Origin of the sequence: Burkholderia sp. AU16482, assembly GCF_002223285.1 — a bacterium.
GTDB lineage: Bacteria > Pseudomonadota > Gammaproteobacteria > Burkholderiales > Burkholderiaceae > Burkholderia > Burkholderia semiarida.
In genome coordinates this window covers 451153-562792 of sequence record NZ_NKEY01000003.1, presented here as the reverse complement: position 1 = coordinate 562792, position 111640 = coordinate 451153, and the positions used below count along the sequence as shown (strand labels likewise).

The following is a 111640-nucleotide window of genomic DNA, read 5'->3' as shown; positions in this document are numbered from 1 at the left end:
CAGGGCATCCGTCACGTCGAATCGGCGCTGCCGCACCTGTACGAGCTCGCGCTCGGCGGCACCGCGGTCGGCACGGGGCTGAACGCGCATCCGGCGTTCGCGGTGCGCGTGGCCGACGAGATCGGCCGTCTGACGAAGCTGCCGTTCGTGACCGCGCCGAGCAAGTTCGAGGTGATGGCGGCCGCCGACGCGCTGGTGTTCGCGCACGGCGCGCTGAAGACGGTCGCGGCGAGCCTGATGAAGATCGCGAACGACGTGCGTTGGCTCGCGAGCGGGCCGCGCTGCGGGCTGGGCGAGCTGTCGATTCCGGAAAACGAGCCGGGCAGCTCGATCATGCCGGGCAAGGTGAATCCGACGCAGTCGGAAGCCGTGACGATGCTGTGCTGCCAGGTGTTCGGCAACGACGTCGCGGTCAACGTCGGCGGCGCGAGCGGCAATTTCGAGCTGAACGTGTTCCGGCCGATGATCGCGCACAACGTGCTGCAGTCGGTGCGGCTGCTCGCCGACGGCGCGCAGAGCTTCAACGATCACTGCGCGGTGGGCATCGAGCCGAACCGTTCGCGGATCGACCTGCTGCTGAACGAATCGCTGATGCTCGTGACGGCGCTCAATCCGCACATCGGCTACGACAAGTCCGCGCAGATCGCGAAGAAGGCGCACAAGGAAGGCACGACGCTGAAGGCGGCCGCGCTCGCGCTCGGCTACCTGACGGAAGCGGAATTCGATGCGTGGGTACGCCCCGAGCAGATGATCGGGACGCGGTAACGGCGGGACGGCGGAACGACGGGCGCGGCGCGACGAGCGCGGCGCCCGCGGCACTCAGACGGTGCCCTTCGCGACTTCTTCCGGCTTCATCTCGACGATCTTGTCGAGCGCGGCCCGCACGTCGGCCGCATATTTCGCCAGTACCCGCTGCTCGTCGGTTTCCGGCACGAACGGCGGTACCGGCACCGGGTTGCCGTTCTCGTCGACCGCGACGAACACGACGAGGCAATCGGTCGTCTGACGCAACACGCCGCCCTTCGGATCGCCCGCGTGCACCGACACATGGATGTGCATGCTGGTACGGCCCGTCGCCACGACGCGCGCCTTCAGCTCGACCAGATTGCCGACCAGGATCGGACGCTGGAAGCGGATGTTGCCGACGCTGACCGTCACGCAATAGCGGCTCGACCAGACCGCCGCGCACGCATACGCGACTTCGTCGATCCACTTCATCAGCGCGCCGCCGTGCACCTTGCCGCCGAAGTTCACGGACGAAGGCTCGGCAAGGAAGCGGAATACGGTTTCGGTGCGGTCGAGGGCGGCCGGCACGGGGGACGGTTGGGGCATTGTTCTGGCTCCAGGCGGCAGGGGCGCTGTGATGGGGCCATTATACGTTGCACTGCGGCAATGCGTCGCGGCGGGCCCCGTGTGGCGGGGCTGCGGCGGCCATACCGACCGCGCGCGAACGTCAGCGGCGCACGGTGATGCCCTGGTCGATCGTCCCGTACATCTCGATACTGCCGCCGCGCGCTCCGGTCGCGCCCGCGCCACCGGGCGCACAGGCCGCGCAGAGGAGCGCGGCCGCCAACACACAGAAAATCGTCTTCATCTTCGCATCGCGTCACATGCGGCGGCCCGCTGCCGCCGCGTCCGGCCATTCTACGCGTGCCCTGCAACCGCCCGCGGCCGGTCCGCGCAGCGGCGCCGCCGCTGCGTTCGACATTTCATCCGAAAGCGAAACATCGAATGCGGGCACCGACTACACTGCCCCTCATCCCGCTCGACGAGACACGACGATGACCGATCAAGACGACCACCATTTTCCGGGCCTGAGCCGCATCGGCGCGCTGCTCGCCGATCCCGGCCGCGCCGCGATGCTGTGGGTGCTGATGGACGGCAGCGCGCGCCCGGCCGGCGAACTGACGATGATCGCGGGGCTGTCGCCGTCCGCGGCCAGCGCGCACCTCGCGCGCCTGACCGAAGGCGGCCTGCTGGCCCTCGACGTGCGCGGCCGGCATCGCTACTACCGCATTGCATCGGCCGACATCGCGGCCTCGCTCGAAGCGATGGCCAACGTCGCCCGCGCGGCCGCGCCGCATCGCCCGGTTCCGCCGCCGTCGCGCGCGGTCCCGGCCGAACTGCGCTATGCACGCACCTGCTACGACCACATGGCCGGCGAGCTCGCGGTGCGCATCTTCGACGGCCTCACCGCGCGCGGCTGGCTGCTCGCAAACGGCGACGCGATCGAGACCACCGAGCTCGGCACGCAGGCGCTCGCGCAATGGGGCATCGACGTCGCGCAGCAGCGCATGCGCCGGCGCCGCTTCGCGTGCGGCTGTCTCGACTGGAGCGAGCGGCGCTCGCACCTCGGCGGCGCACTCGGCGCGGCGCTGCTCGATAGCTTCTGTTCACATGGCTGGATCGAGCGTGCTGCCCGGCCGCGCGTGCTGCGCGTCACGGTGCGCGGGCAGCAGGTTTTCGATGCGTGGCTTACGTCCGCTTGACGCCGGCATTGCAACTGCACGACAACGGCGCGCGATGGAGAGGTTTTGTTACATCGCGTGCCACTCGACTTACAAAACACCGTGCCTTGAAACAGGCCAAGCGGATATTGTGAACTCGACGGCACGAATCGGCGCGCCGCCATCACGACAATGACGCTCACCATGGCCACCCTGTTCACGCTCAAGCGCACCGCCCGCTGCACGCTGCTCGCGTTCGTCGCGCTTGCGGCGCTGCCGCCCGCCTTCGCGCAATCGGTCGACGCGCCGCCGAATATGGCCGCGGCACGGCAACCGGGCGGCGATCCGCCCGGCCGCGTCGCGCGGCTCAATTACCTGTCGGGCGCCGTGACGACCGAACCGGCCGGCACCGATACGTGGTCGTATGCGGCGGTCAACCGGCCGCTGACGACCGGCGACCAACTCTGGAACGATGCCGGCGCGCGCTCGGAACTGCACGTCGGCTCGACCGCGGTGCGGCTCGGCGAATCGACGAGCCTGTCGGTGCTGAACCTCGACGATACGACGACGCAGCTGAAAGTGGGGCTCGGCACCGTGTCGACACACGTGCGCGATCTGCCGGCCGGCGGATCGTACGAAATCGACACGCCGAATCTCGCGCTCGGCATCACGGGCCCGGGCGACTATCGCGTCGATGTCGCGCCGAACGGCGCGAGCACGACGGTGACGGTGCGCAGCGGCAGCGCGACCGTCTACGGCAGCAACGGACAGTATCCGCTGTCGCCCGGCCAGCAGGTCGTGTTCACGGGCACCGACCTGCAGGTCGTGCAGCAATCGGCCGCACCGGCCCCCGACGCGCTCGACCAGTGGGCCGCCAGCCGCGACGCGGCCGAAGCGCGCTCGGTGTCGGCCCGGTACGTGTCCCGCGACATTCCGGGCTACCAGGATCTCGACGCGAACGGCACATGGCGCGAAACCCCGAATTACGGCGCGGTATGGGTGCCGAACAACACGCCGGCCGACTGGGCGCCGTATCACGACGGTCACTGGATCTGGCAGGCGCCGTGGGGCTGGACCTGGGTCGACGACGCGCCGTGGGGCTTCGCGCCCTATCACTACGGCCGCTGGGCGTACGTCGACGACAGTTGGGCATGGGTGCCCGGCCCGATGGTCGTCAGCCAGCCACCCGTCTACGCGCCGGCGCTCGTCGCGTTCGTGGGCGGCGGTGGCGGCGGCGGTTCCGACTGGAGCGTCGCGCTCACGGTCGGTGGCGTGGCCGCGGCCGGCTGCGCATGGTTCGCGCTCGGCCCGGGCGAGGCGTGGCATCCGGGCTGGGGCGGCTGGAGCCCGCACTACTACGACCGCGTCAACCGCAACATCGTGGTGAACAACGTCAACGTGAACAAGACCGTGAACGTGACGAACATCACCAATATCACCAACATCAACAAGACGTACGTGAACTTGCGCGCGCCGCACGCGATCACGGCCGTGCCGGCCGCCGCGTTCGTGCACGGCCAGCCGGTCGCGCACTTCGCGCAGCCCGTCGATCCGCGGCAATGGCGCAACGCGCACGTGATGCCGGGCACGCCCGGCATCGCGCCGGTGCGCCAGAGTTTCACCGGCGGGCTGCGCAATGCCGGCTACCGCCCGCCGGCGGCGATCGCGCAGCACCCGTTCGTGGCGACGCGCAATCCGGCCGTGCCGGCCGCGTATCGCGACCAGGCCGCCGCTCACCTCGCGCAGCAGGGCGGGCGCGTACCGGGGGCCGGTGCGCCCGTCGTGAAGACGAACGTACCGGCCGACTATACGGCTCGCCCGGTCCGCGTGCCGGGCAAGCCGGGCGGCGGCGCATGGGCGATGCACAACGTGCAGCTCGTGAATCCGCACGGCCCGGTCGTGCAGCCGGCCCGCGCGCCGCGCGAAGGCCAGCCGGCCGACGTGCGGGCCGGACAGCCGGGCGCACCGGCGCCGGGCATGCCGAATGTCGCGCGGCCGGCGAACGGCGAAACGCCCAACGCACCGCGTTTCGCCAACGGCGGCACGCCGCAGGCGCCCGGCAATCCGATGCCGCATCAGGCGTTCGCGCCCGGCAATGGCGTCCCGCATCCGCCGGGCGCGAACGACGTTCCGGCGCGGACGGGCGATGCGCACGTAGCGAACGCGCCGTCGCCCGTGTGGATGCAGCCGCACACGCCGATGGCGCATCAGCGCCCTGCTCCGCCTGCCGCGCTACACGCGGCGGGACAGAACGCGCTGTCGCCCGTGCGCAGCGCGGCGCTCCCGCATCCGGACGGCGTGCCGGCTCCGCAGGGTGGGCAATCCGGCGGGCGCAACGAAGCGCCTCGCGCACTGCCGCAACCGCAGTCCGACCATACCGCGCAGATTCCGCAACCACATCCGCGCCCCGATTTCCCGACGCCGGCCCGGCATGCGCAGCCGCAACCGGAGCGGGCCGCCCCCGCGCCGCAACCGCGCCCGGACTTCGCCCAACCGGCGCCCCGTCGCGAAGTCGCGCCGCCGCGCGTGAACGAGTACCGCCCGCCGGCGCCCGCGGTGCACGACATGCCGCGTCCGCAGCCGCAGGCGCCGCGCATGGAGCCGCGGCCGCAACCGGCACCCCGCATGGAACCGCGCCCGCCGATGCCCGCCCCCCGGATGGAAGCACGCCCGCAGCCGGCGCCGCACGTCGAGGCGCCGCGCCCGAGCAGCCCGCCGCCGCAAGGCGGCCACGAAGAGCGGCATCGCCAGTAAGTGCCGCGGACATGAAACAAAAGGCTCGACCGGCTGATACCGGTCGAGCCTTTTTGCGGCGTGCGGATCGATGAAACCGCGCGGCCCCGCCGCGCGATCAGACCGCCATCGGCGCGGTCAGCGGCTCATGGTGGCGATAGCCGACGAGCGAGAAATCGGACGGCTCGATCTGCTCCAGCCATTCCGGCGCATAGACGCCCGTCTTCGCGTACTCGGGCACGCGCTCGGCAATCTCGAGCCGCGGGCTTTCGTACGGGTCGCGCGTGAGCTGCCGTTGCAGCATGTCGAGCTGGTTCTCGTAGATGTGGGCGTCGCCGATGAAATACGTGAACCAGCGCGGCGTGTAGCCCGTCAGCCGGCCGACGAGCGACAGCAGCGCGGCGCCTTCGGTCAGGTTGAACGGCGTGCCGAGGCCGACGTCGTTACTGCGGATGTACAGGCACAGCGAGATTTCGCGCTTCGTCGCGTTCGGCAGGAACTGGTACAGCAGATGGCATGCGGGCAGCGCGATCTGGTCGAGCACGGCCGGATTCCACGCGTGAAACAGGATACGGCGATCGGACGGGTTCTCGATGATCGTGTCCAGGCACTGGCGCAACTGGTCGATCGCCTTGTACAGCAGCACCTTCGACGTGCCGTCCTCATCGAAACGCGTGACGATCCGGAAGCCGCGGCGCGTCGCATCGGCGATCTGCGCGTCGGCGCTCGCGTCGAGCACCTTGTAGCCCGGCCACTGGCGCCATTGCACGCCGTAGACGTCGCCGAGATCGTCCACGCCCTGGCGATACGGGTTCGCGAGCCACTGCGCGTTCTCGTTCGCGTTCGCATCCCACACCTTGCAGCCGAGCGCGCGGAAATCGGCCGCGCTGCGCGATGCGCGCAGGAAGCCGACGAGCTCTCCGATCGCGGACTTGAACGCGAGCTTCTTGGTCGTCACGGCCGGGAAGCCTTGCTGCAGGTCGAAACGCAGCATCGCGCCCGGCATGCTGATGGTGCGGATTCCCGTGCGGTTCTCCTGCCAGGTGCCTGTATCGAGAATGGTACGAACGAGATCGAGATACTGTTTCATGCGGGTTCCTTCGGCCGCGAGGGGCGGCCGCACCCGCCAATTTTAGCAAGCGTGGCGCGGAAGCTCCGGCAACGGCGCCGAAAACCCTGCCAGCGTGTCGCCGCGCTCGCGCATGCCGTGCGCGCACATCAGCCGGTAGAGCGTGACGCGCGACACGCCGAGCTCCCGCGCGGCATCCGCGAAACGGCCGCGATGGCGCAGCAGCGCCTGCTCGATCGCCTGCCGTTCGGCCGCCTCGCGCGCCTCCAGCAGCGACACCGGCGCGAGCGTCGCATAGTCGCTCAGTTCGAGGTCGGTCGCGGTGATCATCCGGCCTTCCGACATCACGATCGCGCGGCGCACGCGATTGATCAGCTCGCGCACGTTGCCGGGCCACGAATAGCCGTACAGCGACGCGACCGCGTCAGGGGAAAAACCGCGCAGGCGGCGATGCGCATCGCCCTTGAAGCGCTCGAGCATGTGGCGCGCGAGCACCTCGATGTCCTTGCCGCGCGCGCGCAGCGGCGGCTCCTCGATCTTCAGCACGCACAGCCGATGAAACAGGTCCTCGCGGAAGCGCCCTTCGCGCAGCGCCGCTTCCATGTCCACGTGCGTCGCGCAGATCACGCGTACGTCGACCGGCACCGACACGTGCGCGCCGAGCCGCTCGATCTTGCCCTCCTGCAGGAAACGCAGCAGGCTCGCCTGGCTTTCGAGCGGCAGATCGCCGATCTCGTCGAGAAACAGCGTGCCGCCGTTGGCGGCCTCGACGCGACCGATCTTGCGCTGGTTCGCCCCGGTGAATGCGCCGCGCTCATAGCCGAACAGTTCGGCCTGCAGCAGCGTCGACGGTATCGCCCCGCAATTGATCGCGATGAACGGCGCCTGCGCGCGCGACGACCGCTCGTGAATCGCGACCGCCGTCAGCTCCTTGCCCGTGCCCGACTCGCCGGAGATGAACACCGGTGCGTCCGTCGCCGCGACACGGCGGATCGTCCTGAATAGCCCGAGCATCGCATCGCAGGTGCCGACCATCTCGCCTTCGGTACGCCCGGCGCCGACGGGCGGCGCGACGGCATCGGTCAGTGCGATCATGCCGTGCGCATGGCCGACGGTCTCGACGATGCGCGCCGTTTCGTACGGCATCGTCACGTAGTCGAAGCAATAGTCGCGGATGAGATGGCGCAGCGTCGCGTCCTGCAACTGGCCGCGCCGCGTCGCCGCGATCCAGCCGATGTGCTGGATGCTCAGGCAGGATTCGAGTTCGCGCAGATCCGACGGCTTGAAGCCCGGCGAAAAATCGAGCAGGCCGGCGGTTGCCACGCCCTGCTGCACGACGCGCCGCACGTCGCGCACGGTCTCGGCAAGATCGACGCGCCAGCCGCATTCGTCGAAATGGCCGCGCAACGCATCGTTCGGTTCGCGCGAATAGTAGATCACGTGCCGCTGATCGGCTCCCATATCCTCACCCCGTTCATCAACCGTCTAACGATTGCCGCACACGTCAGGTCGCGTGCAAAAGGATCGAATCGGGTCAGCCCAAGGTGGCTCGATTCGCCATGCCGATGCGCGGCAACGACAATGCCTCGCATGATGGCGCTTATCTTGCGTCCAGTTATTTTGATCAAACAGCTTGTTACAGGCGCAGAATACGACAAGCCCGTTTCAGCGCCGATGGCGATCCGGCCCAATCGCTCAGGAGGTCGATGCAGATCAATCATCTGCACATAGCGCATGCGCAGGAAGGGTTTCGTCATCAACACACGCGCCGATTTTCATCCTTGAAGCGGGTTGGTTGAATCAGCAATATTCCCGAGCCCCCTCGTTTCAGGCCTGAAACATTTTCAGGCGTTTTCGGCCACAATTCTCAACGCTCGAGCGCGAATCGCAATGGCGGCAATGGTCCCGGTATCGTGGCATGTATTTCGCTGAATACGGAAACGACCGGAGACAGTCACCATGCGAAAAATCCTTTTACTTTCTTTCGTGCCGACGACGCTCCTGCTTTCGGCCGCCGGCCCGCCTGCACCCGCATGCGCGGACGAAGGCATGCGACCGGATCGCGCGATGCTGCTTGTCGAAAATGTGCCGGTCAGGCAGCACGGCAACGGGTTCGGTATCGTGACCGTGTCGGCGCCGCAACCGCTGCCGGCGCGCCAGGCCTCCGTGACGCTGTGGGACGAGATTCCACCGCCGCCCCAGTTGCCGATGCCGGCACCGCAACCGGGCAACATGCAGCATGCGATGGGAGGCAACGCGCGAAGCAATACGCATCCCTGATCATTTTCCGTCTAAATTCAATTAGGATTGCGTATCGAATCGACGATCCGGTCGGACGGGATGCCATCGACCGGAACCGGTATCGCCAATCTCGCGACGCAAAATGTTTTGGTGCTCCGTCCCCCGGCGGGCACTCTTTTTATTCGGACGGCCGCCGTGATGCGGGCATCCCGCGTCGCGGCGCACCGCGCAACACACGCCGATGCCCACGCGGGCAGGCGGAATCCGGCGCGCGCCGCCGTTCCGGTAAAATCGGCCCATTGCATGTTCCCTCTTCCCCGACCTTCATGACGACGTTGACCCTGATCGTCGCGCGTGCCCGCAACGGCATCATCGGCCGCGACAACCAGTTGCCCTGGAAACTTCCCGAGGATCTCGCGTTCTTCAAGCGCACGACGATGGGCGCGCCGATCGTGATGGGCCGCAAGACCCACGAGTCGATCGGCCGGCCGCTGCCCGGCCGCCGCAACATCGTCGTCACGCGCGACGCCACGCGCCGTTTCGAAGGCTGCGACACGGTCACGTCGCTCGCCGACGCGCTGGCGCTCGCCGCGCGCGACGGCGCGCCCGAGGCATTCCTGATCGGCGGCGCGCAACTCTATGCGGAAGGTCTCGCGTTCGCCGACAAGCTGGTCATCACCGAGATCGATGCCGACTTCGACGGCGACGCGTCGTTCCCGGCGCCTCACGCCGCGCACTGGCAGGAAGTCTCGCGCGACGCGCATCAGGCTGCCGCGCCGAACTCGTTCGGCTATGCGTTCGTCGTCTACACACGCAAGCGCGGCTGACGCCTTCTTCCGCACGATGAAAAAACCCGACCGGCTCACGCCGGTCGGGTTTTCGTTGACTGTTGTCGGCCTGCGCCGCGCGCGGCTTACTGCCCCGCGATCGTCATCTGCTCGATCAGCACCGAGCCGGTTTCCTTCGTACCGCGCACGATCGAATCCGCACCGATCGCGACGATATGACGGAACATCTCCTGCAGCGTGCTGGCGACGGTGATTTCCTCGACCGGATACTGGATCACGCCGTTCTCCACCCAGAAACCCGCCGCGCCGCGCGAATAGTCGCCCGTCACGTAGTTCACGCCCTGCCCCATCAGCTCGGTCAGCAGCAGGCCCGTACCGAGCTTCTTCAGCATCGCGTCGAAGTCGTCGCCCGCCTGCGTGTTCGAGCTGCGCAGCGCGAGGTTGTGCGAGCCGCCCGCGTTGCCGGTCGTTTGCGTGCCGAGCTTGCGCGCCGAATAGGTCGACAGGAAGTAGCCCTCCACGACGCCGTCCTTCACGACGCTGCGCGCACGCGTGCGCACGCCTTCCTCGTCGAACGGCGCGCTGCCCATCGCGCGCGGCACGTGCGGATCCTCGACGACCTGGATGTGCGGCGCGAACACCGGCTTGCCGAGGCTGTCGACGAGGAACGACGTCTTGCGGTACAGCGCGCCGCCGCTCACCGCCTGCACGAATGCGCCGAGCAGGCCGGCCGCGAGCGGCGCCTCGAACAGCACGGGCACCTTGCGCGTGTCGAGACGGCGCGCGCCCATCCGCGCGAGCGCGCGTTCGGCCGCGTAGCGGCCCACCGCTTCGGGCGCGGCGAGATCGATCGCGCTGCGCTTCGACGAATACCAGTCGTCGCGCTGCATGTGACGGCCGCTGCCCGCGATCGGTGCGCACGCAATGTAGTGGCGCGAGTACGGGTAGCCGGCGAGGAAGCCGCGCGACGTCGCGAGCACGAACTGCGAGTGCTGCGCCGACACGCTCGCGCCTTCCGAATTGCGAATCTGCGGGCTGACCGCGAACGCGGCGTCTTCCGCGCGGCGCGCGAGCTCGACGGCCTCGTCGGCGCTCAGCGCCCACGGATGGTACAGATCGAGGTCGCGCGGGTCGGTTTCGAGCAGCTCGGCTTCGGCAAGGCCGGCCGCTTCGTCCTCGGCCGTGAAGCGCGCGATGTTGTAGGCGGCGGCGACGGTATCCTTGATCGCGGCCGGCGAGAAGTCCGACGTGCTCGCGTTGCCGCGCTTCTTGCCGATGAACACGGTGACGCCGACCATCTTGTCGCGGTTGTGCTCGATCGTTTCGACTTCGCCGCGGCGCACCGACACCGACAGGCCGTCGCCCTCGGAGATTTCGGTCGCGGCGTCCGTCGCGCCGAGCGCCTTCGCATGGCGAAGGATGTCCGATGCGATTTCCTTGAGCTGGTCCTGCGTGTGCGGGAAATAGCGCGCTTGTACGTCGAGATTGGCTGCCATCGTCTTGGTATCCGGTGGCGGGCGGGCGCCCGCATGGTCAAAATGTTGCGTATCCCGCGATCATAGCAAGGTCCGGGGCCGCGCACAGACAAGCTTGGGGTGTCCGCGCCGCGATACAATGCGGCCCATGACACGCAAAACCCGAATCCAGCCGATCGAACCTGCCGTCGAGGACGACGACCATGGCTACGATCGCCCCAGCAAATCCCAGTTGAAGCGCGAAATGCACGCGCTGCAGGAACTCGGCCAGGCGCTCGTCGACCTGCCGAAGGATGCGCTCAAGCGCATGCCGATGCCCGAGGACCTCGCGGACGCCGTGCGCGAGGCGCGCCGGATCACCGATCACGAAGGCAAGCGCCGCCAGCTTCAGTACGTCGGCCGCGTGATGCGCTCGCTGACCGACGACGAAACGGCCGCGCTGCGCACCGCGCTCGACGCGCAACGCGGCGTGAACAAGGCCGCCACCGCCCGCCTGCACTGGATCGAGCGCACGCGCGAGCAACTGCTCGCGAGCGACGACGCGCTGACCGAATTCCTGCGCCAGCACCCCGACGCCGACATCCAGGAAGGCCGCACGCTGATCCGCAACGCGCGCAAGGAAGCGCAGCAAGGCAAGCCGCCGCGCTATTTCCGCGAGCTGTTCCAATGGATCAAGGCCGCGGGCGGCGCATCCGACAGCGACGACGAAGCGGCCGACGACGCCGGAGACGACCATGACGACGAAGCGTAACCATCCGGACGAGCTCGTGGTCGGCCTCGTGTCGATCAGCGACCGCGCGAGCACGGGGGTTTACGAAGACAAGGGCATCCCGGCGCTGCAGGAATGGCTCGCCGGCGCGCTGGTTTCGCCGTGGCGCGCCGAGACGCGCCTGATCCAGGACGACGCGCCGACGATCTCGGCCACGCTCGCCGAACTGGTCGACGTCGCCGGCTGCGACCTCGTGCTGACGACGGGCGGCACGGGCCCCGCGCGCCGCGACGTGACGCCGGAAGCCACGCTGGCCGCGGCGACGAAGGAAATGCCGGGATTCGGCGAACAGATGCGGCAGATCAGCCTGAATTTCGTGCCGACCGCGATCCTGTCGCGGCAGGTCGCCGTGATCCGCGAAACGGCCGACCATGCGGCGCTGATCATCAACCTGCCCGGCCAGCCGAAGTCGATCCGGGAAACGCTGGAAGGGCTGCGCGACGCCGACGGCAACTCGACCGTGCCCGGCATCTTCGCCGCGGTGCCCTACTGCATCGACCTGATCGGCGGCCCGTATATCGAGACCGACGCCGCGGTGGTCGCGGCGTTCCGGCCGAAAAGCGCGCGGCGCTGAGCGTTTGCCGCGTGCCGGCCTGCTCAGACGGCCGGCACGGAATCGCCTGCCGGCGCCGAGGCGGCCGGAATCAGGAAATGCTCGCGGTAGTACTTCAGCTCGTCGATCGACTCGTGGATATCGGCGAGCGCCGTGTGCATCGCCCGCTTCTGAAAACCCTTGTAGATGGCCGGCTGCCAGCGGCGGCACAGCTCCTTGAGCGTACTGACGTCGAGATTGCGGTAGTGGAAGAACCGCTCGAATTCAGGCATCCAGCGCGCCATGAAGCGGCGGTCCTGGCAAATCGAGTTGCCGCACATCGGCGACTTGCCCGGCGACACGTACTGCGCGAGGAACGCCTGCAGTTGCGCGGCGGCTTCCGCCTCGGTCACGGTCGATGCGCGCACGCGGTCGATCAGCCCCGAACGGCCGTGCGTCGACTTGTTCCAGTCGTCCATCTTCGCGAGCGTCTCGTCGCTCTGGTGGATCGCGAACACCGGGCCCTCGACCGCGATGTCGAGCGTGGAATTGGTCACGACGACCGCGATCTCGATGATGCGGTCGTTATCCGGGTCGAGGCCCGTCATTTCCATGTCGAGCCAGACGAGGTTCAACTCGTTGCGCACGAGCGCGGGCTGGCTGGCGGAAGCGGCGGTATCGGTCATGATTCATCCTGGAAAATGGCGGACCGGGCGCGCCGATGCGGCGCCGCCCGGGCGGCCGGCATCGCGTGAGCGGGGCCGGTCCGCAAGAACATATAATTCTCGCATAGAACCCTTTGGCGCCTTCGATGTCACCCTTTTCGTTCACCCTGCTGTTCGCGATCGCCGTACTCGCGATGGTCGTCACCAAGCTGTGGCTCGCGTCGCGGCAGATCCGCTTCGTCGCCGCGCACCGCAACGGCGTGCCCGCGCAGTTCAGCGCCACCATCCCGCTGACCGCCCACCAGCGCGCGGCCGACTACACGGTCGAGCGCACCCGGCTGACGATGTTCGAGATCGTCGTCAGCGCGGCCGTGCTGGTCGGCCTCACGCTGCTCGGCGGCGTCGGCGCGCTCGACACGCTGCTGACCGGCTGGCTCGGCCGCGGCTACGGGCAGCAGGTCGCCCTCGTCGCCGCGGTGCTCGTGATCACGGGCGTGATCGACGTCCCGTTCGAGTACTACCGCCAGTTCGGCATCGAGCAGCGTTTCGGCTTCAACCGGATGACGAAGCGGCTGTTCTTCACCGACATGCTGAAAAACACGTTGCTCGGCGCCGTGCTCGGCCTGCCGCTGCTGTTCGTCGTGCTGTGGCTGATGAACCAGGCCGGCCACCTGTGGTGGCTGTGGACCTGGATCGTGTGGGTCGCGTTCCAGATGCTCGTGCTGCTGATCTACCCGACCTTCATCGCGCCGCTCTTCAACAAGTTCGAGCCGCTGAAGGACGATGCGCTGCGCGCGCGTATCGAGTCGCTGATGAAGCGCTGCGGCTTCGCGGCCAAGGGCCTGTTCGTGATGGATGGCAGCCGCCGCTCCGCGCACGGCAACGCGTACTTCACGGGTTTCGGCGCATCGAAGCGGATCGTGTTCTTCGACACGCTGCTCGCGCGCCTGTCCGGCCAGGAGATCGAAGCCGTGCTTGCGCACGAACTCGGCCACTTCAAGCGCCGCCACGTGATGAAGCGGATGCTCGTGTCGTTCGTGCTGAGCCTCGTGCTGCTCGCGCTGCTCGGCTGGCTCGCGCAACGCACGTGGTTCTATACGGGGCTCGGCGTCACGCCGTCGCTCGACACCAGCAACGCGGGCGCCGCGCTCGTCCTGTTCTTCCTCGCGATTCCCGTGTTCCTGTTCTTCGCGACGCCGTTCAGCAGCCTCACGTCGCGCAAGCACGAATTCGAGGCCGACGCGTTCGCGGCCAGCCAGACCGACGCGCAGGATCTCGTCAGCGCGCTCGTGAAACTCTACGAAGACAACGCGTCGACGCTCACGCCCGACCCCGTCTACACCGCTTTCTATTACTCGCATCCGCCCGCGTCGCAGCGGATCGACCGCCTGCTGCAGCACGCATGAGCCGGCCGACCTCCCGCAAGCCGGCCGCGCGCGCGTCGGGCGCGCAACGGGCCGAAGGCCGCGTGATCGCGGCGCACGGCCGCCACTACATCGTCGCCCCCGACGACGGCGGCCCGATGCTGCAATGCTTCCCGCGCGGCAAGAAGAGCGACATCGCGGTCGGCGACCGCGTCGCGTACGAACTCGCGTCGGCCGACCAGGGCGTGATCGTCGAGATCGGCGAACGGCGCAACCTGCTGTACCGCTCCGACCAGTTCAAGTCGAAGCTGTTCGCGGCGAACCTCGACCAGTTGCTGATCGTGCTCGCGACCGAGCCCTATTTCAGCGAGGATCTGCTCGGCCGCGCGCTGATCGCGGCCGAAGCGAACGAACTGAAGCCGCTCGTCGTGCTGAACAAGATCGACGTCGAGGCCGCGCTGCCGGTCGCGCGCGAGCGCCTCGCGCCGTACCGCGCGCTCGGCTACGACGTGCTCGAGCTGTCGGTGAAGGGCGCGCCGGACGACGCACGTGCACAACTGATGCCGCACCTCGCCGGGCATTCGACGATCCTGCTCGGCCAGTCCGGGATGGGCAAATCGACGCTCGTGAACCTGCTCGTGCCCGACGCCGAAGCCGCGACCCGCGAGATTTCGGCCGCGCTCAACAGCGGCCGTCACACGACGACGTTCACGCGCCTGTACCCGCTGGAAGGCGGCGGTGCGCTGATCGATTCGCCGGGCTTCCAGGAATTCGGCCTCTACCACCTGACCGAAGGCCGTCTCGAGCGCGCGTTTCCGGAATTCCGGCCGTTGCTCGCGGACTGCCGTTTCTATAATTGTCATCATCTGCACGAGCCCGGCTGCGCGATCCTCGAAGCCGTCGCCGACGGCCGTATCGCGCCGTCGCGGCACGCGCTGTACGCGCAACTCGTGCACGAGGCGAGCCAGATCGTCCGCTGATCGCGCGACGTGCACGACGGCCGGCCGGCGCCACGCCGGCCTTCATCGACAGGAGCCGCGATGCGTTTCAAGGCACCCGACCTCGCGACCGCGCAGCATTGGGCCAACGTGCTCCAGGTGGCCGGCATCGGTTGCGAGCTGCACAACTGCTACGCGACCGGCGCGCTCGGCGGCCTGCCCGCCGACGCGTGCACGCCCGAGCTGTGGCTCGACGACGAACGCGACGATGCACTGGCCCGCCGGCTGCTCGATGCCGCGTCGCACGGCCCGTCGGCCGGCGCGGCACCGTGGCGCTGCCGGCAGTGCGGCGAAGCGCTCGAAGCGCAATTCACCGCGTGCTGGCAATGCGGCGCCGTGCGCGACCCGCTCGACGACTGAACGCACTGCGCCGACCCACAGCAAAAAGGCCGGCATCCAGCCGGCCTTTGTCTTTCATCGGGTACTGCGCTGCGCCGTCACGACACCCAGACGGCGAGCGTCAGCATCAGCAGCAGGATCATCCACAGGATCACCGCGCGCCACACGAGGCCGACTGCCGACTGCAGCGTGCGCGGCGTGCAATCGTCACCAACCGTCAACGGACCGCTGTCGCCGACCGCCAGCGCATCGAGGCTCGACGGTTCCGCGAGCGGCCCGGCGAGACGCGCACCGAGCGCCCCGCTGCCGGCCGCCAGCAGCACGCCGTCGTTCGGGTCGGGCCACTGGCGCGTATGGTTGCGCCATGCATAGATCGCATCCTCGAAATTGCCGACGATCGCGAAGCCGAGCGCCGTCAGTCGGGACGGAATCCAGTCGATCACGAAGAACGCGCGCTGCGCGAACGTCGAGAACGCGGCCGTGCGATCGTCGCCCGGCGTCGACCAGCTGCGCGCGAGGTATTCGGAAATCCGGTACAACACGGCGCCGGCCGGACCGATCGGCAGCACGTACCAGAAGAACACGCCGAAGACGTGCCGATGCGACGCGACGACCGCATGGATCAGCGTATGGCGGACGATTTCGCCGACCGGCATGTCGACCGTGTCGATACCCGTCCACTCATGCAGGATTTCGCGCGCGCGCGGCACGTCGTCGTTGTTGAGCGCGAGATGGATATCGGTGAAGTAGTGGCTGAACTGACGGAAGCCGAGCGTGAAATACACGACGACGACGTTCCATATGAACGCGAGCACGAAGCTCACCTTGTACAACAGGAAATAGACCAGCGCGACGATCAGCACCCACGGCAGCACGACCGCGAGCCATGCGAGGAGCCCGTGCTTCTGCTTGCCGGCGTCGAGGCCATGCGCGACGGTTTCCGCATGAAACTGGAACAGCGCGAACACCGGATTGCTCGGCGACAACGCGCGGACCTGTTCGATGATGAGGGCGAGGAGAACCGAAAAGAAAGTCATGCGTGGCGCCGTCTTCGGAGTTATGTCATTTTTTGCATAACGATAGCACAGCGTCAGCCGCGCATGGCTGCCGGCGCGGTCGCCGGGCAGCCGCTCGCGCGCGCCGGCCGGCGCGCCCGCCTAGCCGGCGGCCAAGAAGCGATACAGATTGCGAAACATGGCGGCAGTTGCGCCCCAGATGAAGTATTGCCCGCCCGCTTCGCCGTTCGGGTAAGGCATGGCAAAAAAACGACGCTCGCCGCCTTCCCACCGAAACACGCGGACCTGATGGTTCGCGGGATTCATCAAGAACGCGAGCGGCACTTCGAAAATCTCGGCGACTTCGAACGTGTCGGCCTGCACGGTGAACGGCGGATGCACGAGGCTGACGACCGGTGTCACGCAGAAGCCCGTGCCGGTCAGGTAGTCGGGCAGCACGCCGAGAATCTCGACGCGTTCGGCGGCCAGCCCGATCTCCTCTTTCGCCTCGCGCAACGCGGTGGCGGTCGCGTCTCGATCGAACGGCTCGCGACGGCCGCCCGGAAAGCTGATCTGTCCGGCATGGTCGTTCAGGTGATCGGCGCGCTGCGTCAGCAGTACGGTGAGGCCCGTCTCGCGTGCGACGAGCGGCATGAGAACGGCCGCACTGCGCGGATCGACGCCTTCCTGCAGCTTCGCCTCGCCGGGCTCGACGCTCCATTCGAGCGTGCGTGCGAAACGTTCGCGCAGGCCGGACGGCGTCATCAGCCGGGAATCGATGACAGGCAGGCCGGCGCCGGTGCCTTCGACCGGCAATACTTCGGGATCGATGATGGGGCGGCGATTCAATGGAGCTCTCGGGTTCGTGTCGTATCGAGCATATTGTCGCGCCAGAATGAAAAAAGCACCCGGTTGGGTGCTTTTTCCTTACAGCTCTTACTCTTGGGAAGCTGCTGCGGCGCGATCCTTCGACACCAGCTTTTCCTTGATACGAGCCGACTTGCCCGAACGCTCGCGCAGGTAGTACAGCTTCGCACGACGCACGTCACCGCGACGCTTCACGACGATGCTTGCCAGCAGCGGCGAGTACGTCTGGAACGTACGCTCGACGCCTTCACCCGACGAGATCTTGCGAACGATGAAGTTCGAGTTCAGGCCACGGTTGCGCTTCGCGATGACGACGCCTTCGTAAGCCTGAACGCGCTTGCGGTTACCTTCAACCACGTTCACGTTCACGATCACCGTGTCGCCCGGGGCGAAATCGGGGATCGTCTTGCCGGCGAGCGCGCGCTCGATCTCTTCCTGCTCAAGTTTTGCGATCAGATTCATTACTGACTCCTTATGCCATCGTGTCGGCGTTCGTACCCGCCTGCTTCCAGGCTCGGCCCCGATAGAGGATGGATTCACATCAGGCGCCGCACACGCATGTACGGCACCGCCAATTCCCGCCCGCGCAGCCGCCTCAGGAGGCGTCCTTCGCTTCGCGTGCGAGGTTCGCAAGCCACGCCTCGTCGGCCCGGCTCAACAACTTCTCGCGGCGCGCCCGGGCGATCAGGTCCGGGCGCTTCCGCAACGTATTCCTCAATGCTTCCTGACGCCGCCACTTCTCGATCTCGGCATGATGCCCGCCGAGCAGCACGTCCGGCACGCGCACGCCCTCGTATTCCTCGGGCCGCGTGTAGTGCGGACAATCGAGCAGGCCGTCGGCGAAGCTGTCCTGCACGGCCGACAGCGAATCGTTCAGCACGCCGGGCAGCAGCCGCACGACTGCATCCATCAGCGCCATCGCCGGCAGTTCGCCGCCCGACAGCACGAAATCGCCGAGGCTGATTTCCTCGTCGACGTAACGATCCAGCAAGCGCTGGTCGATCGCTTCGTAGCGGCCACACAGCACGACGACGCCGGGTTCCTGCGCCATCCGCACCGCACGATCATGCGTGAGCGGCGCGCCTTGCGGCGACATCATCACGACGCGCGTGCTCGCGATGCCCTGCTCCGCCTGCGCCGCTTTCGCGGCGTCGATCGCGGCTTCGAGCGGCCTGGCCAGCATCACCATGCCCGGACCGCCGCCGTACGGACGATCGTCGACCGTGCGGTAGTTGTCCGTCGTGAAATCACGCGGGTTCCAGGTGCGCAACCCGAAGCGCCCCTGCTTCACGGCCCGGCTGGTGATTCCCCAGTCGGTCAGCGCGCGGAACATCTCGGGAAAGAGCGTGACGACGTCGAACTGCACCGCGCGCTCGGTAACCTGGTTCATTTCAGTAATCGGCTTCCCAGTCGACGACGATGCGACGCGCCGCCTGATCCACCGTTTTGACGTAGACGCCGACGAACGGAATCAACCGCTCGTCGGTGGTCGGCTGACCGTCTTTGCCGGTCGCCGGATACTCGACACGCATGATCGAATGCACGCCGTTGTCGATCATCCCGCTCACCTTCCCGAGCGCCACCGATTGCTCGTTGACGACGTCGAGACCGATCAGGTCGACCCAATAGAATTCGTCCGCGGCCAGTGCCGGGAAATCTTCCCGGCGCACGAACACGCGAAAGCCGCGCATGGACAGCGCGGCATCGCGGTCGCTGACGCCCGCGGGTTGCGCAACGACAGTGTCGCTGTGCGTCTTCGACTGCATGATGCGGACGGAAAGCCGCTCCGCACCGCGTTCCAGCCACCAGCGACGCGCGTTGAGCAGCGCGTCGCCACCGCGACCGGCATCGGCATGCGTCGCCACCTTGATCCAGCCTTTCAGGCCGTAGGCGTCGACCACCGCCCCGACCTCGACGGCATCGTCAGGCCAGGCTTGCGTCGCTTCGGGACTGCCTTGTTCGGCAGCCTGACCGGCGTTCGCGACCGTGTCGCGCTCGACCGGCTTGCGGACGAATGCGCCAAATGACGCACGCCCGCGCCTTGCATTACCGGAATCGTGACCCGCCATCAATGCACCTCACAGCCGGCACGACCGGCACACCGTGCCATGTCAGGCAGCCGGTTGCGCCTTTTGCGCTTCCTTCACGAGACGCTGGACGGTCGGCGACAGTTGCGCGCCAACGCCTTGCCAGTACGTCAGGCGATCCTGAGCGATACGCAGCGATTCGCCCTTCGTGGCGACCGGGTTGTAGAAGCCGACGCGCTCGATGAAGCGGCCGTCACGACGGTTGCGCGAATCGGTAGCAACGATGTTGTAGAACGGGCGCTTCTTCGAGCCGCCACGAGCCAGACGGATGATAACCATATGATGTCCTTCGGGAAAACCGGGTTCGAAACTACTGAAACACGCGATTATAGCCGGAAAGCAGAGGTACAACAAACACTTACGCGTAAAAATCCGCGGACGGCCCGTCCAGCAGGCATACAATCGGCGTGTCCACGACGCTCCCGACCGTCATGCCGCCCTTTCGCGCCGCCCCCGCGCGCCGCGCGCAGCACCGATTCGCGGCGCTGCTTGCCGGCCTTGCCTGCCTCGTCTCCCTACCGGCGTTTGCCGCGCCGTTGCCGGTGAACGAACTCGTCGTGCCGCCCGGCTTCCACGTGGAAGTGCTGACGGACGCAGTGCCGGCCGCGCGCGAAATGGCGTGGTCGCCACGCGGCATTCTGTATGTCGGCACGCGGGAAGGCCGAGTCCATGCCTTCGTGATGCACGAGGGTCGGATCACCGCGCGCTACGTGATCGCGTCCGGACTCGATATGCCAGTTGGCGTCGCCTATCGCGATGGCGCTCTCTATATATCCGCCGTGTCGCGTATCCTGCGCGTCGACCGTATCGACGACCGGCTCGCCAGACCGCCCGCCCCCGTCGTCGTGACCGACGCGCTGCCGACCGACCACCATCACGGCTGGAAATTCATCGCGTTCGGCCCCGATGGCAAGCTCTACGTACCGACCGGCGCGCCGTGCAATGCCTGCCTCGCCGATCGCAGCCGCTACGCGATCATTGCGCGAATGAACGCCGACGGCAGTGGGCGCGAAGTGTTCGCCCGCGGCATACGCAATACGGTCGGCTTTGCATGGCACCCCGATTCGGGGGAGCTGTGGTTCACCGACAACGGGCGCGACATGATGGGCGACGACGTACCCGACGACGAGCTGAACCGTGCGCCGCGCGCCGGCCTCGACTTCGGCTTTCCATACTGCCACGGCGGCGATACGCCCGACCCCGAATTCGGCAGCGCCGACGTCTGCCGCCGTTATGTACCACCCGTCCTGAAACTCGGCGCACACGTGGCGGCGCTCGGCATGCGCTTCTACACCGGATCGATGTTTCCGGCGTCGTATCGAAATAGTGTCTTCATCGCCGAACACGGCTCGTGGAACCGCAGCACGAAGGTCGGCTACCGCGTGATGCGCGTGGTCGCCCCCGCGGACGGCAGCCACGCACGTCAGACGCCGTTCATCGCCGGCTGGCTGCGGCCCGACGGCACGGTATGGGGACGCCCGGCCGACGTACTGCCGCTGCCGGACGGTTCGTTGCTCGTCAGCGACGATTACGCGGGCGCGATCTATCGCGTGACTTATGCGGCACCTTGACGCAGCCGAGGGGTGACCGGGCCCGACCGGGCATCGTAGAATGCGTGCCGGGCCGTGCGCCCGCGCCGGCTTGCCGGCCGCCCAAGCCAACGACAATACGCCGCCATCCATGTCCAGCAGCACCGCATCGCCCCGCCGCTTCCGCTCCAAGACGCTTACCGCCGCCCTCGCGTTCCTGCTCGGATCGCTCGGTGCGCACCGCTTCTATCTGTACGGCTTTCGCGACGTGTACGGCTGGGCCCACCTGCTCGCGACGATCGTCGGCATCCCGGGCTTCCTGCTGCTCGCGGCAACCCAGCGCAGCGCCGGCCTCGGCTGGTGGCTCGCGGTGCCCGGCGCAATCTCGCTGCTGGCGGCGTTCCTCGCCGCCCTCGTCTACGGGCTGCGCCCCGACGAAAAATGGGATGCGCAATTCAATGCGGACACCGGCAAGCACAGCCAGTCGGGCTGGACCGTGATCTTCGTCGTGATTTTCTCGCTGCTGATCGGCGCGTTCCTGCTGATGACCGCACTCGCGCTGTCGTTCCAGACGTACTTCGAATCGCAGGTCCAAGCGGCCAAGCAGATTTCGCAGTAAGGCCCGGCCAGCACGATCGATACGGGACACCGGCGACTACGTTGCTCGTCGGTCAGAACAGGCTCAACTGGATGTCGTCGCGCGACTTCGCGCCGGCTGCTCGAACCGCGACAGGCGGCGCCGACACCCCAGCGACCGGCGCGCCGCGGAATCGCGACAGATCCAGAATGCCGTTCGTGCGCTCGTTCAGCCCGAGCCGCTTGACGGCCTGACGGAAGCGTTGCCGCAACAGGTCGGCCCAGATCCCCTCGCCCTTCATCCGTTTCGAGAAGTCCGAATCGTAATCCTTGCCGCCGCGCATGTCGCGCACGCGGTTCATCACGCGCTCCGCACGATCGGGAAAATGCGCGGCAAGCCACTGCTTGAACAGCGGCGCGACCTCCCACGGCAATCTCAGGATGATGTAGCTCGCATGCGTCGCACCGGCTTCCGCGCAGGCTTCGAGCACGCGCTCCATGTCTGGCTCGGTGACGAACGGAATCACCGGTGCAATGCTCACGCCGACCGGCACACCCGCATCGCGTAGCGCCCGGATCGTGCGCAACCGCCGCGCCGGGGTGGCCGCGCGCGGCTCGAGCGTGCGCGCGAGCTCGGCATCGAGCGTCGTGATCGTGACCGCCGCCATCACCTGCCCGCGTTCGGCCATCGGCGCGAGCAGGTCGAGATCGCGCTCGATCAGCGACGATTTCGTGATCGCCGCGAACGGCAGCCCGCGATCGTGCATCACCTGGATCACGCTGCGCGTGATGCGCAGGTCGCGTTCGACCGGCTGGTACGCATCGGTGTTGACGCCGAGCGCGATCGGCTCGGGCACGTAGCGCTTGCGCGAAATCTCGCGCTCGAGCAGTTCGGCCGCGTTCACCTTCGCGTAGATGCGGCTTTCGAAATCGAGCCCCGGCGACAGCCCGAGATAGCTGTGCGTCGGCCGCGCGAAGCAGTAGATGCAACCGTGCTCGCAGCCGCGATACGGATTGAGCGACACGCTGAACGGAATGTCGGGCGACTGGTTGTGCGTGAGGATGCTCTTCGCCCGCTCCTCGAAGACCTGCGTGCGCAGCGGCACGGGGAAATCGGCATCGTCGGACTCGTGCGTCCAGCCGTCGTCGACCGCTTCGCGCTGCGCGATTTCATACCGCCCCTGCAGGTTGTCGACCGCACCGCGCCCCTTGCGGGGCACGGGCGGCGCTACCGGAAATTCGTTGTCGGACCGATCGTCCATGTGCCCACCCATTCGCCTGCGCCCAATACTGTACATTTATACAGTATTGGGCGCAGCATGCCAAGAGCGGGATAAAGGGCCCGACGGCCGGCCGCCGGTGCGTCACTCGCCGACGGCGATCGTCAGCGTTTCCTTGATTTCCTCCATTACGACATAGCTCTTCGACTGCACGGCGCCCGGCAACTGCAGCAGGATGTCGCCGAGCAGCTTGCGGTAGTCGGCCATCTCGCCGATTCGCGCCTTGATCAGGTAGTCGAAATCGCCGGAGACGAGATGACATTCGAGCACCTCGTCGATCTTCATCACTTCCCGGCGGAATTGCTCGAACATGTTGCCGCCCTTGTGGCCGAGCGTGATCTCGACGAACACCAGCAGCGCGGCGCCCAATTGCCCCGGGTCGACCCGCGCGTGATAGCCGGTGATCACGCCGTCGCGCTCCATGCGCCGCACGCGCTCGATGCACGGCGTGACGGTCAGTCCGACCTGTTCCGCGAGGTCTTTCATCGCCATCCGGCCGTCGTCCTGGAGCAGTTTCAGGATGCGCCGGTCGAGCTTGTCGAGCGAGCGTACGGGCTGACGTTGCGTTCTCATTTGTTTATGCTGAAAACCAGAAAAATACAATAACAAAAACTGCACATTCGACAATACCATAGCGCAAAAAACTAGATCAGCTAGAGGTAACACGGAGCCGCGGGTGCGCCCGGCCTCGACCTGATTCCTTCCATCTGGAGCAGCTATGCGAGTCGTCATTCTGGGCAGCGGTGTGGTGGGCGTGGCAAGCGCGTATTACCTCGCGCGCGCCGGCCACGAAGTCACGGTGATCGACCGGGAAGCCGGCCCGGCGCTGGAGACGAGCTTCGCGAATGCAGGCCAGATCTCGCCCGGCTATGCGGCGCCGTGGGCCGCGCCCGGCGTGCCGCTGAAGGCCGTCAAGTGGATGTTCGAAAAGCACGCGCCGCTCGCGATCCGCCTCGACGGCACGCGCTTCCAGCTCCAGTGGATGGTCCAGATGCTGCGCAACTGCACGGCCGAGCGCTATGCGGTGAACAAGAGCCGCATGGTCCGTCTCGCCGAATACAGCCGCGATTGCCTGCAGGCGCTGCGCGCCGATACCGGCATCCAGTACGAAGGCCGCACGGGCGGCACGCTGCAACTGTTCCGCACGCAGCAGCAGCTCGACGGCGCGGCGAAGGACATCGCCGTGCTGCAGGAAGCGAACGTGCCGTTCGAACTGCTGTCGCCGGCCGAGCTGAAAAAAGCCGAGCCGGCGCTCGCCGCCGTCTCGCACAAGCTGACGGGCGGCCTGCGCCTGCCGGGCGACGAAACCGGCGATTGCCAGTTGTTCACGACGCGCCTCGCCGCGCTCGCCGAATCGCTCGGCGTGAAGTTCCGCTACAACACGCCGATCGATGCGCTCGCGATCGCGGGCGGCAAGATCGCCGGCGTGCAATGCGGCAGCGAGACGGTGCGTGCCGACGCGTACGTCGTCGCGCTGGGCTCGTACTCGACGCGCTTCATCTCGAACCTGATGAAGATTCCCGTCTATCCGCTCAAGGGCTATTCGATCACCGCGCCGATCGTCGACGAAGCCGCCGCGCCGGTGTCGACCGTGCTCGACGAAACCTACAAGATCGCGATCACGCGCTTCGACCAGCGCATCCGCGTCGGCGGGATGGCGGAAATCGTGGGCTTCGACAAGACGCTGCGCGCCGCACGCCGCGAAACGCTCGAGATGTGCGTGAACGACCTGTTCCCGGGCGGCGGCGACACGTCGAAGGCCACGTTCTGGACGGGTCTGCGCCCGATGACGCCGGACGGCACGCCGATCGTCGGCCGCACGCCGGTGTCGAACCTGTTCCTGAACACCGGCCATGGCACGCTCGGCTGGACGATGTCGTGCGGCTCTGGCCAACTGCTCGCGGACCTGATCTCGGGCAAGATGCCGGCGATCCAGGCCGACGACCTGTCGGTGCATCGTTACCTGAAGGACGCGCCCGGCCAAGCGCGCCCGGCCTACGCGTAAATCGGAACGGCCCGCGGCGAGGCGGGCCCGTTGCATCGACGAGAAAAGCGCCCTTGGGCGCTTTTCCCGTTTCCGTGACTGCGAGTGCGAGTGCGAGTACCGACTCGGCGCGACGCTTCAGTCAACGTGCACATGCTCCCGTCGCACGGCGAGCGAACCGACGCTGCCCGTCGGGTGTACGCGACGATATGTTCGGCACGGCACAGCACGATCGCGGATCTTCCAGGCGAACGACGCTCGCGCCGCTTCAGCCGACGACACAGCGAAAAAGGGGCGCTTATCGCGCCCCTTTTCTCGTGTGCTTACCGCTGAAGCGTCACGCCGCGTCAGCCGAGCTCGTTCACGAGCTCCGGCACGAGCGAGAACAGATCGCCGACGAGGCCGTAGTCGGCCACGCTGAAGATCGGCGCTTCGGGATCCTTGTTGATCGCGACGATCACCTTCGAATCCTTCATCCCGGCCAGATGCTGGATCGCACCCGAGATACCGACCGCGATGTACAACTGCGGCGCGACGATCTTGCCGGTCTGGCCGACCTGGTAGTCGTTCGGCACGTAGCCGGCGTCGACTGCCGCGCGCGATGCGCCGAGCGCTGCCGACAGCTTGTCGGCCAGCGGCTCCAGCACCTTCGTGTAGTTCTCGCCGCTGCCCAGACCGCGGCCGCCCGACACGATGATGCTCGCCGACGTCAGCTCCGGACGGTCCAGCTTCGTCACTTCACGGCTCACGAACTGCGACTTGCCTGCGTCGGCCGCTGCGTCGATCTTCTCGACCGCTGCGCTGCCGCCTTCCGCCGCCACCGGATCGAAACCCGTCGCACGCACCGTGATGACCTTGATCGGATCGCTCGACTGCACGGTCGCGATCGCGTTGCCCGCGTAGATCGGGCGCTCGAACGTGTCGGCCGAATCGACCGCCGTGATGTCCGAGATCTGCGCGACGTCCAGCTTCGCGGCGATGCGCGGCGCGACGTTCTTGCCGTAGGCCGTCGCCGGCGCGAGGATGTGCGAGTAGTCCTTCGCGATGTTCAGCGCGGTCGCCTCGACGTTTTCCGCCAGGCCTTCGGCCAGTTGCGGCGCGTCGGCCAGCAGCACCTTCGACACGCCCGCGATCTTCGCTGCCGCGTCGGCCGCCGCTTGCGCGTTGTGGCCCGCGACCAGCACGTGGATGTCGCCACCGATCTTCGCTGCCGCCGCCACCGTGTTCAACGTCGCGGCCTTGATCGACGCGTTGTCGTGTTCTGCAATCACCAGAATCGTCATTTCCTTGCGCTCCCTCTTACAGCACCTTGGCTTCGGTCTTCAGCTTCTCGACCAGCGTCTTCACGTCCGGCACCTTCACGCCGGCCGCGCGCTTCGGCGGCTCGGCCACCTTCAGCGTCTTCAGACGCGGCGCGACGTCCACGCCGAGGTCTTCCGGCTTCACGGTTTCCAGCGGCTTCTTCTTCGCCTTCATGATGTTCGGCAGCGTCACGTAGCGCGGCTCGTTCAGGCGCAGGTCGGTCGTCACGACCGCCGGCAGCGTCAGCGACAGCGTTTCCGCGCCGCCGTCGACTTCGCGCGCAACGGTTGCCTTGCCGTCGGCGATCGTCACCTTCGACGCGAACGTCGCCTGCGGCAGACCTGCGAGCGCGGCCAGCATCTGGCCCGTCTGGTTCGAATCGTCGTCGATCGCCTGCTTGCCGAGGATCACCAGTTGCGGCTGTTCCTTGTCGACCAGTGCCTTCAGGATCTTCGCGACGGCCAGCGGCTCGACGCTGTCGTTCGACTCGACGAGGATCGCGCGATCCGCGCCGATCGCCAGCGCCGTGCGCAGCGTTTCCTGCGCTTGAGTCACACCCACCGACACCGCGATCACTTCGGTCGCCACGCCCGCTTCCTTCAGGCGCACGGCTTCTTCCACGGCGATCTCGTCGAACGGGTTCATCGACATCTTCACGTTCGCGATGTCGACACCCGTGTTGTCCGACTTCACGCGGACCTTCACGTTGTAATCGACCACTCTTTTCACTGGCACCAGGATTTTCATGCACACGCTCCAAAGTTACGAATACGACCAGAGGCCATTTTAAGCGAGGCCTCATGACTGCGCGGCCAGGCGGACCCAACCATGATGGTTGTCGAGGATACCGCTTCTTGGCGACGCGCCAATGATAGCGAACGGTCGTTCTATTTTAAAAGAGAAAAAACCCGGACGCAAAGCCCGGGTTTTCGATCATCGACTCTAATCGCGCCGGGCGTCCCGTGCTGCGGCCGTTACCAGGCGGCAATGACCGCGCCGCCGAACTTGCCTTCGATGAACTGTTTCACGTCGGCCGAGTGATAGGCCGCAATCAGCCTGGCGACCCACGGCTTGTTCCGGTCCGCGTCGCGAATCGCGAGGATGTTCGCGTACGGGCCGCTCGGGCCCTCGATCGCGATCGCGTCCTGCTTCGGTTTCAACCCCGCTTCCATCGCGTAGTTGGTATTGATCGCGGCCGCGTCGACGTCGCCGAGCGAGCGCGGAATCTGCGCCGCATCGAGCTCGACGATCTTCAGCTTGCGCGGATTGTCGACGATATCGAGCGGCGTCGCCTTCAACCCCGCATCCGCGCGCAGCTTCAGCAGCCCCTGCTTCTGCAGCAACAGCAGCGCGCGGCCGCCGTTGGTCGGATCGTTCGGCACCGCGACGCGCGCGCCCGGCTTCAGCTCGGCCAGCGACTTCACGCGCTTCGAGTAAATGCCCATCGGAAACGTGACGGTATCCGCGACCTTGATCAGCTTGTAGCCGCGATCCTTCACCTGCGCCTGCAGATACGGATCGTGCTGGTAGCTGTTCGCGTCGAGGTCGCCCGACGCGAGCGCGGCGTTCGGCTGCACGTAGTCGGAAAATTCGACGATGCGGATCTCGAGCCCCTCCTTCGCCGCGACCTTCTTCACCACTTCCATGATCTGCGCGTGCGGACCGCCCGTCACGCCGACCTTGATGGTTTCGGCCCGGGCTTGCGCGCCCGCGAACAGTGCGGCCGCGCCCAGCGCCGCCGCGAATTTCAGCATGAAGCGTCGTTGCATCGTCTCTCCCCTATCGAAACGGTCTGATCTTATTTGTGGCTCAGCCGGCGCACCAGCCAATCGCCGAGCGATTGCACGATCTGCACGAACACGATCAGGATCGCGACGACCGTCCACATCACTTCCGGCAGATAGCGCTGGTAACCGTAACGGATCCCGAGATCGCCGAGCCCGCCGCCGCCGATCGCGCCCGCCATCGCCGAATAGCCGACCAGCGACACGAACGTGATCGTCAGGCCCGCGACGACGCCCGGCAGCGATTCGGGCAACAGCACCTTGAATACGATCTGCGACGTGGTCGCGCCCATCGATTGCGCGGCCTCGATCAGCCCGCGATCGACTTCACGCAGCGCGGTTTCGACGAGACGCGCGATGAACGGCGCGGCCGCGAGCGTCAGCGGCACGACCGCCGCGGCCGTGCCGATCGATGAACCGGTAACGAGCCGCGTGAACGGAATCACCGCGACCAGCAGGATGATGAACGGCGTCGAGCGGACCGCGTTCACGATGCCGCCGAGCACGCGATTGACCGCGAGATTCTGCAGCACGCCCTGGCGATCGGTCAGGTAGAGCAGCACGCCGAGCGGCAGGCCGACGAGCGCGCCGACCGCCCCGGAGATGCCGACCATGATCAGCGTCTCCCAGAACGACTGCACGAACATATCGAACATCTCACTCAACATACGAAAGCTCCTCTACCACCACACCTTGCTCGCGCAGGAACGCGAGCGCCTGCCCGACCTTGCCCGGCTCGCCGCCCGCGAGCACCGCGAGCGAACCGAATGCCTGCCCCTGGATCTCGTCGATCTGGCCATGCAGGATGTTGAAATCGAGTTCGTACCGGCGGATCGTCTCCGACAGGATCGGCTGGTCGACCCCCGAGCCCGTGAACGCGAGCCGCAGCAGATGCCCGCTGCCCGTCTTCAGCCGCTCGGCCACGCGCGCCTTCAGCGCGGGCGGCAACTCCTGCGCGATCACGTCGCCGATCAGCGCGCGCGTCACTTCGTGATGCGGCTGCAGGAACACGTCGATCACGCGGCCTTCCTCGACCACGCGCCCCGCATCGAGCACCGCCACGCGATCGCAGACCTGCTTGATCACTTCCATCTGGTGCGTGATCAGCACGATCGTCAGGCCGAGCTCGCGGTTGATGCGCTTCAGCAGGTCGAGGATCGAACGCGTGGTTTCGGGGTCGAGCGCCGACGTCGCCTCGTCCGACAGCAGCACCTTCGGCTGGCTCGCCAGCGCGCGGGCGATGCCGACGCGCTGCTTCTGCCCGCCGCTGATCTGCGCCGGATAGCGATCCTTCTGCGCGGACAGCCCGACCAGGTCGAGCAGCGGCAGCACCGCGGCTTCGATGTCGGCACGGCTCGCGCCGGCCAGCTCGAGCGGTAGCGCGACGTTGTCGAACACCGTGCGCGACGACAGCAGGTTGAAGTGCTGGAAGATCATGCCGATTTCGCGGCGCGCTTCGCGCAGCGCGCCGGCCGACAGCAGCGTGAGATCGCGCCCGCCGACGACGACATTGCCTTCGGTCGGCCGCGTGAGCAGGTTGATGGTGCGCACGAGCGTGCTCTTGCCGGCGCCGCTTCGGCCGATGATGCCGAACACCTCGCCCTGCGGGATCGTCAGATTGACGTTGTGCAACGCTTCGACCCAGCCGCCCGGGCCGGGGAAACGCTGCGAAAGATTGCGCAATTCGATCATGTAAACAAAACGGCGGCCGGCCGGCGAGTTGGCCCGCCAGTCGGCCGCCGATGCATCTGGAATAACCCGCGATTTTACCGCAAACCCCTCATTCCCCTTAATAATCGATTTCGATCTTTTCATAACCAAATGAAATTAGAGGGGCGCCGCTGGGGGCTCGCGAGAATCCCGCGACTATGATCCGGAACACCGACCAACGAACAGGGGACACGCCAGATGAGCACGACCACCACGCCGGCCGCCGCACCCGCCACCGCCGGATCGGCGCCCGCGCCGCGGATGGGTCGGCTGGGTACCGCCGACGGGCTCGAACTGGCGTCGTACCGCTGGCCGGCCGGCGACGGCGCCGCGCCGCCGCGCGCGACGATCGCGCTGGTGCACGGCCTCGCCGAACACGCGGGCCGCCATGCCGCACTCGCCGGCCGGCTGAACGCGGCCGGCATCGACGTGCTGGCGATCGATCTGCGCGGGCATGGCCACTCGCCCGGCAAGCGAGCCTGGGTCGAACGTTTCGACGACTACCTGAACGATGCGGACGCGCTGGTCGCCGAAGCCGCGCGCGGCGACGCGCCGCTGTTCCTGATGGGACACAGCATGGGCGGCGCGATCGCGGCGCTCTACGCGATCGAACGTGCACCGGTACGCGGCCACGCGCTGACGGGCCTCGTGCTGTCGAGTCCGGCGCTTGCGCCCGGGCGCGACGTGCCGCGCTGGATGCTCGCCGTCAGCCGCGTCATCAGCCGCGTGTGGCCCACTTTCCCCGCGATCAGGATCGATGCGGCGCTGCTGTCGCGCGATCCGGCCATCGTCGCGGCCAATCGCGCCGACCCGCTCGTGCATCACGGCGCCGTGCCCGCACGCACTGGTGCGGAGATTCTCGACGCGATGGCGCGCATCGAAAACGGCCGCGACACGCTGCGCGTGCCGGTGCTCGTCTATCACGGCACCGAGGACAAGCTGACCGAACCCGACGGCAGCCGCGCGTTCGGCGCACGCGTCGGCTCGCCCGACCGTACGCTGACGCTGTACGAAGGCGGCTTCCACGAAACGATGAACGATCTCGAACGCGATCGCGTGATCGACGCGTTGATCGCATGGATTCACGCGCGCGTGCCGGCACGCTGAGCGCGCCTCGGCCCGACCGGTCGAGCGAGGATCAGATCCCGGCCAGCACGCGCAGGTGCGCGACGACGCTGCGCCCCAGCGCGGACAGGTTGTAGCCGCCTTCGAGGCAGCTGACGATGCGGCCCTGCGCATGCCGGCGCGCCACCTCGACGATCTGCGCGGTCAGCCATTCGAAGTCGGCCTCGACGAGACCGAGATTGCCGATGTCGTCCTCGCGATGCGCGTCGAAGCCAGCCGACACGAACAGCATTTGCGGCTTGAACGCGTCGAGGCGCGGCAGCCAGAACATGTCGACGGCTTCGCGGATCGCCATCCCGTTGCTGCGCGCGGGCATCGGCAGGTTGACCATGTTCGGCGCCTGATGATCGACGCCCGAGAACGGATACAGCGGATGCTGGAAGAAGCTGCACATCAGCACGCGCTCGTCGTTCGCGAACGCCGCCTCGGTGCCGTTGCCGTGGTGCACGTCGAAATCGATGATCGCGACCCGTTCGATGCCGTGTACGTCCAGTGCGTGCCGCGCGGCGATCGCGACGTTGTTGAAGAAGCAGAAGCCCATCGCTCGGGCAGGCTCCGCATGATGGCCGGGCGGGCGGACGCCGCAGAACGCATTCGCATAGCGGCCCTCGATCACCGCGTCGGTCGCCGCGATCGCGGCGCCGGCCGCGCGCAGCGCCGCGCGCCATGTGTCGGGATTCATCAGCGTATCGGGATCGATCTCGACGTAACCGTCGACCGGCGTCATGCTGCGGATGTAGTCGATGTGCGCCTGCGTATGCACGCGGCCCAGCGCGACCTCGCTCGCGAACGGCGCGGTTTCGTGCACGATCAGGTCGTCGATGCGGCTCGCAATCAGTTGATCCTGGATCGCCGACAGGCGGGCCGGGCATTCCGGATGCCACTCCCCCATCTCGTGCAGCATGCAGTCGGGGTGCGTATAGAAAGCGGTTGCCATAAGCTGTCATCCGTGGCGCAGGGTGCGCCGCAGGTCTCCCTCAATGATGTCCATCGTCTGCCGCGAATTCGCCGCTAACTTACCACAACGGGGGCCCGCTTCGGCCCGGCGCGCCGGATGCGTCGGGTATACTGCGCCGAACACCATCGCCCTGTCCGCCCGCTTCGACATGAATTCCAGCAAGCCTGCCGCCCTTCTCCCCGCGCTGTTCCGCGTTCGCGCTCCGCTCGTCGCCGCTGCCATCGCCACGGCCCTCGGCACCGCGCCTGCCGTCGCGCAGACGCAGCCGGCGAAGCCCGCCGGCACGCTCGTCGCGCAGGCCCAGCCGCAGCAGCCGACGCCGCAAGGCCAGACTTTCGAAGAGGAAATCGTTCCGCAGCGGTACGCGAACAACGCGAAGGTCGACGCGTTCATCGACGAGATGGTGAGCCGCAACGGCTTCGATTCGGCGAGCCTGCATGCGCTGTTCTCGCGCATCAGCTACTCGGCGACGGCCGTCAAGCTCGTGCGGCCCGCGCCCACGCCTTCGGTCAAGAACTGGCGCGTCTATCGCTCGCGCTTCATCGAACCGATCCGCATCAACGCCGGCGTGAAGTTCTGGAAGGCGAACCAGGCGACGCTGCAGCGCGCGTCCGAGCAGTTCGGCGTGCCGCCCGAGGTGATCGTCGGCATCATCGGCGTCGAGACCATCTATGGCCGCTACATGGGCAATTTCCGCGTGCTCGACGCGCTGACCACACTGACGTTCGACTACCCGGACACGCCGAATCGCGACAGCCGCCAGGCCACGTTCCGCAAGAACCTCGAAGACTTCCTGGTCTGGACCCGCGACAACCAGCTCGACCCGACCACCGTGCTCGGCTCGTACACCGGCGCGATCGGGATTCCTCAGTTCCTGCCGAGCAGCATCCGCGAATACGCGGTCGACTTCGACGGTACGGGCCACGTCGATCTGCGCAGCAGTCCTGTCGATGCGATCGGCAGCGTCGCGAACTACCTGAAGCAGCACGGCTGGGAAACCGACCGCCCGGTGGTCTGGCAGATCACGCCCGACACGGGCAGCCTGGGCATCGCGCAGGCCGCCGCGGACGGCCAGCCCGAACCGCACTGGGCACTGTCGCAACTGCTGCGCGCGGGCATGACGTTGAACGAGCCGACGGTCAACATCACGGCCGAAGCCGGCACGCCGGTGACCGTGGTCGACCTGCCGACGCCGGGGCGCGCGACCGAATACATGCTCGGCCTGAAGAACTTCTACGTGCTGACGCGCTACAACCGCAGCTTCTTCTACGCGCTCGCCGTGTACCAGCTCGGCGAGGCCGTGAAGGCGCAGATGGAAGCCAATGGCGCGCTGCAACCGGCCGCCGACGACGCGCAGCCGCAGTAAGCGCTGGTCGCCCAAAGAAAAAGCGCCGCGGTTCACGGAACGCGGCGCTTTTTTTATCGACGCGCGAATCGCGCCCCGCTCTCGCTCAGGCGGGAAACACGCCCGTGGACAGGTAGCGGTCGCCGCGATCGCAGACGATGAACACGATCGTCGCGTTCTCGACCTGCCGTGCGATGCGCATCGCGACTTCGCATGCGCCGCCCGACGAAATGCCCGCGAAGATGCCTTCGACCGCCGCAAGGCGGCGCGTCATCGTTTCCGACGCCGCCTGGCTCACGCTTTCGACGCGATCGACACGGCTGCGATCGAAGATGGTCGGCATGTACGCTTCCGGCCACTTGCGGATGCCGGGAATACGCGAGCCGTCTTCCGGCTGCGCGCCGATAATTTCGATCGCCGGATTCTGTTCCTTCAGGTAGCGCGACGTGCCCATGATCGTGCCCGTCGTGCCCATCGCGGACACGAAGTGCGTGATGCGCCCTTCGGTATCGCGCCAGATCTCCGGCCCCGTTCCTTCGTAGTGCGCGACGGGATTGTCGGGATTGCCGAACTGGTCGAGGATCACGCCCTTGCCTTCGCGCTGCATCTGCTCTGCGAGATCGCGCGCCAGCTCCATCCCGCCCTTCACCGGCGTCAGGATGATTTCGGCGCCATAAGCGGCCATGCTCTGGCGGCGCTCGACCGACAGATCCTCCGGCATGATCAGCACCATCTTGTAGCCGCGGATCGCCGCGGCCATCGCGAGCGCGATGCCCGTGTTGCCGCTCGTCGCCTCGATCAGCGTATCGCCCGGCTTGATGCGCCCGCGCGCCTCGGCCTTGCTGATCATCGACAGCGCCGGGCGATCCTTCACGGAACCGGCCGGATTGTTACCCTCGAGCTTCGCGAGCAGCACGTTGTTGCGCGCGCGAATCTCGTCGTCCGGCAGGCGGACCAGTTGCACGAGCGGCGTATTGCCGATCGTGTCTTCGATAGTTTTGTAAGCCATGGATATACCGTGAGTGCGAGGCCGATCAATCGATCGATTGTAAACCAGCACCGGCACGCGCGCCGGCAACCCCATTACGACGATGGAATACGCGCGCCGCGCGGTTCGCGATCGTCGCGCAGCCCGCCGCACGCAAAAAACCCGCGGCATGCCGCGGGAAGCCGTCGCAACGACGGCGGCTGAAGGAGCCCTGTGTCGGGTTATGTGCGACCCGTTATTTCTGCGCCGTGCGGGCCGGTGCGGCGGGCTTTGCCGCCGCCGGCTTGCCCGCGGCCGGCGGCGTCGTACCCGTACCGGCCGCCGCACCGATCGTCAGCCCTTCCTGCTGAAGCCGCTCGACGGTATGCCCGCCCATGCCCTTCACGCGCGTGGCGAGATCGTCCGCATTCCTGAACGGACCGTGTGCGCCGCGCTCGTCGAGAATCGCCTTCGCCCGCGCCGGGCCAATGCCCTTGATGCCGACGAGCGCATCCTCGTTCGCGGTGTTGACGTCGACGGCCGCCCAGGCCGACGCCACCGCACCGAGCATGACCGCCGCGGCAAACCATTTCCTGATCATGTGCTGGATCTCCGAAGAAAAACGGCCGGCGGCTGCCGACCGTGAGACCCAGTCTATCGATGTGACGCGCCGGTTTAAACCTGGCCGGATAGCCAACGGACGTAGCGATCGACGCCTTCCTGCACGGTCAGGAACGGTGCGTCGTAGCCGGCCGCGCGCAGTTTCGTCTGGTCGGCCTGCGTGAAGCACTGATACTTGCCGCGCAGCGCATCGGGGAACGGCACGTATTCGATCAAGCCCTGCTCGACCTGCTGCGCGAGCGTCAGCGGCGGCTGGTTGTCGAGCGCGCGCAGCGTGTTCACGACCGTCGATGCGATATCGTTGAACGGCTGGGCGCGGCCCGTGCCGAGATTGAAGATGCCCGACTTCTCCGGATGATCGAAGAAGAACAGGTTCACCTTGGTCACGTCCTCGACCGACACGAAATCGCGCGTCTGCTCGCCCGGTGCATAGCCGTTGTACTCGCCGAACAGCTTCACCTTGCCTTCCGCGCGGAACTGGTTGAAGTTGTGGAACGCGACCGACGCCATGCGGCCCTTGTGGGTCTCGCGCGGGCCGTACACGTTGAAATAGCGGAAGCCCGCGATCTGGCTCTTCGCGCTCGGCAGCACGCGACGGATCACCTGATCGAACAGGAACTTCGAATAGCCGTACACGTTCAGCGGCGCCTCGACGTCGCGCTCCTCGACGAAACGCGTCGAGCCGCCGTAGATCGCGGCCGACGATGCATACAGGAACTGCGTGCCCTGCGCGAGGCAGGTATCGAGCACCGCGCGGCTGTAGCGGAAGTTGTTGTCCATCATGTAGCGGCCGTCGGTTTCCATCGTGTCCGAACAGGCGCCTTCATGAAATACCGCGCGTACCTTGCCGAAATCGCCGCGCGCGAAGCGTTCGACGAATTCGGTCTTGTCGAGATAGTCGTCGATCTCGCAGTCGACGAGATTGCGGAACTTGTCCGCGCGCGTCAGGTTGTCGACCGCGATGATGCGCGTCTCGCCGCGCTCGTTGAGCGCCTTGACGATGTTCGCGCCGATAAAACCGGCTGCGCCGGTGACGATGAGGGTCATGATCGTCCTGCCTGAAAAGTGCGAGCCATGCGTGCGGCGCGCTCGTCGCGCCGCCGAATGCGCTCAGTGAAACAGTTCGTCGTAATCCACGGTGGCCGTGCCGAGCTTGCCGACCACGATGCCTGCCGCGCGATTCGCGAGCACCACGGCGTCGACGAGCGGCACACCGGCGCCGAGCATCGTCGCGACCGTCGCGATCACAGTGTCGCCCGCGCCCGACACGTCGAACACCTCGCGCGCGAGCGCCGGCGCATGCAGTTCGCCGCCCGCGGAAAAGAGCGTCATGCCCTCCTCCGAACGCGTGAGCAGCAGCGCGTCGATGCCGAGCTCCGCACGCAGATTCGCGACGCGCGCGCGCAGGTCGTCTTCCGATTTCCACTGCCCGACCACCTCGCGCAGTTCCGCGCGATTCGGCGTGATCAGCGATGCGCCGCGATAGCGTGCCCAGTCGTCGCCCTTCGGGTCGACCAGGACCGCCTTGCCGGCCGCACGCGCCTTCTCGATCATCGTCGTCACGTGCGTGAGACCGCCTTTGGCGTAATCCGACATCAGCACGACGTCGTGCTGCGGCAGCAGCACGTCGAAGCGTGCGAGCCCCGCGAGCAGCACCTCGTGCGTCGGCATCGCCTCGAAATCGACGCGCAGCAGTTGCTGCTGGCGCGCGAGCACGCGCAGCTTGATCGTGGTCGGGAGTGCGGGATCGCGCTCGAGATGCGGCGTCACGCCGCTGCTGCCGAGCAGCTCGACGATCCGCTCGCCGGGTTCGTCGCAACCGACGACGCACAGCAGGCCGGCCTGACCGCCGAGCGTCACGGCATTGCGCGCAACGTTGGCCGCGCCGCCGAGCCGCTCCTCCTGGCGCTGCACGTGCACGACCGGCACCGGCGCTTCAGGTGAAATGCGATCGACGTTGCCGAACCAGTAACGGTCGAGCATCACGTCGCCGACGACGAGCACACGCGAGCGCGCGAGTTGCTCGCGCGGCACCGGAACGATTTCGCGAAGAGTATTCATCGTACGTTCAGCCACGGGAGGACGACTGGGGATCGACGTACGGCCGGCCGATCGCGTAATAGTCGATGCCCAGCTCGGCCATCGCGTCCGGCTCGTACAGGTTGCGCCCGTCGAAGATCACCGGCGCCTTCAGTTCGGCCTTCAGGCGCGTGAAATCGGGGCTGCGGAATTCCTTCCACTCGGTCACGATCACGAGCGCATCCGCGCCGGTGACGGCGAGATCCTGCGTGTCGACGAGATGCAGCCGCGCCAGTGCGTGCGCATCGTCGCCGAAATCCAGCGCGAACACGCGCCGCGCTTCGTCGACCGCGACCGGATCGTACGCGCGCACGGTTGCTCCGCGCTCGAGCAGCGCGGCGATCAGGCGGCGGCTCGGCGCCTCGCGCATGTCGTCGGTGTTCGGCTTGAACGCCAGGCCCCAGACCGCGAACTCGCGGCCCGTCAGGTCGGCGCCGAAGCGCTGCTCGATCTTGCCGATCAGCACGTCCTTCTGCGCATGGTTGGCGGCCTCGACGGCCTCCAGGATGCGCAGCGGCTGGCCGTTCTCGCCCGCGGTGCGGATCAGTGCCTGCACGTCCTTCGGGAAGCACGAGCCGCCGTAGCCAACGCCCGCGTACAGGAAGTGATAGCCGATGCGCGGATCGGAGCCGATCCCGCGTCGCACGGCCTCGATGTCCGCGCCGACCTTGTCGGCGAGATTCGACATCTCGTTCATGAACGAGATGCGCGTCGCGAGCATCGCGTTCGCCGCATACTTCGCGAACTCGGCCGAACGCACGTCCATGTAGATCGTGCGCTCGTGATTGCGGTTGAACGGCGCGTAGAGCTTCTTCATCTTCTCGCGCGCGGTCGTGCCGGTTTCGTCGTCGTCGACGCCGATGATGATCCGGTCCGGACGCATGAAGTCCTCGACCGCGGCGCCTTCCTTCAGGAATTCCGGGTTCGATACGACCGAGAAGCGATGCGCGACGCTGCCCGCGAGCCCGCGTGCGGCAAGCGCCTCGTCGACCACGCCGCGCACGCGCTGCGCGGTGCCGACCGGCACCGTCGACTTGTCGACGATCACCTTGAAGCCCGTCATGTGGCGGCCGATGTTGCGCGCGGCCTCGAGCACGTATTGCAGGTCGGCCGAGCCGTCCTCGTCGGGCGGCGTGCCGACCGCGATGAACTGGATCTCGCCATGCGCGACGCTCGCCTCGATGTCGGTCGAAAAGCGCAGGCGCCCCGCCGTGCGGTTGCGCGCGATGATGTCCAGCAGCCCCGGTTCGTGAATCGGCATTCCGCCGTTGTTCAGGATGTCGATCTTGCGCGGATCGACGTCGAGACAGAAGACGTCGTGACCGATCTCCGCGAGGCAGGCGCCCGTGACGAGACCGACATAGCCGGTGCCGATGATGGTGATTTTCATAGATGTTCCGGTACTTCCCGGTAATTGACTAACTTGGCCGCCGGGACGAGCCCGGCGGCAACCGCTGCGCGTTGGCTCCGCGCGCCGGGATCAGCCCGGCATCGCAGGTTCGACGCGGCGCGGCGCATAGGTTTCCCAGCCGCTGCAGCCGGGGCACTGCCAGTAGAAGAGCCGTGCCCGGAAACCGCAATTCTGGCACGTATACCGTGGCAGATTTTTCGTGCGCTGCTTGATCAGCGCACGCATCATTTCAAGTTCCTTACGACGCGGTTCGTCGGCCGCCGCGATCTGCGCATCGAGCAGGTGCAGCATCCCCGACAGGTTCGGCGACTTTTCCATCTGCGTGCGCGCGAGCGTGTGCGCGGCATCCTGGCCGCGCAACCCGGCGATATGCTGATAGGCGATGTCGAGCAGGTCGTTCGACGGATAACGATCGACGTACCCCATCAGCAGCTCCGCGCCTTCGACGTTCTTGCCGAGTGCGACGTACGCCTTCATCAGTTTGTCGGCGACGAGCGGCAGATACGCCGGATTCTGCGCTTCGACGCGCTTCCAGTACTCGATCGCGGCCGCGTGGTCGCCCGCCGCTTCCGCCGCATCGCCGGACAGAACCGTCGCACGGACGTTCTGCGGATTCACGGTCAGCGCAAGGCGCAGTTGCTCGGCCGCCGCTGCGGCATTCTTGCGCTGCAGCGCGTCCTGCGCGAGTTCGCAGTGAAACTGCGCAATTTCGATGCCGAGCGGCTTGTCGCTCATCGATTCGATGCGTTTGGCCGTGTCGATCGACTTGTTCCAGTCCTTCTCGATCTCGTAGATCGTCAGCAACGCCCGCTGTGCGCCGAGCGCGTAGTCGCCGTCCGCGAGCTTGTGGAACGCCTCTTCGGCGCGATCCAGCAGGCCGGCCTTCAGGAAGTCCTGGCCCAGTTCGTACAGCGCGTGGTCGCGCTCGTTGACCGGCAGATCGGTGCGGCTCAGCAGGTTCTGGTGCACGCGGATCGCGCGGTCGGTCTCGCCGCGACGGCGAAACAGGTTGCCGAGCGCGAAGTGCAGCTCGACCGTCTCGGGATCGAGCTTGGCCACCTCGATGAACGCATCGATCGCCTTGTCCGGTTGTTCGTTCAACAGAAAATTCAGGCCGCGAAAATACGAGCGCGGCAGGTTGGCACTCTCCGACAGGAGATTCTTCAGGTCATAGCGTGACGCCGCCCAACCGAGCGCGAATGCGACCGGAATCGCGAGCAACCACCAGAAATCCAGATCCATGCGAAATATCGAAGCAGAGACGAAAACCGCGCGAGGAATCGCGCGGCGTCCGTGTTAAATGACGGGCGGCATCGGCGGCTGGTCGATGACGGCGGGCGTTTCGCGCGCCGCACGCAGATCGCGCTTCAAACGCCCGTTCTCGAGACGCAGGCGGAAGATTGAAGGCAGCGCGGACAGCAGGCCGGCCAGCAGCCCCACGACGAAGAATGCCAGGCCGATCAGGATCAGCGGCGCTTGCCATGCGTAGCCGGCAACGAAATTCAGCGTCGCGGTTTGTGTATTGGCCAGGGCGAGCACCAGCAGCAGGACGAACACCAATACCCGGATCAGCCAGACGATAAACTTCATGAAGCCCTCTCTTTGTTGAGGTTTGCCGCGGCGCGCGACTCCCCTTCGTCGCACCGAATCGACCCGTATTGTAAAGGAAGCGTTTCCGCGGCTGCGCACATCCTGTGCGCCCGCGTTGCACACCCGTGGCCCGAAATGAAAAAAGCGCCCGCAAGGGGCGCTTTTCTTTTCAGCCTTCGCCGGACAGGTTCCGGGCACACCGAACGACGCTCAACGCTCGTCGTCCGGATCGTCAGCCTTCAGCGGTTCACCGGCGCGGCCGTCGACGCGTTCACGCAACTCCTTGCCAGGTTTGAAGTGCGGCACGAACTTCTCGGGCACCTGCACTTTCTCCCCCGACTTCGGGTTGCGTCCGACGCGCGCCGGGCGACGGTTGAGGCCAAAGCTGCCGAAACCCCGAATTTCAATGCGATGCCCTTTCGCCAGGGCGTCGGACATCGCATCGAGCATCGTTTTCACCGCGAAATCCGCATCCTTGAGGACAAGTTGCGGAAATCGCGATGCCAGCTGCGCGACCAACTCGGATTTGGTCATACTTCAGCAGACCTCGTAAGGCTTACTGGTTCTGGCCGTCGAGCTTCGCCTTCAGCAGCGCGCCGAGGTTGGTCGTACCGGTCGCGGCAGCGCTCGTGTCCGACTGCAGGCCGCGGATCGCTTCCTGTTGCTCGGCCGAATCCTTCGCCTTGATCGACAGGTTGATGCCGCGCGACTTGCGATCGATGTTGATCACCATCGCGTTGACCTTGTCGCCTTCCTTCAGCACGTTGCGTGCGTCTTCGACGCGATCCTGCGAGATTTCCGACGCACGCAGGTAGCCTTCGACGTCGCCCGTCAGCGTGACGACCGCACCCTTCGCATCGACCGTCTTCACGACGCCGTCGACGATCGAGCCCTTGTCGTTCATGGCAACGTAGTTGCTGAACGGGTCGCCTTCGAGCTGCTTGATGCCGAGCGAAATGCGCTCCTTCTCGACGTCGATACCGAGCACGATTGCTTCGACTTCGTCGCCCTTCTTGTACTTGCGAACGGCTTCTTCGCCGGCTTCGCTCCACGACAGGTCCGACAGGTGGACCAGGCCGTCGATGCCGCCCGGCAGACCGATGAACACGCCGAAGTCGGTGATCGACTTGATCGCGCCCGTGATCTTGTCGCCCTTCTTGAAGTTGCGGCTGAAGTCATCCCACGGATTCGGCTTGCACTGCTTCATGCCGAGGCTGATACGACGGCGGTCTTCGTCGATCTCGAGGACCATGACTTCGACTTCGTCGCCCAGCTGGACAACCTTCGACGGCGCAACGTTCTTGTTGGTCCAGTCCATTTCCGACACGTGGACGAGGCCTTCGATGCCCGATTCCACTTCGACGAATGCGCCGTAGTCGGTGATGTTCGTGACCTTGCCGAACAGGCGCGTGCCCGACGGGTAGCGGCGCGAGATGCCTTCCCACGGATCGTCGCCCAGTTGCTTGATGCCCAGCGAGACGCGGTTCTTCTCCTGGTCGAACTTGAGGATCTTCGCGGTGACTTCCTGGCCAACCGACAGGACTTCGCTCGGGTGACGCACGCGACGCCATGCGATGTCGGTGATGTGCAGCAGGCCGTCGATGCCGCCGAGGTCGACGAACGCGCCGTAGTCGGTGATGTTCTTGACCACGCCGTTGACGATCGCGCCTTCCTTCAGCGTCTCGAGCAGCTTCGCGCGCTCTTCGCCTTGCGTGGCTTCGATCACTGCACGACGCGACAGCACGACGTTGTTACGCTTGCGATCGAGCTTGATCACGCGGAACTCGAGCGTCTTGCCTTCGTACGGGGTCGTGTCCTTGACCGGACGCGTGTCGACCAGCGAACCCGGCAGGAACGCGCGGATGCCGTTGACCATCACGGTCATGCCGCCCTTCACCTTGCCGGTAATGGTACCGGTGACGAGCTCGTTGTTGTCGAGCGCCTTTTCCAGCGACAGCCACGATGCAAGGCGCTTCGCCTTGTCGCGCGACAGGATCGTGTCGCCGTAGCCGTTTTCGAGTGCGTCGATCGCGACGGACACGAAATCGCCCGACTGCACCTCAACCTCGCCCTGATCGTTCAGGAATTCCTCGATCGGAATGTAAGCCTCGGACTTCAGGCCTGCATTGACGACCACGAAGTTGTGGTCGACGCGCACGACTTCGGCGGAGATCACTTCGCCGGCGCGCATGTCTTGGCGGGTCAGCGACTCTTCGAACAGAGCCGCAAAGGATTCGGTATTCGGGTTGGAGGTTTGCAGGTCGGACATAAAAATCTGATTGTGCATGGCTCGCTATGCCACGCCGGCCGGAATGGCAGGCTGAAAGGGCCAGATCGAGGACCACACGGGGTTAAGGGTTCGAAACACGCTCCGCGCTTGCGACGCGAAGCACCTACCGCTGCCTGCCTTCTCAGGCCGGCTGGCCGAGTGCCCGGTACCACTGCAGCACCTGGTCGACGGCTTCATCGACCGAAAGTGCCGACGTATCGAGCAGCTTGGCATCTGCCGCAGGCTTCAGCGGCGCGGCCGCGCGATTGCTGTCGCGCGCGTCACGTTCACGAAGATCCCGGAGCAAGTCATCTATATTAGCAGAAAAACCTTTTTGCATCAATTGCTTATGCCGCCTGGTCGCGCGTGCCTCGGCGCTGGCCGTCAGGAACACCTTCAGCACGGCGTCCGGGAAGATCACGGTGCCCATGTCGCGCCCGTCCGCCACGAGGCCAGGCGTCTTGCGGAACGCGCGCTGGCGCGCGACGAGCGCGGTGCGCACGGGCCCGTGCACGGCGATGGCCGACGCGCGGTTGCCGACCGCTTCGGCGCGGATGTCGTTCGACACGTCGACGCCGTCGAGCTGCGCGCAACCTTCACGGAACGTGATGTGCAGGTCGTCGATCAGCTTCACCAGCGCGTCGACGTCTTCCGCGGCGATGCCGTAGCGCACGCTCGCGAGCGCCGCGAGCCGGTACAGCGCGCCGCTGTCGAGCAGGTGAAAACCCAGGTGCGCGGCGACGAGCGCCGCGACGGTGCCCTTGCCGGAAGCGGTCGGGCCGTCGATCGTGATGACGGGAGTCGGGTGAAAGGGTCGGGTGGATTTCATCGGAACAGTCGGGTCAGGCCTTGGCGAGCGCGGCGAAGCGGTCGAAATAGTCGGGGAACGTCTTGCCGACGCACTTCGGATCGTTGATCCGCACGGGCACGCCGCCCAGGCTGACGAGCGAGAAGCACATCGCCATCCGGTGATCGTCGTACGTATCGATCGCCGCATTCGGCGTGAGCTTTTCCGGCGGCGTGACGACGAGATAGTCGGGGCCTTCCTCGACGATCGCGCCGACCTTGCGGAGCTCGGTCGCCATCGCGGCGATGCGGTCCGTCTCCTTCACGCGCCAGCTCGCGATGTTGCGCAGCGTGCTCGTGCCGTTCGCGAACAGCGCCGCGACCGCGATGGTCATCGCCGCGTCGGGAATCAGGTTGAAGTCCATGTCGATCGGCTCCAGCTTGCCGTGATCGTGGCCGATGCCGCGCACGTCGATCCAGTCGTCGCCCATCGTCACGTTCGCGCCCATCTGCATCAGCGCGTTCGCGAAACCGACGTCGCCCTGGATGCTCGCGCGCCCCACGCCCTCGACCCGCAACGGGCCGCCGCCCAACGCGCCGGCCGCGAGAAAGTACGACGCGGACGACGCGTCGCCCTCGACCATGATCCGCCCCGGCGAGCGGTAGCGGACGCCGGCCGGCACGACGAAGCGCTGCCAGCCGTCGCGCTCGACGGTCACGCCGAAGCGCGCCATGAGCCGGATCGTGATGTCGATGTACGGCTTCGAGATCAGCTCGCCGTCGACTTCGACGACGGTCCTGCCCTCCTTCGCCTTCACGAGCGGCAGCGTCATCAGCAGCGCGGTGAGGAACTGGCTCGACACGTCGCCGCGCACGCGGATCGGCGCGTCGACCGAGATCGTCGCCGGCTTGATCCGCAGCGGCGGGTAGCCGTCGTTGAGCTCGTAGTCGATCTGCGCGCCGATCTGGCGCAAGCCGTCGACGAGATCGCCGATCGGCCGCTCGTGCATGCGCGGCACGCCGTGCACGCGGTAGTCGCCGCCGTTCACCGCGAGCGCGGCGGTCAGCGGCCGAACGGCCGTGCCCGCGTTGCCGAGGAACAGGTCGGCCGTCTTCGCGGTGAACGCGCCGCGCGTGCCGGTGACGACACAAGTGTCGCCGTCGCGCGCGAGCTTCACGCCGAGCTTGCCGAGCGCGTCGAGCATCACGCGCGTGTCGTCGGAGTCGAGCAGGTTGGTGATCGTCGTTTCGCCTTCGGCGAGCGCCGCGAGCAGCAGCACGCGGTTCGAAATGCTCTTCGAGCCGGGCAGGCGCACGGTGCCCGATGCGCTGGAGTATGGGCCGAGATCGAGATAGTCCATGGGAATCGTCCTGTTATTTCTTGACCGGTTCGGCAGCCGGCGTGCCGCCGCGTTCCTGCCATGCCTTGCGTGCGGCGCGCGAGCGCGTGAATACGGCTTCGAGCGCCGCGCCGTCGCCGGCGTCGATCGCCGCGCGCAACCGCGTGAGCACGCGCGTATAGCCGTCGAGCTCGTCGAGCAGCGCCGCGCGATTCGCGACGCACACGTCGCGCCACATTTCCGGGTTCGACGCCGCGATGCGCGTGAAATCGCGGAAACCGCCGGCCGCGTACGAGAATTTCAGTTCCGCGTCGGCTTCGCCGAGAATCTGCTCGACGAGCGCGAACGACAGCACGTGCGGCAGATGGCTGATCGACGCAAATACGCGATCATGCTGCTCGGTGCTCATCGTGCGCACGTCGGCGCCGGTCGCGCGCCACATCGCATCGATCCGCGCCACGGCTTCGGGCGCGTTCTCCGGCAACGGGCAAAGCACGACGTTGCGGCCGACGTAGAGATCCGGCAACGCGGCCTCGACACCGCTCGATTCGCGCCCCGCGATCGGATGACCCGGCACGAACTGCGCGATGCGCGCGCCGAGCGCTTCGCGCGCCGCCGCGACGACATCGGACTTGGTGCTGCCCGCATCGGTGACGATCGTCGCGCGGTCGAGCCACGGCGCGACGCGCGCGAGCAACGGGCCCGTCTGCGCGACGGGCGCGGCCAGCAGGACGAGATCGGCGCCGGCCAGCGCGTCGCGCAATTGCGCGTCGTCGTCGAGCGCCGCCGCACGGTCGATCACGCCGAGCGACAGCGCGCGCTCGACCGACGCCTGCGAACGACCCACGCCGACGATCTCGCCCGCGCTGCCCGGCGCGCGCTCGCGCAACGCGCGCGCGAGCGACCCGCCGATCAGGCCGACGCCGAAGATGACCAGTTTGTTGAATGCAAAGCCTGACACGACAAGAGCCAAGTTACGCGCGCGAAACGACGCCCCGCACGCGGAATTCCAGATTCCGGGCAGCGGGCCCGCATCCGGCGCAACCTGCACCGGATACCGCCCGAGCCCGCCTTCGGCAGCGCCGACCGGCCTGCCCTGCCCGCCCGGCCACCACGCCTGCACAAGCGGGCGCCGGGCCGCAGCGCGTCACCGTGCGCGCGGATACGAGCCGAGTATCTTCAGGAACGCGGCCTTCTGACCGAGTTCCGCGAGCGCGGCCGCCACCGCCGCATCGTCGCGGTGCCCTTCGATGTCGATGTAGAAGTAATACTCCCACGTGCCGACGCGGGCCGGACGCGATTCGAAGCGCGTCATCGACACGCCGTGCCGCGCGAGCGGTTCGAGCAGCTTGAACACGGCGCCCGGCTCGTTCTTCACCGACACGATCAGCGACGTCTGGTCGTGACCGCTTTGGCCGGCCGGCTGCTTGCCGACGATTACGAAGCGCGTGCGGTTGTGCGGGTCGTCCTGGATCAGCGAGAACGCGATCTGCAAACCGTAGTGCGCGGCCGCGCGGTCGCCCGCGATCGCGGCGACGGTCGGATCGGCCGCGGCGAGGCGCGCGGCCTCCGCGTTGCTCGCCACGGCTTGCCGCTCGAGCTGCGGCGCATTCGCCGCGAGCCACTGCTGGCATTGCGCGAGCGCCTGCGCATGTGCGCAGACACGTTTCACGCCGTCGAGCGTGCCGCTCTGCGTGAGCAGGTTGTGATGGATGGGCAGCGCGAGCTCGCCGCTGATCACCAGCTGGGTCTGCAGCAGCAGGTCGAGCGTGCGCGAGACGGCGCCTTCGGTCGAATTCTCGACCGGCGCGATGCCGAACGCGGACGCACCGGCCTCGACCGAGCGGAACACCTCGTCGATCGACGGGCACGGCAGCCCTTCGATCGACTGGCCGAAATACTCGAGCATCGCCTGCTCGCTATACGTGCCGACCGGCCCGAGGAACGCGACGTGGATCGTCTGCTCGAGCGCGCGGCTCGCCGCCATGATCTCGCGCCAGATGGCGCTGATGTGCTCGCTCGCGAGCGGCCCGGCGCTCATGTCCTGCAGCCGCGCGATCACCTGCAGCTCACGCTCCGGCCGGAACACCGGCGCGTTGAAATGCTTCTTGACCTCGCCCACCTCCAGCGCCACCGCGGCGCGCTGGTTCAGGAGCGCGATCAGCTGCGCGTCGATCGCGTCGATGCGGTCGCGCAGCGGTTTCAGGCGGGAATTCAGTTCGTCGTCCATGCGTTTTGCCGTGCTGTTTGAACAGCGCCGCCGTCAGGCGCCGCGCCGCTCGAAGTCCTTCATGTACTCGACGAGCGCCTTCACGCCCTCGAGCGGCACCGCGTTGTAGATCGACGCCCGCATGCCGCCGACGGACTTGTGGCCCTTCAGCTGCAGCAGCCCGCGCGCCTTTGCGCCGGCAAGGAAGTCTTCGTTGCGCGATTCGTCGGCCAGGAAAAACGGCACGTTCATGCGCGAACGTGCTGCCGGCTCGACCTTGTTCAGATAGAAACTGCTCGCGTCGATCGTGTCGTAGAGCAGCTTCGCCTTTTCGGTGTTGCGGGCCTCGATCGCTTCGAGGCCGCCCTGCCGCTTCAGCCACTGGAACACGAGGCCCGCGATGTAGATCGCGTAAGTGGGCGGCGTGTTGTACAGCGAGTTGTTCGCGGCGATGGTCTTCCATTCGAACGCGGACGGACAGATCGACAGCGCGCGATCGAGCAGATCCTCGCGCACGATCACGACCGTCACGCCGGCCATCCCGATGTTCTTCTGCGCGCCGCCGAACAGCACGCCGTATTTCGCGACGTCCATCGGGCGCGACAGGATGTGCGACGAGACATCCGCGACCAGCGGCACGTCGCCGAGATCGGGGATCTCGAACGTCTCGACGCCGTCGATCGTCTCGTTGGTGCACAGATGCACGTAGGCCGGATCGTCCGACAACTGCCATTCGGCGCGCGCGGGCGCACGCGTGAAGCCGTCCTCCGTCTTGCCGGTCGCGGCCAGATGCGGCGTGCAGAACTTCTTCGCCTCGCCGAACGATTTCTGCGACCACGAACCCGTCACGACGAAATCGGCCGTCTTGCGCGAGCCGAGAAGGTTCATCGGCACGATCGCGTTTTCCGCGATGCCGCCGCCCTGCAGGAACAGGATCCGGTGGCTCGCCGGCACGCCGAGCAGGTCGCGCAGATCGGTCAGCGCGGCCTCGTGGATCGACATGAATTCCTTGCCGCGATGGCTCATCTCCATCACGCTCATGCCGCTGCCGTGCCAGTCGAGCATTTCGTCGGCGGCTTGCCGCAGCACTTCCTCGGGCATCGCCGCCGGGCCGGCGGAGAAATTAAAGACGCGCATCGTGAAAACCTCGGGAAGGACGCGACCGGCTTGCCGCCGGCAAAACGCGCCAGAAAAGAAATGGCCGCTTGCGCTCGCGCGCAAACGGCCATTATCGCACTGTCGTCAGGCTCCCGCCAAACCCGGCCGAACAGCCGGGGGCGCGCCCGGACGGCTTACTTGCCCGGCTTGACTGCTGCGACTTCCTTGTCAGCCTGCGTACGCGTTGCCTGGATCGCTTGCGGCATGTACTTCTGCATCAGGCCGTTGACCACGTCGCGACCGACCTGATCCTGAACCTGGATGAACTTGCGGCCCGTCGGGCTCTTGTAGAACGTCGTCAGATCCTTGATCTCCGACGTGCTGTAGTACTTCGCGTACGCGTCGTACTGCGCCGACATCGCATCGCTCTGGAACTGCTGCGTGCCGAACACCTTGCCTGCGCCGTCGACCAGCTTCGGCACCGCGTTCTTCTGCAGCGTCGGAACGGCAGCCTGCTTCTGCTTGTCGTTCAGCGTCTTGTTTTCCGACAGCGCGTCCGACAGGATGGCCGGTACGAGCTGCTTCGCCTGCATTTCGGCGCTGTTGCCGATTGCCGACACGAGCTTCGGCGCGTCGATCGCGTCGAGCAGATCCTTGATCGCAGCCTTCTTGTCGGCGTCGATCGGCGCAGCTGCCGCCGGAGCAGCCGGTGCGGAATTCGACAGCGCCTGCGCCATCGCGAACGTCGGCACCAGTGCAGCCAGCAGAACCAGTTGCTTGAATTGCTTTTGCATCATCACTCCCTTTTGGAAATATGAATGGTTGCTCGCCGGCCGCGGCGCTTTTCGCCCGCGGCGGCCAGAGTCTCATCCGTTCTTCAGGCTTCGCCGTCCGACGCCTCGTCGGCTTCGCCCTCTCCCTCTTCGGCCTCCGCGATCTGCTGCAGGCCAGAGAGCTTGGTACCCTCATCGAGACTGATGAGTGTAACACCTTGCGTGGCGCGCCCCATCTCGCGTATCTCGGAAACACGGGTGCGAATCAACACGCCGGCCGTCGTGATCAGCATGATCTGATCCTCGGCGTCGACGAGCGTCGCGGCCACGACCTTGCCGTTGCGCTCGGACGTCTGGATCGCGATCATACCCTTCGTGCCGCGGCCATGGCGCGTGTACTCGGTGATCGGCGTGCGCTTGCCGTAGCCGTTTTCGGTCGCGGTGAGCACGGTCTGCTCCTCGCTGCCGGCAACCAGCATCGCGATGACCTGCTGCCCGTCCTCGAGCTGCATGCCGCGCACGCCGCGCGCCTCGCGCCCCATCGGACGCACGTCGTTCTCGTCGAAACGCACGGCCTTGCCGGCGTCGGAGAACAGCATCACGTCGTGCGCGCCGTCGGTGATCGACGCACCGATCAGGTAGTCGCCGTCGTCGAGGCCGACCGCGATGATGCCCTTCTTCATCGGGCGGCTGAATGCCTCGAGCGGCGTCTTCTTCACGGTGCCGAGCGACGTCGCCATGAAGATGAACTTGTCGGCCGAGAATTCCTTGACCGGCAGCACGACGTTGATCTTCTCGCCTTCCTGCAGCGGGAACATGTTGACGATCGGACGGCCGCGCGAGTTGCGCGAGCCCTGCGGCACTTCATAGACCTTGACCCAGTACACGCGGCCGCGGTTCGAGAAGCACAGGATGTAATCGTGCGTGTTCGCGATGAACAGCGTCTCGATCCAGTCGTCTTCCTTCATCTGCGTCGCCTGCTTGCCGCGACCGCCGCGCTTCTGCGCGCGGTACTCGGACAGCGGCTGCGACTTCACGTAGCCCGCGTGCGACATCGTGACGACCATGTCCTGCGGCGTGATCAGATCCTCGGTGTTCAGCTCGGTCGCGTTCAGCTCGATCCTCGAGCGGCGCGCGTCGCCGAATTCGGCCTTCACCGAGGTCAGCTCGTCGCCGATCATCGTCGTGATCCGCTCGGGGCGCGCGAGGATGTCCAGCAGGTCGGCGATCTGCGCCATCACGTCGCGGTACTCGCCGATGATCTTGTCCTGCTCGAGGCCGGTCAGGCGCTGCAGACGCATCTGCAGGATTTCCTGCGCCTGCGTGTCGGACAGGCGGTACAGCCCGTCGCCCTGCATCCCGAACGCCGGGTTCAGGCCTTCCGGACGGTACGCGGAACGGCCGCCGGCCGCCGCGTTCTCGCTCTCGGCGCGCGTCAGCATCTCGCGCACGAGCGACGAATCCCACGGCTTCGCCATCAGCTCCTGCTTCGCGATCGGCGGCGTCGGCGCGGCCTTGATGATCGCGATGAATTCGTCGATGTTCGCAAGCGCGACCGCGAGACCTTCGAGCACGTGGCCGCGTTCGCGGGCCTTGCGCAGTTCGTAGATCGTGCGGCGCGTCAGCACTTCGCGCCGGTGCGACAGGAAGCACTGCAGGATTTCCTTCAGGTTCAGCAGCTTCGGCTGGCCGTCGACGAGCGCGACCATGTTCATGCCGAACGTGTCCTGCAGCTGCGTCGCCTTGTACAGGTTGTTCAGCACCACTTCGGGCACTTCGCCGCGCTTGAGCTCGATCACGACGCGCATGCCGCTCTTGTCGGACTCGTCGCGGATGTCGGAGATGCCCTCGAGCTTCTTCTCGTTGACGAGCTCGGCGATCCGCTCGAGCAGCGAGCGCTTGTTCACCTGGTACGGCAGCTCGTCGACGATGATCGCCATCCGCTGGCCGCGGTCGATCTCCTCGAAGTGCGTGGCCGCGCGCATCACGACGCGGCCGCGCCCGGTGCGGTAGCCGTCGCGCACGCCGGCGACGCCGTAGATGATGCCGGCCGTCGGGAAGTCCGGCGCCGGGATGATCTCGATCAGCTCGTCGATCGTCGCGTCCGGGTTGCCCAGCAGGTGCTGGCACGCGTCGACGACTTCGTTCAGGTTGTGCGGCGGGATGTTGGTCGCCATGCCGACCGCGATGCCCGACGAGCCGTTGATCAGCAGGTTCGGGATGCGCGACGGCAGGACCGACGGCTGCATTTCGTTGCCGTCGTAGTTCGGCTCGAAATCGACCGTTTCCTTGTCGATGTCGGCGAGCAGTTCGTGACCGATCTTCGCCATGCGAATTTCGGTGTAGCGCATCGCCGCGGCATTGTCGCCGTCGATCGAGCCGAAGTTGCCCTGCCCGTCGATCAGCATGTAGCGCAGCGAGAAGTCCTGCGCCATCCGCACGATCGTGTCGTAGACCGCGGTATCGCCGTGAGGGTGGTATTTACCGATCACGTCACCGACGATACGCGCCGACTTCTTGTACGCGCGGTTCCAGTCGTTGTTCAGTTCGTGCATCGCGAACAGCACGCGCCGATGCACGGGCTTCAGGCCATCGCGGACATCCGGGAGGGCACGTCCGACGATCACGCTCATCGCGTAATCGAGATACGAACGGCGCATTTCCTCCTCTAGGGAGGTGGGCAGGGTCTCTTTGGCGAATTGATCCATGTATCCGTATCGTTTCGGAGCGAAGACGGCGAACGCCTTTCGCGTGGGCGCTGCATGCGCAACGCAACGCGAGATTCTAACATGCGCCCATCAGCCGCCAATTCGCCTCCCCCTCTATATATAGATAGCGAAAATCGCGGCGGCGGCAAGCCGGACGCAACCGCGCGCCCGGCTCGGACCCGACATCGCGGACGACTGCGCGGCGCGCGTTTCATGCGCACGCGTAAACAACCGCACGCCGGCGCGCAACCTCACGCGCTCTTGACAATTTCTAAAAGTTGCGGCAGGCCGGTGTTGCGCATGCACCACAAAGTTGAAGCGATCTTGGGGTGGGGAGGATTTTTTTTCGTAGGAAGGGAACGATATGGCAAAATGCCAACGCACTGAAAGTTAGACGCTGCTCGAAGTCTACCTACAAGGAGCGGCGCCGCATTTTTGTGCCGCACCAATGTTATACTTCGAGCAATGTATGACTTGTCACCGTCAACAGGCTCGCAGTAAACCTGCGGTAATCTCAATTTCGAGAGGAGAAATATGAATAAACTTTCAAAGCTCGCGTTCATTGCAGCTACCGCAGTTATGGCTGCATCCGCTTCGGCACAATCGGTGCCGGCGTCGCGTCAGGCCGTCAATGACAACTGGGTGAACGGCACGGGCGAATGGGTGTGGATGAACGGCACGAACGAGCTCTGCTGGCGCGATGCGTTCTGGACGCCGGCCACCGCCAACGCCAAGTGCGATGGCGCACTGGTCGCCCAGGCACCGCAGCCGCCGGTCGCTCCGGTCGCTCCGGTCATCTCGAGCCAGAAGATCACGTATCAAGCCGACGCACTGTTCGACTTCGACAAGGCAACGCTGAAGCCGCTGGGCAAGCAGAAGCTGGACGAACTGGCTTCGAAGATCCAAGGCATGAACACGGAAGTGGTCGTTGCAACGGGCTACACGGACCGCATCGGTTCGGACAAGTACAACGACCGCCTGTCGCTGCGCCGTGCTCAAGCCGTGAAGTCGTACCTGGTCAGCAAGGGTGTGCCGGCCAACAAGATCTACACGGAAGGCAAGGGCAAGCGCAACCCGGTTACGACTGGCTGCAACCAGAAGAACCGCAAGCAACTCATCGCCTGCCTCGCACCGGACCGCCGCGTGGAAGTCGAAGTGGTTGGTACGCAGCAAGTGGAAAAGACGACCGTTCCGGCAAACTAAGCCGCGGCTCTCGACTGCTTCAAAGCCCCGCTCCGGCGGGGCTTTTTCATTGACGCCCGTCCAGGCGCTCGCTGGCCTCGTCGTTCGCCCGCTTATATACTCGGGGCTGACGCACCGAAGCACCGCCCTCCTCTCGTAGCCCGTTTGCCGACATGACCAACGCCGATCCGCACGAACTCCAGAAATTCAGCGACCTCGCCCATCGGTGGTGGGATCCGAATGCCGAATTCAAACCGCTGCACGACCTGAACCCGGTCCGGCTCGGCTGGATCGATGCCCATGCGCATCTGGCCGGCAAGCGCGCGCTCGACATCGGCTGCGGCGGCGGCATCCTGTCCGAATCGATGGCCGGGCTCGGCGCCCAGGTGAAAGGCATCGATCTGTCGACCGAAGCGCTGGGCGTGGCCGACCTGCACAGCCTCGAAAGCGGCATTTCGGTCGAATACGAGGCGATCGCCGCCGAAGCGATCGCCGCGCGCGAACCCGGCACCTACGACGTCGTCACGTGCATGGAGATGCTCGAGCACGTGCCGTCGCCCGGCGACATCGTGGCCGCGTGCGCGACGCTCGTGAAGCCGGGCGGCTGGGTGTTCTTCTCGACGCTCAACCGCAACCTGAAGTCCTACCTGTTCGCCGTGATCGGCGCGGAGTACATCGCGCAAATGCTGCCGAAGGGCACGCACGACTATGCGCGCTTCATCCGCCCGTCGGAACTGGCCGGCTTCGTGCGCGCGACGGATCTGCACATCGTCGAGATCAAGGGCATCACCTATCACCCGATCGGCAAGCGCTTCGCGCTGTCGAACGACACCGACATCAACTACCTCGTCGCGTGCCGCCGCGGCGCGTGACCCTCCGAACGGCATGACGACTCCCCTTTCGACCGCGCGGATCGCAGACGAACCGCGCCTGCTGCACTGCGATGCGGTCCTGTTCGACCTGGACGGCACGCTCGCCGACACGGCGCCCGATCTCGCGGCAGCCGTCAACATGATGCAGCGCGCGCGCGGCCTGCCCGAAACGCCGCTCGACGTGTTGCGGCCGCTGGCGTCCGCCGGCGCGCGGGGCCTGTTGGGCGGCGCGTTCGGCATCGATCCGCACACGCCCGGCTACGAAGCGATGCGCGACGAGTTCCTGATCAATTACGCAACGGATATCTGCGTACATACCACGCTGTTTCCCGGCATCGGCGACGTGCTCGACGAACTCGATGCGCGCGGCGTGCGCTGGGGCATCGTCACGAACAAGGCGATGCGCCTCACGGCGCCGCTCGCCGACCTGCTCGGCCTGTCGTCGCGCGCGGCCTGCATCGTCGGGGGCGACACAACGCCGCACTCGAAGCCGCACCCGGCTCCGCTGCTGCATGCGGCAGCGCAGATGGCGCTCGCGCCCGAGCGCATCGTCTATGTCGGCGACGATCTTCGCGACATTCAGGCCGGAAGCGCCGCCGGCATGGCGACGGTCGCCGCCGCGTACGGCTACTGCGGCGACGGCGCGGCGCCGGCTGACTGGCAAGCGCAGCATCTCGTCGGTTCGACGCAGGAACTGCGGCACCTGCTGCGCGATGTTGGGCTATAATGATCGATCTTATCCGCGGGGGCGACCTGGTTTCGACAGGGGTTGTGAAGCGGCTAGGGCATGTCGAGGACCCGTCACCTCGTTAATCAATGGGAAAATCGTAACTGCAAACGACGATACGTTCGCACTGGCAGCCTAAGGGCCGCCGTCCTCTGCCTAGTTCACTGACGGGCTAGTGTCGCAAGACCGGTAGCAATACCGCCAGAGGTCATTTACGTCAGTTAAGCCCTGTCGGCGTCGCGACGCCAGGGTCGAAAACTTAGCGAATCGCCGTAGTGCAGCGTGTTCGTCCGCGTCGCTGCGGTTAAATCAAAAGACCGAACTAAACATGTAGAACTAGTCGTGGAGCGCTTCTGGACGCGGGTTCGATTCCCGCCGCCTCCACCAAATTCCGCGCTCGTCGCACGAACCCCGCATGACGCCAGTCTGCGGGGTTTTTTGTTGCCGGCGACACGCACGCCGACTCCTTCCGAAAAAGCGCCCAGCCCCGGACGGGCCGCGCGGAATGCCACCGGTGCTCCGGCGGCAGGAGGCGACGGATGTTCTGGCGCGGTCGCCCCATCAGCGATTGCGCCGCGCAGCGGCCGGCCCGCTGGTCAGGGTTTGGGCACGACTCGGGCCCCGACCGTGACCGGCGACGCGGGGCTCAACTGCCGCGATACAGCGACTTCATTTCGTCCGCGCTGGCCGGGCGCACGCCCATTGCGCGCGAACCCGACGCCGATGCGCCCTGTGCCTGCGCACCGTAGCCGCTGGCGTCGGCGCCTTGAGCTTGAGCCAGGGCGCTGCGCTGCTGCTCCGCGACACGCGCGGTTGCGGCCTGGATCGCTTCCGGATAATGCGGATCTTCGCCGCGGGCGGAGTTGTAACCGGCCTGCTGCAGTTGAACCAGTTCGGCACGGACCTGCGCACGGGTGATCGTCGAGCCCGACTGGGCGAACGACGCAACCGGGGCAACGAGAGCGGCAGCAACGACAACGGCTTGAACGAACGACTTCATGATGACCTACCTCCAGATTTGTCTGATTCGGCGGTGAACACCCTTGATCAGCGCCGACAAACCGAAGTTTATGTAGGTGGATGCTTAAGAATAAGGCAGGTTTCAGGAAGACATCCTTCCTGATTTACGGGTTAACCCTAGGCTCCTGTCCGAAAGGTGATGCGGGCAAATCGCCGTTTCGTCTCCCGCGTTGCATGAAGGGCCGCGGAAAAGCACGAGCCCCGAAAAGCGCAGGCTTTGCGGGGCTCGAACAAAGCAAGATTGGGTGGAGCGCGGGTAGCAGGTCTGTCGGTTGATCGATCCGTGACGCAGAAGACAGCACCCCACTTGGGCACAGGCCAACTGCCTGCGCGCTACCGGGCATCCATCGGGCACTTCAGGTTGCAGCCGTTCGGGTCGCCCAGGTCGCCCTTGCGGCGCAACGCCGACTTCTTGCCGGTCTGGTATTTGTCCGACGGCGCAGATGCCGCGAACGGCATCTGCGGATGTTCGTTCAGTCGGAACTGTTCGCTCAGGATGCCGCCGGGCACGCCCGGGGAATTCTGCGCGAACGCAAACGGCGAAGCGACGACCAGCAACCCCGCGGTCAACGCTGCCGCGGCAAGGGGAACGGGAAATTTCATGGCGGGATGACGCCTGAACGGCGTGCTTGTTGGAACGTTGATCAAGCGGCAAGCGTAGCGCAAATCCCCCGCTGCTGCAGCGCGGTTCGATCGCGTCCTCGTTACCGGGAATTGCCGTCCGGCACGCTCGTGCCGTCGCCGCCGGCCAGCCCGGTCGCGATGCGCTCCAGCGCGCCGCACGCAGCCGGATCGTAGCCGTCGAGATGCGCGACGCGTTCGACGAAGCGTGCGTCGCGCAGCAGCGCCAGCACATCGGCGAGCGGCCGCACATCGAGCCGCGCGCGTTCGCATGCGAAGTAATAGTCTTCGTCGACGATCGGGATGAAGTCGAGCCCGAAGTGACGGGCGGCCGGCTCGACGCCGAAGCCGAGATCGGCCATGCCGCTCGCGACGAACGCCGCGATCGCCGAATGCGTGAGTTCGGCCGACGCATAGCCGTCGATGCGCTCCGGATCGATGCCGATCGCGCGCAGCGCGAGATCCAGCAGCATGCGCGTGCCCGACCCCGGCTGGCGGTTGACGAAGCGAATGTCGTCACGCGCGAGATCCGCCAGCCCGCGCACCTGCTTGGGGTTGCCGCGCGGCACGAACAGCCCCTGCTGGCGGCGTGTCAGGTGGATCAACACGTGGCGCGCGTCGTCGAGCCACGGCCGGTAGATCTGCGCGCACTGCGCGCGAAACGCGCCGCGCGGCAAATGGAAACCGGCGAGGTCGCATTCGCCGCGGGCGAGCGCCTGCACGGCCTCGACGCTCTCGCGATACTTGATGTCGACGGCCGCCTGCGCATCGACGAGCGCGGAAACGAGCGTCGCGACCGCATAACCGTGCGACGCATGGATGCGCACGGCGCCGTCGCGCTGCGCGAGCCGCCGGTTCAGGTCGCTGGCCACCTCGGCCGCCAGCATGCGCAGGTTCCCGTCGAGGCGACTATGCGCCAGACGCTGCGCATCGACGACCGCCCGGCCGAGCGCCGACAACGTCGAACCCTTGCCGCGCGCGGTTTCGATCAATTCCCCGCCGATGCACGATTCCAGCGCGCGTAGCATGCCCCACGCGTGCCGGTACGACAGTCCCTTGGCTTGCGCGGCCTGCGCGATGCTGCCCGTATCGGCCACGAGTTCCAGCAGCGGAGCGACGTCCGACAGACTGGCCGACCGGCCTTCCGTGTCGCGTACGGTCAGATACGCGTCGCATTCGACCCGAATCAATTATGCACTCCGATTTCCTATTGCGACCGCGAAATCTTCCGCTTATCGTGGGTGAAAATCAATCAGAACGAAGTCGCGATGCGCACTATATGAATTTCGAGCGCATATGAGGCTTTGGAGGAGCAAAACCGATGTCCCCGAATTCCCCTGCGCCCGACGTGCTCGTCGAGCGCCATGCGCGCGCCGGCCGCTCGCTCGTCGCGATCCTGCATGCGATCCAGGACGACGCGGGCTACGTGCCGGCGGGCTGCGTCGCGCCGCTGGCCAAGGTGCTGAACCTGTCGCGCGCGGAAGTGCATGGCGTCCTGACCTACTACCACCATTTCCGCACCGCGCCGCCCGCCCGCGTGACGATCCAGATGTGCCGCGCCGAAGCGTGCCGCAGCATGGGCTGCGAGGCGCTCGCCGCCCACGCGCAAGCCCGCACGGGCTGCCGGTTCGACGCCAAGCACGGCGATGCCGCCGCGGCCCGTACGCCGGACGACGTCGCGCTCGAGTCGGTCTACTGCCTCGGACTGTGCGCGCAATCGCCGTCGATGACGGTCAACGGGGTGCTCCACGCCAAGGTCACGCCGGAGAAGTTCGACGCGCTGCTGGCCGACGCGGTGGCCCACGCGCAGGAGGCGGCATGACGACCCGCATCTACGTTCCGCGCGATTCGTCCGCGCTGGCGCTCGGCGCCGACGCGCTCGCCGCCGCGATCTCGGCCGAGGCCGAACGGCGCGGGGTCGCCATCGAGGTGGTCCGCAACGGGTCACGCGGGCTGCTGTGGCTCGAACCGCTCGTCGAGGTCGGGACGGCCGCGGGCCGCGTCGGCTATGCCAACATGTCGGCCGCCGACGTGCCCGCCCTGTTCGACGCCGGCTGGCTCGACGGCGGCGCGCACCCGAACGGCGTCGGCCTCGTCGACGCGCTGCCCTACCTCGCCCGCCAGCAGCGGCTCACGTTCGCACGGATCGGCCTGACCGATCCGCTGTCGATCGACGACTATCTGCAACACGAGGGGCTTGCCGGCCTGAAGAACGCGCTGGCGCTCGACGGCGACACCGCATGCGAAACGCTGATCGAGTCGGGGCTGCGCGGCCGCGGCGGCGCGGCGTTCCCGGCCGGCATCAAGTGGCGTACCGTGCGGCAGGCGCGCGCCGCGCAGAAATACATCGTCTGCAACGCGGACGAAGGCGATTCGGGCACGTTCTCCGACCGCCTGCTGATGGAATGCGACCCGTACTGCCTGATCGAAGGGATGATCATCGCGGGCGTCGCCACCGGCGCGACGGTCGGCTACATCTACGTGCGCAGCGAATACCCGCACGCGATCGCCACGCTCGAAGCGGCAATCGTCCGCGCGCGTGAAGCCGGCTGGCTCGGCGAGCACGTGCTCGGCTCCGCGCACGCGTTCGAGCTGCACGTCGCGAAAGGCGCGGGCTCGTACGTATGCGGCGAGGAAACGGCGCTGCTCGAATCGCTCGAGGGCAAGCGCGGCGTCGTGCGCGCGAAGCCGCCGCTGCCCGCGCTCGCCGGCCTGTTCGGCCAGCCGACGGTCATCAACAACGTGATCACGCTCGCGACGGCGCCCGTGATCTTCGCGCGCGGCGCCGCGTTCTATCGCGACTACGGGATGGGCCGCTCGCGCGGCACGCTGCCGTTCCAGCTCGCAGGCAACATCCGTCACGGCGGTCTCGTCGAGCTCGCGTTCGGCGTCACGCTGCGCGAACTGCTGTTCGACTTCGGCGGCGGCACGGCCAGTGGCCGGCCGGCACGCGCCGCGCAGGTCGGCGGCCCGCTCGGCACCTACCTGCCCGACCACCAGTGGGACGTGCCGCTCGACTACGAGGCGTACGCGGCGATCGGCGCGGTCGTCGGCCACGGCGGCATCGTGCTGCACGACGACACGTCGAATCTCGCCGAGCTGGCCGAGTATGCGATGAAGTTCTGCGCGATCGAATCGTGCGGCAAGTGCACGCCGTGCCGGATCGGCTCGACGCGCGGTGTCGAGACGATCGCGCGGATCCGCCACGGCGATACGTCGGAGCGGCAGGTCACGCTGTTGCGCGACCTGTGCGACACGATGCTGGCCGGTTCGCTATGCGCGATGGGCGGCATGACGCCGTACCCGGTGCTGTCCGCACTCGACCATTTCCCCGAAGATTTCGGGCTCGCTGCCGGCAAGGATGCCGCGTCGGGCCCGGTCAAGGCCGCGGCCTGACCCAGAAGGAGCCCTGCATGTCACTCGACACGAACAACGTCCGCCAAGGCGGCTGCGGCTCGGGCCAATGCGCGTGCAAGAGCGCGGCACAGGCGCGCGCCCGCGACCCGTTCGACGATACCGATTACGGCACGCCGCAACGGCATGCCGACACCGACGTCACGCTCGAAATCGACGGCCAGCCGGTCACGGTGCCGGCCGGCACGTCGGTGATGCGCGCGGCGATCGAAGCCGGCGTCAACGTCCCGAAGCTCTGCGCGACCGATTCGCTCGAACCGTTCGGCTCGTGCCGGCTGTGCCTCGTCGAGATCGAGGGCCGGCGCGGCTATCCGGCGTCGTGCACGACGCCCGCCGAAGCCGGCATGAAGGTGCGCACGCAGTCGGACCGGCTGCAGTCGCTGCGCCGCAACGTGATGGAGCTGTACATCTCCGACCACCCGCTCGACTGCCTCACGTGCCCGGCCAACGGCGACTGCGAGCTGCAGGACATGGCGGGCGTGGTCGGCCTGCGCGAGGTGCGCTACGGCTTCGACGGCGCGAATCACCTGAAGGACACGAAGGACGAGTCGAATCCGTACTTCACGTACGACCCGTCGAAGTGCATCGTCTGCAACCGCTGCGTGCGCGCGTGCGAGGAAACGCAGGGCACGTTCGCACTGACGATCGCCGCGCGCGGCTTCGAGTCGCGCGTCGCCGCGGGCGAAAGCGAATCGTTCATGGCGTCGGAATGCGTGTCGTGCGGCGCGTGCGTCGCCGCCTGCCCGACGGCCACGCTGCAGGAAAAATCCGTCGTGCAGCTGGGGCAGGCCGAACACTCGGTCGTCACGACCTGTGCGTATTGCGGCGTCGGCTGCTCGTTCAAGGCCGAGATGAAGGGCACGCAGGTCGTGCGCATGACGCCGCACAAGAACGGTCTCGCGAACGAAGGCCACGCGTGCGTGAAGGGACGCTTCGCGTGGGGCTATGCGACGCACAAGGACCGCATCACGAAGCCGATGATCCGCGAGAAGATCACCGACCCGTGGCGCGAAGTGAGTTGGGAAGAGGCGCTCACGTACGCGGCGACGCAATTCCGCAAGCTGCAGCAGAAGTACGGCCGCGATTCGATCGGCGGCATCACGTCGTCGCGCTGCACGAACGAGGAAACCTATCTCGTGCAGAAACTCGTGCGCGCCGCGTTCGGCAACAACAACGTCGATACCTGCGCACGCGTGTGCCACTCGCCGACCGGCTATGGCCTCAAGACGACGCTCGGCGAATCGGCCGGCACGCAGACGTTCGCCTCGGTCGGCCAGGCCGACGTGATCGTCGTGATGGGCGCGAACCCGACCGACGGCCATCCGGTGTTCGGCTCGCGGCTGAAGCGGCGCGTGCGCGAAGGCGCGAAGCTGATCGTGATCGATCCGCGCCGCATCGACGTCGTCGACGGCCCGCACGTGAAGGCCACGCACCACCTGCAGTTGCGCCCCGGCACCAACGTCGCGATCGTCAATGCGCTGGCGCACGTGATCGTCACCGAAGGGCTGGTGGCCGAGGCCTTCGTCGCCGAGCGCTGCGACACGCGCGCGTTCGAGCAATGGCGCGACTTCGTCGCGCAGCCCGACAATTCGCCCGAGGCGACCGCGGACGTGACGGGCGTGCCGGCCGAGCGGGTGCGCGAGGCCGCACGCCTCTACGCGACGGGCGGCAACGCCGCGATCTATTACGGCCTGGGCGTGACCGAACACGCGCAGGGCTCGACGACGGTGATGGGCATCGCGAACCTCGCGATGGCGACCGGCAACGTCGGCCGCGAAGGCGTCGGCGTCAATCCGCTGCGCGGCCAGAACAACGTGCAGGGTTCATGCGACATGGGCTCGTTCCCGCACGAGCTGCCCGGCTACCGGCACATCGGCGACGAGGTCGTGCGCACGCAGTTCGAACAGGCGTGGTCGGCCACGCTGCAGCCGGAGCCGGGGCTGCGCATCCCGAACATGTTCGACGCGGCGCTCGACGGCAGCTTCAAGGGGCTCTACTGCCAGGGCGAGGACATCGTCCAGTCGGATCCGAACACGCAGCACGTGGCGGCCGCGCTGTCGGCGATGGAATGCATCGTCGTGCAGGACATCTTCCTGAACGAAACCGCGAAATACGCGCACGTGCTGCTGCCGGGCTCGACGTTCCTCGAGAAGGACGGCACGTTCACGAACGCGGAGCGCCGGATCTCGCGCGTGCGCAAGGTGATGCCGCCGCTCGCGGGCTACGCGGACTGGGAAGTCACGCTGCTGCTGTCGCAGGCGCTCGGCTACGACATGCACTACGCGCATCCGTCGGAAATCATGGACGAGATCGCGCGGCTCACGCCGACTTTCTCGGGGGTATCGTACGAGAAGCTCGACGCACTCGGCAGCATCCAGTGGCCGTGCAACGAACACGCGCCGGAAGGCACGCCGACGATGCACATCGACACGTTCGTGCGCGGCAAGGGCCGGTTCGTGATCACCAAGTTCATTCCGACGCCGGAGAAGGTCACGCAGCGCTATCCGCTGATCCTGACGACGGGCCGCATCCTGTCGCAATACAACGTGGGCGCGCAGACGCGCCGCACCGAAAACGTCCGGTGGCATGAAGAGGATCGCCTCGAGATCCATCCGCACGACGCGCAGGATCGGGGGATCCGCACCGGCGACTGGGTCGGCATCGAGTCGCGCGCGGGGCAGACGGTGCTGCGCGCGCTCGTGACGGAGCGCATGCAGCCGGGCGTCGTGTACACCACGTTCCACTTCCCCGAATCGGGCGCGAACGTGATCACGACGGACAGCTCCGACTGGGCGACGAACTGCCCCGAATACAAGGTGACGGCCGTGCAGGTGTTGCCGGTTGCGCAACCGTCCGACTGGCAGCGTGCCTATGCGCGCTTCAACTCGGAGCAGCTCGACCTGCTCGAGCGCCGCGCGGCCGCGCCGGCCGCCGTGACGACAGGCAAGTGAGGCAGCAATGGACAACGACCACCTGATCGACATGGCCAACCAGATCGGCGCATTCTTCGAATCGATGCCCGATCGCGACGAAGCGCTGGCCGGCATCGCCGAGCATATCCGGCGCTTCTGGGAGCCGCGCATGCGCCGAGCGCTGCTCGCCGCGCTCGACGATCCGTCGAACGCGGCCGGGCAACGCGCGACGCCGATCGTGCGCGACGCGATCGCCGCGCACCGCGCGTCGCTCGTCCCTGCCGCGGCGCCCGCCTGACCGCGCGGCTACGCGGACACCGACATGCCCGCGAACCAGTTCTCGCAGTGGCGCAGCAGCGCATTGGCGTCGGTCGCCGTACGCCCGCGCGCGGCAACATAGCCGTCCGGCCGCAGCAGATAGAACGACGGCCGCGAGCGGCCGTATTCCTGCGCGAGCCCCGCCGCCCCGTCGCCTTCGGCATCGGCGACACGCCACACGCGGACCGCTTCCGGCATGATGCGTTCGAGCCCCTGCACGAGCCCCCGCGCATCGGCCGGGATCGGCGGCACCTCGCCGGCGTCGGTATCCACCGGCTCCTCCAGCAGCAACAGCGTGAAGCTCGCCGGATCGTGAAGGTCGTATAGCCGCGCCGTGCCGGGCGCACGACCGAGCGGCCCGTCGAGCACGTGCACGAGCGCATCGGGCGCGCGCTCGCCCGCGCGCGGGCCGCCGTCGAGCACGCGCTCGAGCGTGAGCGGACTCTTCCGGTACTGCACGCCGAGCTCGCTCACCGTGCGCCGCAGCGCGTCGCGCATCGGCCCGAACGACGCCAGCAGCGGCACGACGTGATCGCGCAGCAGCTTCATCGCGCCGCGCTCGGCTTCGACGACCTGCGTGACGAAACCGGTCTGCCGCAGCACGTCGCGCTCGATCGGATGGCGCTCCGCGTGATACGTGTCGAGCAACCGCTCGGGTGCGCCTGCGCCGAGGACGCGCGCGAGCTTCCAGCCCAGGTTGAACGCCTCCTGGATGCCGGTGTTCATGCCCTGCGCGCCGGCCGGGCTGTGGACGTGCGCGGCGTCGCCCGCGAAGAACACGCGGCCATGACGCAGCCGGTCGACCATCCGGCTGTGCAGGTGGAAATAGGACGACCACGCGAGATCGCTCGGCGAGATCGAGGCGCCGACGCGCGCGCGGATGATCGCGTCGCATTCCTCGAGCGACGGCGCCGGCGCGCCGGGCGACGCGTCGCTGCCGGGCGGCCGGTCCGCCACGAGCCGATAACGGCCGCTCCCCATCGGAAACAGCCCCGCGATACCTTCGGGCGTCGTGAACAGGCGGATCTCTTCGTCCGGCCAGTCGGGTATCGCCGCGAAATCGGCCAGCAGGAAAGTCTGTTCGAATGCATGCCCGGCAAAGCCCAGGCCGAGCAGATGCCTGACCGTGCTGTGCGCGCCGTCGGCCGCGATCACGTACGACGGCGCGAACGACTCGTCGCGGCCATCTGCGCGGCGCAGCGTCACGTCGAGCGACGTGCCGCCCGCGTCGCACGCGGTCAGCGCGGTACCGCGTTCGACGGTCACGCCCATCCCGGCCAGATGCTCGGCGAGCAGCCGCTCGGTGATGCTCTGGTCGAGAAACATCAGATACGGATAGCGCGTTTGCAGCGGATCGAAATCGAGCCGCGCGATCACGCGGCCGTCGGCATGCAGCTCGGCCGCATGCGCGCGATGGCCGAGCGCGAGAAACGGTTCGACCGCGCGATGCTGCTCCAGCAGCTCGAGCGTGCGCGCCTGGATGCCGATCGCACGCGAAAACGGCGCGGGCGCGGCCAGGCGATCGATGATGCGCACCGGCACGCGGGCACGCGCCAGGCTCATCGCGGCGGCAAGGCCGGTCGGCCCCGCGCCGACGATCAGCACGGGTGGGATATCGGACAGTGTGTCAGCCATGGAAACCTCGATGACACGCGACTCTGCAAGTCTACGCCGCTCCGCGTGACGGGGCCATATGCCGACCGGCCGATACGCGGCCCTACCCCGCGGTGTGGGAAAATACGCGCTTTCCGCCAGTTTTCGCGTCATGGATTCCGCATTCGACCGGGCGTACGCCGCACACCGCGCGGGCCGCCTCGCCGAGGCCGAGCACGGCTATCGCCACGCGCTCGCCTCCAACCCCGCCGACGCCGACGCGCTGCACCTGTTCGGCGTGCTGCGGCACCAGCAGGGCCAGCACGCCGAGGCCGCCGATCTCGTCGGCCGGGCCGTCGCGCTGCGCCCCAACGATGCCGCACTGCAGCTCAATCTCGGCAACGCGCTGAAAGCGCTCGGCCGGCTCGACGAAGCGATCGACCGCTTTCGCAATGCGCTGACGCTCGCGCCCGAATTTCCGCTCGCTCACTACAACCTCGGCAATGCGTATGCGGCGCTGCAGCGTCACGACGATGCGATCGACGCCTTCGGCCGCGCGCTGCGGCTCACGCCGGACGACGCGTCGATCCACAACAATCTCGGTAACGCGCTGAACGCGCTCGGCCGCCACGACGACGCGCTCGCCGCGTTCGGTCGCGCGCTCGAGCTCCGGCCCGGGCATGCGGGCGCGCACAACAATCTCGGGATGGCGCTGAACGCGATGGGGCGCGCCGACGATGCGATCGCGCACTTCCAGGCCGCGATCGCCGCGCAGCCACGTTTCGTCGCCGCGCATTTCAATCTCGGCAACACGTTCGATGCGCTCGGCCGGCATGCCGAGGCGGCGGCCGCGTTCGAAGCCGCGCTCGCACTGCACCCACCGTTTCCGCTCGCGCTGTTCGGGCTCGCGAACGCGCTCTGCGCGCAGGCGCGCCACCGCGACGCACTGCCCTACTACGAGCGCGCCGTCGGGCTCGATCCGTCGTTCGGGCTCGCGTGGCTGAATCTCGGCAACGCGCATCACGCGCTCGGCGCGCACGAGATGGCGCTGCGCGCATTCGACCAGGCGCTGCGTGTCGCGCCCGATCTCACGCTCGCGCGGCTGCATCGCGCGGTCACGCTGCTGACGCTGCGCGACTTCACGCGCGGCCTGCCCGCCTACGAAGCGCGCCACGAAACGCCCGGCGCGACGCCGCTCGGCGCGCTGCCGCGCTGGCAGGGCGAGCCGATTGCGTCGCGCACGCTGCTGATCCGCGCGGAACAGGGATTCGGCGACACGCTGCAGTTCGTCCGCTTCGTGCCGCTCGCCCGCGCACGCTGCGCGCGCGTCGTACTCGAAGTCCAGCCGGAACTCGTCGCGCTGCTGACGCCGGCCGCGTCGCGCTGGCGCGTGACGCTCGTCGCCCAGGGCGCCGCGAAGCCGCCTGCCGCGGATGTCGCATGCACGCTGATGAGCCTGCCGTTCGTGCTCGGGCTTCAGCCGGAGGACATCGTCGGCGCGCGCTACCTCCACGCGCCCGACGGCGCCCGCCGGCGCTTTCGCGGCTCGCTCGGCGGGCAGTCGAAGCGCAAGTTCGGCCTGGCATGGTCGGGGCGCCGACAGGCACAGGAAAACCGCTCGATGCCGTTCGACGCGCTCGCGCCGCTGCTCGCACTGCCGGACATCGACTGGATCGTGCTGCAGCCCGCGCTCGACGACGACGAGCGGACGCGCATCGACGTGCATCCGCGCATGCATCGTCTCGACGGCCGGCTGAACGACTTCGGCGATACGGCCGCGCTGATCGAGCGCCTCGACGGCGTCGTCACGATCGACACGGCGGTCGCGCACCTCGCGGGCGCGCTCGGCAAGCCGCTCTGGGTCATGCTGCCGTTCGCGGCCGACTGGCGCTGGTTCACCGGCGACGATTGCCCGTGGTATCCGCAGGCCAGGATCGCCCGCCAGCCTGCGCCGGGCGCATGGCTCGACGTGGCGGCCACGGTGGCCGACATGCTGCGCGAGGCATGATCGCAAACGAAACAGGGAGCGCATCGCGCTCCCTGTTTCGATGAGATGCGCGGCCCGGCGCCGCGCGACATGCGGGTGGCCGTCAGGCCGACTTGTACTGATCGCGCGCGTCGGGTGTGCGGTACAGCACGAGCGTCGCGATCAAGCCGCAGATCGCGGCCACGCTCAACCACAGCCCCGGCGCCGCCTTGTTGCCCGTCTCGTGGATCAGCAGCGTCGAGATCGCCGGCGTGAAGCCGCCGATCGTCGTGGCCAGGCTGTACGCGAGCGAGAAGCCGGCCGTGCGCACGTCGGCCGGCATCACTTCGGTCAGCGCGACGACCATCGCCCCGTTGTACGACGCATACAGGAACGACAGCCACAGCTCGACCGCGAGCAGCCGCAGGAACGACGGATCGCCGACGAGCCACAGCACCGCCGGGTAAGCCGTCAGCAGCGTCAGCACGGTGAACGCGATCAATACCGGACGGCGGCCGACGCGGTCGGACAGCGCGCCGGACAATGGCAGCCACACGAGGTTCGAGATACCGATGCAGACTGTCACGACGAGCGCATCGAGCGACGACAGGTGCAGCACTTCCTTGCCGAAGGTCGGCGTGTAGGCGGTGATCATGTAGAACGACACCGTCGTCATGATCACCATCCCCATGCCGGCCACCACGATACCCCAGTTGTCGAGCATCGAGCGCATGATCTCGCCCATCGTCGGGCGGTGACGCTTCGCCAGGAATTCGTCGGTTTCCTTCAGCGAGCGGCGGATCAGGAACAGGAACGGCACGATCAGGCAGCCGATCAGGAACGGAATGCGCCAGCCCCACGCGGTCATTTCCTCGACCGGCAGCGCGCGGTTCAGCACGACGCCGACGAACGCGGCGAACACGACGGCCACCTGCTGGCTACCCGACTGCCACGACGTATAGAACCCCTTGTGGCCCTTCGTCGCGATCTCCGACAGGTACACCGACACGCCGCCCAGCTCGACGCCCGCCGAGAAGCCCTGCAACAGCCGGCCGAGCAGCACGAGCACCGGCGCGAGCACGCCGATCGTCGCATAGCCGGGTATCGCGGCCACCGTGAGCGTGCCGATCGCCATCAGCCCGAGCGTCAGGATCAACCCCTTGCGGCGGCCGTGATGGTCGATGTATGCGCCGAGCACGATCGCGCCGACCGGCCGCATCAGGAAGCCCGCGCCGAATACCGACAGCGACAGCATCAGCGACGCGAACGCGTTGCCGCTCGGAAAGTACGTTTTCGCGATGGCCGACGCGTAATACCCGTAGACCATGAAGTCGTACATTTCGAGGAAGTTGCCGCTGACGACGCGGAAGACGGTGCGGACTTTCGATTCCTGCGCGATGGCAGGCGATGCTGTGGACATGTTTTCTCGCTAAGCTCGGATGGCGCGAATACCGCGCCGCATGAAACCGACGATGCGCGGCGCGCAGCGTTGGCACGCGCACACGGGCATCGCTGCCCGCCGGCGGCGCGGCACGTAACGGCGCGCCGCCAGCAAGATTCGCGCATCATGCCACGTCAAGCCGACATTTGCCTTGTGGTGCCCCATCACGGCCGTCACGGCGTCCGCCTCGTACAAGTCGCCCCGAAACGGGCACAAGAATCAGATCGATCTGATCGACCGGCCCGCGCCGGCTGACCACAATGGCAAGATTTGCGACGACGTTTCCGCGCCGCGTCGGCACGGGCCTGTGTCGCACGGCGTACCGCTCTCATGACCCCATCGCCCCTCGTCCCGGTCGAAGGCGCGCTCGCCCGCCCTCGCGCCACTCCGCTCGATCACGTCCCGCCGTTCGGCCGCGAATGGCGGTTCCTCGGTGCGTCCGGCGCACGGCCCGGCAGCCACTGCCTCGCGACACTGACGACATCCTGCATCGATATCGACCGGCCGCACAGCGCGTGCCGATGGCAGCCGCTGCCGGTGGCGGCGGCACTGCCCGCTTCGGCCGGATTGCCTGTCACGCCGGCGGCTGGCGCCGGTCGGTACTTGCGCCGTTCCGCGCGCCCGCCTCGCGATCGGCGCGCGCGATACGCCGTCTGCTGGAGCATCGGCGCGCTCGGCATCATCGCCTGGCTGATCGGCGCGCACGAGCCACCTGCGGATTCCGTTCCCGCATACGCGATTCAAGCCGCCGGCGGCGCACCCGCTCACATCGCGACATCGACCGACACCACACATGTCGCCGCGGCTGCACCGGTCACGTCGACGAACGCCATGCCGCAACCCAAGGTAGCGACGGCTGGCGCGCATACGATGGTCTCGCCGCCAGCCACGCACCGCGTCGCGCGCGGCCCCGCATCGCTTCACCCGCAAGCAACGCCCGACGTGCGGCATGCCGCTCCTGCCTCGCCACGTCCGGCAGCCGGCCAGCGCACGACGGAAGCGCCGCCCCGCACACCGGCCGTGCCACGGCTGGCTGCGCATCCGCCGATTCAGCACGACGCCACCAACACCGGCACGCGCGTTCGGCGCGCCCCACCGCCGCACGAGGCAGACACGCGTGTCACGCGCGACGCGCTCGACGCGCTCGACGAGCCTGCCACGTTGATCGCCATGGCGAACGCGCTGCGCGCCACGCAGCCGGCCCGCCCGACGCACCCGCGCGCGGCCGGTTCCGACTGGACGTCGCAACTGTCGCACCGCCGCGTGACCGACGTGCCGGACGCGTTCGCGCATTGATGCCCGCGCAATAAAAAACCCGGCGAAGATCGCTTCGCCGGGTTTTCGCTCGTCTCGCTCCGTCCGCTCGACGGATCGTTATTTGTGCACGGGCAACCCCGTCTCGGTCTGCTTCTCGAGTTGCCGCACCTGCTCCTGCAGATCGCGCAACTGCAACTGCGCCGCCCGCTTCTCGACCTGCAGCGCCTGCGCCTGCTCCTGCGCCGACTTCTGCCGTTGCGCGACTTCGGCCTGCTGGCTGCGCGCGACGCTCAGGTCGGCCTGCAGTTGCTGCGCACGATTCGCCTGCAGCGCGATCACGCGTTCTAGAAATGCCTTCTGCGCCTGCAGCTCGGTCCGGCGGATCTCGATATCGGCGAGTTGCGCCGTTTGCTGGACGAAGTTCGCATACACCATCTCCGCGCGATTCTTGTCCTGCGAACGGATCACGCGCCACAGATTCTTGTCCTGGAACAGCGCGACGTAATACGTCATCTCGCGCGGATCGAACATCAGGCTCGCGCCGTAGCTGCCGTTGTACGTCGTACGCATCTCGACGATCCGGCCGTCGTGCAGCATCTGCGTCAGCTCGGCAACGTTGCCTTGCGCGGCGACATCCGTCGCGGCCGAGGCCGCGGGCGACGCGCCGCCGCTCAGGCTCGTGACCGCCGGACGCGTACCGGCAGCGGGGGCGGTCGCGTCGGCGGACCAGGCCGCGCCCGCTTGCGCGCAGGCAGCCAGTGCAACGATCCACGTTGCGCATCGTGCAGGGGAAAAGTTTCGGAAAGCCAACGTCAGACTCCGGCGAACGAATCGGAACTCGCGATTATCGTTCAAAACGAAACGGCCGCATCTCGAATTTATCGGGATGCGGCCGGCCTGAGTTCAACACGAAAAATACGGCGGGCTACAGGCGCGTTTCGCGCGCCGCGCGCAGAAATGCATCGAGCAGCGGCGTGCAGTCGAGCAGCTCCGAGCCGCCCGCGCGATGGAACTCCGGATGCCACTGCACACCGACGACGAACGGCGAACGCCGATGGCGAATGCCTTCGATGATCCCGTCGCCGGCCGACACGGCTTCGATGTTCAGATCGCGGCCGAGATCGCGGATCGCCTGATGGTGAATCGAGTTGACGATCGCTTCGCTGCGCCCCGGGAACATGCTCGCGAGCGTCGACGTGTCGGGAAAACGGATCGCGTGACGGTGCTGGTCGTAATGCTCGCTCACGTGCGCATGGGCGGTCGGCACGTCGGTGGCGATGTCCTGGTACAGCGAACCGCCGAACGCGACGTTGATCAACTGGCAGCCGCGACACACGCCGAGCACGGGTTTGCCGGACTCGACGAATTCGTGCAGCAGCTCGAGCTCGTACATGTCGCGCACGCGATCGCCCGGCCATTCGGGTCGCGCATCCGACGCCGCGTAGGTCTGCGGCGACACGTCGGCGCCGCCTTGCAGCAGCAGGCCGTCGAGATGCTTCGCGTAGTCGCGCAGGCGGATGTTGCTCGGATGGATCATGCCTTGATGGCCGACGGTCGGAATCATGAACACGAGCACGTCGCGCGACATCACCCAGTGGGCGATCGATTCCTCGAGATACTGCAGCGTCTTGCCGCGCAGCCCCTTCGCGCCCGGCTCCGGATGGAAGATCCGCGCCGACACGCCGATGCGCAGCGTGCGCTGCGTGATGCGCTGGCCGGCGCGGTCGAACAGCCGCCGCGCGCGCGCCGCGACGATCCGGCCGAATACCGACCACGGCGTGTCGCTCTGCTTCAGGTAGGCGGGCGGCGCATTCTGCGCGTTCGCGGGAGGCGGCCGCGGCGTGTCGAAATCGGGCTGCGCGCCGAATCCGGGCGGCGGCGCACCCGGCTTCGGCGGCGCGGCCGTGGCGGCGCCGTCCCCGATCGCGCCCGCGGCACCGGGTGCACCGGGCTCGGATGCGGCCGTCACGGGCGACGCGCCGTCGTCGGCGGCGTTCTGCACGGCGGCCTGCGCATCGTGCGTTTTCGCCGGATCGGGACGCGGGGAATCGGAAGAAGCGGAAAAGGTGCCGGGCAGACCGGCCGGGGAAGGCGTGTTTTCGCTCATGACGATGGTCTGGTACGTCGCTCACGCGTATGAATAGACGAGGATTCATTATGCTTCAGTGCACGATCACGCGGCAAACCTGCAACATCCTGTCGATATTGTTGCAAGTCGGTGGCAGGGCCGCCGCGGCGGCATGCGGCCCCGTTCGCGCACCCGGCCCCCGCTGCCCGTGCCGCTCTTGGGCTGGACACCTGTGATATATCACAATAATATCCAGAGATCGCCCACGCTTCCCGAGCCCGCCGCGTCATGATCGCGCGCCTTCCGACCCCAGTGCCGAACCCCATATGAGCACCCTGACCGACGTCACCCGCGACCGCCCCGCCGCGTCCCCGGCGAGTCTCGCCGACCGCGCGTACGCGCTGATCCAGCGCGACATCGTCACGATGCGCCTGAAACCGGGCGCCGCGCTCAACGAAGCCGAACTCGTCGCGCGGACGGGAATCGGCCGCACACCGGTACACCAAGCCGTGCATCGGCTCGTGCTCGAGGGGCTGCTGTCGGTGATGCCGCGCAAGGGCCTGATGGTGCAGCCGCTGTCGCTCGACGACATCGTCGCCGTCATCGACGTGCGGCGCATCAACGAAGCGCACTGCGTCGAACTCGCCGCGCGCCATGCGACGCCCGACGATCTCGCGCGCCTGGCCGCGCTGCTCGACGACGGGCAGGCCTGCGTCGACGCACACGACGTCGAGGGCATGATGGAGCTCGACCGCGCGTTTCATCAGACGATCGCCGCGGCCGCGCGCAACGCGGTGCTGGCCGACATCCTGCGCGCGCTGCACGAGCGCTCGCTGCGCTTCTGGTTCGTCACGCTGTCCGAACCGCACCATCTCGCCGACGTCCAGCACGAGCACCGCGCGCTGTTCGACCGGCTGTCCGCACGCGACGCCGCCGGCGCGCGCGCAGCCGTCGAAAGCCATATCGATTCGTTCCGCTCCACGCTTGTTCAACATCTTCGCCCCTGAGCCGCCATGACCACTTTCACGCCGTTCCCCCCACTCGCCCAGCTCGCCGCCGACCTCGCCGCCGGCCGGACCACGAGCCGCGCGCTCGTCGACACCGCGCTCGACCGGATCGCCGATCCGTCGGGCCAGGGCGCCGTCGTCTTCACCGAAGTCGATGCCGACGACGCACGCGCGGCCGCCGACGCGCACGACCGGCTGCGCGCCGCGGGCACCGTGCTGTCGCCGCTCGCGGGCATCCCCGTGTCGATCAAGGACCTGTTCGACGTCGCGGGCCAGGTCACGCGCGCGGGGTCCCGCGTGCTCGACGGCGCGCCGGCCGCGCGCACCGATGCGGTCGCCGTCGCGCGGCTCAGGCGCGCGGGCGCGGTGCTGGTCGGCCGCACCAACATGAGCGAGTTCGCGTTCTCGGGGCTCGGGCTGAATCCGCACTTCGGCAACCCGCGCTCGCCGTACCGCCGCGACGTGCCGGGCGATGCGCGAATTTCGGGCGGCTCGTCGTCGGGCGCGGCCGCGTCGGTCGCCGACGGAATGGCCGCCGTCGCGCTCGGCACCGACACCGGCGGCTCGATCCGCATTCCGGCCGCGCTGTGCGGGCTGACGGGCTTCAAGCCGACCGCGAGCCGGATCCCGACGCAAGGCGGCGTGCCGCTGTCGACGACGCTCGACTCGTTCGGCCCGATCGGGCTGACGGTCGCGTGCTGCGCGCTCGTCGACCGGATGCTCGCGGGGCTCGAGCCGCACGTGCCGGCCGCCCGGCCGCTCGAAGGCGTACGGCTCGGCGTGCTGACGAACTACGTGACGGACGGCGTCGATGCCGACGTCGCGGCCGCGCTCGACACCGCGCTCAAGCATCTCGAAGCCGCCGGCGCGATCGTCACCGAAGTGCGCTTCCCCGCGCTCGACCGGCTGCCGGAGATCAACCGTTTCGGCTTCTCGCCGATCGAGGCGTACGCATGGCATCGACCGCTGCTCGCCAAGCATCGCGACCAGTACGACCCGCGCGTGCTGACGCGGATCCTGAAGGGCGAGCCCGCGAGCGCGGCCGACTATCTCGACCTGCTCGCCGCGCGCGCCGCGATGCTCGACGAAGCCGCGCACACGGTCTGGGCGCGCTTCGATGCGCTCGTCGCGCCGACGGTGCCCGTCGTGCCACCGCGCATCGCCGACCTCGAAACGGACGACGACGCGTTCACGCGCACCAACGCGCTGCTCCTGCGCAACCCGAGCGCGTTCAACTTCCTCGATGCGTGCGGGCTGTCGCTGCCGTGCCACGCGCGCGACGCGGCGCCGGTCGGCCTGATGCTCGCGGCGGCGCCGCATCGCGACGACGCGCTGCTGGCGATCGGCCAATCGGTCGAGGCCGTGCTGAACACGATTCGCTGACCGCCGGTCAGCCGCCGGCGGGCAACGCGCGCGGTGCGGCAGGTTGCCGCACGCGCGCTGTCAGTTTCGTGCCAGACCGTTCGCGCTAAAATCGCGCGATTGTTTTCCGGACCGACCGACGAGGAACCCCGCCGACATGAACGACTACACGCTTGCACTCCGCCGCGAACGCCATCTGCTGATGCTGCTCGGATGGGTGTGCATCGCCCTGCTGGCCGGCGCGCTGTACCTGCAGTACGTGAAGAACGAAGACCCGTGCCCGCTGTGCATCATCCAGCGCTACTTCTTCTGCGCGATCGGGATCTTCGCGTTCCTGGCCGCCGGGATCCGCAACTGGCGCGGTGTCTGGGTGCTCGAGCTGCTGATCGCGATCGCCGCGGCCGGCGGTGTCGGCACGGCCGCGCGGCACCTGTCGATTCAGATGAATCCGGGCTTCAGTTGCGGCTTCGACACGCTGCAGCCGATCGTCGACAGCCTGCCGCCCGCGCAGTGGTTCCCCGGCATGTTCAAGGTCGCCGGGCTGTGCGAGACCGTCTACCCGCCGATCCTCGGCATCCTGCTGCCCGGCTGGGCGCTGATCGGCTTCGCCTTGATCCTGATCGCGGTCGTCGCGAGCCTCTGGCGCCATCGCCGCAAGCTCGCGGGTTGACCGAGCCCGCGTTGCCGGCCGACAGCATGCGCGGCCCGACCGAATGGGCCGCGCGCCGCCTGCGAGTCGCCACCGGGCGCCGGCCGATGCGTGCGCCGGCCCCGCGCCGTCGTCGCGCGTAAACACCTACCCCTCGCCGCCCGGATGTCCGGGCCGGCGGCGCGTCGCGCGATCGCCGCGCCTCGCCCCGTCACACGTGCGTTTCGGCCCGATGCGCAGGCATCGGCACCCCGATCCGGCGCGGCGGGCCTATGATCGACATGATCGCCGCCTGATACCCCGGATCACCGCCCGGCCATGTTCCCGCCGCGTGGCGATGCTATCTTCGGGACTGGATGGCGATCTACGTGCGCGAGGCCAGGCGGTCTCACCGCTGCCTGCGTAACGCGCGCCCGATCCGCAATGTCGACTGGATTCATCATGACAACGCAAACCATCCGCATCCATCACCCTCATGGCGTCCGCGCGTCCGGCGGCGCCGTTCGCGCACGCCGGTCCGCGGCCCCCGCATGGCATCAGCCGTGCCGCCGGCCTGCCCCGCTCCCGTCCGTCCTCGTTGCCGCCACGCCCGCCAGCCCGCGCCGCGCGTCGTGCCGCGTCGTCCCGAACGGAGCGTGCTGATGGAAGCCTGGCTCGGCGATCTGCAGCAACTGCTCGCGCACGGCGAAGCGGCCGTGCTCGTGACGGTCGCGCATACCGACGGCTCCGCGCCGCGCGAAGCCGGCACCAAGATGCTCGTCACGCGCGACACGGCCCGCCATACGATCGGCGGCGGTCATCTGGAATGGAAGGCGATCGAGATCGCGCGGCACCTGCTGAAGGACGGCGCGCACGTGCCGCACGCACGCCGGCTCGAGCGGCTCGCGCTCGGCCCGAGCCTCGGCCAGTGCTGCGGCGGCGCCGTGGTGCTCGCGTTCGAACGGCTCGACGTCGGCGACCTCGGCTGGATCATGTCGCTCGCCAAGCGCGTCGCGGCCGGCGCCGCGACCGTGCGTAGCGTATCATTCGGCCCCTCGCCGGGCGCGCCGCTGCTGAGCGAGCCCGAATCGGAAGCCGCGCGGGCCGACTGCCTGCTGTGGGAAACCGGCGGCGTGTCGCTGATGACCGAAACGATCGCGCCGTATGCGTTCCCCGTCGTGCTGTTCGGCGCGGGGCACATCGGCACCGCGCTCGTGAAGGTGCTGGCGACGCTGCCGTGCCACGTACGCTGGATCGACGGGGCCGACGCCGCGTTCCCGCCGGCCGACGCGCTCGCCGGCATCGGCAACGTCACGATCGACGCGACTGCTTCCCCGGCGGACGCGGTCGACGCGGCGCCGCCGCGGTCCTACTTCGTCGTGATGACGCACGACCACGCACTCGATTTCGTGCTGGCCGAGCGCATCCTGCGACGCGGCGACTATGCGTACTTCGGGATGACCGGCTCGCGCACGAAACGCATGCAGTTCGATCACCGGCTCGCGGCGATCGGCATCGACCCGGCCCAGGTCGCGCGGATGCGCTGCCCGATCGGTGTCGAAGGCATCGTCGACAAGGCGCCCGAAGTGATCGCGATCTCGGTGGCCGCGCAGTTGCTGCAGGCCGTCGAGGCGAATGCGGCCGCGCAAGCTTCCCCTACCTACTGACCGACCAAGAACGACGCCATGACCCCGACATTCAAGGACAAGATTGCCCGCGCGCCGAAAGCGGAGCTGCACATCCATATCGAAGGCTCGCTCGAGCCCGAACTGATCTTCGCGCTCGCGCAGCGCAACGGCGTGAAGCTCGCGTACGATTCGATCGATGCGCTGCGCGCCGCGTACGCGTTCACCGACCTGCAGTCGTTCCTCGACATCTACTACGCCGGCGCGAGCGTGCTGCTCACCGAGCAGGATTTCTACGACATGACGGCCGCGTACTGCGAGCGCGCGCTCGCCGACAACGTCGTCCACACCGAGCTGTTCTTCGACCCGCAGACACACACCGAGCGCGGCGTGCCGATCGAGACGGTCGTCGCGGGCATCGAGCGCGCACTCGCCGATGCCGAGCGACGCGGGCTGTCGAGCAAGCTGATCCTGTGCTTCCTGCGCCACCTCTCCGAAGCGGACGCGCTCGCGACGTTCGAATCCGCGTTGCCGCTGTTCGAGCGCTATCGCCATCGGCTGATCGGCGTCGGCCTCGATTCGTCCGAGCTCGGCCATCCGCCGGCAAAGTTCGCTCGCGTGTTCGACAAGGCGCGCGCGCTCGGGCTGAAGCTCGTCGCGCATGCGGGCGAGGAAGGTCCGCCCGCGTACATCTACGAAGCGCTCGACGTGCTGAAGGTCGACCGGATCGACCACGGCGTGCGCAGCATCGAGGATGCGGCGCTCGTCGAGCGTCTCGCGAAAACGCGCACGGCACTCACCGTCTGCCCGCTGTCGAACCTGAAGCTGTGCGTGTTCGACGACATGACGAAGCACACGCTGAAGGCACTGCTCGACCGCGGCGTGGCGGTGACGATCAACTCCGACGATCCGGCCTATTTCGGCGGCTACGTCAACGAAAACTACTTCGCGACGGCCGAAGGGCTGCAACTGACGGATGCCGAAGTCCATGCGGTGATCCGCAACGGCTTCGAGGCGTCGTTCATCGAACCGGCGCAGCGCGACGCACTGTACGCGCGCCTCGACGCGTACTGGCAGGCCGCGTGACGGCCCGCATCGAGGCCCGCTAGACAGATGAAACACGGCAACGGCATCCGCTTCGCGTTTCCCCGTTCGGCCTCGCGCCGGGCCGGCCGCCTGCGTGCTCGCGAAGCGACGGCGCGGCGCGTCGTCGCCCGCATGCGCGCTCCGTCGTGGCTTGCCGTACCGTTCGCCGCCGCACCGGTTGCGCGCGCAACGGCCGCGAGGTGCGCGGGCAACCACGCGCTGGCGGCTTCGGCCGCCACGTTCGCCCGCGCCATCGCCGCCGGTCGTGGCGCACGCAGCATGCTGCCGCTCGCGCAGCACCGCGCCGCCCCCGTGCGGTGTCGACCGTTTTCTTCTGTTCGCCTTACCTTGATGCAGGACCCTTCGTCATGACGCAAACCGCTTTCCGTTCCCAACTGCTGACCTTCAACGGCGACCCGGCGCAATCGAGCCAGGCCGCGAACTACGAGACCGACGGGCTCCTGATCGTCGACGACGGCAAGGTCGTCGCGGCCGGCCCGTATGCGCCGCTCGCGGCGACGCTCGCGCGCGATGCGGCGGTCCACGACCTGCGCGACAAGCTGATCGTGCCCGGCTTCATCGACACGCACATCCACTATCCGCAGACGGACATGATCGCGTCGCCGGCGCCGGGCCTGTTGCCGTGGCTCGACAAGTACACGTTTCCGACCGAGCGCCGGTTCGGCGACCCCGAGCATGCGCGCGAAGTCGCCGACTTCTTCGTCGACGAACTGCTCGCGTGCGGCACCACGAGCGCGCTCGTCTACTGCACGGTGCACAAGCAGTCGGCCGATGCACTGTTCGCGGCGAGCGACGCGCGCGACCTGCGGATGATCGCGGGGAAGGTGCTGATGGATCGCAACTGCCCCGAATTCCTGCGCGACACCGCGCAGTCGGGCTACGACGACAGCGCCGAGCTGATCGGCCGCTGGCACGGCAAGGGCCGCCAGATGTACGCGCTCACGCCGCGCTTCGCGCCGACGTCGACCGAGGCGCAGCTCGAGGCGTGCGGCGAACTCGCGCGCCGCCATCCGGACGTGTTCGTGCAAAGCCACGTCGCGGAAAACGTCGACGAGGTGAAATGGGCGGCCGAGCTGTTCCCCGGCCACCGCAGCTATCTCGACATCTACGACCGCTACGGGCTGCTGCGTCCGCGCGCGGTGTACGGCCATTGCATCCACCTCGACGACGAGGATCGCCGCCGGATGGCCGAGACGCGCACCGTCGTCGCGCACTGCCCGACGTCGAACTTCTTCCTCGGCAGCGGCCTGTTCGATTTCGACAAGGCCGGCGAATACGACGTGCCCGTCACGCTCGCGACTGACGTCGGCGGCGGTACGTCGTTCTCGATGCTGCAGACGATGAACGAGGCGCACAAGGTCGCGCGGCTGTCGGGCCACCACCTGAGCGCCACGCGGATGTTCTGGCTCGCGACGGCCGGCGCCGCGCAGGCGCTCGACCTCGCCGACACGGTCGGCACGCTCGCGCCGCGCACCGAGGCCGACTTCGTCGTGCTCGATCCGCAGGCGACGCCGCTGCTCGCGCGCCGCACGAAGCGCGCGGATTCGCTCGAGGAACTGCTGTTCGCGTTCGCGCTGCTCGGCGACGACCGCGCGGTGTACCGTACCTATGCGGCCGGCAAACTCGTGCACGAGCGCGGCGCCGCGCGCGGCCCGGCCGCCGCGTAGCGACCCGCGCCGCGCTCCGGCAGGCACGGCCGCTTCGCCGCTTCGCCGTGTCGTCATGCCGGCAGTCGAATGCGGTGCGGCGCGGCGCACCGCGGCCCGGCCGCTTTCCGACGCGCGATGCGCCGTGCTAGAATTCGCCGCTCATTGGGGAGTAGCCGCTCCGCTCGATGTCCCGCGCCCCCGGCGCGCATCGTGACGGAGGCGTCCGTCAACAGACTTGGCCGTTCGGCCATGGCGGGCGCAGCCACGTTGGCCTGGCGAGACCGATGGTTCACTGCGCGCCGCATCAGGGCCCGGCGCGCGGTGGATCGTCGCTCGCTTGCACAACATCGGCCCGTGGAACCCCATACGTGTCTCAAGCCTTCCTGATCTCCACCGGCGCCGTCGCCCTCGCTGAAATCGGCGACAAGACCCAACTGCTTTCCCTCGTTCTGGCCGCGCGCTATCGCAAGCCGGTGCCGATCATTCTCGGCGTACTCGTCGCGACGCTCGTCAACCACGGTTTCGCCGGTGCGTTCGGCGAATGGCTGGGCGTGCTCGTCACGCCGTCGATCATGCGCTGGGCGCTCGCGTTCTCGTTCATCGCGATGGGCTTGTGGATCCTGGTGCCGGACAAGCTCGACGAGGACGAAGCCCATGCGACCCGCTCGCGGCTCGGCGTGTTCGGCGCGACGCTGGTGGCGTTCTTTCTCGCGGAAATGGGCGACAAGACGCAGATCGCGACCGTCGCGCTGGCCGCGCGCTTCCAGGATTACATCGGCGTCGTGGCCGGCACGACGTTCGGGATGATGCTCGCCAATGTGCCGGCGATCCTGCTCGGCGACCGCTTCGCGCACAGCCTGCCGACGAAGCTCGTGCACGGGATCGCGGCCGTGCTGTTCGTCGTGCTCGGCGCGCTGGCGCTGTTCGGCATCGGAATCTGAAAGGAATCGGGCCGGCGCGGCCGGGCAGCCGCGCCGACGCGGATGCCGCGCTACTTTGCGACGGCCGCGCCCGAGGCCGGCGCCGCCGGCACCGCGCGCTCGTTGGCGGCCGGCGCCGCCGGCCCGCCACGCTTGTCGACCGGCAGCCGGACCGTACGGACCGCACCGTTCGACAACGGGAAATCGGCGAGCGCGCTGCGCGCGAGGAACGGCATCGCGTACAGCAGCGTGCCGTTGTCGCCGGTCGTGCGCGCGGTCACGTTGTAGACCTCCTTGCCCGTCGCGCGCTCGGTGATACGGATGCCGAGCACGTAGTCGAAGACCTGGTACGTTTGCGCGACGTAGCCGGCCGGCATCGGCCCCCAGGGCCCCCACGGGCCCCAGGGGCTCCACGGACCGCCTCGCCAGTACGGCCCCGGCCCCATGAACCACGGGTCATAGTAGACCGGCTGCGGCACCGTCACGAGATCGCTGCCGACCGAATAGGTCAGCCCGACGAGATAGCGTGCCTGCGACTGCGGGACCTGCCGGAACGCATACGCGGACAATTCGTTCGCGACGATCGGCTCGTAGGTCGACTGCTCGATGCTGTTCTTCTGCGCGTCCGTGCGCGTGAACGCATAGGTGCGGGTCGCGTCGCTGCCGCTCCAGTCGGAGAAGGCCGTGACCCGGGTGGTCACGTAGCTGGTGCAGCCGGTCAGCAGCGCGACGCACAGCACCGCCGCCCAGCCCGCACCGCGAAAAATCCATTCGCGTTTCATGTTGATCCTCGTCGATCCGTCACCCGTTCGTCGCACCGCGCGAACGACAACGGGATGTCGATAATACGCGGACTGCCGGAAGCGGTAAAAAGTTCGCCCGACACGCCGCCGCAAGCCTTTGTACAATGACCCGGTTCGCCTGGCCCGCGCGACGGGCCCGTCCCCCACTCCACCGATCTCGACGACCATGTCCGACAACGCCTCCTCCACCGTGATCCGCCGCGCCGACTACACGCCGCCGGCCTTCCTCATCGATTCCGTCGCACTCGAATTCGATCTCGCCCCGGCCCGCACGATCGTCAGGAATACGATGCGCGTGCGCCGCAATCCGGACGCCGCGCCCGCGCCGCACCTGGAGCTGATGGGCGAGGCGCTCGAATTCCTCGGCGCGCGGCTGGATGGCGCGCCGCACGGCGCGGTGCGCGCGCACGAACACGGGCTGACGGTCGAGAACGTGCCCGACGCCTTCGAGCTGACGCTCGAAAGCGCGTGCGCGCCCGACCAGAATACGACGCTGTCCGGCCTCTACGTGTCGAGCGGCAACTTCTTCACGCAGTGCGAAGCCGAGGGCTTTCGCCGCATCACCTACTTCCTCGACCGCCCCGACGTGATGGCGTCGTACACCGTCACGCTGCGCGCCGACAAGGCCGCATACCCGGTGCTGCTGTCGAACGGCAACCTCGTCGATTCGGGCGACCTGCCCGACGGCCGCCACTTCGCGAAGTGGGAAGACCCGTTCCGCAAGCCGAGCTACCTGTTCGCGCTCGTCGCCGGCAAGCTCGTCGCGATCGAGGAGAAGATCACGACCGGCTCCGGCAAGGACAAGCTGCTGCAGGTGTGGGTCGAGCCGGCCGACCTCGACAAGACGCGTCACGCGATGGATTCGCTGATCCACTCGATCCGCTGGGACGAGAAGCGCTTCGGCCTCGAGCTCGATCTCGACCGCTTCATGATCGTCGCGGTCGGCGACTTCAACATGGGTGCGATGGAGAACAAGGGGCTCAACATCTTCAACACGAAGTACGTGCTCGCGAACCCCGAGACCGCCACCGACACCGATTTCGCGAACATCGAGTCGGTGGTCGGCCACGAGTACTTCCACAACTGGACCGGCAACCGCGTGACCTGCCGCGACTGGTTCCAGTTGAGCCTGAAGGAAGGGCTGACGGTGTTCCGCGACCAGGAATTCTCGGCCGACATGGCCGCCGGCGACGACGTCGAATCGGCGGCTCGCGCAGTCAAGCGCATCGAGGACGTGCGCGTGCTGCGCCAGTTGCAGTTTGCCGAGGACGCGGGCCCGATGGCGCACCCGGTACGCCCGGAGAGCTACGTCGAGATCAACAACTTCTACACGATGACGGTCTACGAGAAGGGCTCGGAAGTCGTGCGGATGTACCAGACGCTGTTCGGCCGCGACGGCTTCCGCAAGGGGATGGATCTCTACTTCAAGCGCCACGACGGCCACGCGGTGACCTGCGACGACTTCCGCCACGCGATGGCCGACGCGAACGGGCGCGACCTCGCGCAGTTCGAGCGCTGGTACAGCCAGGCCGGCACGCCGCGCGTGTCGGTGCGCACCGCGTACGACGCGGCCGCGCGCCGCTATACGGTCACCCTCGCGCAAGGCTACGGCGACGCGTCGCCGGCCGCGCGCGAAACGCAGCAGGGGCCGCTGCTGATCCCGTTCGCGATCGGCCTGATCGGCCGCGACGGCCGCGACCTGCCGCTGCGTCTGGACGGCGAGGCCGCCGCATCGGGCACGGCGCGCGTGCTCGAGTTCACCGACACCGAGCAGACCTTCACGTTCGTCGACGTGCCGGAAGCGCCGCTGCCGTCGCTGCTGCGCAACTTCTCCGCGCCGGTGATCGTCGAGTACGACTACAGCGACGACGATCTCGCGTTCCTGCTCGCGCACGACAGCGATCCGTTCAACCGCTGGGAAGCCGGCCAGCGCCTCGCGACACGCGCGCTGCTCACGCTCGCCGCGCGTGCCGCGGCCGACGCGCCGCTCGCGCTCGGCGAGAATTTCGTCGCCGCGTTCCGCCGCGTGCTGACCGACGAAAGCCTGTCGCCGGCGTTCCGCGAACTCGCGCTCACGCTGCCGTCGGAAACCTACCTCGCCGACCAGATGGCCGAGGCCGACCCGGCCGCCGTGCATCGCGCGCGCCAGTTCGTGCGCCGCCAGCTCGCAACCGCGCTGCGCGCCGACTGGCTCGCCGCATACGAGCAGCACCAGACGCCGGGCGCCTATGAGCCGACGCCGGAAGCGTCGGGCCGCCGCGCGCTGAAGAACCTCGCGCTCGCGTATCTCGCCGAGCTCGACGATCCGGCCGATGCCGTACGCCTCGCCACGGCCCAGTACGACGCGGCGAACAACATGACCGATCGCGCGGCCGCGCTCGGCGCGCTGCTGTCGGCGTCCGCCGCAGGGGCGAACGGGCCGGCCGAGCATGCGCTCGACGACTTCTACCGTCGCTTCGAAAAGGAAGCGCTCGTGATCGACAAGTGGTTCGCGATGCAGGCGGCCCAACGCGGTACGCCCGCGCAGCCGACGCTCGCGAAGGTGCGCAAGCTGCTCGCGCACCCCGCGTTCAACCTGAAGAACCCGAACCGCGCGCGCTCGCTGATCTTCAGCTTCTGCGCGGCGAACCCCGCGCAATTCCACGCGGCCGACGGGTCGGGCTACGCGTTCTGGGCCGAACAGGTGCTCGCGCTCGACGCGATCAACCCGCAGGTCGCGGCGCGCCTCGCGCGCTCGCTCGAACTGTGGCGCCGCTTCACGCCGGCGCTACGCGACCGGATGCGCGAAGCGCTCGAGCAGGTCGCCGCCGGCGCGAAATCGCGCGACGTGCGCGAGATCGTCGAGAAGGCGCTCGCGTAAGTCACGCGATCGCCCGCTGTCGCGTCCGCGCGATCGAGCCGGTGCCGCCTCACGCGGCGCCGGCTTTTTCATTGCGCGGGCGCGGCTGAAACCGCTCGCGATCGCGGGGTCGGACCGCCCGACCGGCCGCGGCTGCGATGAACGCCCCCGCCCGCCGGCGTCGCCCGATACCGGGCCGATTCGGCGGCCCGCCCATGTAACCGGACGAAAAAAGCCGGCGGCACCGCAGGCGCGACGGGTAAAATTGCGCCCATTCAAGGATTCTTTCGCCTTTCGGAGTCTGTCATGTCCATTGCCCGCCGCACCACGCTGTCGAAGTTTCTGATCGAACAGCAACGTGAGACCAACAACCTCCCCGCCGACCTGCGCCTGTTGATCGAAGTCGTCGCCCGCGCGTGCAAGGCGATCAGCTACAACGTGTCGAAGGGCGCGCTCGGCGAAGCACTCGGCACCGCGGGCAGCGAGAACGTCCAGGGCGAGGTGCAGAAAAAGCTCGACATCCTGTCGAACGAAATCCTGCTCGACGCGAACGAATGGGGCGGCAACCTCGCCGCGATGGCGTCGGAGGAAATGGAAACGTTCTTCCCGATCCCGGCGAACTACCCGCGCGGCGAATACCTGCTCGTGTTCGACCCGCTCGACGGTTCGTCGAACATCGACGTGAACGTGTCGATCGGCACGATCTTCTCGGTGCTGCGCTGCCCGGACGGCAAGCAGGCGACCGAGGAATCGTTCCTGCAGCCCGGCACGCAGCAGGTCGCGGCCGGCTATGCCGTGTACGGCCCGCAGACGGTGTTCGTGCTGACGACCGGCAACGGCGTGAACTGCTTCACGCTCGACCGCGAAGTCGGCTCGTGGGTGCTCACGCAGAGCAACATGCAGATCCCGGCCGACACGCGCGAATACGCGATCAACGCGTCGAACGCCCGCCACTGGTACGACCCGGTCAAGCGTTACGTCGACGAACTGAACGCCGGCAAGGACGGCCCGCGCGGCGACAACTTCAACATGCGCTGGATCGCGTCGATGGTCGCGGACGTGCACCGGATCCTGAACCGCGGCGGCATCTTCATGTACCCGGCCGACAAGCGCACGCCCGATCGTCCGGGCAAGCTGCGCCTGATGTACGAAGCGAACCCGATGGCGTTCATCGTCGAGCAGGCGGGCGGCGCGGCGACGACCGGCACGCAGCGGATCATGGAAGTACAGCCGACCGGCCTGCACCAGCGCGTGCCCGTATTCCTCGGCTCGAAGAACGAAGTCGAGCGCGTGACCGGCTATCACGACGAAGCAAAATAATTGCACTGCAGCACTGGACGGAGGCGCGAGACATCAGTACAATCGCGCCTTCGCGATGTGGCCCTAACGGGTCGCATCGCGGTGAAGTGAAAGCGGAAAGTCCGCCGGATCGAGGGTTTCGCGAAGCAGCCGCAGCAAGCTGAAAAAATTTCGCAAAACCTATTGCCAAGATCGCGGATTTGACCATATAATTTCATTTCTCTGCTGCCGGTGTAGCTCAGTTGGTAGAGCAGCGCATTCGTAATGCGAAGGTCGTAGGTTCGACTCCTATCTCCGGCACCAAGACATAAAGGTCTGACAAGCATCGCTTGTCAGACCTTTTCTCTTTTCCGGCGCCGAAATCGTGAAGCCGGTCGACGACGCCCTGCCGATCGCGTCGCGCACCACGATCCTCGCCGCGGTCGTTATCTGCGCAACCTCGCTGACACTCCCGCACGACTTCCCCCCACTCGGCGGCAGCCAGCCGATCGTATCGATCACCCATCGCGGTGCGCAGCGGCTCGGCCCGCGGCGGCCATGGCCCCGACGGCCGGCTGTCCGACCTGTACGGCGCAAGCAACAGCATCGTCCATCACGTGCCCGGCCGCCGGCACGCCTCGCACATTGACGCCATGGCCGCCGCGCTCGATCGCGCTCCATCCACCTACTTCGACCAATGTCAATCAATCAGGACACCGAATGACGACGGACGCCGAATGCGACGCCCTCTACGTCGCCGCGCGGGCCACACGATGCCCCGGATCGGTGAAGCCGATACGTCGCTCTTGCTCGCCCTTGCCTGCCCGTTTCGCACTACTGGCGATCGGCGATGCCGTGACCGTTGCGCGGCTGACAGCCGACGCTGCCGACGGACTGCCCGAGGCGCCCATGCACGCCACGATGCGCCCGATCGACGAATTTTCGGCAGCGCCTCATTCCTGCAGACCGGCTTGGCCGTGCGCCATGCGCGGTACGCGCACGAATCGAGCCGTACGCAGACAAATCTCCCTGGAAAATCTCCTTAAGGGTGCATAACATTACTTAACGATTCCGACCCGCCTATCGCGTTACATTGCGTGGGCGGTGCGGCGGCCGCAGCCGCTTTCAACCAGCTTGCGGCGCGCGACCGCCCGTGCCCGGTCATTTCGACTCAACCCAAGGAGAGCACCACCATGACTCATGGCTTGATTATGTGGCTCATCATCGGCGCGATCGCCGGCTGGCTGGCCGGCTTGCTCGTGAAGGGCGGCGGCTTCGGGCTGATCGTCGACATCATCGTCGGGATCGTCGGCGCGGTGATCGGCGGCTGGCTTGCCGGACTGCTCGGCATCAGCATCGGCAGCGGCTTCATCGGCTCGGTGATCGTCGCGGTCATCGGCGCGGTGATCCTGCTGTTCGTGATCCGCCTATTCAGGCGAGCGGCCTGACGTTTTCTCTCCACGCGCCTTCGGGCGCGTTTTCGCATCGGGCCGGCGCGCGGCGCGTTCGCCGCGCGCCACCGGCTCCGTCAACGCTTCGCGTGCCGCAACCCGCCGTCGAGCACGTCGGCCGTCAGCAATCCGCTGGAAGCTTCACGCACACCATCGCGACCGATCCACAGGGGGCGCGGCATCTCCCCTCTCCATTGCGCATCGAGCGCCACCCGCAGCCGCTGGGGTATCGGCTCCGCGTTCGCACACTGCACGACCTGCGGATCGGCGGCTTTCGGCACGCCGGGAGCCGCGGCGCGCAGCCTGCCGCGAACGGTTTCACAGCGACCACTTCAGTTCTCCATAGAACGTGCGGCCCGGATACGGGTGGAACACGTAGTAGCGGCGGTCCGTCAGGTTGTCGATGCCCGCCGACGCGCTCCAGTGACGATCGAAGCGGTAGCGCGCCTTCAGATCGACGACCGTAAACGAGCTCGTGCCGCCATAGACGTCCGGATTCACGTCGCTGTTGTCGAGCGTGTTGAACTGACGGCCCGAGTAGCGCACGCCGACGCTCGCCAGCCAGTGCTCGTCGAAGCGATACGACGCGAGCAGGTTCGCGCGCATGCGCGGAATCCGCGGAAAGCGCGAACCGACGTAGGCCGGGTTCGCGGCATCGGCGAGAATCTGCGCGTTGCTCGCCGATACGTTCGCGTCGATGTTCAGCCCGCGCGGCCCGACGTTCTCGCCGCTGAACGCGAGTTCGACGCCGCGTACGCGCACGCGGTCGACGTTCGACACGTTGGTGACGGTGGTCGCACCCGCCACCGTTGTCTGGCTGTAGATCGAATCGCGCAGGTCGCTCTGGAACACGCTGGCGCGCACGACGCCGACACCCACGTCGCGTTCGGCCGTGAAATCCCAGTCGATCGCCTTTTCCGGCCGCAGGTTCGGGTTGTTGTTGACGATCGCGTTGTTCGAAATCGTGCCCTGGAACAGCTCGCCGACCGTTGGAAACCGCGTGCCGGTCGCGAACGACAGCCGGAAGCGCCACACCTCCGTCGCGTCCCATTGCAGCGCGACTTTCGGCGACAGCGCGTTCGCGCTCCGGTCTGCATAGCCGAGCGTGCCGTTCGCATTGCCGAGCGCGCCGCCATACGCGTCCCAGCGCTCGTAGCGCAGCCCGAGCGTCGCGAGCCAGCCCGGCGCGAAGCGCCACGCGTCCTGCCCGAACAGCGCCTGAGTGCGCGTGTCGCCGCGATAGGCGCTCGCGAGCGACGTGGTCGGCCCGGCCAGCCAGTCGGCCGTGTTGTACGTGGCGTTGCGCAGGAAGTAGTTGTCGTAGTGATAGCCAAACGTGAACGTATGGCCTTTCACTTCCGGCGCCTCGGCCTTCAGGTCGAGCGTGCGCCAGCCGGTGCCGTCGCCCTCGAACAGCGTACCCGCCCCGCCCTGCACGGTCGGGGCCGCGCGCAGCACGTCGCGCGAGACGTCGTACGCGGACACGACGCCCGACAGCCGCCAGCCGGAATCGAGCCGGCCGTTCAACCCGAGCGCGTACAGCCAGTTCTCCTGGTCGCCGCGCTGCGGCGCGAACGCGTTCGGCGCGACAGTCATGTTCTGGCCGCCGATCGACACGTTGCCGCCGTACACCGGCTTGCCCGTCGCGTCGCGCAGGAAGGTCTCGCCGTGCTGCCGGTAATGGTTCTCCCAATGCCCGAGCGTCAACGTCGCATCGACGTGATCGGAAAACGCATAGCCCATCCGCACCGTCTCGTTGAGCTGCTCGGTCCGCTCGATCGTCTGCGCGCCGACGAGGGTCCGCCGCTTGCCGTTGGGTCCGATGTCGGTCGCGGCGCCCGCCACCGGGACGGCGGCGCCCAGCTTCGGGTTGTAGGCGGAATTGGGGCTCGCATACTGCATCGGCTGGCCGTCGTTTTCCAGCCGGTCGAGCGACAGCGCGAACCAGAACCGGCCGACGCGGTTCGCGATCCGAGCGGTCTGGTGATTGCCGCCGAAGCTGTCCGCGAATCCGTAGCCGTCGTGGTAACGCTGCGTGAAGAACTGCGTCGACAGCGACGCCTCGAGCTGTTCCGGGCGGCGCGTGGTGAGCAGCACGGTCGAGCCGATCGAGTTGCCCGGATACAGTGCGGAAAACGGGCCATAGAGCACGTCGACGCGCGCGATGTCGTCGGGCGGAATCAGCGACCAGCGCGGCGGGTACGCATAGCTCGAACCGAGCAGGTTCGACAGCAGCACGCCGTCGGCATAGACGAGCCCGCGCGCGCTCTGCAGTTCATTGAAGTCGCGGCCCGCGAATACGCTATTGCGGTCGCCGATGTAGCGCTTGCGAACCATCAGGTTCGGCGCGTACTTCAGCGCGTCCTCGGTGGTGACGTTGGTGTGCGCATCGATCTGCTCGCGGGTGATCGACGTGACGACGGCCGGCGTATCCGGATCGACGGGTTGCCGCTGCGCGGTCACGCTGACGGCGGACAGCGTCTCGCCGGCCGGCGGGGCCGATGCGGCGACACCGGCGGAGGCCGGCGCGGTGGCGGCAGGACGATCGGCGTGACCGCCGCGGGCGGCCTCGGCACGGACATCGTCGGCTGAAGCCGCGTAAGCGGCCGGCCATGCGAAAGCGGCCGCGCATGCGAGCGCGAGCTGGCCGCGCGACGGCCGCGCGGCAAGGGGAGACGACATGAGTGAGTTCCTGAAAACGTGATCGGACGCCGCCGGACACCGGGGCACGAACCGCGCACGAACGACGCGACGCGCGGGCCGGGGCCGCGGGCGGCTCGCACGCCACCAGGGCGCGCGGACGACATCAATCAGACCGGAACGTTTTCAGGCGGGGCGCGCGGCTGCGCGAGACGGATGCCCTTGCAGCGCACGTCGGGAACGAGCGGCGCAGCCACCCGATACGCGAACGTGCGCACGAAACCCGGCATCGCGGGCAGGCTCGCGCCCAGCGCGACGTTCGCCGCGAAGCCGGGGCAGTACACGCAATGCGGGACGCCGGCGTGGTCGAACGACGACGTGTCGCGGTCGTCGCCCGCTTGCGCGAGCACGACCTGACGGGCGCCCGCTGCACTGCACAACTCGAGCGTGAGCGTGCCGGAGCCGTTCGACGCAAGACGCGCGTAGCCGACGACGGGCGACAGTACGTTCAGTACCAGCGCCAGCCATACGAGGCCGATCCATCGCGTCGTTCGTCTCATCGCGGTCCAGGAAAAAGTGCGCGCAAGTATAGCAAGCGGCCCGATCGTTGCCGATCGCGCGGTTGCCATACCGGGCATCGCACCGCGCGTCGGAGCGCATGTGCCGTTAATACAACAGAGACAAAATCTAACGATTCGACGCTGGCATAAATCCGAGCGCGAGGTTGATAATCATTGAACCTGCTGGAGAAACGATCATGGACGAAAGACCAACTCGCATGCCACCGCCCGAGCAAGTGATGAGCCCGGATCCGGAACCCGTCGGCGTGGAATTCCTCGCCGAGTTGCCCGAGCACGTTCGGGCATTCTTCGACGAGCAGCACAAGCTGTACTCGCCGAAGTGAACGTCAGTTCGGTTCTGTAACCGCCACGTGTCGATCATCGCTATCGTGCGGTTCATCCGTGCGCCTCGCGCGCCATTCGCCTCGCACCCGGGCCGCAACAGCCTGACGGTGCCGGATCGGCTCGCCTGCTGATTCTGCTGTCGCGACGCTACGCCGCGCGACTGTCTTCGTCTATCCTTCTGGTTTTCCACGTCCGGCCCGCCCGGCTCTCCCGATCGTTCCGATGAAGCAAGCCATTCGTGCCAGCCTCGCTGTCGCCGCGCTCGGCGTCGCCCTCTTCTCCCCGCATACCGCCCGTGCAGACGGCGACGACACCGCCCTCACCAACATCGTCGCACTCGCGTCGCAGCGGCTCGCGCTCGCCGAACCGGTCGCGCGATGGAAATGGGCGAATCACAAGGCCATCGAGGACCAGCCGCGCGAAGCGGCGCTGCTCACCGCGGTCGAAAAACGCGCCGTCCAGGCCGGCGTCGATCCCGCGTTTGCCCGAACCTTCTTCGAGGATCAGATCACGGCGAGCAAGGACGTGCAGAACGCACTGTTCGCGACGTGGCGCACGACGCGGCCGCCGGAAGGCACGCCACCCGACCTCGCGACCAGCACGCGGCCGGCACTCGACCGGCTGACGCAGAAAATGCTCGCCGGTCTCGCGCAGGTCGCCCCGCTGCGCGAGGCGCCCGATTGCCAGGCGCGGCTCGCGCGCAGCATCGCGAACTGGAAGACGCTCACGCGTTACGATTCGAGGCAGACGCAGGCCCTCGATACCGCGCTGTCACACGTGTGCGCCGCCGGTGGGGCCAGCGCGATCGGCTGACGCAGGCGAGGCCACGGACCCGGGCCGCCCGCTCAATCGGCCGGCGTGAGCGCCGCGAGCGGAATCATCTGCAAGCCGCGCGCGAGATGCGGCTGCAGCAGGCGATGGGTGAAGGGTTCGAACGCCCCGCCCGCCGCGTCGGCCACGAGCCGCGCGGCCGCATCGAGCGATTCCGCCGAACCGAGATAGCACCAGCCGTCGATCACGTGAAACAGGCGGCGCTCGCCGTTCGCCTCGAACGCGACGGCGCCGTCGAACGGCCAGGGCGCACCGCCCGCGCGAGCGGCGTCGGCTGCGGGGCGCCGGTTGTACGACGGACGCAACCGCGCGATCCATTGCGCTTCGGCAAGCATCGCCCCGAGCTCGTTGCCGGTCTCGCGCCACTCGACGCGCCGCACCTGCTGCGCCAGCCGCATTTCCTTCGACGACCGGCGCTCGCCGGTCAGCAGCGCGCGCAGCCGCTGCCGCACGCGCACGCTGCGGCCGACATACAGCGCTTCGTCGCGCTCGCCGAACAGCGCATACGCGCCGCACCCTGCCGGCGCGGTATCCAGCCACGCCTCGGTCAGGTCGCCGCCCAGACGGAAGTGGCGCGTCGTCCGCGCGATCTGGTCGCGCAGCCGCTCGAGCGGCACGATGTCGTGCAGTTGGCGCCAGAACTGCCAGAGGAGGTCGGCATCGGCCAGCGCCCTGTGGCGCGCTGCCGGCACGAGCCCATGCCGCTCGATCAACGCATCGAGCCCGTGCCGCGATTCGCGCGGAAACAGCGCGCGCGACAGCCTTACGGTACAGAGCACATCGGGATTGAAGGCGAGCCCGGCTCGCTCGAATTCGGCGCGCAGGAAGCCGCGATCGAAGCTCGCGTTATGCGCGACGAACAGCTTGCCGTCGAGCCGCTCGAACAGCGCCGGCGCGAGCGACGCGAACGTCGGCGCATCGCGCACCATCGCGTCCGAGATGCCCGTCAGTTGCTGGATGAACGGCGGAATCGCCTGCCCCGGATTGACGAGGCTCGACCACGTCGACACGCCGAGCGGCCCGATTTCGACCACGCCGATTTCGGTGATGCGATGGTCGGCGGACGAGCCGCCGGTGGTTTCAAGGTCGACGAAGACTAGCGGCTGTTCGCTGGCGGGATCGGGCGGACGGGAATCGGACATGAAAAGACTGGGAAACGGTGCTTTCGTGAGTATGCACCGGCATGCGTACTCGCGGCCAGCCCGAGCCGGCATGCTCCGTCCCCGGAAAACAAAAAGCCCCCGCGATGCGGGGGCCGGACGTGATCGGCAATGCGAGGCGCGTCAGACCGCCTGGATATTCGCTGCCTGCTTGCCTTTCGGCCCGACTTTGACGTCGAACGAAACACGCTGGTTTTCCTTCAGCGTCTTGAAGCCGTCCATCCGGATTTCGGAAAAGTGCGCAAACAAATCTTCACCGCCATTGTCCGACGTAATAAACCCAAAACCTTTAGCATCGTTAAACCATTTCACGATACCGGTATCCATGTCTGCGTTCCCCACTCGATAAGATCAAAAAAGCTATTTTTATAGCCGTTACCCGAAATCCCGAAACATTGCGCCGGCATCCGCACCGGCGCGCCGCCCGAGGACGGAGTGCTGACTTTATAAATTGGACAATCCGGGTGCGTCAAGAAAATTTTTGACGTGTGCTTTATCGAAAAGATGCTAATACCGCTGGAATCGGTACACCATCATCCTTGATTAATTGATTCGCATCAAAAACCTGTCAACATTACCGGGATCGGATCCTCGATAATCATCGGTCGCGAAATTTCTACCGGGGACAAATCGACCCGGTAAAATCCTCGGGTTTTTTCCGGGTTGCGGAAATGCGGAGACATTGCGATCCTGAAGCAACGCCGAAAGGAAGGAGAGGGTCATGTGGCTGGACGGAATCAAGCGCTTCGCGAGCCGGCTCGGGCGCGTACGTCGCAAGTCCCGCGCCCTGGCCGAGTCCGCGCGCGAAGCGCCGTGCGACGCCGAATTCGATATGACGTGGCACGGCGATCACTGGCAGAACCTGCTCGCATCGCCTCTGGATGCCCGTCACTACGTGATGGAAGACTGGACCTACACGCCGCTGCCGGTCGAAGCAGAAGAGGCCGTGCCTGCAGGCAAGCGCAAGCGCCGCTCGTACACGCGGTAGCGCACCGCGCAGCGGGGCAAAAAAAAAGCGCGACTGGGAAGTCGCGCCGACAAAGGTTTGGAGATCTTTTCCGTCAACGAAAAAGTCTGCTTCGGAAAGCAGAGATCGCAGTATAGCGAGAGAACTACCTTTCATTATCCATGCTCCACACAAACCTCTATTGCCGATGTGTCAATAATCGCGCTATAGAAGCCCCCGCTCGCTGCTGACTGTCTGTCGCGGCCGCGCAACGCCCGTTACGTCGTTCCCATTGCTGCTTCCTTTCGCTGCACCGCCGCAGATCCTTGCGGGACAAGCGTTCGCGCGCACCCGTCGATTTTTGCGGATTCCAAAATACATTATTTCTTAAAGCGCCAGCCGCCCTCGCTCGGCGCCCTTCATACACTGAAGGTGGCTTTCTGACGATCGCACGGCCGCGCCGCCGGAGCGACTACGGCGTCAGGCGAACACGACCAGTCCGCCGCAGGTTCGATCGACATCCTGTTTGGAGACAGATCCATGAAAAAGACCTTGATCGTCGCCGCGTTGTCGGGTGTATTCGTCACCGCAGCCCATGCGCAAAGCAGCGTGACGCTGTACGGCCTGATCGACGCAGGCATCACCTACACGAACAATCAGCATGGCCACAGCGCCTGGCAGGAAACGAGCGGTTCGATCAACGGCAGCCGATGGGGCTTGCGCGGCACCGAGGATCTCGGCGGCGGCCTGAGAGCCATCTTCACGCTGGAAAACGGTTTCGGCATCAACAACGGCACGCTCAAGCAGAACGGCCGCGAATTCGGCCGGCAGGCGTTCGTGGGCCTCGCGCACACCACCTACGGCTCGCTGACGCTGGGCCGTCAATACGACAGCGTGGTCGACTATCTCGGGCCGCTGTCGCTGACCGGTACCCAGTATGGCGGCACCCAGTTCGCCCACCCGTTCGACAACGACAACCTGAACAACTCGTTCCGGATCAACAACTCGGTCAAGTACCAGAGCGCCAACTACGGCGGCCTCAAGTTCGGTGCGTTGTACGGGTTCTCGAATTCGTCGGCGTTCGCGAACAACCGCGCGTATAGCGGCGGCGTGTCGTACAGCTACCTCGGCTTCAATTTCGCCGCGGCCTACCTGCAGTTGAACAGCGACGTCAACGCGCTCGCGCAGGCCGCCTCCGATCCGGGTGCGGTCACCGGCGACTGGACCTTCGCGTCGCGCGTGCAGCGTACCTGGGGCGCCGGCCTGAATTACGGGTTCGGCCCCGCGACGGTCGGCTTCGTGTTCACGCAGACGCGCCTTAGCGGCCTGCGCGCGATCAGCGCCGGCCAATCGGGCGTAACGGGCGGCATCACGGGCCTTGGCGACAGCGGCCGCTTCAGCAACTACGAAGTCAACGGCCGCTACGCGCTGACGCCGGCCCTGTCGCTCGCCGGCTCCTACACGTATACGCAGGGCCGCCTGTCCGGCGACAAGCCGACCTGGCACCAGTTCAATCTGCAGGCCGACTACGCGCTGTCGAAGCGCACCGACGTGTACCTGCAGGGCGAGTTCCAGAAGGTCAACAGCGACGGGCTCGACCTCGGCGCCAACATCAACGGGCTGGGCGCCGCATCGTCGACCAACAAGCAGATCGCGGTCACGGCCGGCTTGCGCCATCGCTTCTGAGCGACCGGCACATTCGCCGTACGCGGAAAGACGAAGCGCCCCGACGGGGCGCTTTTGCTTTGCCGCGTCGCGCCGGCCGACGCTCAGGCGTCGCCGCGCGCCGGATACCGGACGTCGAGTATGTCGATCGGCTGAGGGCCGGCCGGCGTCATCAGCGTGACGGTATCGCCGATCTTCGCCTTGATCAGCGCACGCGCGACCGGCGAAATCCAGCTGACGCAGCCGCGGTCGAGATCGACCTCGTCGATGCCGACGATCGTCACCGTGTGGTCCTCGCCGTCCGGCGTCTCGTAATCGACCGTCGCGCCGAAGAAAACCTGGTCGACGTTCTCCTGCCGGCTCGCGTCGACGACCTCGGCGAGGTCGAGCCGCTTCGTCAGGAAGCGGATGCGGCGATCGATCTCGCGAAGCCGCCGCTTGCCGTAGATGTAATCGCCGTTCTCCGACCGGTCGCCGTTCGAGGCGGCCCACGACACGAGCCGCACGACCTCGGGACGTTCGACGTCGATCAGGTTCAGCAGCTCGTCCCTCAGCCGCTTGTGGCCGGCCGGCGTGATGTAGTTCTTCGCGCCCGCCGGAATCGCGGGTTGAGCCGGGTCGAGATCGTCGTCGTCACCGTCCGACTCTTTGACAAACGCCTTGTTCATGATGCGGATTCAACGTGAATGACTGATCCTCCAAGGGTACACGAAGGGCGCTCGCCCAAGGCCATCGCACCAAATTCGCGAATAAGGCTTCCCTTTTTATACGACTCTGCTATACTTCCGCTTCTGCGTGCGGCTGTAGCTCAGTTGGATAGAGTACTTGGCTACGAACCAAGGGGTCGTGGGTTCGAATCCTGCCAGCCGCGCCACCTTTTCGAGGGCCTTCCGAACCGAAGGCCCTTTCAGTTCGAAGCAGTAGAAGTGTGTTGTTGCGTGCGGCTGTAGCTCAGTTGGATAGAGTACTTGGCTACGAACCAAGGGGTCGTGGGTTCGAATCCTGCCAGCCGCGCCACTTATTTGGGGGCCTTCCCATCGCAGAAGGTTCCGACAGTTGAAGCAGTACCGTTTTGCGTGCGGCTGTAGCTCAGTTGGATAGAGTACTTGGCTACGAACCAAGGGGTCGTGGGTTCGAATCCTGCCAGCCGCGCCACCTTAAAAGGGCTTTCCTCCGGGAAAGCCCTTTTTCTTTTTGCACCCGCCTCCCCTCGTCCGCACCATCGCCTCGCACGCCTTCGGCAAACGTCACGTGCAGTTTCGCCCGCCTCAACGAAAACGGCGGCCATTGGCCGCCGTCCGTGGATCACCGCACTCCCCCCCGCGAAGGGGCGCGTGAATGTCAGTAATCCTGCCGCTCGCGCTCGATGCGCATGCCGCCGTCGTGGCGCGCATGCGCCCCGTCGTCGGTCGAGCGCTCTCGCATGATCCGCATCACGTCCGGATTGGTTCTCACGCGCCGCATCACGTTCGCGAGATGCACGCGGTCGCTGACCTGGATCACGAAGCGCAGCACCGTCGATTCGTGGGTCAGATCCTCGTCCATCGCGATATGGACGATGTTCGCGTCGGCCGACGTGATGTCCGCCGCGACGCGCGCGAAGATGCCCTTCGTGTTCTTCACGAGCGCCTTCACCGCGACATCGAACAGGCGGCCCGGCTGCGGCGCCCATTCGACGTCGATCCAGCGGCCCGGATCGCGGCGATGGATGCGCTGCGCGACACGGCAATCCGTCGTATGAATCGCCATGCCCAGACCGATGCCGATGTAACCCATGATCGCGTCGCCCGGGATCGGCCGGCAGCATGCGGACAACTGCACGGACATCCCTTCGGTGCCGGTAATCACGACCGGCGGCGCATGATGCGCGGGATGCCGCTCGGACTTCGGCAGATCGTCGTCCGCGTCGCGGCCGCTCATCAGCACCTCGATGCGCTTGGCCATCACCGCGGCGACGCGGCGGCCGAGGCCGATGTCCGCGAAGATTTCCTGCCGGCTCTTGTTGCCCGTCCACTGCACGAGCTTCTCCCACACTTCCGGCTCGACATCGGCCAGCGCGAGGCCATAGCCCTTCAGGCTCTGGTCGACGAGCCGCTCGCCCAGCTGCACGGACTCGTTCAGGCGCATCGTCTTCAGGTAGTGGCGGATCGCCGAGCGCGCCTTGCCGGTACGCACGAAGCCGAGCCACGCGGGATTCGGCTTCGAATACGGCGCGGTGATCACTTCGACGATGTCGCCGCTCTTCAGCTCGGTGCGCAGCGGCAGCAGCTCGTTGTTGATCTTCACGGCCACGCACTGGTTGCCGAGATCGCTGTGGATCGAATACGCGAAATCGAGCGCCGTCGCACCGCGCGGCAGCGCCATGATCTTCGACTTCGGCGTGAACACGTAGACCGCGTCGGGGAACAGGTCGATCTTCACGTGCTCGAGGAATTCGCTCGAATCGCCCGCTTCGCTCTGGATGTCGAGCAGCGACTTCAGCCACTGGTGCGCGCGCTTCTGCACGTCGCTGAGATCGGCGCTGCCGTTCTTGTACAGCCAGTGCGCGGCGACGCCCGCCTCGGCGATCTCGTGCATCTTGCGCGTGCGCACCTGGAACTCGATCGGCGCGCCGAACGGGCCGACGAGCGTCGTGTGCAGCGACTGATAGCCGTTGATCTTCGGGATCGCGATGTAATCCTTGAACTTGCCGGGCACGGGCTTGTACAGCGCGTGCAGCGCGCCGATGCACGTGTAGCAGTCGAGCGGGCTGTCGACGACGACGCGAAAGCCGTACACGTCGAGCACCTGCGAGAACGACAGCTGCTTGTCGCGCATCTTGCGATAAACGCTGTAAATGGTCTTCTCGCGGCCGGTGATCTCGGCGTCGATCTTCGCGTCGGCCATCGCGCGCTGCGCGGCCTCGAGGATCTTGCTGATCACTTCGCGGCGATTGCCGCGCGCGGCCTTCACCGCCTTCTCGAGCGTCGCGTAGCGATGCGGGTTGAAGTTCGCGAAGCTCATGTCCTGCAGCTCGCGATACGTGTTGTTCAACCCGAGGCGGTGCGCGATCGGCGCGTAGATGTCGAGCGTTTCGCGCGCGACGCGGCGGCGTTTTTCCATCGGCACCGCGCCGAGCGTGCGCATGTTGTGCAGGCGATCGGCGAGCTTCACGAGAATGACGCGCACGTCGCGCGCCATCGCGAGCAGCATCTTGCGGAAGTTTTCCGCCTGCGCTTCCTCGCGGCTGCGGAATTCCATCTTGTCGAGCTTCGACAGGCCGTCGACCAGTTCGGCGACCTTCGGGCCGAACCGCTCGGCCAGCTCGTTCTTGGTCACGCCCTGGTCTTCCATCACGTCGTGCAGCAACGCGGCCATCACGGCCTGCGCGTCGAGCTTCCAGCCGGCGCAGATTTCCGCGACGGCGACGGGATGGGTGATGTAGGGTTCGCCACTCTGGCGATATTGACCGAGGTGGGCTTCGTCGCTGAAGTGGAACGCCGCCTTGACCTCTTTGATTTCGTCCGGAGCGAGATACTCGGCAAGCGCGGCCGTCAGTTTCGCGATCGAAACGACGCCGTGCTTGCGCGGCTGCTCCGGGGTGGCGGTCGGCCCGAACAGATGCCGGAAGGATTGTTCGAGGACCGCGTCGATGTACTGGCGCGCAGGCGACTGGGCCGTGGCTTCGGTGGTCGGATCCGCGGAGGCGGACGATGGGGTGGTGCTCATATTCGCCTCCAGGTCGAGTCGTTGCGCGCGTGGACTACATGGCTGGAACGGGCCGGATGCGCGTTACACCGGCACCTTCTTCAGCATCTCGACGCCGACCTGGCCGGCAGCGATTTCGCGCAGCGCGACGACGGTCGGCTTGTCGCGGCTTTCGATTTTCGGCGTATGGCCTTGCGCGAGCTGCCGCGCGCGATAGGTGGCGGCGAGCGCCAGTTCGAAGCGATTCGGGATTTGCTTCAGGCAGTCTTCGACGGTAATGCGAGCCATGTTGGTGATTCCTTCTGAATATAGTCCTTATTCTACCTTATGTCCCTCGTGCCCCGCGTCATTCCGCGTGGGGCAGATGGATGCCGAGCTCGATGAACAGCTCCGTGTGTCGCGCGTACTGCGAAGCAAAACGCAGGCGCGTCGCCGCGACGATGCATTCGAGTTCCGCGAGCGCACGCTCGAAATTCTCGTTGATCACCACGTATTCCGCTTCCGACGCGTGCGCGATTTCGCTGCCGGCCGCCAGCAGGCGTCGCGTGATCACGTTCGGCTCGTCCTGGCCGCGCTTCTTCAGGCGCTCCTCGAGCGCGTCGAGCGACGGCGGCAGGATGAAGATGCCGACCGCGTTGCGGAACTGCTTCTTCACCTGCAACGCGCCTTGCCAGTCGATTTCGAGCAGCACGTCGTGGCCGTTCTGCATCTGCTCCTCGATCCAGACGCGCGACGTGCCGTAGTAGTTGCCGTGCACTTCCGCGCTCTCGAGGAATTCGTGCGCCGCGTGACGCGCGCGAAAATCCTCGACGGTCGTGAAGTGGTAGTGCTGGCCGTCCTGCTCGCCGGGGCGCGGCTTGCGCGTGGTGTACGAGATCGACAGGCAGATGTCGCTGTCCTTCGACAGCAGCGCATTCACGAGCGTCGACTTGCCGGCGCCCGACGGCGCGACGACCATGAACAGGTTACCGGGATAGACGCCGCCGTGCAGCGAATGCGACGCGTGGCCGTCGCGATGGGAATCGGTCATGACAGCCTCCGCCGGGCCGCCCCCTCGGAGGGCAGCAAACATAGTGAGCGTGGGGGTCGTTTCATCTCTTTTACTCCAGGTTTTGCACTTGCTCGCGCATCTGCTCGATCAGCAGCTTCAGCGCCATCGACGCGTCGGCGAGTTCCTTCGCCGCCGCCTTCGAGCCGAGCGTGTTCGCTTCGCGATTCAGTTCCTGCATCATGAAGTCGAGACGCTTGCCGACGCGGCCGCCCTTCTCGATCACGTGACGCGTTTCGTTCAGGTGCGCGGTGAGCCGCGACAGCTCTTCCGCGATGTCGATCCGGATCCCGTACATCGTCACTTCCTGACGGATGCGCTCCGCGGCTTCCTCGCGCGTGACGACCGTCGAGCCGCCTTCGGGCGCCGCGAGGCCGAGCGCTTCCTGCAGCCGCTCGACGATCTTCTGCTGATGCTTCGCGATCAGCTCCGGCACGAGCGGCGTGATGCGCGCGACGATCGCCTCCATCTCGGTGACGTTCGACAGCAGCATCGCCGCCAGTTGCGCGCCTTCGCGCGAACGCACGACGACGAGCTCGCCGATCGCTTCCTTGCCGCAGGCGAGCACCGCGTCGCGGATCGCCTCGGCCGACACGCCGCTCTCGGCGAGCACGCCGGGCCAGCGCAGGATCTCGCCCGCGCGCAGGCGGCCGACGCCCGGGAACGAATCGAGCACCGCGCGTTCGAGTTCGGCAAGCTGGCCGAGCGCCGACTGGTTCAGCGCGCCCGCGCCGATGCTCTGCTCGCCGCGCTGCAGGTTGATACGCACGTCGACCTTGCCGCGCGACAGCTTGTTCATCAGCATTTCGCGCAGCGCGGATTCGCACGCGCGCACGTCGTCCGGCATCCGGAAATTGAGATCGAGGAAGCGCGAGTTCACGGTGCGCAGTTCGACCGACACGCTGGTGCCGCCGTTGCCGGTGGCCGTCGCGAGTTCGCGCGTCGCGCTCGCGTAGCCCGTCATGCTGTAGATCATGGTTCGTCTCGCCGTCTGGTGCCCTCGCGGGCGGGGGATATGTCGAGGCGCCCGGCGCATCGGAAAGCGCGGGGCGGCGAGCGCGCATTATCCCATTTTTGCGGGACACCCCGCCGGGCGCGCGCGGCGTTCGGCGCTAAAATCGGGCTTTCCTCTCCTTCCGCGATTTCCCCATGACGTCTTCCGTTTCCCGCCCGAGCGGCCGCCGCGCCGACGAACTGCGCAAGGTCGCCCTCACGCGCCACTACACGAAACACGCCGAAGGCTCCGTGCTGGTCGAATTCGGCGACACCAAGGTGCTCTGCACCGCCAGCGTCGCCGAGCGCGTGCCCGAATTCCTGCGCGAGCGCGGGCAAGGCTGGCTGACCGCCGAATACGGGATGCTGCCGCGCGCGACGCACACGCGCAGCGACCGTGAAGCCGCGCGCGGCAAGCAGACGGGCCGCACGCAGGAAATTCAGCGCCTGATCGGCCGCGCGCTGCGCGCGGTGTTCGATCTCGAGGCGCTCGGCCCGCGCACGATCCACATCGACTGCGACGTGATCCAGGCCGACGGCGGCACGCGTACGGCCAGCATCACCGGCGCGTTCGTCGCCGCGCACGATGCCGTGTCGACGCTGATCGCGGCCGGCAAGCTCGCGCGCTCGCCGATCACCGACCACGTCGCCGCGATCTCGGTCGGCGTGTACGAAGGCGCGCCGGTGCTCGACCTCGACTACGCGGAAGATTCGCGCTGCGACACCGACATGAACGTCGTGATGACGGGCGCGGGCGGCTTCGTCGAAGTCCAGGGCACGGCCGAAGGCGTGCCGTTCTCGCGCGCCGAGATGAATGCGCTGCTCGACCTCGCGCAAGGCGGGATCGCCGAGCTCGTGCAGTTGCAGAAAGCTGTCCTGGGCACGAACCATGCGTGACGACCGCACCCTCGCGCCGCTGTCGCGCATCGTGCTCGCGTCGAACAACGCCGGCAAGCTGCGCGAATTCACCGCGCTGTTTTCCACGGTCGGCATCGAGATCATGCCGCAGGGCGACCTGGCCGTGCCCGAGGCGGAAGAGCCGTTCGGCACGTTCATCGAGAATGCGCTGACGAAGGCGCGCCACGCGTCGCGGCTCACCGGGCTGCCGGCGATCGCCGACGATTCCGGCCTGTGCGTGCGCGCGCTGCGCGGCGCACCAGGCGTCTATTCGGCGCGCTACGCGCAGCGCGCGGGCCGCGACAAGGGCGATGCGGCGAACAATGCGTACCTGGTCGAGCAACTGCGCGGCGTCGACGACCGGCGCGCATACTATTGCTGTGTGCTCGCGCTCGTGCGTCACGCGGACGATCCCGAGCCGCTGTTCGCCGAAGGCCGCTGGGCCGGCGAGATCGTCGATACGCCGCGCGGCGGGCATGGATTCGGCTACGACCCGTATTTCTACCTGCCGTCGCTCGGCGCGACGGCAGCCGAACTCGAGCCGGCCGTCAAGAACACGCACAGCCATCGCGCGCTCGCGCTGAAGGCGCTGCTCGCGCGGCTCGCAGAGGAACCCGCATGATCGTCTTCATCACGCATCCGCAGCGGGAGGCCGCATGAGCCAGGCCGCGGAAACCGGCGCACGCGTCGTCGCGACCTTCACGTCGCCCGGCCAGGTGCGCCTCACGTCGCTGCCGCCGCTCGCGCTGTACGTGCATTTCCCGTGGTGCGTGCGCAAGTGCCCGTACTGCGACTTCAACTCGCACGAATGGAAAGGCGAACGGTTTCCGGAAGCCGAGTATCTCGACGCGTTGCGCGCCGACCTCGAGCAGGCGCTGCCGCTCGTGTGGGGCCGGCAGGTGCATACCGTGTTCATCGGCGGCGGCACGCCGAGCCTGCTGTCGGCGGCCGGCCTCGACCGGATGCTGTCCGACGTGCGCGCGCTGCTGCCGCTCGACGCCGATGCCGAGATCACGCTGGAAGCGAATCCGGGCACGTTCGAAGCCGCGAAGTTCGCGCAGTTCCGCGCAAGCGGCGTGAACCGCCTGTCGGTCGGCATCCAGAGCTTCAACGAGGCGCACCTGAAGGCGCTCGGCCGGATTCACGACACCGCGCAGGCACGCGCGGCCGTCGAGATCGCCGCGAAGAACTTCGACAACTTCAACCTCGACCTGATGTTCGCGCTGCCGAACCAGACGCTCGACGAATGCCGCGCCGACATCGAGACGGCGCTGTCGTTCGCGCCGCCGCACCTGTCGCTGTATCACCTGACGCTCGAGCCGAATACGCTGTTCGCGAAATTCCCACCCGTCGTGCCCGACGACGACGCGTCGGCCGACATGCAGGAATGGATCCATGCGCGCACGGCCGAAGCCGGCTACGGGCGCTACGAAGTATCCGCGTACGCGAAGCCGAATCATCAGTGCAAGCACAACCTGAACTACTGGCGCTTCGGCGACTATCTCGGGATCGGCGCGGGTGCCCACACGAAACTGTCGTTCCCGAACCGGATCCTGCGGCAGGCGCGCTACAAGCATCCGGCGACCTTCATCGAACAGGCGAAGGCCGGCACGGCCGTGCAGGAAGAGCGTGAGGTCGGCGCGCGCGACCTGCCGTTCGAGTTCATGCTGAACACGCTGCGGCTCGTCGAGGGTTTCCCCGTGCACAGCTTCGCGGAACGCACGGGCCTGCCGATGAGTACGATCGAGCCGGCATTGAAGGAAGCGGAACGGCGCGGACTGATCACGCGCGATTTCACGCAAATCGCGCCGACGCCGCTCGGCCAGCGTTTCCTCAACGACCTGCAGGAATTGTTCCTGCGCGACGACTGAACGAATGAACGGGGCGGCATTTCGGTTACAATGCCGCCTCGTGTGGAAGCGTGGCCGAGCGGTTTAAGGCACTGGTCTTGAAAACCAGCGACGGGAAACTGTCCGTGAGTTCGAATCTCACCGCTTCCGCCAGGAAATTCGCCGAACCCCGTCCATTCGCAGAATGACGGGGTTTTTTGTTTGTCCGCCCGCGTGCGCCCCGCACGAGCCGACACGTCGCGCCGGATGCCGTTACAATCCCGCGCTCCGATTCGCGAAACGGGAACTCCACGTCATGAAGCCCTTCCTCGTCTCGTCGCTCGCCGCGCTGCTGGTTGCCGTCAGCACGCATGCGGCGGCCGACACCGCCTCCGGCGACGCGCAAGCATCGTGTGCGATCGCGTACGTGACCGGCGTCGGCGGTTCGCCGCGCGGCCTGAGCGAATACCTCGCGAGCCCGTCGCCATACAACTACCTGAAGGACAACGAGCTTCAATGCAAGGTGGGTGACGACGGACGCACGTCGAACTGCACCGGCGTGACCTATCTGCGCAACGAACAGGTCAGCGTATACGACGATTCCGATCCGGCGACGCTGACCGTCGTCGCGCGCGTGGAACTCGATCACGGCCAGAAGTATCCGGTGATCGTCGTCGTGCAGCGCAAGGACGCGCGCTGCAAGTAATGAAGTCGCGACGCGACACGTTCATCAGTCGAGACGGACGCGCATGCGCGCCGGGCAGCGGCAGGCGGAGCAGCAGGACGACCGACACCACGGCGCCCAACGCAAACGCAATCGCGCTCAGGAATCGGCACCGGATCGGCATGGTACGCGCGCCCGGGCGCATGCCGCCGCGCATCGCCGCACGCCTCCCCACCCCGCTCGCCATCACCTAGAATTCCTTCAACACGGCGACAAACGCCGCCGCGTATTCGATGCCGCACGCGCCACCCGTGCGCGCGGCACACGGAGATCGCCATGACCGACCTGTCGAGCGCGACGGACCACGTCGATTACGAAGGCTTCGAGATCCATGTCGTGCCGGCCGCGATGCCCGGCAGCGACACGCGCTATACCTACACCGGCTACGTGTGCCATCCGGGCGTGAATCCCGCGCTGCCCGGCCATGCGGTGCCGTTCCACGCGGACGGCGAGGAGAGCTTCGCGAGCCTCGACGAGGCGACCCGCGAAGGCGTGCACGTCGGCAAGAGCATCATCGACGGCACGCACCCCGACCTGTCGGTACTGTCGCTCGTGACGCACGGCTTCTGACGCGGCCGGAAAGCATCGCCAGCGATGGCGCGGAAGGCCGGTCGAGGTCACCGCATCGGCTGGCCGCGCCGCGCGGCCGGATGATCGCAGCGTGCCGCGGCTTTCAACCTTGCAACATGCGCGTCCATCGCTGACGCTGTCATATGTCGCGTCACCTCGCGACGCACCGCGCGCGATGCACGTCGCTCGACGCAGCGCCCGGCCGTCATCATCAGCGATCGCAGCAACCGATCCCGCGCGCTATGCGTTTCCCCCCATATCGTCTCGCGTCGGTACGCCTATCATTTTTCTATCGTCCCTCCCGGCCATCCCGTCATGCGCCCCCTTCTCCGTCCGCGCGTCGTCCGGCTGCGTGTCGCTGCGCTAGCCGTCGTCGCCCTGCTCGCCGCGTGCACGATCACGCCGCCTTCGTCGCTACGCTCGGTCCTGACGATTCCGTCGGTCATACGCAGCGGCACGCTCGACCAGTATCGCGTCGAGGTCGCGCATCGCGTCGCCGAGCGCAATCCGTCCGGCATGCTGCACGGCACGCCGCAGGCCATGCTGCGCTCGCTCGTCGTCGTGGCCTTCACCGTCGATGGCAGCGGCCGCGTGATCAACGCGTCCGTCTATCGCAGCAACGGCGACAGCGAGGCGGAAGCGCTCGCGCTCGCGTCGCTGCGCCGCTCGGCGCCGCTGCCGGCGCCGCCGTCACGGCTGCTCGACGGCAACGGCCGGCTCGAACTGATGGAAGGCTGGCTCTTCAACGACGACGGCCACTTCCAGTTGCAAAGCACCGCGTCCGCGCAGGCGCAGTCGATCGACTGACGCGCCGCCGCGGCCCGATTGCCGGTGCACGGCGCTGCTGGCTATAATTTTCCGCACTCGCGCGGCCATCACGCCGCGCGTGCGTTCGCGCGCCGCACCCGGCAAGCGAGCCGACCACGCCGGCACCGGGCGGCGGCGACGTACCCGTCTCCATCGTCGACCGGCGGGTGACGTCCGCGCCACGGCGCGCGTCCACGCCGCCATCGCGTCATCCGCATCGATCATTTGCCCGGCAGCGCCCGGCAGGCCGTCGCCCGCCGAACGCACGCTCAGCCGGCTGCCCCAACGACAAAACGGAGACATCCATGTCCGCATCCCCCCCGGCCGTTGCACACGCAACCGGTTCGGCCGGCGCCGTCAGCCACCGGCGCATCGTGTTCGCGAGCTTCATCGGCACCGCGATCGAGTTCTACGATTTCTACGTGTACGCAACGGCCGCCGCGCTCGTCATCGGCCCCGTGTTCTTTCCGCACGGCTCCGCAACGGCGCAGGCGCTGTCCGCATTCGTCACGTTCGGCATCGCGTTCATCGCGCGCCCGATCGGCTCGTTCCTGTTCGGACACTTCGGCGACCGTATCGGCCGCAAGTCGACGCTCGTCGCCTCGCTGCTCGTGATGGGCGTATCCACCACCGCAATCGGCTTCGTGCCCGGCTACGACACGATCGGCACGCTCGCGCCGGTGCTGCTGTGCGTGCTGCGTTTCGGCCAGGGGATCGGTCTCGGCGGCGAATGGGGCGGCGCGGCGCTGCTCGCGACCGAGCATGCGCCGCAGGGCAAGCGCGGCTGGTTCGGGATGTTCCCGCAACTGGGGCCGTCGGTCGGGTTCCTGATGTCGAACGGGCTGTTCTTCGCGCTCGCGCTGTCGCTGTCCGACGAGCAGTTCCGCAGTTGGGGCTGGCGCATCCCGTTCCTCGTCAGCGCGGTGCTCGTCGCGCTCGGCCTGTACGTGCGGCTCAAGATCACCGAAACGCCCGCGTTCCAGGCGGCGCTCGACCGCAACGAGCGCGTGCGCGTGCCGGTCGCGACGCTCGTCACGCAGCACTGGCAGCCCACGCTGCTCGGCGCGCTCGCGATGGTCGTCTGCTACACGCTGTTCTATATCTCGACGGTGTTCTCGCTGTCGTACGGCGTGTCGGCGCTGCATATTCCGCGCCAGAGCTTCCTCGGCCTGCTGTGTTTCGCGGTCGTCTTCATGGGGCTCGCGACGCCGCTGTCCGCATGGGCGTCGGACCGCTTCGGCCGCAAGCCGGTGCTGGTCGCCGGCGCGCTCGCCGCGCTGCTGTCGGGGTTCGCGATGGCGCCGCTGCTCGGCAGCGGCTCGATGCCGCTCGTCGCGCTGTTCCTGACGATCGAACTGTTCCTGATGGGCGTGACCTTCGCGCCGATGGGCGCGCTGCTGCCGGAGTTGTTCCCGACCAACGTCCGCTATACGGGCGCGGGCGTCGCGTACAACCTCGGCGGGATCCTCGGCGCGTCGATCGCACCGTATATCGCGCAACTGCTGGCTGCGCGCGGCGGGCTGTCGTGGGTCGGCGGCTACGTGTCGGTCGCGGCGGCGATCAGCCTGATCGGCGTATTGCTGATGCGCGAAACGCGCGACGCATCGCTCGTCTGACCCTCCGGGGCGACCCGGGTTGTACGGCGGCAGGCGCGCTCTATACTCGATCCTGGGCGCGTCGTCGCGCGCCCGGATATCCCGCCCCGACAGGAGCCGCCGCCATGAATATCCGCCTCGCCAATGCCGATCTCGTCGTGATCCTCGCGCTCGCACTGGGTGGCGCGCTGCTGCTCGCGCTACGGTTCCGGCCGAAGACCTGGCGCGGCCTCGTGTTCGAGGCGCTGCTGGCGAATCTGGCGGCCATCGCCGCCGTCGTCACGGTCGAGATGTTGCTGGCCTGACCACGGCCGCCGCGCCGCGTCAGGCGGACAACCGCGCGCGCAACGTGCCGTAGGCCGGGCAGACCGTATCGATCGCGTCCAGCGCCTCGTCGACGGTCGGCATCGCGCCCGGCTCGCCGATCGACAGCGCGTGCGGCGCGCCGCCGATCCCGCAATGGTGGCGCGACGTCGCGACGAAAATCATCACGGTCGGCCGCTGCAATGCGTGCGCCATATGCACGAACCCCGTATCGACCCCCACCACGAGCGCGGCCCGGCCCAGCGCCGCGCCCAGTTCACGCACCGTCATCGCCGGCAACACGATCGCGCCCGGCGCACGAGCGGCGATATCCCGCGCATCGTCGTGCTCGGCCGCCGATCCCCACGGCAGCAACACGCGCACGCCGCGCGCCATCATCTCCGTGGCAAGGGCGGCCCAGTGTTCGGCCGGCCACTTCTTGTCGGGGTTGGACGTCGCATGGAACAGCAGCATGAACGGCCCGCCGTCGGTCACGGCCGCCGGCAGGCTCGCGTCCTGCGGCGCGACGATGCCGTACGCGGCAGCCCCTTCGGGCACGTAGCCGAGCGCTTCGCCGGCACTCACGCGCATCCCGTGCCATGCGTCGCAGTCCGGCCGCGGACCGAAACGGTGCGAATACGCGAAGCGCGCGCCCGTTTCGCCAAGATCCTGCGTCTGGTAGCCGACACGGCGCGCGGCGCGCGCCAGCGACGAAATGATCGCGCTCTTGTAGACGCCGTGCAGATCGATGACCGCATCGTAGCGGTGCGCACGCAACGCACCGATCGATGCCGAGATCGCCTTCAGGTCGCCGACATTGCGCATTTTCTTGAAGCGGCGCAGCGGCGCGCACAGGACGGCGCTCACGCCCGGATGCCAGCGTACGACCTCCGCGCACGATTCGTCGACGGCCCAGTCGACCGTCACGCCGGGGAAGGCGCGATGCAGGTCGGCGACGACAGGCAGCGTCTGGACGACGTCGCCGAGCGACGTCACTTTCACGATGAGGATGCGTTTCACGATTGGCGGGGTTCTCGACGGGTTATCTCGGCATGCTAACGACGGTTGCTATGTACAGACATTACGCGAGCATTACATTTGCAACAAATTGCATCTCTTTTGTGGATTTTTGTCATTCCCTACCGGCTTCCGAGGTCCCGCTGGCATCCGGTTCTTTTTATAATTCCCTCTTTGCCCTCCGGCCCGAGCCAATGCCGCGCCCCGCCCTTCCCGCGCTGTTTCCCGCCCTCACCCGCCGCTCGCTGCGAATCTGGCGCCAATATGGTGTCTTCTGGCTCGGGGCGATCGTCGTCGGGCTCGCGGCCGTCCTGTACGCCCGGTTGATCGACTGGGGCTACGAGTCTTTCCGCGCGATGCGCGATCACGCCGTGTGGCTGCCGCTGCTGCTGACGCCGGCGATCGCCGCGCTGTCGGCATGGATCACGCGCCGCTTCTTCCGCGGCGCCGAGGGCAGCGGCATCCCGCAGGTGATCGCGACACTGCATGCGCGGCCGAGCGCGTTCGGCGCCCGCTTGCTGACGCTGCGCATCCTGTTCGGCAAGGTACTGATCTCGTTCCTCGGCATCCTCGGCGGCTTCACGATCGGCCGCGAAGGGCCGACCGTGCAGGTCGGCGCGGCGCTGATGTTCAACCTGCGGCGCTTCTACCCGCGCTCGAACGCGCAGATCGAACGCCAGCTCGTATTGGCCGGCGCGGCAGCCGGGCTGTCGGCCGCGTTCAATACGCCGCTCGCCGGCATTGTGTTCGCGATCGAGGAACTGACCCGCAGCTTCTCCGCGCGCGCCAGCGGCGTACTGATCACCGCGATCATCCTCGCCGGCGTCGTGGCGCTCGGGCTGAACGGCAACTACACGTATTTCGGCACGATCAACGCCGGCCTCCATTTCCCGAAACTGCTGGCGGTGGCGGTGCTGGTCACCGCGATCGTGACGGGCATCGCGGGCGGCCTGTTCTGCTGGCTGCTGCTCAACACGGGGCGCTGGCTGCCCGCGCAACTGCTGGGCCTGTATCGCGAGCGGCCGATCAGGTTCGCCGCGCTGTGCGGCTTCCTGATCGCCGTCGTGGGGCTCGTATCCGGCGGCACGACGTTCGGTAGCGGCTACGCCGAGGCGCGCGGCCTCCTCGACGGCAGTCAGCATCTGTCGGTGTTCTATCCGTTCCTGAAGATGGTGTCGATGGTCGCGTCGTACCTGCCGGGCATCCCGGGCGGGATCTTCGCGCCGTCGCTGTCGATCGGTGCCGGCTTCGGCAACCTGCTGCACGCCGTGTTCAGCAACATGAGCCTGCCGATGCTGATCGCACTTGCGATGGTCGGCTATCTGGCGGCCGTCACGCAGTCGCCGATCACGTCGTTCGTGATCGTGATGGAAATGATCAACGGGCATGCGCTCGTGATTTCGCTGATGGCGACCGCGCTGGTATCGAGCCGGGTCTCGCGCTTTTTCGCGCCGCCGCTCTACGAAACGCTTGCGCAGCGCTATCTCGCGCCTCCCGTCGCGGCCGCTGCAGCGACGGCAGCCACCGCGAGCAACGTTGCCGAACCCCAGGATGAAAACGCGGCCCCCGCCGACCCGCTCGATACGCTGCGCGACGAAGGCGGCGACGAGCCGGCCGCCGCGGCGGCGGCCGACCGCGCCGCGCCGACACCGGCGTCGGACGATACCGGGCCGCCGGCTGCGACCGGCGCAGACGCCCCGGCCCAACCCGGCCCGCGCGACACTCAATAGATCACGACGGGCGCCGGCCGGTAGTAGACCGGCCGCGCCGGCACGACGATGCACCCGGCCAGCGTGATCGCGACGAGCGCGATGGCGATTGCGGTTCTTTTCATCGCACGCCTGCCTCAAGCCCAGTGGCCACGCGTCCAGAACCAGTTCGGGCCGCGCTGATCCCAGTGGCCCGGCACCCAGTGCATGCCGACGCGTTCGGTTTCCCAGTGACCGCCGATCCACACGTAGCGGCCATGATCCCAGCGCCAGTGCCCGCGCTCCCACACGTAGCCCACGCGCGTGGCCGGTACGACCTCGTAGCGCACGGGCGGCGGCGCATTCGGCGCGACGACGACGACTTCCTCGGTACGCACGGCGACCGGCTCGGCGATGACCATGCGCCCCTGCGGCGCGATCACGGGCGTGCCGACGAGAATTTCGTCCGCATGCGCGGCAAACGGCGCGACGACGGCTGACAGGCCCGCGGCGAACAGCGCGAGCGAAACGAGACGACGTGAAACGGTAGAGACAGCCATCACAACCTCCTGGTTGAACAAGTTACGCGAGCGTATTCGTTCAATGCGCGACGGGGGATGACGGCCGACAGGCGCCGTGTTACGGCGTACCCGAAAGTGCAACAGGGCGTAAGACGCGCACGGCGGCGGGCGCCGCCGTGCGGAGGGACACGCGCAAGCGTCAGGCTTGCGGAATCTCGATCTTCACTTCGAGGACTTCGAGATCGTCCTGGCGCTCGAGGCTCACGCGAATGTCATCGTCCGAAATATGGACGTACTTCGAGATGACCGCGACGAGTTCCTTCTGCAGCGCCGGCAGGTAATCGGCCGGCGGCCGGCCGCCGACCCGCTCGTGCGCGATGATGAGCTGCAGGCGCTCCTTCGCGACCGATGCGGACTTCTTCTTCTCGCCGAGGAGAAACGAAAGGATGGACATGGGCGGCCTCCGTTACTTGCTGCCGAAGAGGCGCTGCAGCAGGCCCGGCTTCTGGTAATCGGTGAAGCGCAGCGGCTTGTCCTCGCCGAGAAAGCGGGCGACGACGTCCTTGTACGCTTCGGCGACGTCGGTACCGTCGATATGCACGGCCGGCAGACCCTGGTTCGATGCGTGCAGCACGGCTTCCGACTCGGGCACCACGCCGATCAGCTTGATGCGCAGGATCTCGCTGATGTCCTCGAGCGACAGCATCTCGCCTTCGCTCACGCGCTTCGGGCTGTAACGCGTGATCAGCAGGTGTTCCTTGATCGGCTCCTTGCCTTCCGTCGCGCGCTTCGTCTTCGACGACAGGATGCCGAGAATGCGATCCGAATCGCGCACCGACGACACTTCCGGGTTCGTGACGATCAGTGCTTCGTCCGCGAAGTACATCGCGTGCAGCGCGCCGGCTTCGATACCGGCCGGCGAATCGCAGACGATGTATTCGAAGTCCATCGCGACGAGGTCGTTCAGCACCTTCTCGACGCCGTCGCGCGTCAGCGCATCCTTGTCGCGCGTCTGCGACGCCGGCAGGATGAACAGGTTCTCGCACTTCTTGTCCTTGATCAGCGCCTGGTTCAGGTTCGCTTCGCCCTGGATCACGTTCACGAGGTCATACACGACGCGACGCTCGCAGCCCATGATGAGATCGAGGTTGCGCAGGCCGACGTCGAAGTCGATCACGGCCGTCTTGTGGCCGCGCAGCGCGAGACCCGACGCGAAGCTCGCGCTCGTCGTCGTCTTGCCCACGCCGCCCTTGCCCGAGGTCACCACGATGATTTTTGCCATTTACCCAATACCCTGTGTTCGTCAATGAGAGCCGATCGATCCGGAGCGCACCGCGTGGATTACGTCAGGCGCAGCGGTTCGATCATCAGTTTTTCCTCTTCGAGCCGGATCTGCACCGATTTGCCCAGTACGTCGGCGGGCAGCGGGTTCTCGGTGGTTCGATAGATACCCGCGATCGAAATCAGTTCCGGTTCGAGACACGTGCAGAAAATGCGCGCGTCGTGATTGCCGTGCACGCCGGCGAGTGCACGGCCGCGCAACGGCGCGTAGATATGAATATTGCCTTCCGCGATGATCTCCGCGCCGTGACTGACCGGCGCGAGCACCACGAGGTCCCCTTTCGCGTAAATCTGCTGCCCCGAACGCAACGGCCGGTCGATCACCAGCGTCTGCGCACCGGCTTGCCCGAGCGCCGGCGCGGGTTCCGGCGACTGTTCGGGCGCCGCTTCGGCTTCCCCAGCGGCGGCGGTGTCGACGGCTGGCACGGCCGCCGGTTCCGCTTCGTCGGCAGGTTTCGCGGCCGGCGCGCGGCGATCGCGCGCCTCCAGCAACGGCAGGCCGGCTTCCCCCGCCCAGCCCTGCGTGGCCAGCGCGACGACGCCCACCGGACGCATCCGCACGTCGTTCAGCATCTGGCGGATGTCCGCGAGCGCGACGCGTTCGCCGTCAGCCAGGCGGCGGACGTCGATCGCGACGACATCGTCGGCAAAAAACTCGGGAGTCGCTTCGAAGCGCTTGACCAGTTCGGCACGCAACGCATCGAGATCGGTCGTCTTCACGGTGAACAGCAACGTATCGACCGATCCGCTGCGCAGCTCGAAGAATGGCGATTTTTTAAGCGACATGGACACTCTGCAAAAATTTTTTGCGTATTTTACAGGCGTCCACGCGTGCGGCCATTATTTTTGGGACTCGGGGTTGCGGCGGCCCGGGCGGACGCGCAACCGGCAGGCGGGCAGGCCAGCGGCCGATCGCGCTGTCATCGCGCCGCCCGGCTGGCGTGTCGGGACAGCGTCAGTGCTTTACCTGCGACACGAACAGCGATTTCATCGCGCCGGGCATCCGCGCGATCGGCGCATGTTCGCCGGTGTTGCCGAAACCCGCACGCTCGTAGAAACGGATCGCATTGCGGTTCGCATCGGCGATCCACGCGTAGACGTCGGTGGCGCCGCGCTCGGCGAGCCATGCAGTGGCCGTCTCCAGCAGCAGCACGCCACCGCGCAGGTGACGCACCGCATGCGCGACCCACAGTTCGCTGACGAACGCGCGCCGATCGGGCGTGTTGTCGAAATACGCGCCGATCATGCCGGCCGGATGGCCTTCGGTGTACAGCAGGAAAGTCGTCGACTCGTCGGACACGGCGCGCTGCGCGGCGATCGCCGACGCTGCGTCCGTTTCGACGGTCAGCAATTCGGCCTCCGGCGCTTCGCCGGGCGCGTAGGGCTCACGCAGCGATGCAGCGCGGAGTTCGCGATACACGCCGCCCTGATCGGCAGCGATACGACGAACGGTCAAGGTCGAACTCATGCAGGCACAGCCCCCTTCGGACAGCAAGCTAGTAGCTTCAACCGAAAGCGGGGCATGAGTCAAATCGTAATTTTCAAACGGCGGCGCGGATCGAAAGGCGGCGGAGGTCATCGGCGACGACCCGCACCGATC

At 67.1% G+C, this 111640-nt stretch carries 109 protein-coding genes, 5 tRNA genes, 1 other RNA gene, 1 pseudogene and 1 riboswitch (2 of these 117 running past the window's edge); of the genes and pseudogenes, 54 read left to right on the top strand and 62 right to left on the bottom strand.

The features are described from left to right. Window positions 1-765 carry the 3' portion of a class II fumarate hydratase gene (gene fumC / locus CFB35_RS05125; protein ID WP_059574034.1) on the top strand. 630 nt of this gene lie to the left of the window's left edge, so the window shows 765 of its 1395 coding nt (coding positions 631-1395); its start codon lies beyond the left edge, outside the window; the stop codon is at window positions 763-765. A gap of 54 nt (window positions 766-819) precedes the next feature. Here the strand turns inward: fumC and CFB35_RS05120 are convergent, their stop codons facing one another. Both CFB35_RS05120 and CFB35_RS34910 read right to left on the bottom strand, forming a co-directional pair. Next, window positions 820-1332: an acyl-CoA thioesterase gene (locus tag CFB35_RS05120; protein ID WP_023475851.1), complete on the bottom strand. Its 513-nt coding sequence runs from the start codon at window positions 1330-1332 to the stop codon at window positions 820-822. A 121-nt stretch (window positions 1333-1453) separates the two neighbouring features. Beyond that, a complete protein-coding gene (locus CFB35_RS34910) occupies window positions 1454-1594 on the bottom strand; it encodes a hypothetical protein (protein WP_167351605.1) in 141 nt (46 codons plus the stop codon). Between the two features lie 187 nt (window positions 1595-1781). Between CFB35_RS34910 and CFB35_RS05115 the strand changes: the two genes are divergently transcribed. Next, the gene (locus CFB35_RS05115) at window positions 1782-2489 is read left to right on the top strand and encodes a helix-turn-helix transcriptional regulator (RefSeq protein ID WP_059574035.1); all 708 of its coding nucleotides are present in this window, start codon (window positions 1782-1784) and stop codon (window positions 2487-2489) included. Window positions 2490-2651: 162 nt separating this feature from the next. Beyond that, entirely contained in the window at window positions 2652-5201 is a 2550-nt protein-coding gene (locus tag CFB35_RS05110) for a DUF6600 domain-containing protein (RefSeq protein ID WP_060011724.1), read from the top strand. A 97-nt stretch (window positions 5202-5298) separates the two neighbouring features. On the opposite strand, the gene CFB35_RS05105 is transcribed toward CFB35_RS05110, so the two are convergent. The 3 genes from CFB35_RS05105 to CFB35_RS34905 are packed head-to-tail and all read right to left on the bottom strand — an operon-like array spanning window position 5299 to window position 8006. Next, window positions 5299-6270 carry a thymidylate synthase gene (locus tag CFB35_RS05105; protein ID WP_059574036.1) on the bottom strand — a complete coding sequence of 324 codons (972 nt, stop codon included), beginning with the start codon at window positions 6268-6270 and terminating at the stop codon, window positions 5299-5301. A 42-nt stretch (window positions 6271-6312) separates the two neighbouring features. Continuing rightward, the gene (locus tag CFB35_RS05100) at window positions 6313-7710 is read right to left on the bottom strand and encodes a sigma-54 dependent transcriptional regulator (RefSeq protein ID WP_059574037.1); all 1398 of its coding nucleotides are present in this window, start codon (window positions 7708-7710) and stop codon (window positions 6313-6315) included. After that, complete coding sequence (locus tag CFB35_RS34905) at window positions 7686-8006, bottom strand: hypothetical protein (protein WP_155634601.1); 321 nt, start codon at window positions 8004-8006, stop codon at window positions 7686-7688. Before CFB35_RS34905 ends, CFB35_RS05100 begins: the two co-directional genes overlap by 25 nt. 310 nt (window positions 8007-8316) lie before the next feature. Between CFB35_RS34905 and CFB35_RS05095 the strand changes: the two genes are divergently transcribed. Both CFB35_RS05095 and CFB35_RS05090 read left to right on the top strand, forming a co-directional pair. Further along, window positions 8317-8529: a hypothetical protein gene (locus tag CFB35_RS05095; protein ID WP_226093723.1), complete on the top strand. Its 213-nt coding sequence runs from the start codon at window positions 8317-8319 to the stop codon at window positions 8527-8529. Window positions 8530-8816: 287 nt separating this feature from the next. Beyond that, window positions 8817-9317 (top strand): dihydrofolate reductase, encoded by a 501-nt coding sequence (locus CFB35_RS05090; RefSeq protein ID WP_059574039.1) that lies wholly within the window; start codon window positions 8817-8819, stop codon window positions 9315-9317. Between the two features lie 86 nt (window positions 9318-9403). Here CFB35_RS05090 and pmbA read toward each other — a convergent pair whose 3' ends face one another. Then, window positions 9404-10774, bottom strand: coding sequence for a metalloprotease PmbA (gene pmbA, locus CFB35_RS05085; RefSeq protein ID WP_059574040.1), 1371 nt, complete (start codon window positions 10772-10774; stop codon window positions 9404-9406). Window positions 10775-10901: 127 nt separating this feature from the next. On the opposite strand from pmbA, the gene yjgA reads away from it, so the two are divergent. Continuing rightward, on the top strand, window positions 10902-11504 hold the full coding sequence (yjgA, locus tag CFB35_RS05080; RefSeq protein ID WP_275906232.1) for a ribosome biogenesis factor YjgA: 603 nt from the start codon (window positions 10902-10904) through the stop codon (window positions 11502-11504). After that, a complete protein-coding gene (gene mog, locus CFB35_RS05075; RefSeq protein WP_081066587.1) occupies window positions 11488-12096 on the top strand; it encodes a molybdopterin adenylyltransferase in 609 nt (202 codons plus the stop codon). The genes yjgA and mog overlap by 17 nt, the downstream gene beginning before the upstream one ends. Window positions 12097-12119: 23 nt before the next feature. On the opposite strand, the gene orn is transcribed toward mog, so the two are convergent. Further along, window positions 12120-12740, bottom strand: a complete 621-nt coding sequence (orn, locus tag CFB35_RS05070) for an oligoribonuclease (RefSeq protein WP_059574042.1) — start codon at window positions 12738-12740, stop codon at window positions 12120-12122. Window positions 12741-12865: 125 nt separating this feature from the next. Between orn and CFB35_RS05065 the strand changes: the two genes are divergently transcribed. The 3 genes from CFB35_RS05065 to CFB35_RS05055 are packed head-to-tail and all read left to right on the top strand — an operon-like array spanning window position 12866 to window position 15441. Next, window positions 12866-14125 (top strand): M48 family metallopeptidase, encoded by a 1260-nt coding sequence (locus CFB35_RS05065; RefSeq protein ID WP_059574043.1) that lies wholly within the window; start codon window positions 12866-12868, stop codon window positions 14123-14125. After that, complete coding sequence (rsgA, locus tag CFB35_RS05060) at window positions 14122-15063, top strand: ribosome small subunit-dependent GTPase A (protein WP_059574044.1); 942 nt, start codon at window positions 14122-14124, stop codon at window positions 15061-15063. The genes CFB35_RS05065 and rsgA overlap by 4 nt, the downstream gene beginning before the upstream one ends. Window positions 15064-15123: 60 nt before the next feature. Then, the gene (locus tag CFB35_RS05055) at window positions 15124-15441 is read left to right on the top strand and encodes a putative signal transducing protein (protein WP_011351362.1); all 318 of its coding nucleotides are present in this window, start codon (window positions 15124-15126) and stop codon (window positions 15439-15441) included. A gap of 77 nt (window positions 15442-15518) precedes the next feature. Here the strand turns inward: CFB35_RS05055 and CFB35_RS05050 are convergent, their stop codons facing one another. The 6 genes from CFB35_RS05050 to rpsP form a co-directional block, all read right to left on the bottom strand. After that, window positions 15519-16457, bottom strand: a complete 939-nt coding sequence (locus CFB35_RS05050) for a CobD/CbiB family protein (RefSeq protein ID WP_059574045.1) — start codon at window positions 16455-16457, stop codon at window positions 15519-15521. 120 nt (window positions 16458-16577) lie between these two features. Beyond that, entirely contained in the window at window positions 16578-17264 is a 687-nt protein-coding gene (locus tag CFB35_RS05045) for a CoA pyrophosphatase (protein WP_059574046.1), read from the bottom strand. Between the two features lie 87 nt (window positions 17265-17351). Further along, complete coding sequence (rplS, locus tag CFB35_RS05040; RefSeq protein WP_059574047.1) at window positions 17352-17744, bottom strand: 50S ribosomal protein L19; 393 nt, start codon at window positions 17742-17744, stop codon at window positions 17352-17354. 133 nt (window positions 17745-17877) lie between these two features. Then, window positions 17878-18672 carry a tRNA (guanosine(37)-N1)-methyltransferase TrmD gene (gene trmD / locus CFB35_RS05035; RefSeq protein ID WP_059574048.1) on the bottom strand — a complete coding sequence of 265 codons (795 nt, stop codon included), beginning with the start codon at window positions 18670-18672 and terminating at the stop codon, window positions 17878-17880. A gap of 1 nt (window position 18673) precedes the next feature. After that, window positions 18674-19351, bottom strand: coding sequence for a ribosome maturation factor RimM (gene rimM / locus CFB35_RS05030; RefSeq protein WP_059638229.1), 678 nt, complete (start codon window positions 19349-19351; stop codon window positions 18674-18676). A 42-nt stretch (window positions 19352-19393) separates the two neighbouring features. Continuing rightward, window positions 19394-19648: a 30S ribosomal protein S16 gene (gene rpsP / locus CFB35_RS05025; protein WP_006476550.1), complete on the bottom strand. Its 255-nt coding sequence runs from the start codon at window positions 19646-19648 to the stop codon at window positions 19394-19396. A 152-nt stretch (window positions 19649-19800) separates the two neighbouring features. Between rpsP and CFB35_RS05020 the strand changes: the two genes are divergently transcribed. Beyond that, entirely contained in the window at window positions 19801-20940 is a 1140-nt protein-coding gene (locus CFB35_RS05020; RefSeq protein WP_059574050.1) for a sorbosone dehydrogenase family protein, read from the top strand. A gap of 109 nt (window positions 20941-21049) precedes the next feature. After that, window positions 21050-21517: an NINE protein gene (locus tag CFB35_RS05015; protein ID WP_059574326.1), complete on the top strand. Its 468-nt coding sequence runs from the start codon at window positions 21050-21052 to the stop codon at window positions 21515-21517. A 52-nt stretch (window positions 21518-21569) separates the two neighbouring features. Here CFB35_RS05015 and CFB35_RS05010 read toward each other — a convergent pair whose 3' ends face one another. Together CFB35_RS05010 and CFB35_RS05005 are read right to left on the bottom strand one after the other, a co-directional pair. After that, a complete protein-coding gene (locus CFB35_RS05010) occupies window positions 21570-22748 on the bottom strand; it encodes a PA0069 family radical SAM protein (RefSeq protein ID WP_059574051.1) in 1179 nt (392 codons plus the stop codon). Between the two features lie 90 nt (window positions 22749-22838). Next, window positions 22839-23327 carry an Lrp/AsnC ligand binding domain-containing protein gene (locus tag CFB35_RS05005; protein ID WP_012492860.1) on the bottom strand — a complete coding sequence of 163 codons (489 nt, stop codon included), beginning with the start codon at window positions 23325-23327 and terminating at the stop codon, window positions 22839-22841. A 145-nt stretch (window positions 23328-23472) separates the two neighbouring features. Here CFB35_RS05005 and CFB35_RS05000 point away from each other — a divergent pair, with 145 nt between their 5' ends. Continuing rightward, window positions 23473-24759 (top strand): D-amino acid dehydrogenase, encoded by a 1287-nt coding sequence (locus tag CFB35_RS05000; protein ID WP_059574052.1) that lies wholly within the window; start codon window positions 23473-23475, stop codon window positions 24757-24759. A gap of 326 nt (window positions 24760-25085) precedes the next feature. Here the strand turns inward: CFB35_RS05000 and CFB35_RS04995 are convergent, their stop codons facing one another. From CFB35_RS04995 to CFB35_RS04975, 5 genes are all read right to left on the bottom strand, one after another. Then, a complete protein-coding gene (locus tag CFB35_RS04995; RefSeq protein ID WP_059574053.1) occupies window positions 25086-26021 on the bottom strand; it encodes an electron transfer flavoprotein subunit alpha/FixB family protein in 936 nt (311 codons plus the stop codon). A gap of 16 nt (window positions 26022-26037) precedes the next feature. Continuing rightward, the gene (locus CFB35_RS04990; RefSeq protein WP_021157446.1) at window positions 26038-26787 is read right to left on the bottom strand and encodes an electron transfer flavoprotein subunit beta/FixA family protein; all 750 of its coding nucleotides are present in this window, start codon (window positions 26785-26787) and stop codon (window positions 26038-26040) included. Between the two features lie 227 nt (window positions 26788-27014). Continuing rightward, on the bottom strand, window positions 27015-27809 hold the full coding sequence (locus tag CFB35_RS04985; protein WP_059574054.1) for a MetQ/NlpA family ABC transporter substrate-binding protein: 795 nt from the start codon (window positions 27807-27809) through the stop codon (window positions 27015-27017). Between the two features lie 29 nt (window positions 27810-27838). Continuing rightward, complete coding sequence (locus tag CFB35_RS04980; RefSeq protein ID WP_059574055.1) at window positions 27839-28492, bottom strand: methionine ABC transporter permease; 654 nt, start codon at window positions 28490-28492, stop codon at window positions 27839-27841. Then, on the bottom strand, window positions 28482-29516 hold the full coding sequence (locus CFB35_RS04975) for a methionine ABC transporter ATP-binding protein (RefSeq protein WP_059574056.1): 1035 nt from the start codon (window positions 29514-29516) through the stop codon (window positions 28482-28484). The genes CFB35_RS04980 and CFB35_RS04975 overlap by 11 nt, the downstream gene beginning before the upstream one ends. A 216-nt stretch (window positions 29517-29732) precedes the next feature. Here CFB35_RS04975 and CFB35_RS04970 point away from each other — a divergent pair, with 216 nt between their 5' ends. Continuing rightward, window positions 29733-30641, top strand: coding sequence for an alpha/beta hydrolase (locus tag CFB35_RS04970; protein ID WP_059574057.1), 909 nt, complete (start codon window positions 29733-29735; stop codon window positions 30639-30641). 31 nt (window positions 30642-30672) lie between these two features. On the opposite strand, the gene CFB35_RS04965 is transcribed toward CFB35_RS04970, so the two are convergent. After that, a complete protein-coding gene (locus CFB35_RS04965) occupies window positions 30673-31596 on the bottom strand; it encodes a histone deacetylase family protein (protein ID WP_059574058.1) in 924 nt (307 codons plus the stop codon). Window positions 31597-31639: 43 nt separating this feature from the next. Between CFB35_RS04965 and mltB the strand changes: the two genes are divergently transcribed. Beyond that, on the top strand, window positions 31640-32983 hold the full coding sequence (mltB, locus tag CFB35_RS04960) for a lytic murein transglycosylase B (protein ID WP_081066588.1): 1344 nt from the start codon (window positions 31640-31642) through the stop codon (window positions 32981-32983). 85 nt (window positions 32984-33068) lie between these two features. On the opposite strand, the gene cysM is transcribed toward mltB, so the two are convergent. The 16 genes from cysM to gyrA all read right to left on the bottom strand — a co-directional run bounded on the left by cysM (window position 33069) and on the right by gyrA (window position 50813). After that, window positions 33069-33971 (bottom strand): cysteine synthase CysM, encoded by a 903-nt coding sequence (cysM, locus tag CFB35_RS04955; RefSeq protein WP_059574060.1) that lies wholly within the window; start codon window positions 33969-33971, stop codon window positions 33069-33071. A 214-nt stretch (window positions 33972-34185) separates the two neighbouring features. Then, window positions 34186-34530, bottom strand: coding sequence for a helix-hairpin-helix domain-containing protein (locus CFB35_RS04950; protein WP_059574061.1), 345 nt, complete (start codon window positions 34528-34530; stop codon window positions 34186-34188). Between the two features lie 74 nt (window positions 34531-34604). Beyond that, window positions 34605-35597 (bottom strand): ADP-glyceromanno-heptose 6-epimerase, encoded by a 993-nt coding sequence (gene rfaD, locus CFB35_RS04945; protein ID WP_006496538.1) that lies wholly within the window; start codon window positions 35595-35597, stop codon window positions 34605-34607. A 63-nt stretch (window positions 35598-35660) separates the two neighbouring features. Next, on the bottom strand, window positions 35661-36611 hold the full coding sequence (rfaE1, locus tag CFB35_RS04940; RefSeq protein ID WP_059574062.1) for a D-glycero-beta-D-manno-heptose-7-phosphate kinase: 951 nt from the start codon (window positions 36609-36611) through the stop codon (window positions 35661-35663). A 7-nt stretch (window positions 36612-36618) separates the two neighbouring features. Next, window positions 36619-38019 (bottom strand): UDP-glucose/GDP-mannose dehydrogenase family protein, encoded by a 1401-nt coding sequence (locus CFB35_RS04935; RefSeq protein ID WP_059574063.1) that lies wholly within the window; start codon window positions 38017-38019, stop codon window positions 36619-36621. A gap of 90 nt (window positions 38020-38109) precedes the next feature. Continuing rightward, entirely contained in the window at window positions 38110-39282 is a 1173-nt protein-coding gene (gene lapB, locus CFB35_RS04930) for a lipopolysaccharide assembly protein LapB (RefSeq protein ID WP_059574064.1), read from the bottom strand. Window positions 39283-39336: 54 nt separating this feature from the next. After that, on the bottom strand, window positions 39337-39630 hold the full coding sequence (locus tag CFB35_RS04925; RefSeq protein ID WP_034183038.1) for a lipopolysaccharide assembly protein LapA domain-containing protein: 294 nt from the start codon (window positions 39628-39630) through the stop codon (window positions 39337-39339). Between the two features lie 210 nt (window positions 39631-39840). Further along, window positions 39841-40164 carry an integration host factor subunit beta gene (locus tag CFB35_RS04920; RefSeq protein WP_006486894.1) on the bottom strand — a complete coding sequence of 108 codons (324 nt, stop codon included), beginning with the start codon at window positions 40162-40164 and terminating at the stop codon, window positions 39841-39843. Between the two features lie 22 nt (window positions 40165-40186). Continuing rightward, entirely contained in the window at window positions 40187-41899 is a 1713-nt protein-coding gene (gene rpsA, locus CFB35_RS04915) for a 30S ribosomal protein S1 (protein WP_059574327.1), read from the bottom strand. Window positions 41900-42041: 142 nt separating this feature from the next. Beyond that, on the bottom strand, window positions 42042-42728 hold the full coding sequence (cmk, locus tag CFB35_RS04910; RefSeq protein WP_059574065.1) for a (d)CMP kinase: 687 nt from the start codon (window positions 42726-42728) through the stop codon (window positions 42042-42044). Between the two features lie 13 nt (window positions 42729-42741). After that, on the bottom strand, window positions 42742-44046 hold the full coding sequence (gene aroA, locus CFB35_RS04905; protein WP_059638209.1) for a 3-phosphoshikimate 1-carboxyvinyltransferase: 1305 nt from the start codon (window positions 44044-44046) through the stop codon (window positions 42742-42744). Between the two features lie 13 nt (window positions 44047-44059). Then, complete coding sequence (locus tag CFB35_RS04900; RefSeq protein WP_059574067.1) at window positions 44060-44986, bottom strand: prephenate dehydrogenase/arogenate dehydrogenase family protein; 927 nt, start codon at window positions 44984-44986, stop codon at window positions 44060-44062. Window positions 44987-45172: 186 nt separating this feature from the next. After that, window positions 45173-46255 (bottom strand): prephenate dehydratase, encoded by a 1083-nt coding sequence (pheA, locus tag CFB35_RS04895; RefSeq protein ID WP_034206715.1) that lies wholly within the window; start codon window positions 46253-46255, stop codon window positions 45173-45175. A gap of 33 nt (window positions 46256-46288) precedes the next feature. Further along, complete coding sequence (gene serC, locus CFB35_RS04890) at window positions 46289-47371, bottom strand: 3-phosphoserine/phosphohydroxythreonine transaminase (RefSeq protein WP_059574068.1); 1083 nt, start codon at window positions 47369-47371, stop codon at window positions 46289-46291. 155 nt (window positions 47372-47526) lie between these two features. Then, on the bottom strand, window positions 47527-48126 hold the full coding sequence (locus CFB35_RS04885; protein WP_006486966.1) for a DUF2059 domain-containing protein: 600 nt from the start codon (window positions 48124-48126) through the stop codon (window positions 47527-47529). An 83-nt stretch (window positions 48127-48209) separates the two neighbouring features. Then, a complete protein-coding gene (gene gyrA / locus CFB35_RS04880; RefSeq protein WP_059574069.1) occupies window positions 48210-50813 on the bottom strand; it encodes a DNA gyrase subunit A in 2604 nt (867 codons plus the stop codon). A gap of 534 nt (window positions 50814-51347) precedes the next feature. Here gyrA and ompA point away from each other — a divergent pair. The 4 genes from ompA to ssrA all read left to right on the top strand — a co-directional run bounded on the left by ompA (window position 51348) and on the right by ssrA (window position 53981). Continuing rightward, window positions 51348-52016 carry an outer membrane protein OmpA gene (ompA, locus tag CFB35_RS04875; protein WP_059574070.1) on the top strand — a complete coding sequence of 223 codons (669 nt, stop codon included), beginning with the start codon at window positions 51348-51350 and terminating at the stop codon, window positions 52014-52016. A gap of 152 nt (window positions 52017-52168) precedes the next feature. Next, a complete protein-coding gene (ubiG, locus tag CFB35_RS04870; protein ID WP_023475819.1) occupies window positions 52169-52867 on the top strand; it encodes a bifunctional 2-polyprenyl-6-hydroxyphenol methylase/3-demethylubiquinol 3-O-methyltransferase UbiG in 699 nt (232 codons plus the stop codon). Between the two features lie 13 nt (window positions 52868-52880). Beyond that, entirely contained in the window at window positions 52881-53594 is a 714-nt protein-coding gene (gene gph, locus CFB35_RS04865) for a phosphoglycolate phosphatase (protein WP_059574071.1), read from the top strand. A gap of 17 nt (window positions 53595-53611) precedes the next feature. Continuing rightward, window positions 53612-53981, top strand: a transfer-messenger RNA (tmRNA) gene (gene ssrA / locus CFB35_RS04860). 259 nt (window positions 53982-54240) lie between these two features. Here ssrA and CFB35_RS04855 read toward each other — a convergent pair. From CFB35_RS04855 to CFB35_RS04845, 3 genes are all read right to left on the bottom strand, one after another. Further along, window positions 54241-54594, bottom strand: a complete 354-nt coding sequence (locus CFB35_RS04855) for a DUF4148 domain-containing protein (RefSeq protein WP_059574072.1) — start codon at window positions 54592-54594, stop codon at window positions 54241-54243. 353 nt (window positions 54595-54947) lie between these two features. Continuing rightward, window positions 54948-55217, bottom strand: coding sequence for a hypothetical protein (locus CFB35_RS04850; protein WP_059574073.1), 270 nt, complete (start codon window positions 55215-55217; stop codon window positions 54948-54950). Window positions 55218-55318: 101 nt separating this feature from the next. Beyond that, a complete protein-coding gene (locus CFB35_RS04845) occupies window positions 55319-56425 on the bottom strand; it encodes a substrate-binding domain-containing protein (RefSeq protein ID WP_089464626.1) in 1107 nt (368 codons plus the stop codon). Between the two features lie 131 nt (window positions 56426-56556). On the opposite strand from CFB35_RS04845, the gene CFB35_RS04840 reads away from it, so the two are divergent. The 4 genes from CFB35_RS04840 to CFB35_RS04825 are packed head-to-tail and all read left to right on the top strand — an operon-like array spanning window position 56557 to window position 61859. Continuing rightward, window positions 56557-57057 (top strand): NAD(P)H-dependent oxidoreductase subunit E, encoded by a 501-nt coding sequence (locus CFB35_RS04840; protein WP_059574075.1) that lies wholly within the window; start codon window positions 56557-56559, stop codon window positions 57055-57057. Beyond that, window positions 57054-58631, top strand: coding sequence for an NADH-quinone oxidoreductase subunit NuoF (locus tag CFB35_RS04835; protein WP_089464625.1), 1578 nt, complete (start codon window positions 57054-57056; stop codon window positions 58629-58631). Before CFB35_RS04840 ends, CFB35_RS04835 begins: the two co-directional genes overlap by 4 nt. A gap of 17 nt (window positions 58632-58648) precedes the next feature. Continuing rightward, the gene (fdhF, locus tag CFB35_RS04830; RefSeq protein WP_089464624.1) at window positions 58649-61600 is read left to right on the top strand and encodes a formate dehydrogenase subunit alpha; all 2952 of its coding nucleotides are present in this window, start codon (window positions 58649-58651) and stop codon (window positions 61598-61600) included. A 7-nt stretch (window positions 61601-61607) separates the two neighbouring features. Beyond that, complete coding sequence (locus tag CFB35_RS04825) at window positions 61608-61859, top strand: formate dehydrogenase subunit delta (protein ID WP_059574078.1); 252 nt, start codon at window positions 61608-61610, stop codon at window positions 61857-61859. Between the two features lie 8 nt (window positions 61860-61867). On the opposite strand, the gene CFB35_RS04820 is transcribed toward CFB35_RS04825, so the two are convergent. Beyond that, complete coding sequence (locus CFB35_RS04820) at window positions 61868-63514, bottom strand: FAD-dependent monooxygenase (protein ID WP_089464623.1); 1647 nt, start codon at window positions 63512-63514, stop codon at window positions 61868-61870. Between the two features lie 58 nt (window positions 63515-63572). Between CFB35_RS04820 and CFB35_RS04815 the strand changes: the two genes are divergently transcribed. Then, entirely contained in the window at window positions 63573-65480 is a 1908-nt protein-coding gene (locus CFB35_RS04815; protein WP_089464622.1) for a tetratricopeptide repeat protein, read from the top strand. 82 nt (window positions 65481-65562) lie between these two features. Here the strand turns inward: CFB35_RS04815 and CFB35_RS04810 are convergent, their stop codons facing one another. Continuing rightward, window positions 65563-66858, bottom strand: a complete 1296-nt coding sequence (locus CFB35_RS04810; RefSeq protein WP_059574081.1) for an MFS transporter — start codon at window positions 66856-66858, stop codon at window positions 65563-65565. A 291-nt stretch (window positions 66859-67149) separates the two neighbouring features. Here CFB35_RS04810 and CFB35_RS04800 point away from each other — a divergent pair, with 291 nt between their 5' ends. Beyond that, on the top strand, window positions 67150-68175 hold the full coding sequence (locus CFB35_RS04800) for a hypothetical protein (protein WP_306427093.1): 1026 nt from the start codon (window positions 67150-67152) through the stop codon (window positions 68173-68175). Window positions 68176-68253: 78 nt separating this feature from the next. Here the strand turns inward: CFB35_RS04800 and CFB35_RS04795 are convergent, their stop codons facing one another. Beyond that, entirely contained in the window at window positions 68254-68946 is a 693-nt protein-coding gene (locus tag CFB35_RS04795) for a DUF2968 domain-containing protein (RefSeq protein ID WP_089464620.1), read from the bottom strand. A gap of 115 nt (window positions 68947-69061) precedes the next feature. Further along, on the bottom strand, window positions 69062-70243 hold the full coding sequence (locus CFB35_RS04790; protein WP_089464619.1) for a gamma-glutamyl-gamma-aminobutyrate hydrolase family protein: 1182 nt from the start codon (window positions 70241-70243) through the stop codon (window positions 69062-69064). A gap of 287 nt (window positions 70244-70530) precedes the next feature. On the opposite strand from CFB35_RS04790, the gene CFB35_RS04780 reads away from it, so the two are divergent. From CFB35_RS04780 to CFB35_RS04740, 8 genes are all read left to right on the top strand, one after another. After that, window positions 70531-71211 (top strand): GntR family transcriptional regulator, encoded by a 681-nt coding sequence (locus CFB35_RS04780; RefSeq protein ID WP_059574086.1) that lies wholly within the window; start codon window positions 70531-70533, stop codon window positions 71209-71211. A gap of 6 nt (window positions 71212-71217) precedes the next feature. Further along, window positions 71218-72594: an amidase gene (locus CFB35_RS04775; protein WP_089464618.1), complete on the top strand. Its 1377-nt coding sequence runs from the start codon at window positions 71218-71220 to the stop codon at window positions 72592-72594. A gap of 136 nt (window positions 72595-72730) precedes the next feature. Beyond that, window positions 72731-73243 (top strand): disulfide bond formation protein B, encoded by a 513-nt coding sequence (locus CFB35_RS04770; RefSeq protein WP_089464617.1) that lies wholly within the window; start codon window positions 72731-72733, stop codon window positions 73241-73243. Between the two features lie 620 nt (window positions 73244-73863). Continuing rightward, window positions 73864-74868, top strand: coding sequence for a xanthine dehydrogenase accessory protein XdhC (gene xdhC / locus CFB35_RS04765; protein ID WP_059574089.1), 1005 nt, complete (start codon window positions 73864-73866; stop codon window positions 74866-74868). 18 nt (window positions 74869-74886) lie between these two features. Then, window positions 74887-75912: an adenosine deaminase gene (locus CFB35_RS04760; protein WP_089464616.1), complete on the top strand. Its 1026-nt coding sequence runs from the start codon at window positions 74887-74889 to the stop codon at window positions 75910-75912. A gap of 27 nt (window positions 75913-75939) precedes the next feature. Further along, window positions 75940-76284 (top strand): hypothetical protein, encoded by a 345-nt coding sequence (locus tag CFB35_RS04755; RefSeq protein ID WP_081066589.1) that lies wholly within the window; start codon window positions 75940-75942, stop codon window positions 76282-76284. Next, a complete protein-coding gene (guaD, locus tag CFB35_RS04750) occupies window positions 76281-77600 on the top strand; it encodes a guanine deaminase (RefSeq protein ID WP_059574091.1) in 1320 nt (439 codons plus the stop codon). Before CFB35_RS04755 ends, guaD begins: the two co-directional genes overlap by 4 nt. Window positions 77601-77734: 134 nt before the next feature. Beyond that, a riboswitch (yybP-ykoY riboswitch) is annotated at window positions 77735-77872 on the top strand. Window positions 77873-77950: 78 nt separating this feature from the next. Continuing rightward, window positions 77951-78523 carry a TMEM165/GDT1 family protein gene (locus CFB35_RS04740; RefSeq protein WP_059574092.1) on the top strand — a complete coding sequence of 191 codons (573 nt, stop codon included), beginning with the start codon at window positions 77951-77953 and terminating at the stop codon, window positions 78521-78523. Between the two features lie 50 nt (window positions 78524-78573). Here the strand turns inward: CFB35_RS04740 and CFB35_RS04735 are convergent, their stop codons facing one another. Then, on the bottom strand, window positions 78574-79284 hold the full coding sequence (locus tag CFB35_RS04735) for a DUF4136 domain-containing protein (RefSeq protein ID WP_059574093.1): 711 nt from the start codon (window positions 79282-79284) through the stop codon (window positions 78574-78576). Between the two features lie 187 nt (window positions 79285-79471). Here CFB35_RS04735 and pepN point away from each other — a divergent pair, with 187 nt between their 5' ends. The 4 genes from pepN to CFB35_RS04715 all read left to right on the top strand — a co-directional run bounded on the left by pepN (window position 79472) and on the right by CFB35_RS04715 (window position 84870). Next, on the top strand, window positions 79472-82165 hold the full coding sequence (gene pepN, locus CFB35_RS04730; RefSeq protein ID WP_089464615.1) for an aminopeptidase N: 2694 nt from the start codon (window positions 79472-79474) through the stop codon (window positions 82163-82165). A 285-nt stretch (window positions 82166-82450) separates the two neighbouring features. Next, window positions 82451-83464 (top strand): class 1 fructose-bisphosphatase, encoded by a 1014-nt coding sequence (locus tag CFB35_RS04725; protein ID WP_059574095.1) that lies wholly within the window; start codon window positions 82451-82453, stop codon window positions 83462-83464. 206 nt (window positions 83465-83670) lie between these two features. After that, a tRNA-Thr gene (locus tag CFB35_RS04720) sits at window positions 83671-83746 on the top strand. An 869-nt stretch (window positions 83747-84615) separates the two neighbouring features. Beyond that, the gene (locus CFB35_RS04715) at window positions 84616-84870 is read left to right on the top strand and encodes a GlsB/YeaQ/YmgE family stress response membrane protein (protein WP_006476609.1); all 255 of its coding nucleotides are present in this window, start codon (window positions 84616-84618) and stop codon (window positions 84868-84870) included. A gap of 80 nt (window positions 84871-84950) precedes the next feature. On the opposite strand, the pseudogene CFB35_RS04710 reads toward CFB35_RS04715, so the two are convergent. The 3 genes and pseudogenes from CFB35_RS04710 to CFB35_RS04700 form a co-directional block, all read right to left on the bottom strand. Then, a pseudogene (locus tag CFB35_RS04710) lies at window positions 84951-85136 on the bottom strand (TlpA family protein disulfide reductase); the annotation flags it as partial. Between the two features lie 55 nt (window positions 85137-85191). Beyond that, window positions 85192-87555, bottom strand: coding sequence for a TonB-dependent receptor (locus CFB35_RS04705; RefSeq protein WP_089464614.1), 2364 nt, complete (start codon window positions 87553-87555; stop codon window positions 85192-85194). A 128-nt stretch (window positions 87556-87683) separates the two neighbouring features. Next, a complete protein-coding gene (locus CFB35_RS04700; protein ID WP_059574097.1) occupies window positions 87684-88073 on the bottom strand; it encodes a DUF2946 domain-containing protein in 390 nt (129 codons plus the stop codon). A 239-nt stretch (window positions 88074-88312) separates the two neighbouring features. Here CFB35_RS04700 and CFB35_RS34900 point away from each other — a divergent pair, with 239 nt between their 5' ends. Together CFB35_RS34900 and CFB35_RS04690 are read left to right on the top strand one after the other, a co-directional pair. Then, window positions 88313-88417, top strand: coding sequence for a chorismate mutase (locus CFB35_RS34900; protein ID WP_162484450.1), 105 nt, complete (start codon window positions 88313-88315; stop codon window positions 88415-88417). A 223-nt stretch (window positions 88418-88640) separates the two neighbouring features. Then, window positions 88641-89231 (top strand): chorismate mutase, encoded by a 591-nt coding sequence (locus tag CFB35_RS04690; RefSeq protein ID WP_059574099.1) that lies wholly within the window; start codon window positions 88641-88643, stop codon window positions 89229-89231. 32 nt (window positions 89232-89263) lie between these two features. Here CFB35_RS04690 and CFB35_RS04685 read toward each other — a convergent pair whose 3' ends face one another. After that, window positions 89264-90391 (bottom strand): exonuclease domain-containing protein, encoded by a 1128-nt coding sequence (locus CFB35_RS04685; protein WP_089464613.1) that lies wholly within the window; start codon window positions 90389-90391, stop codon window positions 89264-89266. Window positions 90392-90532: 141 nt separating this feature from the next. Then, a complete protein-coding gene (locus CFB35_RS04680; RefSeq protein ID WP_006476615.1) occupies window positions 90533-90736 on the bottom strand; it encodes a cold-shock protein in 204 nt (67 codons plus the stop codon). Window positions 90737-91130: 394 nt separating this feature from the next. Here CFB35_RS04680 and CFB35_RS04675 point away from each other — a divergent pair, with 394 nt between their 5' ends. Further along, window positions 91131-91397: a hypothetical protein gene (locus tag CFB35_RS04675; protein ID WP_089464612.1), complete on the top strand. Its 267-nt coding sequence runs from the start codon at window positions 91131-91133 to the stop codon at window positions 91395-91397. Window positions 91398-91895: 498 nt separating this feature from the next. Beyond that, a complete protein-coding gene (locus CFB35_RS04670) occupies window positions 91896-93041 on the top strand; it encodes a porin (RefSeq protein WP_059898421.1) in 1146 nt (381 codons plus the stop codon). Between the two features lie 83 nt (window positions 93042-93124). On the opposite strand, the gene greB is transcribed toward CFB35_RS04670, so the two are convergent. Next, window positions 93125-93688: a transcription elongation factor GreB gene (gene greB / locus CFB35_RS04665; RefSeq protein ID WP_006486618.1), complete on the bottom strand. Its 564-nt coding sequence runs from the start codon at window positions 93686-93688 to the stop codon at window positions 93125-93127. A 129-nt stretch (window positions 93689-93817) separates the two neighbouring features. On the opposite strand from greB, the gene CFB35_RS04660 reads away from it, so the two are divergent. The 3 genes from CFB35_RS04660 to CFB35_RS04650 all read left to right on the top strand — a co-directional run bounded on the left by CFB35_RS04660 (window position 93818) and on the right by CFB35_RS04650 (window position 94175). Then, window positions 93818-93894 (top strand) — tRNA-Arg (locus CFB35_RS04660). A 66-nt stretch (window positions 93895-93960) separates the two neighbouring features. Beyond that, window positions 93961-94037 (top strand) — tRNA-Arg (locus CFB35_RS04655). 61 nt (window positions 94038-94098) lie between these two features. Continuing rightward, window positions 94099-94175, top strand: a tRNA-Arg gene (locus tag CFB35_RS04650). 186 nt (window positions 94176-94361) lie between these two features. Here CFB35_RS04650 and CFB35_RS04645 read toward each other — a convergent pair. From CFB35_RS04645 to CFB35_RS04630, 4 genes are all read right to left on the bottom strand, one after another. Beyond that, window positions 94362-96728, bottom strand: a complete 2367-nt coding sequence (locus tag CFB35_RS04645; RefSeq protein WP_027783823.1) for a bifunctional (p)ppGpp synthetase/guanosine-3',5'-bis(diphosphate) 3'-pyrophosphohydrolase — start codon at window positions 96726-96728, stop codon at window positions 94362-94364. A 63-nt stretch (window positions 96729-96791) separates the two neighbouring features. Further along, window positions 96792-96995: a DNA-directed RNA polymerase subunit omega gene (rpoZ, locus tag CFB35_RS04640; protein ID WP_006025620.1), complete on the bottom strand. Its 204-nt coding sequence runs from the start codon at window positions 96993-96995 to the stop codon at window positions 96792-96794. A 58-nt stretch (window positions 96996-97053) separates the two neighbouring features. Further along, a complete protein-coding gene (gene gmk, locus CFB35_RS04635) occupies window positions 97054-97737 on the bottom strand; it encodes a guanylate kinase (RefSeq protein WP_059574102.1) in 684 nt (227 codons plus the stop codon). A 70-nt stretch (window positions 97738-97807) separates the two neighbouring features. Further along, entirely contained in the window at window positions 97808-98731 is a 924-nt protein-coding gene (locus CFB35_RS04630) for a YicC/YloC family endoribonuclease (RefSeq protein WP_089464611.1), read from the bottom strand. A 173-nt stretch (window positions 98732-98904) separates the two neighbouring features. Here CFB35_RS04630 and rph point away from each other — a divergent pair, with 173 nt between their 5' ends. The 9 genes from rph (at window position 98905) to CFB35_RS04580 (ending at window position 105475) form a co-directional block, all read left to right on the top strand. Further along, window positions 98905-99645 (top strand): ribonuclease PH, encoded by a 741-nt coding sequence (gene rph / locus CFB35_RS04625; protein ID WP_060965699.1) that lies wholly within the window; start codon window positions 98905-98907, stop codon window positions 99643-99645. Further along, window positions 99638-100267: an RdgB/HAM1 family non-canonical purine NTP pyrophosphatase gene (gene rdgB / locus CFB35_RS04620; RefSeq protein WP_060313074.1), complete on the top strand. Its 630-nt coding sequence runs from the start codon at window positions 99638-99640 to the stop codon at window positions 100265-100267. The genes rph and rdgB overlap by 8 nt, the downstream gene beginning before the upstream one ends. 34 nt (window positions 100268-100301) lie before the next feature. Beyond that, the gene (gene hemW / locus CFB35_RS04615; RefSeq protein WP_060313069.1) at window positions 100302-101516 is read left to right on the top strand and encodes a radical SAM family heme chaperone HemW; all 1215 of its coding nucleotides are present in this window, start codon (window positions 100302-100304) and stop codon (window positions 101514-101516) included. Window positions 101517-101560: 44 nt separating this feature from the next. Beyond that, window positions 101561-101648 (top strand) — tRNA-Ser (locus CFB35_RS04610). Between the two features lie 142 nt (window positions 101649-101790). Next, window positions 101791-102180 (top strand): hypothetical protein, encoded by a 390-nt coding sequence (locus CFB35_RS04605; RefSeq protein ID WP_059638897.1) that lies wholly within the window; start codon window positions 101791-101793, stop codon window positions 102178-102180. Between the two features lie 294 nt (window positions 102181-102474). After that, entirely contained in the window at window positions 102475-102768 is a 294-nt protein-coding gene (locus CFB35_RS04600) for a hypothetical protein (protein ID WP_060313063.1), read from the top strand. Between the two features lie 315 nt (window positions 102769-103083). Next, on the top strand, window positions 103084-103575 hold the full coding sequence (locus CFB35_RS04595) for an energy transducer TonB (protein ID WP_059574109.1): 492 nt from the start codon (window positions 103084-103086) through the stop codon (window positions 103573-103575). Between the two features lie 305 nt (window positions 103576-103880). Next, the gene (locus tag CFB35_RS04585) at window positions 103881-105191 is read left to right on the top strand and encodes an MFS transporter (protein WP_089464610.1); all 1311 of its coding nucleotides are present in this window, start codon (window positions 103881-103883) and stop codon (window positions 105189-105191) included. 104 nt (window positions 105192-105295) lie between these two features. Beyond that, window positions 105296-105475, top strand: coding sequence for a hypothetical protein (locus CFB35_RS04580; protein ID WP_059574111.1), 180 nt, complete (start codon window positions 105296-105298; stop codon window positions 105473-105475). A 19-nt stretch (window positions 105476-105494) separates the two neighbouring features. Here CFB35_RS04580 and waaC read toward each other — a convergent pair whose 3' ends face one another. Next, window positions 105495-106493 carry a lipopolysaccharide heptosyltransferase I gene (gene waaC, locus CFB35_RS04575; RefSeq protein WP_060965696.1) on the bottom strand — a complete coding sequence of 333 codons (999 nt, stop codon included), beginning with the start codon at window positions 106491-106493 and terminating at the stop codon, window positions 105495-105497. Between the two features lie 191 nt (window positions 106494-106684). Here waaC and CFB35_RS04570 point away from each other — a divergent pair, with 191 nt between their 5' ends. Continuing rightward, window positions 106685-108220 (top strand): chloride channel protein, encoded by a 1536-nt coding sequence (locus tag CFB35_RS04570; RefSeq protein ID WP_059574113.1) that lies wholly within the window; start codon window positions 106685-106687, stop codon window positions 108218-108220. 116 nt (window positions 108221-108336) lie between these two features. On the opposite strand, the gene CFB35_RS04565 is transcribed toward CFB35_RS04570, so the two are convergent. The 6 genes from CFB35_RS04565 to CFB35_RS04540 all read right to left on the bottom strand — a co-directional run. After that, the gene (locus CFB35_RS04565) at window positions 108337-108738 is read right to left on the bottom strand and encodes a YXWGXW repeat-containing protein (RefSeq protein ID WP_059574114.1); all 402 of its coding nucleotides are present in this window, start codon (window positions 108736-108738) and stop codon (window positions 108337-108339) included. Window positions 108739-108898: 160 nt separating this feature from the next. Beyond that, entirely contained in the window at window positions 108899-109153 is a 255-nt protein-coding gene (minE, locus tag CFB35_RS04560; RefSeq protein WP_006476634.1) for a cell division topological specificity factor MinE, read from the bottom strand. Between the two features lie 12 nt (window positions 109154-109165). Further along, window positions 109166-109981, bottom strand: a complete 816-nt coding sequence (gene minD / locus CFB35_RS04555; protein WP_006476635.1) for a septum site-determining protein MinD — start codon at window positions 109979-109981, stop codon at window positions 109166-109168. A gap of 59 nt (window positions 109982-110040) precedes the next feature. Continuing rightward, a complete protein-coding gene (gene minC / locus CFB35_RS04550) occupies window positions 110041-110826 on the bottom strand; it encodes a septum site-determining protein MinC (RefSeq protein ID WP_059574115.1) in 786 nt (261 codons plus the stop codon). Window positions 110827-110995: 169 nt separating this feature from the next. Continuing rightward, window positions 110996-111619: a GNAT family N-acetyltransferase gene (locus CFB35_RS04545; RefSeq protein ID WP_226093718.1), complete on the bottom strand. Its 624-nt coding sequence runs from the start codon at window positions 111617-111619 to the stop codon at window positions 110996-110998. Continuing rightward, window positions 111582-111640, bottom strand: the 3' portion of a protein-coding gene (locus tag CFB35_RS04540; RefSeq protein WP_226093717.1) for a hypothetical protein. Its footprint extends 217 nt past the window's final position; the window shows 59 of its 276 coding nt (coding positions 218-276); its start codon lies off the right edge, out of view; it ends in the stop codon at window positions 111582-111584. Before CFB35_RS04540 ends, CFB35_RS04545 begins: the two co-directional genes overlap by 38 nt.

Bases quoted from the DNA above. Each gene is read 5' to 3' on its own strand.
- rfaD (WP_006496538.1), bottom strand. From the start codon at position 35,597: ATGACCCTCATCGTCACCGGCGCAGCCGGTTTTATCGGCGCGAACATC.
- CFB35_RS04685 (WP_089464613.1), bottom strand. From the start codon at position 90,391: ATGTCCGATTCCCGTCCGCCCGATCCCGCCAGCGAACAGCCGCTAGTC.
- greB (WP_006486618.1), bottom strand. From the start codon at position 93,688: ATGAACAAGGCGTTTGTCAAAGAGTCGGACGGTGACGACGACGATCTC.
- mog (WP_081066587.1), top strand. From the start codon at position 11,488: ATGACGACGAAGCGTAACCATCCGGACGAGCTCGTGGTCGGCCTCGTG.
- CFB35_RS04995 (WP_059574053.1), bottom strand. From the start codon at position 26,021: ATGACGATTCTGGTGATTGCAGAACACGACAACGCGTCGATCAAGGCC.
- CFB35_RS34905 (WP_155634601.1), bottom strand. From the start codon at position 8,006: ATGACGAAACCCTTCCTGCGCATGCGCTATGTGCAGATGATTGATCTG.
- CFB35_RS04760 (WP_089464616.1), top strand. From the start codon at position 74,887: ATGACCCCGACATTCAAGGACAAGATTGCCCGCGCGCCGAAAGCGGAG.
- CFB35_RS04920 (WP_006486894.1), bottom strand. From the start codon at position 40,164: ATGACCAAATCCGAGTTGGTCGCGCAGCTGGCATCGCGATTTCCGCAA.
- minC (WP_059574115.1), bottom strand. From the start codon at position 110,826: ATGTCGCTTAAAAAATCGCCATTCTTCGAGCTGCGCAGCGGATCGGTC.
- CFB35_RS05050 (WP_059574045.1), bottom strand. From the start codon at position 16,457: ATGACTTTCTTTTCGGTTCTCCTCGCCCTCATCATCGAACAGGTCCGC.
- CFB35_RS04950 (WP_059574061.1), bottom strand. From the start codon at position 34,530: ATGATCAGGAAATGGTTTGCCGCGGCGGTCATGCTCGGTGCGGTGGCG.
- CFB35_RS05120 (WP_023475851.1), bottom strand. From the start codon at position 1,332: ATGCCCCAACCGTCCCCCGTGCCGGCCGCCCTCGACCGCACCGAAACC.
- CFB35_RS05010 (WP_059574051.1), bottom strand. From the start codon at position 22,748: ATGGGTGGGCACATGGACGATCGGTCCGACAACGAATTTCCGGTAGCG.
- CFB35_RS34910 (WP_167351605.1), bottom strand. From the start codon at position 1,594: ATGAAGACGATTTTCTGTGTGTTGGCGGCCGCGCTCCTCTGCGCGGCC.
- rfaE1 (WP_059574062.1), bottom strand. From the start codon at position 36,611: ATGAATACTCTTCGCGAAATCGTTCCGGTGCCGCGCGAGCAACTCGCG.
- CFB35_RS04645 (WP_027783823.1), bottom strand. From the start codon at position 96,728: ATGAGCACCACCCCATCGTCCGCCTCCGCGGATCCGACCACCGAAGCC.
- pepN (WP_089464615.1), top strand. From the start codon at position 79,472: ATGTCCGACAACGCCTCCTCCACCGTGATCCGCCGCGCCGACTACACG.
- rpsA (WP_059574327.1), bottom strand. From the start codon at position 41,899: ATGTCCGACCTGCAAACCTCCAACCCGAATACCGAATCCTTTGCGGCT.
- ubiG (WP_023475819.1), top strand. From the start codon at position 52,169: ATGACCAACGCCGATCCGCACGAACTCCAGAAATTCAGCGACCTCGCC.
- CFB35_RS04580 (WP_059574111.1), top strand. From the start codon at position 105,296: ATGAATATCCGCCTCGCCAATGCCGATCTCGTCGTGATCCTCGCGCTC.
- gmk (WP_059574102.1), bottom strand. From the start codon at position 97,737: ATGACCGATTCCCATCGCGACGGCCACGCGTCGCATTCGCTGCACGGC.
- CFB35_RS04985 (WP_059574054.1), bottom strand. From the start codon at position 27,809: ATGCAACGACGCTTCATGCTGAAATTCGCGGCGGCGCTGGGCGCGGCC.
- CFB35_RS04630 (WP_089464611.1), bottom strand. From the start codon at position 98,731: ATGATCTACAGCATGACGGGCTACGCGAGCGCGACGCGCGAACTCGCG.
- CFB35_RS05090 (WP_059574039.1), top strand. From the start codon at position 8,817: ATGACGACGTTGACCCTGATCGTCGCGCGTGCCCGCAACGGCATCATC.
- xdhC (WP_059574089.1), top strand. From the start codon at position 73,864: ATGGAAGCCTGGCTCGGCGATCTGCAGCAACTGCTCGCGCACGGCGAA.
- CFB35_RS04925 (WP_034183038.1), bottom strand. From the start codon at position 39,630: ATGAAGTTTATCGTCTGGCTGATCCGGGTATTGGTGTTCGTCCTGCTG.
- CFB35_RS04820 (WP_089464623.1), bottom strand. From the start codon at position 63,514: ATGGCTGACACACTGTCCGATATCCCACCCGTGCTGATCGTCGGCGCG.
- CFB35_RS05105 (WP_059574036.1), bottom strand. From the start codon at position 6,270: ATGAAACAGTATCTCGATCTCGTTCGTACCATTCTCGATACAGGCACC.
- cmk (WP_059574065.1), bottom strand. From the start codon at position 42,728: ATGAAATCCACCCGACCCTTTCACCCGACTCCCGTCATCACGATCGAC.
- CFB35_RS04570 (WP_059574113.1), top strand. From the start codon at position 106,685: ATGCCGCGCCCCGCCCTTCCCGCGCTGTTTCCCGCCCTCACCCGCCGC.
- CFB35_RS04840 (WP_059574075.1), top strand. From the start codon at position 56,557: ATGTCCCCGAATTCCCCTGCGCCCGACGTGCTCGTCGAGCGCCATGCG.
- CFB35_RS04965 (WP_059574058.1), bottom strand. From the start codon at position 31,596: ATGGCAACCGCTTTCTATACGCACCCCGACTGCATGCTGCACGAGATG.
- CFB35_RS04850 (WP_059574073.1), bottom strand. From the start codon at position 55,217: ATGAAATTTCCCGTTCCCCTTGCCGCGGCAGCGTTGACCGCGGGGTTG.
- CFB35_RS04545 (WP_226093718.1), bottom strand. From the start codon at position 111,619: ATGACCTCCGCCGCCTTTCGATCCGCGCCGCCGTTTGAAAATTACGAT.
- CFB35_RS04975 (WP_059574056.1), bottom strand. From the start codon at position 29,516: ATGATCGAATTGCGCAATCTTTCGCAGCGTTTCCCCGGCCCGGGCGGC.
- CFB35_RS04565 (WP_059574114.1), bottom strand. From the start codon at position 108,738: ATGGCTGTCTCTACCGTTTCACGTCGTCTCGTTTCGCTCGCGCTGTTC.
- fdhF (WP_089464624.1), top strand. From the start codon at position 58,649: ATGTCACTCGACACGAACAACGTCCGCCAAGGCGGCTGCGGCTCGGGC.
- pheA (WP_034206715.1), bottom strand. From the start codon at position 46,255: ATGGACGACGAACTGAATTCCCGCCTGAAACCGCTGCGCGACCGCATC.
- CFB35_RS04885 (WP_006486966.1), bottom strand. From the start codon at position 48,126: ATGCAAAAGCAATTCAAGCAACTGGTTCTGCTGGCTGCACTGGTGCCG.
- hemW (WP_060313069.1), top strand. From the start codon at position 100,302: ATGAGCCAGGCCGCGGAAACCGGCGCACGCGTCGTCGCGACCTTCACG.
- CFB35_RS05055 (WP_011351362.1), top strand. From the start codon at position 15,124: ATGCGTTTCAAGGCACCCGACCTCGCGACCGCGCAGCATTGGGCCAAC.
- orn (WP_059574042.1), bottom strand. From the start codon at position 12,740: ATGACCGATACCGCCGCTTCCGCCAGCCAGCCCGCGCTCGTGCGCAAC.
- CFB35_RS04770 (WP_089464617.1), top strand. From the start codon at position 72,731: ATGAACGACTACACGCTTGCACTCCGCCGCGAACGCCATCTGCTGATG.
- CFB35_RS04605 (WP_059638897.1), top strand. From the start codon at position 101,791: ATGAAGCCCTTCCTCGTCTCGTCGCTCGCCGCGCTGCTGGTTGCCGTC.
- aroA (WP_059638209.1), bottom strand. From the start codon at position 44,046: ATGGACTATCTCGATCTCGGCCCATACTCCAGCGCATCGGGCACCGTG.
- CFB35_RS05020 (WP_059574050.1), top strand. From the start codon at position 19,801: ATGCCGCCCTTTCGCGCCGCCCCCGCGCGCCGCGCGCAGCACCGATTC.
- CFB35_RS04700 (WP_059574097.1), bottom strand. From the start codon at position 88,073: ATGAGACGAACGACGCGATGGATCGGCCTCGTATGGCTGGCGCTGGTA.
- CFB35_RS05095 (WP_226093723.1), top strand. From the start codon at position 8,317: ATGCTGCTTGTCGAAAATGTGCCGGTCAGGCAGCACGGCAACGGGTTC.
- CFB35_RS04680 (WP_006476615.1), bottom strand. From the start codon at position 90,736: ATGGATACCGGTATCGTGAAATGGTTTAACGATGCTAAAGGTTTTGGG.
- pmbA (WP_059574040.1), bottom strand. From the start codon at position 10,774: ATGGCAGCCAATCTCGACGTACAAGCGCGCTATTTCCCGCACACGCAG.
- CFB35_RS04855 (WP_059574072.1), bottom strand. From the start codon at position 54,594: ATGAAGTCGTTCGTTCAAGCCGTTGTCGTTGCTGCCGCTCTCGTTGCC.
- CFB35_RS04790 (WP_089464619.1), bottom strand. From the start codon at position 70,243: ATGAGCGAAAACACGCCTTCCCCGGCCGGTCTGCCCGGCACCTTTTCC.
- CFB35_RS04835 (WP_089464625.1), top strand. From the start codon at position 57,054: ATGACGACCCGCATCTACGTTCCGCGCGATTCGTCCGCGCTGGCGCTC.
- mltB (WP_081066588.1), top strand. From the start codon at position 31,640: ATGATGTCCATCGTCTGCCGCGAATTCGCCGCTAACTTACCACAACGG.
- gyrA (WP_059574069.1), bottom strand. From the start codon at position 50,813: ATGGATCAATTCGCCAAAGAGACCCTGCCCACCTCCCTAGAGGAGGAA.
- rpoZ (WP_006025620.1), bottom strand. From the start codon at position 96,995: ATGGCTCGCATTACCGTCGAAGACTGCCTGAAGCAAATCCCGAATCGC.
- CFB35_RS04675 (WP_089464612.1), top strand. From the start codon at position 91,131: ATGTGGCTGGACGGAATCAAGCGCTTCGCGAGCCGGCTCGGGCGCGTA.
- CFB35_RS04705 (WP_089464614.1), bottom strand. From the start codon at position 87,555: ATGTCGTCTCCCCTTGCCGCGCGGCCGTCGCGCGGCCAGCTCGCGCTC.
- cysM (WP_059574060.1), bottom strand. From the start codon at position 33,971: ATGGCTTACAAAACTATCGAAGACACGATCGGCAATACGCCGCTCGTG.
- rimM (WP_059638229.1), bottom strand. From the start codon at position 19,351: ATGGCGGGTCACGATTCCGGTAATGCAAGGCGCGGGCGTGCGTCATTT.
- CFB35_RS04990 (WP_021157446.1), bottom strand. From the start codon at position 26,787: ATGAAAATCCTGGTGCCAGTGAAAAGAGTGGTCGATTACAACGTGAAG.
- CFB35_RS04825 (WP_059574078.1), top strand. From the start codon at position 61,608: ATGGACAACGACCACCTGATCGACATGGCCAACCAGATCGGCGCATTC.
- CFB35_RS05115 (WP_059574035.1), top strand. From the start codon at position 1,782: ATGACCGATCAAGACGACCACCATTTTCCGGGCCTGAGCCGCATCGGC.
- rdgB (WP_060313074.1), top strand. From the start codon at position 99,638: ATGCGTGACGACCGCACCCTCGCGCCGCTGTCGCGCATCGTGCTCGCG.
- CFB35_RS04775 (WP_089464618.1), top strand. From the start codon at position 71,218: ATGACCACTTTCACGCCGTTCCCCCCACTCGCCCAGCTCGCCGCCGAC.
- guaD (WP_059574091.1), top strand. From the start codon at position 76,281: ATGACGCAAACCGCTTTCCGTTCCCAACTGCTGACCTTCAACGGCGAC.
- CFB35_RS04755 (WP_081066589.1), top strand. From the start codon at position 75,940: ATGAAACACGGCAACGGCATCCGCTTCGCGTTTCCCCGTTCGGCCTCG.
- CFB35_RS04815 (WP_089464622.1), top strand. From the start codon at position 63,573: ATGCCGACCGGCCGATACGCGGCCCTACCCCGCGGTGTGGGAAAATAC.
- CFB35_RS04690 (WP_059574099.1), top strand. From the start codon at position 88,641: ATGAAGCAAGCCATTCGTGCCAGCCTCGCTGTCGCCGCGCTCGGCGTC.
- CFB35_RS05065 (WP_059574043.1), top strand. From the start codon at position 12,866: ATGTCACCCTTTTCGTTCACCCTGCTGTTCGCGATCGCCGTACTCGCG.
- lapB (WP_059574064.1), bottom strand. From the start codon at position 39,282: ATGGATCTGGATTTCTGGTGGTTGCTCGCGATTCCGGTCGCATTCGCG.
- ompA (WP_059574070.1), top strand. From the start codon at position 51,348: ATGAATAAACTTTCAAAGCTCGCGTTCATTGCAGCTACCGCAGTTATG.
- CFB35_RS05015 (WP_059574326.1), top strand. From the start codon at position 21,050: ATGTCCAGCAGCACCGCATCGCCCCGCCGCTTCCGCTCCAAGACGCTT.
- CFB35_RS04970 (WP_059574057.1), top strand. From the start codon at position 29,733: ATGAGCACGACCACCACGCCGGCCGCCGCACCCGCCACCGCCGGATCG.
- CFB35_RS04670 (WP_059898421.1), top strand. From the start codon at position 91,896: ATGAAAAAGACCTTGATCGTCGCCGCGTTGTCGGGTGTATTCGTCACC.
- CFB35_RS04595 (WP_059574109.1), top strand. From the start codon at position 103,084: ATGCGCCCCCTTCTCCGTCCGCGCGTCGTCCGGCTGCGTGTCGCTGCG.
- serC (WP_059574068.1), bottom strand. From the start codon at position 47,371: ATGCGCGTCTTTAATTTCTCCGCCGGCCCGGCGGCGATGCCCGAGGAA.
- rsgA (WP_059574044.1), top strand. From the start codon at position 14,122: ATGAGCCGGCCGACCTCCCGCAAGCCGGCCGCGCGCGCGTCGGGCGCG.
- rph (WP_060965699.1), top strand. From the start codon at position 98,905: ATGACGTCTTCCGTTTCCCGCCCGAGCGGCCGCCGCGCCGACGAACTG.
- minE (WP_006476634.1), bottom strand. From the start codon at position 109,153: ATGTCCATCCTTTCGTTTCTCCTCGGCGAGAAGAAGAAGTCCGCATCG.
- CFB35_RS05005 (WP_012492860.1), bottom strand. From the start codon at position 23,327: ATGAGAACGCAACGTCAGCCCGTACGCTCGCTCGACAAGCTCGACCGG.
- CFB35_RS04810 (WP_059574081.1), bottom strand. From the start codon at position 66,858: ATGTCCACAGCATCGCCTGCCATCGCGCAGGAATCGAAAGTCCGCACC.
- CFB35_RS04735 (WP_059574093.1), bottom strand. From the start codon at position 79,284: ATGAAACGCGAATGGATTTTTCGCGGTGCGGGCTGGGCGGCGGTGCTG.
- rplS (WP_059574047.1), bottom strand. From the start codon at position 17,744: ATGAATCTGATCGCAAAACTTGAGCAGGAAGAGATCGAGCGCGCGCTC.
- CFB35_RS04715 (WP_006476609.1), top strand. From the start codon at position 84,616: ATGACTCATGGCTTGATTATGTGGCTCATCATCGGCGCGATCGCCGGC.
- CFB35_RS04725 (WP_059574095.1), top strand. From the start codon at position 82,451: ATGTCCATTGCCCGCCGCACCACGCTGTCGAAGTTTCTGATCGAACAG.
- CFB35_RS04585 (WP_089464610.1), top strand. From the start codon at position 103,881: ATGTCCGCATCCCCCCCGGCCGTTGCACACGCAACCGGTTCGGCCGGC.
- CFB35_RS04935 (WP_059574063.1), bottom strand. From the start codon at position 38,019: ATGAAAATCACCATCATCGGCACCGGCTATGTCGGTCTCGTCACGGGC.
- yjgA (WP_275906232.1), top strand. From the start codon at position 10,902: ATGACACGCAAAACCCGAATCCAGCCGATCGAACCTGCCGTCGAGGAC.
- gph (WP_059574071.1), top strand. From the start codon at position 52,881: ATGACGACTCCCCTTTCGACCGCGCGGATCGCAGACGAACCGCGCCTG.
- trmD (WP_059574048.1), bottom strand. From the start codon at position 18,672: ATGAACCAGGTTACCGAGCGCGCGGTGCAGTTCGACGTCGTCACGCTC.
- CFB35_RS04980 (WP_059574055.1), bottom strand. From the start codon at position 28,492: ATGTTGAGTGAGATGTTCGATATGTTCGTGCAGTCGTTCTGGGAGACG.
- CFB35_RS04600 (WP_060313063.1), top strand. From the start codon at position 102,475: ATGACCGACCTGTCGAGCGCGACGGACCACGTCGATTACGAAGGCTTC.
- CFB35_RS05000 (WP_059574052.1), top strand. From the start codon at position 23,473: ATGCGAGTCGTCATTCTGGGCAGCGGTGTGGTGGGCGTGGCAAGCGCG.
- minD (WP_006476635.1), bottom strand. From the start codon at position 109,981: ATGGCAAAAATCATCGTGGTGACCTCGGGCAAGGGCGGCGTGGGCAAG.
- CFB35_RS05110 (WP_060011724.1), top strand. From the start codon at position 2,652: ATGGCCACCCTGTTCACGCTCAAGCGCACCGCCCGCTGCACGCTGCTC.
- CFB35_RS04780 (WP_059574086.1), top strand. From the start codon at position 70,531: ATGAGCACCCTGACCGACGTCACCCGCGACCGCCCCGCCGCGTCCCCG.
- rpsP (WP_006476550.1), bottom strand. From the start codon at position 19,648: ATGGTTATCATCCGTCTGGCTCGTGGCGGCTCGAAGAAGCGCCCGTTC.
- CFB35_RS05100 (WP_059574037.1), bottom strand. From the start codon at position 7,710: ATGGGAGCCGATCAGCGGCACGTGATCTACTATTCGCGCGAACCGAAC.
- CFB35_RS34900 (WP_162484450.1), top strand. From the start codon at position 88,313: ATGAGCCCGGATCCGGAACCCGTCGGCGTGGAATTCCTCGCCGAGTTG.